The 86,657-nt window shown below is 71.6% G+C and carries 70 protein-coding genes and 1 other RNA gene (1 of these 71 only partly in view); 36 read left to right on the forward strand and 35 right to left on the reverse strand.

Annotated elements, in window-relative coordinates:
* The 4 genes from VF289_RS05715 to VF289_RS05730 form a co-directional block, all read left to right on the forward strand.
* On the forward strand, positions 1 to 699 hold the 3' end of the coding sequence (locus VF289_RS05715) for an AbgT family transporter (RefSeq protein ID WP_330881988.1). The gene continues 903 nt to the left of window position 1, outside the view; only the last 699 of its 1,602 coding nucleotides appear in the window; the start codon falls outside the window, past its left edge; it ends in the stop codon at positions 697 to 699.
* A 94-nt stretch (positions 700 to 793) separates the two neighbouring features.
* Positions 794 to 2,050 carry a hypothetical protein gene (locus tag VF289_RS05720; RefSeq protein WP_330881990.1) on the forward strand — a complete coding sequence of 419 codons (1,257 nt, stop codon included), beginning with the start codon at positions 794 to 796 and terminating at the stop codon, positions 2,048 to 2,050.
* Entirely contained in the window at positions 2,047 to 3,450 is a 1,404-nt protein-coding gene (locus tag VF289_RS05725; RefSeq protein WP_330881992.1) for a sensor histidine kinase, read from the forward strand. Before VF289_RS05720 ends, VF289_RS05725 begins: the two co-directional genes overlap by 4 nt.
* Positions 3,447 to 4,250: a response regulator transcription factor gene (locus VF289_RS05730; protein ID WP_330881994.1), complete on the forward strand. Its 804-nt coding sequence runs from the start codon at positions 3,447 to 3,449 to the stop codon at positions 4,248 to 4,250. The genes VF289_RS05725 and VF289_RS05730 overlap by 4 nt, the downstream gene beginning before the upstream one ends.
* 27 nt (positions 4,251 to 4,277) lie before the next feature.
* Here the strand turns inward: VF289_RS05730 and VF289_RS05735 are convergent, their stop codons facing one another.
* Both VF289_RS05735 and VF289_RS05740 read right to left on the reverse strand, forming a co-directional pair.
* Positions 4,278 to 4,928 carry a twin-arginine translocation signal domain-containing protein gene (locus VF289_RS05735; protein ID WP_330881996.1) on the reverse strand — a complete coding sequence of 217 codons (651 nt, stop codon included), beginning with the start codon at positions 4,926 to 4,928 and terminating at the stop codon, positions 4,278 to 4,280.
* Positions 4,929 to 5,180: 252 nt separating this feature from the next.
* Positions 5,181 to 5,726 carry a GNAT family N-acetyltransferase gene (locus VF289_RS05740; RefSeq protein ID WP_330881998.1) on the reverse strand — a complete coding sequence of 182 codons (546 nt, stop codon included), beginning with the start codon at positions 5,724 to 5,726 and terminating at the stop codon, positions 5,181 to 5,183.
* 75 nt (positions 5,727 to 5,801) lie between these two features.
* Here VF289_RS05740 and VF289_RS05745 point away from each other — a divergent pair, with 75 nt between their 5' ends.
* The 4 genes from VF289_RS05745 to VF289_RS05760 all read left to right on the forward strand — a co-directional run bounded on the left by VF289_RS05745 (position 5,802) and on the right by VF289_RS05760 (position 8,506).
* The gene (locus tag VF289_RS05745; protein ID WP_330882000.1) at positions 5,802 to 6,377 is read left to right on the forward strand and encodes a CidA/LrgA family protein; all 576 of its coding nucleotides are present in this window, start codon (positions 5,802 to 5,804) and stop codon (positions 6,375 to 6,377) included.
* Positions 6,374 to 7,072, forward strand: coding sequence for an LrgB family protein (locus tag VF289_RS05750; RefSeq protein ID WP_330882002.1), 699 nt, complete (start codon positions 6,374 to 6,376; stop codon positions 7,070 to 7,072). The genes VF289_RS05745 and VF289_RS05750 overlap by 4 nt, the downstream gene beginning before the upstream one ends.
* A 348-nt stretch (positions 7,073 to 7,420) precedes the next feature.
* On the forward strand, positions 7,421 to 7,777 hold the full coding sequence (locus VF289_RS05755) for a DUF1801 domain-containing protein (protein ID WP_330882004.1): 357 nt from the start codon (positions 7,421 to 7,423) through the stop codon (positions 7,775 to 7,777).
* A 204-nt stretch (positions 7,778 to 7,981) separates the two neighbouring features.
* Positions 7,982 to 8,506, forward strand: coding sequence for an ATP-binding protein (locus tag VF289_RS05760; protein WP_330882006.1), 525 nt, complete (start codon positions 7,982 to 7,984; stop codon positions 8,504 to 8,506).
* A 54-nt stretch (positions 8,507 to 8,560) separates the two neighbouring features.
* Here VF289_RS05760 and VF289_RS05765 read toward each other — a convergent pair whose 3' ends face one another.
* Both VF289_RS05765 and VF289_RS05770 read right to left on the reverse strand, forming a co-directional pair.
* Positions 8,561 to 9,364 (reverse strand): SDR family NAD(P)-dependent oxidoreductase, encoded by an 804-nt coding sequence (locus VF289_RS05765; RefSeq protein ID WP_330882008.1) that lies wholly within the window; start codon positions 9,362 to 9,364, stop codon positions 8,561 to 8,563.
* Positions 9,361 to 10,248: a helix-turn-helix transcriptional regulator gene (locus VF289_RS05770; RefSeq protein ID WP_330882010.1), complete on the reverse strand. Its 888-nt coding sequence runs from the start codon at positions 10,246 to 10,248 to the stop codon at positions 9,361 to 9,363. The genes VF289_RS05765 and VF289_RS05770 overlap by 4 nt, the downstream gene beginning before the upstream one ends.
* A 181-nt stretch (positions 10,249 to 10,429) precedes the next feature.
* Here VF289_RS05770 and VF289_RS05775 point away from each other — a divergent pair, with 181 nt between their 5' ends.
* Genes VF289_RS05775 through VF289_RS05785 form a run of 3 tightly spaced genes read left to right on the forward strand, consistent with a single transcriptional unit; the run spans position 10,430 to position 13,313 of the window.
* The gene (locus VF289_RS05775) at positions 10,430 to 11,203 is read left to right on the forward strand and encodes an MFS transporter (protein WP_330882012.1); all 774 of its coding nucleotides are present in this window, start codon (positions 10,430 to 10,432) and stop codon (positions 11,201 to 11,203) included.
* 54 nt (positions 11,204 to 11,257) lie between these two features.
* Positions 11,258 to 12,619 (forward strand): TrkH family potassium uptake protein, encoded by a 1,362-nt coding sequence (locus tag VF289_RS05780; RefSeq protein ID WP_330882014.1) that lies wholly within the window; start codon positions 11,258 to 11,260, stop codon positions 12,617 to 12,619.
* Positions 12,612 to 13,313, forward strand: coding sequence for a TrkA family potassium uptake protein (locus VF289_RS05785; protein WP_330882016.1), 702 nt, complete (start codon positions 12,612 to 12,614; stop codon positions 13,311 to 13,313). Before VF289_RS05780 ends, VF289_RS05785 begins: the two co-directional genes overlap by 8 nt.
* Positions 13,314 to 13,379: 66 nt before the next feature.
* Here the strand turns inward: VF289_RS05785 and VF289_RS05790 are convergent, their stop codons facing one another.
* Complete coding sequence (locus VF289_RS05790) at positions 13,380 to 14,363, reverse strand: peptidoglycan-binding protein (protein WP_330882018.1); 984 nt, start codon at positions 14,361 to 14,363, stop codon at positions 13,380 to 13,382.
* Positions 14,364 to 14,773: 410 nt separating this feature from the next.
* Between VF289_RS05790 and VF289_RS05795 the strand changes: the two genes are divergently transcribed.
* The 3 genes from VF289_RS05795 to VF289_RS05805 all read left to right on the forward strand — a co-directional run bounded on the left by VF289_RS05795 (position 14,774) and on the right by VF289_RS05805 (position 20,076).
* Complete coding sequence (locus VF289_RS05795) at positions 14,774 to 16,537, forward strand: ABC transporter ATP-binding protein (RefSeq protein ID WP_330882020.1); 1,764 nt, start codon at positions 14,774 to 14,776, stop codon at positions 16,535 to 16,537.
* Entirely contained in the window at positions 16,534 to 18,714 is a 2,181-nt protein-coding gene (locus VF289_RS05800) for an ABC transporter transmembrane domain-containing protein (RefSeq protein ID WP_330882022.1), read from the forward strand. Before VF289_RS05795 ends, VF289_RS05800 begins: the two co-directional genes overlap by 4 nt.
* A 165-nt stretch (positions 18,715 to 18,879) precedes the next feature.
* The gene (locus tag VF289_RS05805) at positions 18,880 to 20,076 is read left to right on the forward strand and encodes an FAD-dependent monooxygenase (protein WP_330882024.1); all 1,197 of its coding nucleotides are present in this window, start codon (positions 18,880 to 18,882) and stop codon (positions 20,074 to 20,076) included.
* Between the two features lie 84 nt (positions 20,077 to 20,160).
* Here VF289_RS05805 and VF289_RS05810 read toward each other — a convergent pair whose 3' ends face one another.
* The 7 genes from VF289_RS05810 to VF289_RS05840 form a co-directional block, all read right to left on the reverse strand.
* A complete protein-coding gene (locus tag VF289_RS05810) occupies positions 20,161 to 21,537 on the reverse strand; it encodes an NAD-dependent succinate-semialdehyde dehydrogenase (protein WP_330882026.1) in 1,377 nt (458 codons plus the stop codon).
* Between the two features lie 275 nt (positions 21,538 to 21,812).
* Entirely contained in the window at positions 21,813 to 22,709 is an 897-nt protein-coding gene (gene sigJ, locus VF289_RS05815) for an RNA polymerase sigma factor SigJ (RefSeq protein WP_330882028.1), read from the reverse strand.
* Between the two features lie 137 nt (positions 22,710 to 22,846).
* Positions 22,847 to 23,449, reverse strand: a complete 603-nt coding sequence (locus VF289_RS05820; RefSeq protein WP_330882030.1) for a carboxymuconolactone decarboxylase family protein — start codon at positions 23,447 to 23,449, stop codon at positions 22,847 to 22,849.
* An 89-nt stretch (positions 23,450 to 23,538) separates the two neighbouring features.
* Positions 23,539 to 24,441, reverse strand: coding sequence for an AraC family transcriptional regulator (locus tag VF289_RS05825; protein WP_330882032.1), 903 nt, complete (start codon positions 24,439 to 24,441; stop codon positions 23,539 to 23,541).
* A gap of 7 nt (positions 24,442 to 24,448) precedes the next feature.
* Positions 24,449 to 25,225: a phytanoyl-CoA dioxygenase family protein gene (locus VF289_RS05830; RefSeq protein WP_330882034.1), complete on the reverse strand. Its 777-nt coding sequence runs from the start codon at positions 25,223 to 25,225 to the stop codon at positions 24,449 to 24,451.
* Positions 25,226 to 25,424: 199 nt separating this feature from the next.
* Complete coding sequence (locus VF289_RS05835) at positions 25,425 to 25,994, reverse strand: dihydrofolate reductase family protein (protein ID WP_330882036.1); 570 nt, start codon at positions 25,992 to 25,994, stop codon at positions 25,425 to 25,427.
* Between the two features lie 190 nt (positions 25,995 to 26,184).
* The gene (locus tag VF289_RS05840) at positions 26,185 to 26,694 is read right to left on the reverse strand and encodes a DUF779 domain-containing protein (protein ID WP_414644446.1); all 510 of its coding nucleotides are present in this window, start codon (positions 26,692 to 26,694) and stop codon (positions 26,185 to 26,187) included.
* Positions 26,695 to 26,778: 84 nt separating this feature from the next.
* Here VF289_RS05840 and VF289_RS05845 point away from each other — a divergent pair, with 84 nt between their 5' ends.
* Complete coding sequence (locus VF289_RS05845; RefSeq protein ID WP_330882038.1) at positions 26,779 to 27,783, forward strand: aldo/keto reductase family protein; 1,005 nt, start codon at positions 26,779 to 26,781, stop codon at positions 27,781 to 27,783.
* 249 nt (positions 27,784 to 28,032) lie between these two features.
* Here VF289_RS05845 and VF289_RS05850 read toward each other — a convergent pair whose 3' ends face one another.
* Positions 28,033 to 29,604 carry an alanine/glycine:cation symporter family protein gene (locus VF289_RS05850; RefSeq protein ID WP_330882040.1) on the reverse strand — a complete coding sequence of 524 codons (1,572 nt, stop codon included), beginning with the start codon at positions 29,602 to 29,604 and terminating at the stop codon, positions 28,033 to 28,035.
* 291 nt (positions 29,605 to 29,895) lie between these two features.
* Here VF289_RS05850 and ffs point away from each other — a divergent pair.
* From ffs to VF289_RS05870, 4 genes are all read left to right on the forward strand, one after another.
* Positions 29,896 to 29,992: signal recognition particle sRNA small type (gene ffs, locus VF289_RS05855), an RNA gene on the forward strand.
* A gap of 177 nt (positions 29,993 to 30,169) precedes the next feature.
* Positions 30,170 to 31,123 (forward strand): CPBP family intramembrane glutamic endopeptidase, encoded by a 954-nt coding sequence (locus VF289_RS05860; RefSeq protein WP_330882042.1) that lies wholly within the window; start codon positions 30,170 to 30,172, stop codon positions 31,121 to 31,123.
* Positions 31,124 to 31,212: 89 nt separating this feature from the next.
* Positions 31,213 to 32,625: a TIGR01777 family oxidoreductase gene (locus tag VF289_RS05865; protein ID WP_330882044.1), complete on the forward strand. Its 1,413-nt coding sequence runs from the start codon at positions 31,213 to 31,215 to the stop codon at positions 32,623 to 32,625.
* 166 nt (positions 32,626 to 32,791) lie between these two features.
* Positions 32,792 to 33,418, forward strand: a complete 627-nt coding sequence (locus VF289_RS05870; protein WP_330882046.1) for a hypothetical protein — start codon at positions 32,792 to 32,794, stop codon at positions 33,416 to 33,418.
* Positions 33,419 to 33,475: 57 nt separating this feature from the next.
* Here VF289_RS05870 and VF289_RS05875 read toward each other — a convergent pair whose 3' ends face one another.
* From VF289_RS05875 to VF289_RS05890, 4 genes are all read right to left on the reverse strand, one after another.
* Complete coding sequence (locus VF289_RS05875) at positions 33,476 to 34,270, reverse strand: hypothetical protein (protein ID WP_330882049.1); 795 nt, start codon at positions 34,268 to 34,270, stop codon at positions 33,476 to 33,478.
* Positions 34,271 to 34,419: 149 nt separating this feature from the next.
* Positions 34,420 to 35,736 carry an MFS transporter gene (locus tag VF289_RS05880; protein WP_330882051.1) on the reverse strand — a complete coding sequence of 439 codons (1,317 nt, stop codon included), beginning with the start codon at positions 35,734 to 35,736 and terminating at the stop codon, positions 34,420 to 34,422.
* Between the two features lie 207 nt (positions 35,737 to 35,943).
* Positions 35,944 to 37,395, reverse strand: a complete 1,452-nt coding sequence (locus tag VF289_RS05885; protein ID WP_330882053.1) for a dicarboxylate/amino acid:cation symporter — start codon at positions 37,393 to 37,395, stop codon at positions 35,944 to 35,946.
* Positions 37,396 to 37,448: 53 nt separating this feature from the next.
* A complete protein-coding gene (locus VF289_RS05890) occupies positions 37,449 to 37,961 on the reverse strand; it encodes a VOC family protein (protein ID WP_330882056.1) in 513 nt (170 codons plus the stop codon).
* Between the two features lie 243 nt (positions 37,962 to 38,204).
* On the opposite strand from VF289_RS05890, the gene VF289_RS05895 reads away from it, so the two are divergent.
* Positions 38,205 to 39,545 (forward strand): hypothetical protein, encoded by a 1,341-nt coding sequence (locus tag VF289_RS05895; RefSeq protein WP_330882057.1) that lies wholly within the window; start codon positions 38,205 to 38,207, stop codon positions 39,543 to 39,545.
* Between the two features lie 149 nt (positions 39,546 to 39,694).
* A complete protein-coding gene (locus VF289_RS05900) occupies positions 39,695 to 43,009 on the forward strand; it encodes a DNA polymerase III subunit gamma and tau (RefSeq protein ID WP_330882061.1) in 3,315 nt (1,104 codons plus the stop codon).
* 69 nt (positions 43,010 to 43,078) lie between these two features.
* Here VF289_RS05900 and VF289_RS05905 read toward each other — a convergent pair whose 3' ends face one another.
* Both VF289_RS05905 and VF289_RS05910 read right to left on the reverse strand, forming a co-directional pair.
* Positions 43,079 to 43,609 carry a transcriptional regulator gene (locus VF289_RS05905; RefSeq protein WP_330882064.1) on the reverse strand — a complete coding sequence of 177 codons (531 nt, stop codon included), beginning with the start codon at positions 43,607 to 43,609 and terminating at the stop codon, positions 43,079 to 43,081.
* Between the two features lie 90 nt (positions 43,610 to 43,699).
* Positions 43,700 to 45,259 carry a glycoside hydrolase family 125 protein gene (locus VF289_RS05910; protein WP_330882066.1) on the reverse strand — a complete coding sequence of 520 codons (1,560 nt, stop codon included), beginning with the start codon at positions 45,257 to 45,259 and terminating at the stop codon, positions 43,700 to 43,702.
* Positions 45,260 to 45,575: 316 nt separating this feature from the next.
* Here VF289_RS05910 and recR point away from each other — a divergent pair, with 316 nt between their 5' ends.
* Positions 45,576 to 46,169 carry a recombination mediator RecR gene (gene recR / locus VF289_RS05915; RefSeq protein WP_330882068.1) on the forward strand — a complete coding sequence of 198 codons (594 nt, stop codon included), beginning with the start codon at positions 45,576 to 45,578 and terminating at the stop codon, positions 46,167 to 46,169.
* 19 nt (positions 46,170 to 46,188) lie between these two features.
* Positions 46,189 to 47,904 carry a hypothetical protein gene (locus tag VF289_RS05920; RefSeq protein WP_330882071.1) on the forward strand — a complete coding sequence of 572 codons (1,716 nt, stop codon included), beginning with the start codon at positions 46,189 to 46,191 and terminating at the stop codon, positions 47,902 to 47,904.
* 85 nt (positions 47,905 to 47,989) lie between these two features.
* Here VF289_RS05920 and VF289_RS05925 read toward each other — a convergent pair whose 3' ends face one another.
* From VF289_RS05925 to VF289_RS05950, 6 genes are all read right to left on the reverse strand, one after another.
* Positions 47,990 to 49,153: an ABC transporter permease gene (locus tag VF289_RS05925; RefSeq protein ID WP_330882073.1), complete on the reverse strand. Its 1,164-nt coding sequence runs from the start codon at positions 49,151 to 49,153 to the stop codon at positions 47,990 to 47,992.
* Positions 49,153 to 50,391, reverse strand: a complete 1,239-nt coding sequence (locus VF289_RS05930) for an ABC transporter ATP-binding protein (protein WP_330882075.1) — start codon at positions 50,389 to 50,391, stop codon at positions 49,153 to 49,155. The genes VF289_RS05925 and VF289_RS05930 overlap by 1 nt, the downstream gene beginning before the upstream one ends.
* A gap of 111 nt (positions 50,392 to 50,502) precedes the next feature.
* Positions 50,503 to 51,861 (reverse strand): sugar ABC transporter substrate-binding protein, encoded by a 1,359-nt coding sequence (locus VF289_RS05935; protein ID WP_330882077.1) that lies wholly within the window; start codon positions 51,859 to 51,861, stop codon positions 50,503 to 50,505.
* A 275-nt stretch (positions 51,862 to 52,136) separates the two neighbouring features.
* Positions 52,137 to 53,063, reverse strand: a complete 927-nt coding sequence (locus VF289_RS05940; RefSeq protein ID WP_330882079.1) for a carbohydrate ABC transporter permease — start codon at positions 53,061 to 53,063, stop codon at positions 52,137 to 52,139.
* A gap of 15 nt (positions 53,064 to 53,078) precedes the next feature.
* Complete coding sequence (locus VF289_RS05945; protein WP_330882093.1) at positions 53,079 to 53,942, reverse strand: sugar ABC transporter permease; 864 nt, start codon at positions 53,940 to 53,942, stop codon at positions 53,079 to 53,081.
* 81 nt (positions 53,943 to 54,023) lie between these two features.
* Positions 54,024 to 54,866: a helix-turn-helix transcriptional regulator gene (locus tag VF289_RS05950; protein ID WP_330882095.1), complete on the reverse strand. Its 843-nt coding sequence runs from the start codon at positions 54,864 to 54,866 to the stop codon at positions 54,024 to 54,026.
* 336 nt (positions 54,867 to 55,202) lie between these two features.
* On the opposite strand from VF289_RS05950, the gene VF289_RS05955 reads away from it, so the two are divergent.
* Entirely contained in the window at positions 55,203 to 56,144 is a 942-nt protein-coding gene (locus VF289_RS05955) for an SDR family oxidoreductase (RefSeq protein ID WP_330882097.1), read from the forward strand.
* Between the two features lie 48 nt (positions 56,145 to 56,192).
* Positions 56,193 to 58,673 (forward strand): NAD(+) synthase, encoded by a 2,481-nt coding sequence (locus VF289_RS05960; RefSeq protein ID WP_330882099.1) that lies wholly within the window; start codon positions 56,193 to 56,195, stop codon positions 58,671 to 58,673.
* Between the two features lie 368 nt (positions 58,674 to 59,041).
* On the opposite strand, the gene VF289_RS05965 is transcribed toward VF289_RS05960, so the two are convergent.
* From VF289_RS05965 to VF289_RS05975, 3 genes are read right to left on the reverse strand one after another with little or no spacing between them, the layout of a single operon-like run.
* Complete coding sequence (locus VF289_RS05965; protein WP_330882101.1) at positions 59,042 to 59,920, reverse strand: carbohydrate ABC transporter permease; 879 nt, start codon at positions 59,918 to 59,920, stop codon at positions 59,042 to 59,044.
* Entirely contained in the window at positions 59,917 to 60,897 is a 981-nt protein-coding gene (locus VF289_RS05970; protein WP_330882103.1) for a sugar ABC transporter permease, read from the reverse strand. The genes VF289_RS05965 and VF289_RS05970 overlap by 4 nt, the downstream gene beginning before the upstream one ends.
* Before the next feature lie 3 nt (positions 60,898 to 60,900).
* A complete protein-coding gene (locus VF289_RS05975; protein WP_330882105.1) occupies positions 60,901 to 62,418 on the reverse strand; it encodes a sugar ABC transporter substrate-binding protein in 1,518 nt (505 codons plus the stop codon).
* 225 nt (positions 62,419 to 62,643) lie between these two features.
* Between VF289_RS05975 and VF289_RS05980 the strand changes: the two genes are divergently transcribed.
* Both VF289_RS05980 and VF289_RS05985 read left to right on the forward strand, forming a co-directional pair.
* Positions 62,644 to 63,630, forward strand: coding sequence for a sugar-binding transcriptional regulator (locus VF289_RS05980; RefSeq protein ID WP_330882107.1), 987 nt, complete (start codon positions 62,644 to 62,646; stop codon positions 63,628 to 63,630).
* A gap of 187 nt (positions 63,631 to 63,817) precedes the next feature.
* Positions 63,818 to 65,398, forward strand: a complete 1,581-nt coding sequence (locus VF289_RS05985; protein WP_330882109.1) for a mannitol dehydrogenase family protein — start codon at positions 63,818 to 63,820, stop codon at positions 65,396 to 65,398.
* A 79-nt stretch (positions 65,399 to 65,477) separates the two neighbouring features.
* On the opposite strand, the gene VF289_RS05990 is transcribed toward VF289_RS05985, so the two are convergent.
* A complete protein-coding gene (locus VF289_RS05990) occupies positions 65,478 to 66,509 on the reverse strand; it encodes a hypothetical protein (RefSeq protein ID WP_330882111.1) in 1,032 nt (343 codons plus the stop codon).
* Between the two features lie 977 nt (positions 66,510 to 67,486).
* On the opposite strand from VF289_RS05990, the gene VF289_RS05995 reads away from it, so the two are divergent.
* The 5 genes from VF289_RS05995 to VF289_RS06015 all read left to right on the forward strand — a co-directional run bounded on the left by VF289_RS05995 (position 67,487) and on the right by VF289_RS06015 (position 73,052).
* Entirely contained in the window at positions 67,487 to 68,854 is a 1,368-nt protein-coding gene (locus VF289_RS05995) for an aspartate kinase (protein WP_330882112.1), read from the forward strand.
* 80 nt (positions 68,855 to 68,934) lie between these two features.
* A complete protein-coding gene (locus tag VF289_RS06000; protein WP_330882144.1) occupies positions 68,935 to 70,005 on the forward strand; it encodes an aspartate-semialdehyde dehydrogenase in 1,071 nt (356 codons plus the stop codon).
* Between the two features lie 20 nt (positions 70,006 to 70,025).
* On the forward strand, positions 70,026 to 70,889 hold the full coding sequence (locus tag VF289_RS06005; RefSeq protein ID WP_330882114.1) for a helix-turn-helix domain-containing protein: 864 nt from the start codon (positions 70,026 to 70,028) through the stop codon (positions 70,887 to 70,889).
* Positions 70,890 to 71,220: 331 nt separating this feature from the next.
* Complete coding sequence (locus VF289_RS06010; RefSeq protein ID WP_330882116.1) at positions 71,221 to 71,757, forward strand: PRC-barrel domain-containing protein; 537 nt, start codon at positions 71,221 to 71,223, stop codon at positions 71,755 to 71,757.
* Positions 71,754 to 73,052, forward strand: coding sequence for a glycosyltransferase family 4 protein (locus tag VF289_RS06015; protein ID WP_330882118.1), 1,299 nt, complete (start codon positions 71,754 to 71,756; stop codon positions 73,050 to 73,052). Before VF289_RS06010 ends, VF289_RS06015 begins: the two co-directional genes overlap by 4 nt.
* Positions 73,053 to 73,203: 151 nt before the next feature.
* Here the strand turns inward: VF289_RS06015 and VF289_RS06020 are convergent, their stop codons facing one another.
* The 3 genes from VF289_RS06020 to VF289_RS06030 form a co-directional block, all read right to left on the reverse strand.
* Positions 73,204 to 75,267: a potassium transporter Kup gene (locus tag VF289_RS06020; protein ID WP_330882119.1), complete on the reverse strand. Its 2,064-nt coding sequence runs from the start codon at positions 75,265 to 75,267 to the stop codon at positions 73,204 to 73,206.
* Between the two features lie 501 nt (positions 75,268 to 75,768).
* A complete protein-coding gene (locus VF289_RS06025; protein ID WP_330882121.1) occupies positions 75,769 to 77,034 on the reverse strand; it encodes an adenosine deaminase family protein in 1,266 nt (421 codons plus the stop codon).
* Between the two features lie 97 nt (positions 77,035 to 77,131).
* The gene (locus VF289_RS06030) at positions 77,132 to 77,425 is read right to left on the reverse strand and encodes a hypothetical protein (RefSeq protein WP_330882123.1); all 294 of its coding nucleotides are present in this window, start codon (positions 77,423 to 77,425) and stop codon (positions 77,132 to 77,134) included.
* A gap of 246 nt (positions 77,426 to 77,671) precedes the next feature.
* Between VF289_RS06030 and VF289_RS06035 the strand changes: the two genes are divergently transcribed.
* Entirely contained in the window at positions 77,672 to 79,867 is a 2,196-nt protein-coding gene (locus VF289_RS06035) for a sigma-70 family RNA polymerase sigma factor (protein WP_330882125.1), read from the forward strand.
* 16 nt (positions 79,868 to 79,883) lie between these two features.
* Here VF289_RS06035 and VF289_RS06040 read toward each other — a convergent pair whose 3' ends face one another.
* The 3 genes from VF289_RS06040 to VF289_RS06050 are packed head-to-tail and all read right to left on the reverse strand — an operon-like array spanning position 79,884 to position 81,827.
* Positions 79,884 to 80,420 (reverse strand): gamma carbonic anhydrase family protein, encoded by a 537-nt coding sequence (locus VF289_RS06040; RefSeq protein WP_330882127.1) that lies wholly within the window; start codon positions 80,418 to 80,420, stop codon positions 79,884 to 79,886.
* The gene (locus VF289_RS06045) at positions 80,417 to 81,079 is read right to left on the reverse strand and encodes a CoA transferase subunit B (RefSeq protein ID WP_330882129.1); all 663 of its coding nucleotides are present in this window, start codon (positions 81,077 to 81,079) and stop codon (positions 80,417 to 80,419) included. Before VF289_RS06045 ends, VF289_RS06040 begins: the two co-directional genes overlap by 4 nt.
* A gap of 1 nt (position 81,080) precedes the next feature.
* Positions 81,081 to 81,827 carry a CoA transferase subunit A gene (locus tag VF289_RS06050; RefSeq protein WP_330882131.1) on the reverse strand — a complete coding sequence of 249 codons (747 nt, stop codon included), beginning with the start codon at positions 81,825 to 81,827 and terminating at the stop codon, positions 81,081 to 81,083.
* A gap of 260 nt (positions 81,828 to 82,087) precedes the next feature.
* Between VF289_RS06050 and VF289_RS06055 the strand changes: the two genes are divergently transcribed.
* The 3 genes from VF289_RS06055 (at position 82,088) to VF289_RS06065 (ending at position 86,569) form a co-directional block, all read left to right on the forward strand.
* Positions 82,088 to 84,520, forward strand: a complete 2,433-nt coding sequence (locus tag VF289_RS06055; RefSeq protein WP_330882133.1) for a LuxR C-terminal-related transcriptional regulator — start codon at positions 82,088 to 82,090, stop codon at positions 84,518 to 84,520.
* A gap of 198 nt (positions 84,521 to 84,718) precedes the next feature.
* Positions 84,719 to 85,015 carry a hypothetical protein gene (locus VF289_RS06060; RefSeq protein WP_330882135.1) on the forward strand — a complete coding sequence of 99 codons (297 nt, stop codon included), beginning with the start codon at positions 84,719 to 84,721 and terminating at the stop codon, positions 85,013 to 85,015.
* A gap of 174 nt (positions 85,016 to 85,189) precedes the next feature.
* Positions 85,190 to 86,569: a M20/M25/M40 family metallo-hydrolase gene (locus VF289_RS06065; RefSeq protein WP_330882137.1), complete on the forward strand. Its 1,380-nt coding sequence runs from the start codon at positions 85,190 to 85,192 to the stop codon at positions 86,567 to 86,569.
* Positions 86,570 to 86,657: the final 88 nt, after the last annotated feature.

Raw genomic sequence — 86,657 nt, forward strand, 5'->3', positions numbered from 1 at the left:
CTGGTCTCGTTCCTGCTCCCGGACTCCCCATGGCGGAACGAGGAGGGCGGCTTCCTGCCCACGTCACCGCTGCTGAGCTCGATCGTGTTCATCGTGGTCGCGTACTTCACCGTCGTCGGCATCGCCTACGGCGTGGTGGTGGGCAGCCTGCGCAGCAGCCGCGACGCGGTGCGGATGATGTCCGACGCGATCAAGGAGATGCTGCCCTTCGTGGTGCTCGCCTTCATCCTGGGCAACTTCATCGCCCTGTTCAACTGGTCCGGGATCGGCACCTGGATCGCGGTGACGGGCGCCGCGGGCCTCGAGGCCTCCGGGCTCGACGGCTTCGCCGCCATCCTCGGCTTCATCCTGCTGGCCAGCGTGCTGAACCTGTTCATCATCTCCGGCTCCGGCATGTGGGCGATCATGGGCGCCGTGTTCGTGCCGATGTTCGCGCTGATCGGCTACGAGCCCGCCTTCACCCAGGCCGCGTTCCGCGTGGGAGACTCCGCCACCCAGGTGATCACCCCGATGAACCCGTACATGATCGTGCTGCTGGGCATGGTGCGGAAGTACGAGCCGAGCGCCGGGTTCGGCACCCTGATGGCGCGGATGCTGCCCTTCGTCATCCCGTTCTGGGTGATCTGGACCCTCATCCTCGCGGTCTTCTTCGTGCTCGACCTGCCGCTGGGCCCGGGCAACGGGATCTTCATGGGCTGAGCCGCCGGCACGGGCGGGGAGGCGTCGTCACCGGGGGAGGCTGTTCACCCGTGCGGGGGAGGTGCGGCGCGGCCGACGGGCGGAGGCTCGAGGCATGGACACACGACCCGCCCCTCGCTCCGACGCCCCGTATCGCTCGCCCTCGCCCTCGCCCTCGCTCCCGCCCTCGCCGGCACAGCCCCGCTCGTCCGCACCGCCCCGGGCATCTTCCCCCTCCCGCACCCTCCGCCGCCTCCTGCTGCTGGGAACGCTGAGCAGCCTGATCTCCGCCGCGCTCGGTCTGCGCTGGCTGATCGTCCCGGAGAGCGCGGTCCTCGGCGCCGAGGCGGTGCCGCCGCCGCTGCTCGTCCTGGTCGGCGCGGGACCGCTCCATACCGCCCAGCTCGTCCTGGCCCTGCTCGGCGCGGTCGTCGGGCTGGTGGGGCTGTCCCGCCCCGCGGGCCGCCTGCTGAGTCGCTCCCGTCCCGCCGTTCCCCTTCTGGTCGTGGTGGGAGCGCTCCAGGTGGCACTGTTCGGTCTGGGCTTCGCGAGCTTCCTGACGCTCGCGGCGACCGGCTACCTGATCGCGCTGGCGATGCCGCTGCTGCTGCTCACCATCGGGGTGCTGCTGGTGATCCACGGGGGACGGGGACGATGGATGGTGGGCGTGCCGCTGCTGGTGCTGCTCGCGCTCGCGGCGGTCGCCGGCGCGGAGCTCATCCTGCACCTGGCCACGATGATGCTGCCGGCGATGCTGAGCCAGGGCGGCGCCATCCTCACCACAGCGCACTTCATCGCCGCCGGTGCCGTCTGGGCCGCGATCGGCGGGTCCGCGCTGCGCGGCACCGGCCACCTCGCGCGGCTCGGGGCATGGACCGTGCGTCGGCGCAGGCTGCTCACCCTGCTCGCGGCCTGCGGGCCGCTGCCGTACGCGCTCGCGCGCCTCACCTGGCTCACCCCGTGGCCGCTGCTCGGCGGGGACCTGGCGGCGGCGGATCCCAGCACCCGTGCCTGGGGGCTCGCCCTGTCGCTGGGCGCCTGGCTGGGCGTGCTGCTCACGATCGGCCTGATCCGTCCCTGGGGTGAGGTGTTCCCGCGCTGGTTCCCGCTGGTGGGCGGGCGGCCCGTCCCGGTGGCCGCGGCAGCGGTTCCGGGCTTCACGATCGCGGCGCTGCTGTGCTTCGCGGCGGCACCGATGGTGCTGGGGGCCTCGACCCTCGGCCTGGCCTCGATGCTCGAGTTCGCCCTGATCTTCCCGTGCTGGTTCTGGGGCCCGATGCTCGCGCTCGCCGTGAGCGGGTACGTCGGCCACCGGCGCTCGACCATCGACACTCGCGCCGAGGGCCCGATCTCCGCGAGGATGGCCGGGTGACCCTCCGAGGACAGGGCAGCCGCTTCGCGTGGCTGATGACGGGCGCGGCGATCGGGACGACCGTCGTGCTCGTCCTCGCGCTCGTGATCCCGTTCGCCCGGGAGGCGCTGGTGAGCATCCCGCAGCTGCTGCTCGGGGTGCTGTGCGCCGTGCTGCTGGGCGGGCTGCTGGGGCTCGTGCCCGGCGTACGGGAGCTCGAGGTCACCGCCGCCCGGTCGATGATCGGCGTGCGGTCCGAGCTGGTCGTGCCGCAGCGGCCGGGCCTCGTGCACCGGGTGCAGGACGTGCTGTGGGTGCAGCTGCACCTGCTGCTGGGAATGGTCGCGGCGGGGTGCCTGACCATGCTGCTGCCTGCCGCGGCGGTCACAGTGGCCGGCGCAGCGGGACTGCACAGCGGGCTGGAGGTGGTCCCGGTCCCGGCCGGGGCGGCAGGTCGCGGCATGCTCGGGGCACTGGCCCTGGGGGCGATCCTCGTGGCGGTCCTGGCCGCCTGGCCGCTCGGGGCACTCGCCGCCTCGCTCGCCCCGCGGCTCCTGGGGCCGACGGCCCGCGATCGTCTCGCCGTGGCGCTGGACCGGGCCGAGCGCGAGGCCGAGCACCTGCGGATCGCGAGGGATCTGCACGACGGCATCGGCCACTCGCTGACCATCGTGAGCATCCAGGCCGCGGCCGGTGGACGCGTGCTGGACCGCGACCCGGAGGCGGCCCGTGACGCCCTGGCCCGGATCGAGGCCACGGCGCGGGACGCCCTGATCGAGCTCGACGGCGTGCTCGCGACGCTGCGCGACGAACCGCTCCGGGAGGCGGGGGCCGCGGAGGCCGGCAGCGAGCAGGAGGGGAGCGGCCGCGATCGGGCCGACGGGCCCGCGGTGCCGGCCGTGCTCCCACCGCTCGAGACGGTGCTCGAGGACCACCGACGAGCCGGGATGGCCCTGCACGCCGACTGCGAGGCGCTGCCCGAGCTGCCCGCCGTCCAGGGCGAGCACCTGGCACGGGTCGTCACCGAGCTGCTGACCAATGCCCACCGCCACGGCGGGGAGGGCCCGGTGACGCTGCGGATCCGGACCGGACAGGACGAGGCGGGGGAGCGCGCAGTGGTGGTGGAGGCGGAGAACCCGCTGGCGGCACCGGCCGACGCAGCCCGCCCGGCGCACTCCGCCGGCCCTGCGAGCGTGGCCGGTGCGGGGCGCTCCGCAGGTGCTGGGCCCTCTGACGGTGCTGGGCCCTCTGACGGTGCGGTGCCCCCGCAGTCGTCGTCGCGCCGGACCGGTGGCCGCGGGCTGTCGGGCCTGCGCGAGCGCCTCGCCCTGTCGGGTGGGACGATGGAGGCCGGCCCGCACGAGAACACCTGGCGCGCCCGCGCCATCGTCCCGATCCTCCTGGAGAGGCCCCGACCATGACCGCCCACGAGACTCCCGCCGAACGCCGGACCGAGACCCCGGCGGAGACTCCTGCCGAGACCCCGGGCGGGACCTCCGCCGGGAGCTCAGCGGGAACCCCCGAAGGGAGCTCAGCGCAGATTCCGCGCTCGGCCGGCCCGCTCCCCGGCGCCGCTGCACTCCGGCCGCCCGTGCGGGTCCTGCTCGTCGACGATGAACCGCTCGTGCGCCAGGGGATGCGCATGATCCTCGAGGCGGAGGACGACCTGAAGGTGGTCGGAGAAGCGGGCGACGGGGCCTCCGCGCTCAGCCTGGTCCGACAGCACTCCCCGGACGTGGTGTGCATGGACGTGCGCATGCCGGAGGTCGACGGCCTCCGCGCCACCGAGCTCGTGCTGCGCCTGTCCGACCCACCGAAGGTGCTGGTCGTGACGACTTTCGAGCACGACGGGTATGTGCTGGACGCATTGCTCGTCGGCGCTTCGGGCTTCCTGCTGAAGCGCGCAGGGGCGCACGAGATGGTGCAGGCGGTGCGCACCCTCGCGCATGGTGACAGCCTGCTGTTCCCGGCGGCCGTGCGCGACCTGCTGCGGCCCCGCGCCCGGACCGCGGAGCACACCGGCCCGGCCCTCACCTCGCGGGAGCAGGAGGTGCTCGAGGCGGTGGCCGGCGGGGCGAGCAACGCCGAGATCGCCGCGCAGCTCGTGCTCGGCACCGAGACCGTGCGCACCCATGTGGCGTCCGTGCTGCGCAAGCTCGGCGCCCGGGACCGCACCCAGGCCACCGTCATCGCCTACCGCACGGGGCTCGTCGAACCGTGAGCGTGACAGCCGGGGTGGTCGGCCGGGTCAGCTGACGATCGTGGCGTCGCCCTGCTGGCCGCGCAGCAGCTGCTCGCGGGTGTAGGCGGTGATGCCGATGCTCTGGGCCCGTCCCGGATCGGAGACCAGGATGTTCCCCTCGGAGTCCTCGCCCTGGGCGACCACGAAGTGGCCGTAGTCCGCATTCTCCTCGCCGAGCAGCCGGCCGTGATGGACGTGCAGGATCACGACCGCGCCGTGGGCGGCCGCCTCCATCCCCTCCTTGAACAGGGCGCGCGTGGCCCGCGCGCCCGTGTCGCGGATCCCCTTCTCGAGGTCCGAGAGGTAGGCGCCCACATAGTCGACGGTCTTGACCGAGGGGTCGTTCCACGGCGAGAGGCCGCAGCGGGCGCGCATCTCCTGCACGGCGCGGGCGTTGCCGCCCACCGCGGCGCCCTCGGTCCCGGAGACGTAGTGCTCGACCGTCCGGCCCGCGGCGACCATCGCGATGACGGTCGAGGTCGGGCCGCAGTTCTCCTCATCCCAGCGCCCGGTGCCGATCTGGTCGACGACCACCAGATCGCTCGCGGCGTGCGCCTGCGAGGAGGCGAACAGGCCGGCCACGGCCGTGAGGCCGACGATGCCGAGGCCGCGCAGCGCGCTGCGACGGCTGAGGGGGGCGGTGAGGGGACTGGTCATCCCGGTGACCTCCGAGGGGCGCATGAGAGGGGTGCAGGGGCGCCTCGAACGGGGACAGCGGACGACGGTCCCGACGGCGGCGGGGATGCGTCCCGCAGCCGTCGAGGGGGTATCCACGCTGGTAGATGGAGCCCGGTCGCGGCAAGTCGGGCGTGATCCTCCGCTCTTGTCGGGCAGACCACAAGCCCTCGGGTGGCGTGCCCCGGGCGGCATCGCCCCAGGTCCTGGCTGTGCTCGGCGTGCGCGGCAGGGTCAGCGAGGCCCCGGAGCGACCCACTCGAAGCAGTGATGTGCACGACCGAAGGCTGTCCTGCGGCCCTTCCTGCGGAAGCCGATCTTCTCCAGCACCCGAGCGGAGGAGGGGTTCTCGACATCCGCCAGGGCGACCAGGCGCGGCCGGGCGAGCGGCCCGGCGGCGGCCGCGAGGCACAGTCGCGCGGCCTCGGTCGCCAGTCCTCGGCCCCACCACGGCCGGGCCAGGGTGTACCCGAGCTCCACGCCGTGCTCCGTGACCTCCAGTCCCGCGTCCCCGATCAGGATCCCGCTCTCCCGCTCCACCACCGCCCAGAAGGCGAAGCCGTGCTCCTCCTGGTGCCGGCCGTACTCGGCGATCATCCGCGCGGCCTCCTCCGGGCCGACCGCTCCGCCCTCACCCACGTACCGCATGACCTCCTCGTCCCCGTACACCCCGTGAGCGGCGGGGGCGTCGGACTGCTCGAAGGGGCGCAGCAGCACGTGCTCGCCGAGCAGCGGGAAGGCCAGGGGCACGGCCGGCCGGGGCGCGGGGTAGAGCGGCATGGGGGCAGTGTGCGGGGCGCCGTCGGCCGTGGTCAACGCGGTTCTTCGGGGCTGGAGCGGGCTACGCTGGCCGGGATGTCACGCGCCGCCCTCCTGCCTCCTGTGCTGCTCGGCCTCGTGGTGCTGCTGCTCGCTCAGCTGGTGGGCCTGGCCGCCTCGGCGCTGCTCGGCCTGCCCGTGCCCGGTGTGGTGCTCGGGATCATGCTCCTCGTGGTGCTCGGCGTGCTGCGGCCCACCCGCGCCGTGGCCCGCGCCGCCGAACCCGCCGCCACCCCGCTGCTCGCGCACCTCCAGCTGCTGTTCGTGCCGCCCAGCGTCGGGATCGTGCTGGAGCTGGAGTCCCTCGCCCAGAACGCCCTGCCGCTCGCGCTCGCCGTCGGCGGCTCCTTCCTGGTGCCGCTGATCGTCTCCGGGATGGTGCTGCAGGCGCTGTTGAGACGCCAGGATCGCCGACGGGGAGGCACGGCCGACGGACCGGCCGACGGACCGGCCGACGGATCGGCCGACGGATCGGCCGACGGACCGGCCGACGGACTGGGCGACGGATCCCCCGACGGTTCCTCTGGCGGACCGGCCGACGGGCCCGGCGACGGATCGGGCGACGAGTCCGGTCCGGGTCCCGTCCCCCAGCTCGGGGGCTCGCCGGCATGAGCACACTCATCCACCTGCCGGTCTTCGGCCTCGCCCTCACACTCAGTGCCTACCTCGTCGCCCACTGGCTCTACCACCGCACGGGCCGGCCCGGGGTGCTCTCGCCCGTGCTGGTCACCACCGCCATCGTGGCGACGGTCCTGCTGCTCACCGGGCTGCCCTACGGGGTCTACCTCGAGCAGGTGAGCCTGCTGACCATGCTGCTCGGACCCGCGACCGTCGCCCTCGCCCTTCCCTTGCTGCGCAACGGACGGGCCCTCGTCGGCGCGGCACCCGCCGTGACCGCGGCGCTCATCGTCGGGGGAGTGTTCAGCATCGCGATCACCGTCGGCGTCCTGACGCTCCTCGGTGTCGGGGACGACCTGCTCCGCGCCGCCCTGCCGCGCTCGGTGACCTCGCCCGTGGGGCTGTCGATCGCCGAGGCGCTGCAGGCCTCCGTGCCGCTCGCCGTGGTGCTCACGATGATCTCCGGCGTGCTGGGCGCCGCCTTCGGCCCTGCCCTGCTGTCCCTTGCCCGGGTGCGGGACGAGCGGGCGCGCGGCTTCGCCGTCGGCCTCACCTCCCACGGCATCGGCACCTCCCGCGTGCTCGCCGAATCCACCGTGGCCGGCGGCTGGTCCAGCGCCGCCATGGTCTTGAACGCCCTGGTCATGACCCTTGTGCTGCCGCTCGTGGCGGCGCTCGTGACGGGCTGAGCCACGAGGGACGCGGCCCGCAGGCTCCTCCTCGAGGCCCACCCGCGATCCGCCCGCCATTCCCGGTGCCCCGCCCACGATTCCCGGTGCCCCGCGCCGCAAGAGTGACAAAGCGGGGGAATAGGTCACCCCTATCGCCCCGCTTTGTGACGCGCGGTGCGAGGTGCGACTCGCAGCGCGAGGTGTGACGCGCGGTGCCGGATGCGAGAGGTGCCGGATGCGAGATGTGGCGCAGCCGGCCGGAGGCCATCTGGGAACGGCCGGCGTTGTGGACGCAGACTGAGCGCCCGGCATACGCTGACATCGCTCCTCCGGACACCGGTGGGAGCGAGCGGAAGCGAGGCACCCATGACGGCGACGATCGACCACGACGCCTACATCGCGCAGGCCCCCGAGGCGTTCCGGCCCCTCCTGCAGCAGCTGCGCTCCACGCTCGCCGGTGCACTGCCGGACGCGGACGAGGTCGTCGCCTACGACATGCCCGGATTCCGGATCGAGGGCACGATCGTCGCAGGGTACGCAGCGTTCACGAAGCAGTGCGGTCTGTACCTCCAGCCCGCAGCCATCGCGGAGCACGCGGAGGAGATCGCGGCCGCCGGGCTGAAGGCAACGAAGACCGGTGTCACGTTCACCGCGAAGAAGCCGATCCCCGAGGAGCTCGTCGAGAAGCTGGCGCTGTCCTCGACGAGAGCTGCCGGAGCCTGACGTCCGAGGCACCGCCCGTCACGGCGTGAGCAAGTGACGCGAGAGCCGGCTGGGATCCGCACGGGCCGGCACCCGGACGGCGGTCGATCTCCATCCCTGATGCGGACCCCATCTGATCTCGCGACGGCTCAGTGATCCTCCGCCCGCGGACCTTCGAGGACGTGCCCCGCGCCGGAGCGCTTCGAGCCCCCGTAGGGTTCCGGCATGACCTTGACGCTGATGTGCGGGCTCTCCTTCTCCGGCAAGAGCACGCTGGCGGGTCGGCTGGCCCAGGCGCTGCCCGCGACCGTGATCAGCCTCGACGCGATCAACGAGGAACGTGGCCTGGACGGCGGCCAGGGGATTCCGGTCGAGGAATGGGCCACCACTAACCGCATCGCCCACGAACGTGCAGGGGCTCTCCTCGAGGAGGGGCGCCACGTCGTCGTCGATGACACCGGGTCGCCGCGCTTCCTCCGCGACGAGTGGCGCGCCACCGCGGATCGCGTCGGCGCCCCGTTCGCGCTGGTCTGGGTGCAGATCGGCCACGATCTGCAGCAGGAGCGTGTCCGCGCCAACCGGGAGAGCCGGAGCCGGCCCGACGTCACGGACGCCGTCCTCGAGGCGCATCGCGCGGGATTCGAGGCTCCGACCGACGAGAACGCGATCACCGTCGACGCCCGGACCACGGCCGATCCGCGCCAGGTCGAGGAGATCGTGCGGCGACTCAGTGCATCGGGCGCTCGTTAGCGGTTCACCAGCCGAGCAGCGCCCGGATCTGCATGGCCACGGGCTCGGAGCGGCTCAAGTGTCGATCATCGCATCGTAGCCCGAGCGGAAGCTCGGGAACTCGAGTGGGCCCAGGAGGTCACGCAGCGCCGCCCCGTCGAGCACCGTGCCTGCCCCCGGATCCGGGACCGTGCGCGGCGGCACCGGCTCGCCGAGACGCTCGGCGAGGTGCGCGACGACCTCGCCGAGACGGGCCGGCGTGGTGTCCACGGCGTGCAGCAGCGCGGGCGGCTGTCGGGCCTCGAGCAGCGCGAGGATCGCCCGGGCCAGGTCGACCTCGTGGATCCGGTTGGTGCGTCGCTCGTGCTCGACGGGGCGCCCCTCGAGGACCGTTCTGATCAGGCGGTCGCGGCCGGGGCCGTAGATCCCCGCCGGGCGCAGGATGACCGCGCCGAACAGCTCCCGCGCCAGCTGCTCGCCCTCCACCAGGATGCGGGCACGCTCGGACCGGGGGAGGGCGGGATCGGCCTCGGTGAGCGGGCGCGAGGCGTCGTAGCCCTCGAGGACGCGCGTCGAGGAGGTGAACACGGTGCGTTGCGGGATCCCGGGGAGCGCGGCGGCGAGATTCTGCAGCGGCTCGCGATAGCTCGGAGCGACCGACGGGGCCAGCGTGATGACCATGGCGTCCACCGCGGGCAGCGGGAAGGGCAGGGGAGCGCTGAGGTCCGCCGCGATCTGCGCGAACGCGGGCGGCAGCGCGCTCGGGTCGCGGCGGAGGGCGTGCACCTCCCCGCCACCGGCGTGCAGCAGCTCCCCGACGCGCACGCCGACGCGCCCGCAGCCCACCAGCAGGGTCCTCATCGGCTTGCCCGTCGTCACCGCTCGCGTGCCTCGGCCGTCTCGTGGCGCGCATCGTCGTCGTGCGAGGCGGCGAGGGAGGCGAGCAGCCGCAGCCGCTCCTCGCTCGGGGAGCCGGGCTCCGCCGTGTAGACGAACAGCATCCACCCGGGCGTTCCGGGCAGGTCGAGGCCCTCGAAGGTGAGCTCGAGCTCGCCGACCTCGGGGTGGAGGATCTGCTTCACGCCCGAGCGGTGGTATCGGACGTCGTGCGCGGCCCAGCGCTGGCGGAAGTCCTCGCTGCGGGTGGCGAGCTCACCGATGAGGTCCGAGAGGTGCGTGTCGCGCGGATTCTGGCCCGCAGTGATCCGCAGCGAGGCGACGATGCTGTCCGCCGAGCGCTCCCAGGCCGGGTAGAAGGTGCGCGAGGCGTCGCTGAGGAACACGAATCGGGCACTGTTCCCGCGCGCCTCTGGATCCTCGAGCATCGGGGCGTGCAGCGCCCTGCCCAGTGCGTTGAGGGCCACCTTGTCCTTCCGCGGGGTCGCGATCCATGCGGGGGCGTCCGTGATCGCATCCAGCAGTCGCTGCAACGAGGGGCGCATCGCGGGGTCGGCCCGTCGGGTGCGTCGGCGCACGGGGCCCGGCCCTGCGGCGCGCGCGAGGGCATGGAGGTGGTCGGTCTCGGCATCGGTGAGGTGCAGGGCGGTGGCGAGGGCGTCGAGGATCTCGGGGGAGACCCCCGCGAGGTCCCCGCGCTCCATGCGGATGTAGTAGTCCACGCTCACCCCGGCGAGGAAGGCGACCTCCTCGCGGCGCAGTCCCGGGACGCGTCGGCGCCCGCCGGAGACGATCCCGGCCTGTTCGGGGGTGAGGCGCGCACGACGGCTGGTGAGGAAGTCGCGGACATCGCTGCGGTGGTCCATCCGGTCAGGGTACGACGAGGGCTGCGCGGGCAGGGGGTACTGGCGGTACCTGGATCAGCGGTCCCTTCCTCGCGCTCGCGCCGAGCGGTGGACTGGGATCACCGGCCAGAACCGCGCCGGGGTGGGCACCTCGATGATGTTCGCGCACCTTCGGCACTCGGGGGCACGGCCCGGGCAGGTCATGAACATGCGCGCGGTGGTCTCGGCCGCCTGGGTCGCAGGCCCGCCGATCGCGACGCCGATCATCGGCTGGTACGGCCCCCGGGCGATCCTGGTCGCGATCGGGGTGGTCGCGCTGCTGAACATCGCCACCACGATGGCGATGATGGCCCACCGTCGCCGCGAGCTCCTTGCGGCCGACGGACCTGCCGCCCCCGTCGTCCACGAGGACGCCCTCTCCCTCGGAGCCGGTGGGATCGCGCTCGTCACCACCGCGTTCGTCCTGCTCCAGGCCACCAACGCGACGAGCATGTCCTTCCTCGCGGTGTACGTCCCGAGGACTCTCGAGATCGACGTGCTGTGGGCGGGCGTCGCGCTCGGCCTCGCGGCAGGTCTCGAGATCCCCGCGCTGATGCTGATCGGTCGGCTCACCGAGCGCTTCTCGATCCTCGGCCTGATCGTCACCGGCTGCCTCGCCGGCATCGTCTACTACGCGGGTGTCGCGGTCGCGACCGGTCCGGTGCTCCTGCTGGTGCTGCAACCGCTGAACGCCTGGTGCTTCGCCGCGATCGGGGGTGTGGGCCTGACCCTGTTCCAGCAGATGATCTCCCGTCCCGGACTGTCCACGGGGCTGTACATGAACACCAGACGGATCGGCGCGATCCTCTCCGGCCCGCTGATCGCCCTGGGCGGGTCGACCGTGCTCGGACTGCGTGCCACCTTCTGGGCCTGCGCGGTCCTCACCCTGATCGGGATGCTGATCATCCTCGCCGCCGCCCGGCGCAGCTCCCCGTGATCTGCGGATCACAGGAGGCTTCCGTCGGCCCGGCGCAGGCGTAGCATTCCGCGCGTGCCGACACACGGGCTGCTGCGCCCTTCCCGCATCGATCGACGACCGCGTCCCACGCGGACCGTCTTCCTGGCCTTCGCCCTCAGCGCCGCCCTGGGGACGCTGCTGCTGATGCATCCGGCCGCCTCCACAGGACCTGGCGGTGCCGAGGTGATGGAGGCGCTGTTCACGGCGGTCTCCTCACTGTCCGTGACCGGGCTGATCGTGGTCGACACCCCCGTCTTCTGGACCGCCTTCGGGCAGGTCGTGATCCTCGCGCTGATCCAGCTCGGCGGCCTCGGCGTGATGACCTTCGCCTCCGTGGTGGGGATCGCCGTGGTCCGCAAGCTGTCCCTGCGCTCGAAGCTCACCGCCGCCGCGGAGGTCAAGAGCTTCGGCATCCAGGACGTGCGCACCCTCGTGGTGAGCGTCGTGCGGATCTCGCTCATCATCGAGGCGATCGCAGCGGTGATCCTCACCCTGCGCTTCGCCCTCACCTATGACGAGACCTGGGGGCGGGCGCTGTGGCTCGGCGTCTTCCACGCCGTCTCCTCCTTCAACAACGCCGGCTTCGCACTCTTCAGCGACAGCCTCATGTCCTTCTCCGATGACCCGGTGGTGCTCCTGACCGCGAGCGGCGCGACGGTGCTCGGCGGGCTCGGGTTCCCCGTGCTCATGCAGCTGTGGAAGCACTCCGGCACCGTGCGGCTGTGGACGATGAACACCCGGATCGTGCTCGCGGCGACGCCGCTGCTGCTCGTGCTCGGCACCGTCTACATCACGGCGCTCGAATGGACGAACCCGGCGACCCTCGGCGGGATGCCCCCTCACCTGCGGATCCTCAACGGCTTCGCGATGTCCGCCCAGACCCGCACCGCGGGTTTCAACACCATCGACACCTCGGCGATGGATCCCGCGACGTGGCTGGGCATGGACCTGCTGATGTTCATCGGCGGCGGCCCCGCCGGCACCGCGGGCGGCATCAAGGTCACCACCTTCGCCGTGCTGTTCTTCCTCATGCTCGGCGAGCTGCGCGGCGCCGGAGCCGTCACCGTCTTCGGCAAGCGCCTCTCCCGGGCGGTGCACCGCCAGGCGATCACCGTCATCGTGATGGCGGTCGGCCTCGTGGTCGCCTCCACCGTCGCGATCATGCTCCTGACCGACTTCTCCCTCGACCAGGTCCTGTTCGAGGTGGTCTCCGCCTTCGCGACCGTGGGCCTGTCCACCGGGATCACGGCGGACCTCCCGACCTCCGCCCAGCTGATCCTCGTGATGCTGATGTTCATCGGCCGCCTGGGCCCGATCACCGTCGCCACCGGTCTCGCGCTGCGCCGCCGGACGCTCCTCTACGACCTCCCCAAGGAAAGGCCGATCATTGGCTAAGCACAGACTCTTCCGCTCCGGTCCCTCCTCCGGCCCGACCTCCGACAGATCGGTCGCGGTGATCGGCCTGGGCCGCTTCGGGCAGTCCCTCGCCCTCGAGCTCATGGACGAGGGCGCCGAGGTGCTCGGCATCGATGCGCGCGAGGACATCGTCCAGTCGCTCAACGGCAGGCTCACGCACGTCGTCCACGCCGACGCCACCCAGGAGGAGGTGCTGCGCCAGCTCTCCCTCCCCGAGTTCGACCGGGTCGTCATCGCGATCGGCAGCGACATCCAGGCCAGCATCCTCGTCACCTCTCTGCTGCTGCGCTTCAGCATCCGCAAGATCTGGGCGAAGGCCGTGAGCGATCCGCACGGTCTGATCCTCGAGCAGCTCGGCCTCTCGCACGTGATCTATCCGGAGAAGGACATGGGCCGCCGGGTCGCCCACATCGTGCTGGGCACGATGCAGGACTTCATCGAGATCGACACCGACTTCGCGATGGTCAGGACCGCGCTGAGCCCCGAGCTCGCCGGGACCCGGCTCGGCGACAGCGGCATCCGCCGCCGGTACGGAGTCACCGTCACCTCGGTGAAGCCCGTGGGCGGCACCTGGGAGCCCGCCACCCAGGACACCGTCCTGCAGGAGGGGGACACCATCGTGGTCACCGGCCCCACGAAGCAGGCGGAGAAGTTCAGCCGGGCGATGTCCTGACCTCTCCCGCAGGAGTGCCCCCGGGCCCGGGACACGAGCCCTCGGCCCGGGCGCACCGGCCCGGGATCAGCTGACGATCAGCCCGCGGTTCCTCTGCAGGGCGTTCAGCAGGGTGGCGCGGCTGTAGCCCTTGATGCCGATGCTCTTCGCGCGGCCCGGATCGGAGACGAGGATCCGCCCGGAGGAGTCCTTGCCCCGCGCCACGACGTAGTGCCCGTAGTTCGCGCCGGAGACGCCGAGCAGCCTCCCATGGTTGACGTGCAGGATGGTCGTCCTTCCTGCCGCGGCGGCATCGGTCGCGGCGGCGAAGGTGACCTGCGAGGCCGCGCCCCGGGTGGCCCCGATGCCCCGTGCCAGGTCGGTGAGGTCCGAGCCGCAGTAGGAGACGCTCTTCTTCGTGGGCTGCCCGGCGGGCGAGAGGCCGCACGCGACCCTCATGCTCTGCACGACCGCAGCATTGCCGGTGATGGTGGTCCGGTACCCGCTGGGGGTCCTGCCGACGGCGATCAGCGCGATCACCGCGGCTGTCGGGCCGCAGTTCTCGGCGCTGAAGGAGCCCGTGTCCATCTGGTCGATCACGACGAGCTTCCCCGAGGAGGAGGAGCCGACGACGCGGCGAACGCCGAGCGCCGACATGGTCAGCGCTCCGGACCGTCCGTCGGCCACCAGGCCCTTCGAGGACTGAAACTTCTTCACGGCGGCGAGGGTGACGCTGCCGTAGTCGCCGTCGACCACGAGGCCCAGCGCCTGCTGCACCGCCTTGACGACCTTCACCAGCTCGGCCTGGGTGATCGAGCCCGCGTGTCCGTCCACCACGAGGGCCCGGTCGGACTGGAACTTCTTGATGGCGGCGACGGACATGGCGCCGAGCTGGCCATCGATCACGCCGTCGTAGTAGTAGAGCCCCCACAGGGACTTCTGGACCCCGGAACTGGACAGGGCGTGGGCGGATGCGGGGACCAGCAGCCCGCCTGCGGTGAGCAGGCCGGCGGTGCCGAGGCCCCGGACCAGGGTGCGGCGGGAGACAACAGAGAACAGTGGCGTCGTCATGGGGGATCTCCGTCGGTGTCATGATCGGAGCGTCTGCCGGTTCCGGTGAACCGTGATCGGCCTCCGATGGGTGGACACCTGCAGTCTCGGGCGGCAGTCTGCGTCGCCGCAGTGCTTCGGGCACCTGTTCATCGAAGCGATACCGGCGCGTCACCGGAGGTGGGCGGCGTCCTCGTCAGGGTCCGATGAGCGTGCGCAGCGCCCTCCCCGCGCCCGGGATCTCCGACCAAAAGAGGATGCGCGGACGAGGCCGCGCAGGCGAGGATGGACCGGAGGCGAGACCGTCACCGGGTCCGGCACCGAGGTGCGAGGACAGGATCTGTCCTCTCGTCGCCCTAGTCTTCGTTCGAGACCCCCGGTCGCTCATCCCGTCGGCCGGGCCGTTCCACCCTGCTCCGGGAGACCACCACATGCTCTGGACCCTGATCCGGCGTCACCTGCGGCCGTACCTGCCGCATGTGGCCGCCGTGGCCGTCCTCCAGCTCGCGACCGTGCTCGCGACCCTCTACCTGCCCAGCCTCAACGCCGACATCATCGACAACGGCGTGGCCACGGGGGACACCGACTACATCTGGCGCGTCGGCGGTGTGATGCTGATCGTCGCGATGATCCAGGTGATCACCGCGATCGCCTCGGTCTGGTTCGGGGCGCGGGTCTCGATGGGCATGGGCCGGGACATCCGCCGCTCGATCTACACCCGCGTGGACCGCTTCTCCACCGAGGAGATGGGCCGCTACGGCGCTCCCACCCTGATCACCCGCGCCACCAATGATGTCCAGCAGGTGCAGATGCTGGTGCTGATGACGCTGAACTTCATGGTGATGGTGCCGATCATGTCCATCGGCGGGATCGTGATGGCGATCCAGGAGGATCCGGGGCTGTCCTGGCTGGTGTGGGTGTCCGTGCCGGTGCTGATGGTGATCGTGGGCCTGCTGGTGACGCGCCTGATGCCGCTGTTCCAGCGGATGCAGGACAACATCGACTCGATCAACTCCGTGATGCGTGAGCAGATCATGGGCATCCGCGTGGTCCGCGCCTTCGTGCGGGAGGAGCACGAGACCGCCCGCTTCGAAGGCGCCAACGCCACTCTCACCGACACCTCGGTGAGGATCGGCCGGCTGTTCGTGATCATGGGCCCGGCCATCACCATCGTGCTGCACCTGGCCACCGCCGCCGTGCTCTGGTTCGGCGGCCACCGCGTGGACGCAGGCCTGGTGGAGGTGGGCGCGCTGACCGCCTTCATGCAGTACCTGCTGCAGATCCTCATGGCCGTCATGATGGGCACCTTCATGTTCATGATGTTCCCGCGCGCGATCATCAGCGGCCGACGCATCGGCGAGGTCCTGGACACCGTCCCCACCCTCGCCGAGCCCGCACAGCCCGTCGCCCTCGAGGCCGACGGCGGCGGTGCCTCCGTCGAGTTCCGCGACGTCACCTTCTCCTACCCCGGTGCCGAGTCGCCGGTGCTGGACGGCGTCTCCTTCACCGCCGAGGCGGGGAGGACCACCGCGATCATCGGCTCCACCGGCTCCGGCAAGTCCACCCTGGTCAGCCTCATCCCGCGCCTGCATGACGCGACCAGCGGCCAGGTGCGGATCGACGGGGTCCCGGTCACCGACCTCGCCCGCGCCACCCTCTCGAACGCGGTGGGCCTCGTGCCCCAGAAGCCGTACCTGTTCTCCGGCACCATCGCCCACAACCTCCGCTTCGGGGATCCGACGGCCGACGACGACCAGCTGTGGCACGCGCTCGACGTCGCCCAGGGCACCGATTTCGTGAAGGACCGCAGCACCGGCGAGGGCGAGAGCGCCGCGACGGGCCTGGAGTCCACCGTCTCCCAGGGCGGGACCAACGTGTCCGGCGGGCAGCGCCAGCGGCTGTGCATCGCGCGCACCCTGGTCGCCGCGCCACGGGTGTACGTCTTCGACGACTCCTTCTCCGCGCTGGACGTCACCACCGATGCGAAGGTCCGTGAGGGCCTCGCACGCAATACCCGGGGCGCGACGACGATCATCGTCGCCCAGCGCATCTCCACCATCACGGGCGCCGACCAGATCCTGGTGCTCGAGGAGGGCAAGGTGGTGGGCCGGGGCACCCACGAGCAGCTGCTCGAGAGCTCGCAGACCTACCGGGAGATCGTCGACTCCCAGATCACCGCGGAGGCGACGGCATGAGCGCGAAGAGGAACACCTCCGCGAGGAGCGCGGCGAAGCAGGACGCGAAGAAGGGCACTGCGACGAAGGGCGCCACCGGGTCCGTGGAGCTCTCCGAGGCGGAGATCCTCGAGATGCAGGACTCGATGAGCAGTGAGTGGGGCGAGTCCGCGCCCCGCAAGGCGAAGGCCTTCTGGCCCTCGGCGCTGCGCCTGGCAGGCACCTTCTCCGATCACAAGCTGGGCCTCACGATCGTGCTCGCCTTCGGCATCATCTCGACCGTGCTCACGGTCTGGGCGCCCACCATCCTCGGCGACGCGATGGACGTCATCTTCGACGGCTTCCTCTCCGGGGAGGGCGTCGCCTTCGACGCGCTCGGCCGTCTGCTGCTGATCGTGCTGGGCATGTACGTGGTGGCCGCGCTGTTCGACTGGCTGCAGGGCCGGTTGCTGAACGACGTGGTGATGAAGATCGTCTACCGCCTGCGCGAGAAGATCGAGGCGAAGGTCAACCGCCTGCCGCTGTCGTACTTCGACACCCGCCAGCGCGGGGACCTGCTCTCCCGCACCACCAATGACGTCGACAATGTCCAGACCGCCCTCCAGCAGGCCTTCGCCTCGCTCGTCTATGCGGTGCTGACCATCGTCGGCATCACCATCATGATGTTCTGGCTGTCCTGGCAGCTGGCGCTGATCGCCCTGATCGCACTGCCGATCTCCGCCGTGGTCATCGGGATCATCGGCGCGAAGTCGCAGAAGCTGTTCACCGCCCAGTGGCGCAACACGGGTCGGCTGAACGGCCACGTCGAGGAGTCCTTCACCGGCCACGACCTGGTGACCGTCTTCGACCGTCAGGACTCGATGCGCGAGCAGTTCGATGAGCGCAACGAGGAGCTGTGGGAAGCCAGTTTCAAGGCGCAGTTCTACTCCGGCATGATCATGCCGATCATGCAGTGGGTGACCTACCTCGGCTACGTCGGCATCGCCGTCGTCGGCGGTCTGCGGATCGCGGCCGGTCAGATGTCGCTGGGGCAGGTCACCGCCTTCATCCAGTACTCGCGCGAGTTCAACGCGCCGCTCGGAGAGGTGGCGGGGATGGCGAACATGCTGATCTCCGGCGTCGCCTCCGCGGAGCGGATCTTCGAGCTGCTGGACGCCGAGGAGCAGGAGGCCGACGGGGAGATCACTACCGGGGGGACGCATGCGGAGGGGTCGCGTGGCGACGGGACGACGCCCGGCGAGAGCACCGATGGGACGACGCCCGGTGTGAGCGCCGATGGGGCGACCTCCGGCGAGAGCGCCGGCGGGACGACCTCCGGCGTGAGCGCCGGCGGGACCGCGCGCGGCGAGCGCATCGAGCGCGCCGAGCTCACCGGCCCCACCCGCGGCCGGATCGAGTTCGACCACGTCGCCTTCTCCTACACACCGGAGAAGCCGCTGATCACCGACCTGTCCCTGACCGCAGAGCCCGGACAGACCATCGCGATCGTCGGCCCCACAGGCGCCGGCAAGACCACCCTGGTGAACCTCATCATGCGGTTCTACGAGATCGACGCCGGCCAGATCCGCCTGGACGGCGTGGACATCCGCGCCCTGGACCGCGGCGCCGTGCGCTCCCGCGTGGGCATGGTGCTGCAGGACGCGGTGCTGTTCGGCGGCACCATCCGCGAGAACATCCGCTACGGCCGCCTGGATGCGACCGACGAGGAGGTGGTCGCCGCCGCGACGGCGACCTTCGTGGACCGCTTCGTGCACACCCTGCCCGACGGCTATGACACCGTCATCGAGGACGAGGGCGCGAACGTCTCCGCTGGTGAGCGGCAGCTGATCACCATCGCCCGCGCCTTCCTCGCCGACCCGGCGCTGCTGATCCTCGACGAGGCCACCTCCTCCGTCGACACCCGCACCGAGGTGCTGGTGCAGGAGGCGATGGCGGCGCTGCGCAGCGACCGCACCAGCTTCGTCATCGCCCACCGCCTCTCCACCATCCGCGACGCGGACGTGATCCTGGTGATGGAGCACGGCGACATCGTCGAACAGGGCTCCCACGAGGCGCTGCTCGAGGCCGAGGGCGCCTACCACCGCCTCTACTGGTCGCAGTTCGCGAGCGGCGTGGACCCCGACGAGGACGAGGCGGTGCTCGAGGGCTCCCTCACCGTCACCGGCGAGGTCGCGGTCACCGCGGCCGAGCCCGAGTAGCCGCCGGCCCACCCCGGCGAATGCTTCGTTCTCAGCCGCTTCCGCGCCCGGAACGGCTGAGAACGAAGCATTCGTGGGCGGTGCCAGGTCGAGTGCCCGGCGCTGGCGCCGGCGCCGGCCGGGCAGGGCCTGGGCACGGCCGCGCCCGGCCGGTAGCGTCGAGGGATGGACATCACGATCATCGGCGGCGGCATCGCCGGCCTCGCCCTTGCCCATGAGCTCGCCCCCGACCACCGCGTCACGGTGCTCGAGACCTCCCCGGGCCCGCGCGGCGGCGGCTACATGATCGACTTCTTCGGCCCCGGCTTCGTCGCCGCGGAGCGGATGGGCATCATCGAGGAGCTGCGCGCCCGCGGCCACGCCTTCGAGGGGGTGCGCTACGCGATGCCCGACGGGAAGGAGTCCGGGCGCATCGACGTCGGCCCCCTGGTCGAGGCCGCCAGCGGGCGCTACTTCTCGATCCTCCGCCCCGAGGTGGAACTGGGGCTGCTCGCGGTGCTGCCGGGCTCGGTGGAGCTGCGGTACTCCACGCGCGTGGTGGCGATTCACGATCCCACGCTCCGCGGGGAGACGGGCCCAGGTCGCGCCTCGGGCCACAGCGAGGCCCACCCTGGCCCCGCCGCGGTCGAGCTCGCCGACGGCACCACGCGGGAGGCCGACCTGATCATCGCCTGCGACGGGGTGCGCTCGGTGGCGCGCGAGCTGGTCGCGCCCGGGCACGGGGAGATCGTGCCGATGGGCTATCGCGTCGCGAGCTACCTGTACGACGATACGGAGCTCGCCGCCGAGCTGGGGGAGCGGATGCTGATGACCGACACCGTGGGTCGGGTGGGCTGGGCGTACGCCGCCGACAGGACCCGGGTCGGGGTGATGCTCGCCGAACGCGTCGACCCGACCCTGACGCAGCGCCCCTCACCGGACCGGGAGCGGCTGCAGCGCGAGTTCGCCGGGCTCCACCCGCAGGTGGACCGCGCCCTCGCCCACGCTCCGGAGAGCTTCTACGACGACCTGGTGGCCCAGGCGATCGCGCCGCGGTGGAGCCGGGGGCGCATCGTTCTGGCCGGTGACGCCGCCCATGCACCCTCGCTGCTGGCCGGGCAGGGCACCTCCCTCGCGATCGCCGGGGCGGAAGCCCTGGCCAGGAGCCTGCGCGCGACCGGCCCGCACCTCGAAGCAGGCCTCGCGGAGTACGAACGCCGCTGGCGCCCGACGGCGGAGAAGGTGCAGCGCTCCGGTCGTCGCAGCGCGTCCTTCTTCACCCCGTCCAGCGCCGCCCAGCTGCGCTTCCAGCAGATCGGGCGGCGCGCGGTCGGCCTGCCGGGCGTGAGCCGTCTGGTGACGCGGAGCTTCATCGCCCCCTGAGCTCTGGACGCCCGCCCGCCGGCCTCAGGCGCCGACGGCGCGGAGCAGGAGGCCCGGGCCGGGCACGGCGTCCTTCGGCATGGTTCAGGCGGTCGAGGTGCGGCGCAGGCGGACGTTGACGAACTCGCCCATGCCCCAGCGACCGAGCTCGCGGCCGAAGCCGGACCGCTTCACGCCGCCGAAGGGCAGCCCGGCCAGCGTCGTCCCGTGCTCGTTGATGTAGGCCATCCCGACGTCGAGACGATCCGCCACCTCCTGGGCGCGCTCGAGATCAGTGCCCCAGACGGACCCGCTCAGACCGAAGTCGACGTCATTGGCCAGCTCCACCGCCTCGTCGACCGAGTCGACGCCGTGGAGCACGGCGACCGGGCCGAAGATCTCCTCGCCGTAGGCGTCCATGTCCGGGGTGATGCCGGTGAGCACGGCGGGCTGCATGAAGGCTCCGTCGCGATCGAGCGCCTGGCCACCGGTGTGGAGCGACGCGCCCTGCTGGACGGCACGTTCCACCTGCTCGACGACGCCGTCACGGGCACCGATCGAGGAGAGGGGTCCGACGTCGACATCCTCGTCCAGCGGATCTCCGATCGTCGCCTCCTCGAAGGTCTCGACCACCCTCGCGACGAACGCCTCGAGATGTGCCGCGGGCACGATGATCCGCTTGGGCGAGTTGCAGGCCTGGCCGGCATTCGACAGCCGCGCGGTGGCGACCGTGCGAGCGACCTCGTCGAGCTCGGCATCATCCAGCACGATGAGCGGATCGGAGCCGCCGAGCTCGAGCACGGACTTCTTCAGGTGCTTGCTGGCGTTCTCCGCGACCGCCGCACCGGCCTTCTCGCTGCCGGTGAGGGACACACCGCGCACCCGCGGGTCGGCGATCATGTCGGCGATCTGATCGTGGGAGGCGAAGACGTTGGCGTACGCATCGCGCGGCACCCCGGCCTCGTGGAGGATCTGCGCCATGATCTCCGAGGAGCCGGCGCAGATCTCCGCGTGCTTCAGGATGATCGTGTTGCCCACCATCAGGTTCGGGGCGACGAAGCGCGCCACCTGGTAGTAGGGGTAGTTCCAGGGCATCACTCCGACGAGAGGGCCGATCGGCGCGGTCTGCACCAGCGATTCCTGTGCGCCCTGCGGGTCCAGCTGCTCGGGCTGCAGCAGCTCGGGGCCATGGGTGGCGTACCAGCGATAGATCGAGGCGGCGAGCTCGGCCTCGCCGATGGCCTGCTGCAGCGGCTTGCCCATCTCGACGGCGATCAGTTCTCCCAGCTCGCGGGAGCGATCCTCGTACGCATCGGCGACCCGTTCCAGGATCGCGGCCCGCTCCTGCGCGGCCGTGGTGCTCCACTCGGTGAAGGCGGTGCGGGAGCGCGAGAGCACGCGCTCGACCTCGGCACTGTCCAGTGTGGTGAATTCCTTGTCGGTCCGTCCCGTGGTCGGGTTGGTCGTCGTGTATCCAGCCATGCCGCCACCCTCGACCCTCTGTCCGGATCTGTAAAGGAGAACCGTCCGATCGGTCGCCGCAGCGTGGGGCGCCCCGTCGCGGACATGTCGCCCCCGGCGCCGCCACCTGGCTCCGCCCCCTGGCGTCCCCCCCCGGCGTCACCCTCCAGGCGCCGCCCTCAGCGTCACAGAACGGGTCGATAGCGGCTCGCATTCCCCCCGCTCTGTAACACTCGCGGGTGCGGGTGCGGGTGCGGGTGCGGGGTGCCGGGTGCCGGGTGACGGGGTTGCCTGGCTCAGAGCCGGACGGCCCCGAGCTTCCCGGGATTGCGGATCATGTCGATGCGGGTGACGACGGCGTCGGCGCCCTCGCCGTCGGCCTCGATCCAGACCACACAGTCGATCCGCGGCCCCTCGTGTCCCACCAGAGCCGGGCGGCCGTTGACCTCCGCCAACAGCCACGAGAGCGCCATGACCTCGGGCTTCGTCATGATTCCGGCGATGAAGGCGAGCACGTTCGCGGTGCCTCGGATCGGGCGCCGGGCGGCGCGCTTCACGCCGCCGCCGTCCGTGGTCAGCACCACCTCGGGGGAGAGCACCGCGACCATCTCCTCGAGCGCTGTGGTGCCCTGCGCGGCGTCGAGGAAGGCCGCGGTCAGCGCCCGGTGGGTGCTCTCGTCGACCGGATGCCGCGGGGCCTGCTCCTGCACGTGCGCCCGGGCGCGACTGACCAGCTGTCGCACCGAGGACTCGGAGCGCTCGAGCGCCGCGGCCACCTCGGGGTAGGGCAGGGCGAACACCTCCCGCAGCACGAACGCGGCCCGCTCGAGCGGTGACAGGGACTCGAGCACCACCAGCAGGGCGAGGGAGACGTCCTCCGCGATCTCCGCGGCGCGACCGGGGTCTGCGGCGACGTCCGTGGAGACCGGCTCGGGCAACCAGGGACCGATGTACTCCTCGCGGCGCCGATCCCGGGAGCGCGCGATGTTCAGCGCCACCCGGGTCGTCGCCCGCAGCAGATACGCGCGCGGGTCGCGGACCGTCATCGGATCGACGTCCTGCCAGCGCAGCCACGTCTCCTGGACCGCGTCCTCGCTGTCCCCGACGGTGCCGAGCACCCGGTAGGCGGCGCCGAGCAGGGCGCGGCGGTGCGCCTCGAAGAGCTCGAGGTGGGGTGACGCGGCGGTGCTCATGCGGACTCCCTCGTCGGCGGATTCCCCGGCCGGGCCGGCCCTCCGGAGCAGGGCGCGGTGGCGGCGGGAGATCGGCGGCCGACGGGATGGCGCCCCGCAGAGGACATCACCGCTCGGCCTCAGCGCTGCTGCGAACCTCAGCGCTGCTGCGACAAGGGTACGTCGCAGTCATCCTTGAACCCCTGGCTGGAGAGCCCGAGCCCGGCGTTGGTGCGGGAGCGGTGGTTCTCGAGCGAGACCAGCGCGGCGAGCTCGACCACCTGGGCGTCGCTGAGATCCTCGCGCAGGCGCGCCACCATCTCGTCGGTCACGGCCGACGGGGTCTGCGTGGCGGCCACGGAGTACTCCAGCACCGCTTTCTCCAGCGGTGAGTACACCTCGCTGCTGCGCCACTGGCCGATCGCCTCCAGCTTGCGCGGATCCACCCCGCGGTGGTGGTGCTCCCAATAGCCGAAGTCGATGCACCAGGAGCACCCGATCTCCTGCGCCACCACCATCGTGGCCAGGGCGGACTGGGTGGGGGAGAGCTTCTTCCAGCGGGAGGCGGCGGCTTCGAGCACGAGCGTGCCGACCAGCACGGGGCCGTGATGGAGCGCGGCCCGCACCGGGTCCAGAGCCTTCCCGTAGATCCGCCGCGACGCCCACAGCGCGGCGCGAGCAAGGGGACCGTCGTGGTCGAGCGGGATCCGGGCGGCGGGGCGCGCCGGCGGGGCGGAGTGCAGGGGCGTGATCGCGGACATGTCGGTTCCTTTCCACAGGGGCCCGGGAGGGCCCGTCATGAGGAGGACACCGGCCGACGGGGGTCTGTGACATCGCTGCCGCGCGACGCTCACAGATGCAGCGTGCCGCCGTGGGTGCGGAAGGCGCCGGGCGGCTGCCCGTACCGGCGACGGAAGGCGGTGATGAAGGCACGCACCTCCGGGTAGCCGCAGGCGCGAGCGATCCGGGAGACGGTCTCCTCGGACTCCAGCAGCAGGTGCGCGGCCTGCTCGAGGCGTCTGCGCCGCAGCGCCGCCATCAGTGATTCACCGGTCGAGGCGGCGAACAGGCGTGCCGCGTGCCGGGTGGAGAGGTGCACGACGGCGGCGACGTCCTGCACCGTGACCGGGCGGGAGAGGTTGTCCGCGAGGTACCGCTCCATGGCCGCGACGCTCGAGCTGGAGCGGGCGTCGGGATCGATCTCGACGGCGAGGTCCTGGGGCGCGGCGAAGGCGCGGCCGGTCTCGACCACCAGTGCCCCGCCGAGCGCCCGCACCTGCTCGGCGACCCCGGCGCGGGGTGAGGCGGCCTCTGCGGCCAGGGCCGCGATCAGCGCGGGCAGGGAGCCCAGCGCGGTCGAGATCCGCGGCCGATCCTCCCGCAGCAGCCCGTTCCACCAGCCCGGGGTGCTGATCGCAACGGGATCCGCGGGCTGCAGCGCGATGCCCCAGAAGGCGATGCCGAGCCCGTCGGCCGGGTGGGAGACGATCTCGTGCACCTCTCCCGGACGGGCCAGGAACACGCTGCCGGCGGTGACGGGGTGCTCCGTCCCATCCACCGTGAAGGTGCCCGAGCCGGCGTAGGCCAGGCACACCTCGTGGAAGGAGTGGGTGTGGAGGTGGTTGCGCCACACCTCGGAGGAGTAGAAGCCCCAGCTGAGGAAATCGACCGCGACGCCGTCGACCTCACCGGCCTGGAGCAGGCCGGTGAGGTCGACGAAGGCCGTCGCCTCGGCGACGAGGTCGAGTCTCACAGAGGCATCATGCCTGCCCGGCGCGACCGGTGGGGTCGGTGCCCGCGAGGATCAGGCCCTGGCCGAGGGAGTGGGTGTGCTGATCGGTCAGCGGCGGGTCCGCCGGGTCGCGGAACTGGACCAGCCAGGTGGTGCGGGCCTCGTCGCTGACGTTCACACCGGAGCTGTGCACGGTGAAGTAGGTGAAGAACAGGACGTCACCGGCCTCCGCCTCCAGCGGCACCAGGTCGTCGACGGGGAAGTCGGGCAGGTGGTAGCTGCCCTCGGGGTCGTGCTCGCGCGGCCCGGCCAGGTGGCTGCCCGGGGCGACCCGTACGCAGCCCTTCGCGTCGGGGGCGTCGTCGAAGTGGAAGATCGCGGCGGCCACCCGATGGTGGGTGTGGGGGAAGAACGGGTGGTCCTGGTGCGGGGGGAAGGGGGAGCCGTTCTCCGGGGGCTTGATGAACATCTTGGTGTGGTGCAGCTGCACGTTCGGGGTGCGCAGCACGGCCGCGGCCACGTCGGTGAAGCGAGGATCGGTGAGCAGTCGCGTGAAGGCCGCATCGTAGAACTGGGCGTCGTGCAGATGCTGCAGACTGGTGGCCCGGCCCATCGCGACCTGTGCGGCGGCGTCCCAGGTGGGATCGTCGCCGCGGTCCAGGGAGGCGATCAGCTCATGGCTGCGGGCGCGGTACTCGGCGGCCTCCTCCTTGCTGAGGAGGCCCTTGACCAGCACATATCCCTGCTCATCATAGGAATCTGCGAGGGCGTCGAGATCGGTGCGTGGGGTGGAGAGGGTGGTCATCATCGACCTTTCGAGGGGTGTCGGGCGGGTGTCGGATGGTGCCTCTCGAGGCTAGGCGGGCAGCGTCCGCGCTCACCAGGCACAGCGCGGACACCGATGTTCGCCAGACGGACACCACCCGACCCGTGGGCCCGCCCCGGTGGCCCGCCCGGCGGTGCCCCGCGCCCCGCCCGGGCAGACGGAGCCGACGGCCGTCGGCTCAGCGCCGCCGGGCGTACTCGGTGAGGCTCACGCCGCTCTCGAAGGTCCGGGTGCGCACGTGCTCGAGCTGCACGGGGGCGTACTCGCCCGGCGCGAACAGCGGCACCCCGCTGCCGAACAGCAGCGGCTGGCGCTTGAGCACGAGGCGGTCGATCTCCTCGCGCAGCTGCCCGGCGAGCTGCGCGCCGCCGCAGAGCCAGATGTCCTTCCCGGGCTGCTGCTTCAGTGCGCGCACCACCTGCACCGGGTCCTCGGTGGTGGTGCGGAGGTTCTCCGCTGGCGGGAGGTCGCGGTGGGTGAACACGATCTGCTCGAGGTGGCGGTAGGGGCTGGGCATGTCCGGCATGCCCATCGCGTGGGTGGTCGCTCCCATGAGCACGGTCCCGAAGCGCTCGCCGCTCTGGGGGATGCCGAGGTGGGCGGCGATGTCGGTGGGGATCGCGTCGGCGAACTCCCCGGTGATGCCCTCCATGTGGTCACCCTCGACGAGGAAGGTATCGAACTGGTCCTCGGGCCCGGCGATGAAGCCGTCCAGGCTCACCGCCACGTAGTACACGAGCTCACGCATGGGGTTCCTTGGGGTGTGGGGTGTGGGGGATCGGGAGGCGGAGTGAGTGGAACAGAGGTGGGCGAATACGTCTCGCATAGCCCCGTGTCTGCAGCACCGGCGGCTGCGGGGCCGCGCTGGCGGCACGGGTGCGGCGCCGGGGGCTCGGGTCTCGCGGCGGGGGCGCCGGCGCGCGGCCCGGCCTCGTCGCTCAGCCCGGGAGCATCCGTGACCTGGTCAGGAACCTCTTCCCGTCGGGCGTCTCGAGGCTGAAGCCGCCGCCGCGCCCGTCGACCAGGTCGATGGTGAGGTGGGTGTGGCGCCAGTAGGCGAACTGCTCGCGGCTCATCCAGAAGTCCAGCGGGCTGGTGGAACCGTCCGGGAGCGGCACCTCGACGTGGCCCATCCGCACGTCGGCGTCGCCGGTGAGGAAGTCGCCTTCGGGGAAGCACATGGGGGAGGAGCCGTCGCAGCAGCCGCCGGACTGGTGGAACATCAGCGGCCCGTTGCGATCGATGAGGCGCTGGATCTGGGTGAGCGCGGCGGAGGTGAAGGCGACGCGGGAGAAGTCCTCGCCCTCGACCGTCGGCTCCATCTCGAGGACGTCGTCCGAGGTGGTCGGCTCGGGCAGCGGCGGGGCGGGTGGCTGCCCGGACTGCGGGCCGGGCGGGCCGTCGGTGCGGGTGAACTGCGGGGGAGCGGAGGCGGAGAGGTCGGTCATGGCGAGTCCTTCCCTCGACGAGCCGATGGAAATGTGTCGTGGCTCACCACGATAGACCCCTATGGTCGGACATACGCTTTCCGTATGGAACATCGTCACCTCGGCCGCTCCGGCCTCAAGATCAGCGAGATCATCTACGGCAACTGGCTCACCCACGCCTCCCAGGTCGAGGACGACCGGGCGAAGGCCTGCGTGCGTGCGGCGCTCGACGCCGGCATCTCGACCTTCGACACCGCCGACACCTACGCCAACACCGCCGCCGAGGTGGTCCTCGGCGAGGCGCTGAAGGGCGAGCGGCGCGAGTCGCTCGAGATCTTCACCAAGGTCTACTTCCCCACCGGTCCCAAGGGGCACAACGACACCGGCCTGTCCCGCAAGCACATCCGCGAGTCGATCGACGCCTCGCTCACCCGCCTGCAGACCGACTACGTGGACCTCTACCAGGCCCACCGCTATGACGACGCGACCCCGCTCGAGGAGACGATGCAGGCCTTCGCCGACGTCGTCCACTCCGGCAAGGCGCTGTACATCGGCGTCTCCGAGTGGAACGCGGACCAGCTGCGCGCCGGCCACCAGCTGGCCCGCGAGCTCGGCATCCAGCTGATCTCCAACCAGCCCCAGTACTCGATGCTGTGGCGCGTCATCGAGGAGCGCGTGGTCCCCACCTCCCGCGAGCTGGGCATCTCCCAGATCGTGTGGTCGCCGGTCGCGCAGGGCATCCTCACCGGCAAGTACCAGCCCGGGGCCGAGGCGCCCGAGGGCTCGCGCGCCCGCGACGAGAAGGGCGGCGCGGACATGATCAAGCGCTTCCTGAACGACGAGGTGCTCACCGCCGTGCAGGGCCTGCTCCCGATCGCGGAGGAGCTGGGCCTGACCCCGGCGCAGCTGGCCGTGGCCTGGGTGCTCAGCAACGACAACGTCGCGGGCGCCATCATCGGCGCCTCCCGCCCCGAGCAGGTCACCGAGAACGTCCAGGCTGCAGGCGTGACGCTCGAGGCCGAGGTAAAGGCCCGGATCGACGAGGTGCTCGGCGAGATCCCCGAGACGGACCCGACCAAGACCCAGTCCCCGGCGCACCGCCTGGCCTGATTGGTCCTGGGCTGGCCTATGGCGCGGTGAGCTGGCGATATCGCCACCTCACCTCAAAATAGGCCCGTGCGTGACGCCGGCCCTGGTCCACATCAGCTCGGCCAGCACCAGCCCGGCCAGAACCAGCCCGGCCAGCATCTGCCCGGCCAGCATCAGCCCGGACACAGGCCGAGGGGCCGAATCGTCGCGAAGACGGTTCGGCCCCTCGGTCGTGTGATGGTCGCTCGCGCGGGGAGCGGCTCCCAGCTGTCACTTCGTGGTGTTGATCCCCAGCTGCTCGGGCGGCAGCTCACCGCCGGCCTTGCCCTGGAGGCTGTGACCATCGGCTCGCAGCTCCCAGAAGGTCGCGCCCTCGATGCCGAGCTTGCGCGGATCGAACTGCGGATCCAGTCCGGCCTTCTTCTGCTCGCGATAGTCCTTGAGCGCCTTGAGCGCCGGGACCTGCAGGAACAGGATGCCCACGATGTTCAGCCAGGCCATGGAGCCCACGCCGATGTCGCCCATTCCCCAGGCCGCGCCGGCGGTGTTCACCGCTCCGTAGGCGACGGAGACGAGCACCAGGGCCTGCAGGATCCGGGACAGCGCTCGTGCGGCCAACCGGTTCTTCATCTTGCGGGTGAGGTAGGTGAGGTTGACCTCAGCCATGTAGTAGTAGGCCACGATCGTGGTGAACGCGAAGAAGGCCAGCGCGATCGCGATGAACGTCGGGCCCAGGCCCGGGAACACCGAGTCCAGACCGGTCTGCACGTAGCCCGGACCGGGCTCGACGGCGGTGCTCATCTCTCCCGCACCACTCCCGATCACCGGGGAGTCGCCCTCGAGCCACTCCTCGTTCTGGAAGGTGTTGAACATGCCGGTGGAGATGATGATGAAGGCGGTCGCCGAGCAGACGAACAGGGTGTCGATGTAGACGGAGAACGACTGCGCGAAGCCCTGCTTGGCGGGGTGGGAGACCTCTGCCGCGGCCGCGGCGTGCGGGCCGGTGCCCTGACCGGCCTCGTTGGAGTAGATGCCGCGCTGGACGCCCCACTTGATGGCGAGGCCGATGATCGCGCCGAAGACCGGCTGGACGCCGAAGGCGCTGCCGAAGATCAGGCCGAACACCCGGGGGATCTCCGAGAAGTTCAGGAAGAACACGATGAGGGCGATGATGATGTAGAGGATCGCCATCGCCGGCACCACGATCACGGCGAAGTGCGCGATGCGCTTCACGCCGCCGATGACGATGAAGCCCAGCAGGATCACCAGGCCGATGGCGGTCACCCAGGGGGGGATCGCCCAGGCGGTGTTGATCGCGGAGGCCATGCCGTTGGCCTGCACGCCCGGGAGGAAGAAGCTCATCGCCAGGATGGTCACGACGGAGAACAGGATCCCGTAGAACAGCGACAGGCCGGGGGCCTTGTGCTTGTAGGCCTTCTCGAAGTAGTAGGCCGGGCCGCCGCGGTACTCGCCGGTGTCCGGGTCCTTCTCCTTGTAGATCTGGCCGAGCGTGCACTCGATGAAGGAGGTGGCGGCGCCGAGGAAGGCGGAGACCCACATCCAGAACACGGCGCCGGGACCGCCGAAGGCGATCGCGGTCGCGACGCCGCCGATGTTGCCCATGCCGACGCGGCCGGCGAGGGACATCATCAGCGACTGGAAGGAGGAGGTGCCGTCCGGGGAGGTCTCACCCTTCTTGAGCTGGGCGACCATGTCGGGGAGGTTGCGCACCTGGAGGAAGCCGGTGCGCAGCGAGAAGTAGAGGCCGACGACGAGGCAGAGGACGATCAGCGGGATCGACCAGATCAACCCGTTCGCGCCGGAGATGAGTTCGGCGATCATGTGTGCTCCTGGGGACTAGGGGAAGCGGCGACGCCCTCGGCACCGCGCGCAGGGGTGACCGCAGTCACCGACCTGCGCTGGAGGGAACTTATCGGACCCGCGCGGCGCGGAGCATTTTTTCAGCCTCCCGTTGCCGTCTCGTTATGCAACTCGCGTCGGCGGTGGTTGCATCCGTCCTGGTGACGGCGCACGTGCTCGGCGCGCGACCGCCGACGCTGGAGCCGTCGGCGTGTCGTGAGCAGGATCGCGCGGAAAGGCTCGAAGCGGTGGCGGGAGAGCCGTTACACTGGTCGTGACCCCTCGTGCGGTGTCATCTTGCTGAACTCCCCCAGGGCTTGACGGCAGCAAGGGCAGGTGAGCTCTGGCAGGTGCGCGAGGGGTCCTCTCATGCCCTGACAACGGGGTGGGGTCGCGCACCGAGGGTGGGACGCAGTGAGGAGCGGGGTGGGGATTTCCCCCGCAGGCGCCGACGGATGGCCCCGTACCGCGAACTCCGGGCGATTCCTAGCGTGGACATCGACACCGCGGACGCACCCGGCGAGCCGCGACCGGCCCAGGAGCCCCGATGTCCTCCTCACCCGCCCTCCCCGTTCCTCCCGATTCCTCTGCGCCGTCCACCCCCGGGGCGCCGTCCACCCTCTCCGCGCCGTCCGGGCGAGCCGGGATCCCGGCCGTCCGCGTCGGCCTGTTCTTCCTGCTTGCGACCGGCGTGAGCGCCGCCCTCTCGCTCCCTCTCGCCACCGGCCTGCTGCCCGAGGCCTCGCTGGCGCTGGTGGTGCCGCTGGCCCAGCTCTCCCCGCTGCTGGCCGCATTGCTGGTGCGTCGTCGGGAGCAGCCGTGGTGGCGTTCCCTCGCTCTCGGCATTCCCTCCGGCAAGGCCCTGGTGATCGCTGCGCTCGCGGCGATCGCCGCCTTCACCCTGGTCCCTGCGGCCCGGATCCTCATCGGGCTCGGGGCCGGCGCCGCCCCGCTCGCGGACTCCCCGCCGCTGCTGGGCCTGCTGCTCGCCGTGCCGGTGATCCTGGTGATGCAGTCCGTCTTCGCGATCGGGGAGGAGGCCGGGTGGCGGGGCTGGCTGCACAGCACCCTCGAACCTCTCGGCTTCTGGCGGATGTCGCTGCTGATCGGCGCGCTGTGGGCGCTGTGGCATCTCCCGATCGTGCTCGCCCTCGGCCTCTCCGGCCGCGAGATGGTCAGCTACCTCGGCACCATCGTCGCCGTCGCCCCGCTGCTGTCCGCGCTGCGCCGCATCTCCGGCACCGCCTGGGCCGCGATCCTCGGGCACGGCCTGCTGAACAGCCTGCGCGTCGCCCTCGAGCAGAACGTGCTGGGCCCGGTCGACCCGGCAACGCTGTGGCTGCTGGACCTGAGCTCCTGGGTGCTGTGGATCGCGGTGGCCTGGGTGGTCCTGCGGGTCGCCGACGGCCTGGTGCCGGTCGCGGCCGACGGGACTGCGGCCGACAAGACCGCGCTGGAGGGCACTGCTGATGACGAGCCCGCGACCGCAACGGACGGCTGACGGCCACGACCCCTGGTCAGGGACGCTCGCGGTGCGTAGCGTGGCGGGACTGCGTCCTCCCGGCGCAGCCTCTAGGCAGGGAGTCACCCGTGAAGATCCGCTCCACGACCCATCTCTCCTCATCGCCGCAGACGGTCCGTGACTGGCACGAGCGTCCCGGCGCGCTGGTACGGCTCACCCCGCCGGGACTCGCCTCCCTCGATTCCCCCGGTGACGGCGGGCTGAGGGAGGGAAGGATCGTCGGAGCCCGCCTCGGCCCCGCCGTGCTGCCGGACCTGCTGCGCCCTCACTGGGTGCTGCGCCACCGCGAGCACGATCCGGACCGAGGTTTCTTCGTCGACCAGCAGGTGCACGGGCCCTGGCGCACCTGGCGGCATGAGCACACCGTGGCCCCGGCCGGCAACGGCACTGGCACTGGCACTGGTGTCAGCACCGGCGGCGGGGGCACCGATATCCACGACGAGATCGAGATCGAGCTGCCTGCCCACCTGGAGCGCTGGGGGCCTCTGGTCGAGTCGCGGGTGCGACGGGTGCTGGCTTTCCGCGACCGTCAGCTGCGGGATGACCTCGCCTTCCACGCCCGGTACGCGGACGTCCCCCGGCGCACCATCGCGATCACCGGCTCCTCCGGTCTGATCGGCACCCAGCTCGCCGCTCTGCTCGAGACCGGCGGGCACACGGTGCGCAGGATGGTGCGGGAGAACGCCGTCGGCCCGGGGGAGATCTCCTGGGACCCGCGGGCCGGAGAGCTCGACCCCGCAGACCTCGAGGGAGTCGACGTGGTCGTGAACCTCGCCGGCCGCTCGATCGCGACTCGCTGGACCGCCTCCGCGCGGCGCGAGATCCGTGACTCCCGGCTCCACGGGACGATGCTGATCTCCCGCACCCTCGCCGGGATGCGGGAGGGACCCTCGGCCCTGGTCCAGGCCTCTGCGATCGGGGTGTACGGGCCCCGCCGCCCGGGCGAGCTGCTCACCGAGGCCGATCCCGGCGGGGAGGGCTTCCTCGCCGATCTGGTGCGGGACTGGGAGCGTTCGAGCCACGCCGCGGCAGAGGCCGGGGTGCGGGTGGCGCAGGTGCGCACCGGCATGTCGCTCAGCGACGCGGGCGGCTCCCTGCTGCCTCAGCTGCCCCTGTTCCTGGCCGGGGTGGGCGGACGGCTCACCGACAGCGGGGCGATGACCTCGTGGATCTCACTGGACGACATCGTGCGGACCTTCGCCCACGCCGCGCTCGGCGCCGACGTCGAGGGTCCGCTGAACGGCGTCGGCCCGGAGCCGGTGACCGCCCGCGAGTTCGCCCGCACTCTGGGCAGGGTGCTGCACCGCCCCGCCCTGGTGCCGGTCCCGTCGATCGGCCCGAAGCTCGTGCTCGGTGGCACCGCCGCGGACGAGCTGATCGGCGTCGATCAGAACGTCTCCTCCGCCCGGCTCGAGGCGAGCGGCTTCGTCCCGGCCCACGACCGGCTCGAGGACGCACTGCGCCACGTGCTGTGGCGGTGAGGGGCTGAGGAGCGCAGCGGGGGAGAGGCGGCCCGATCGCCCTTGACCCTGACGCGGTGTCATGGTGCGCACTGGGTGCCACGAGAGGGATCGGTGACGCCTCCCGGGCCCCGGTCGGTGATCTCGCTCCTTCTCGATGCACCCTGCCTCGCAGAAGGAGAGCCCCATGACCATCCTGCCGGAATTCCGACGTGTGCTCCGGGAGCACTGGAGGACCTATCTCGCTCTGAACGCCGCCGTGTACGGCACCCTCGTCGCGATGGCGGTCCTGACGCTGCTCGTCCCCGGGCTGCGCGAGCAGGGTGCTCAGGACTCCGAAGCATTCGTCTCCCTGCCGGGTCTGTCCCTCGTGACCGATGCCTACGTCGAAGGCCGCGTCGCTCGCGCGGCGCTCGGGACCTTCCTGGCGAACCTGCTCTTCGCCGCCCTGCTCACGACCACGCTGCCATCGCTGATCATCCCGTTCTTCGGCGTGGTCGCAACGATCTGGCGCGTCGGGGCGATCGGCGTCTGGCTCACTCCCGCGACCCCGGAGGCGGCGCTCGCCCTCATCCCCCACCTGCCCGTCCTGCTCATCGAGCTGCAGGCCTACGTCCTGGCGGTGCTGGGCACCGTGATCCTCTGGCGCTCGACCTTCGGGCACCGCCGTCGCGGGCACGCCTCCGCCTCCGCGGGGTATCGGGTGGGCGTCAGGGACACCCTTCATCTCTATCCGGTGATCGTCGTGGTGCTGCTTCTCATCGCGATCGTCGAGGCGGTCGAGGTCATCTGGATCATGCCTCTCCTGCACTGACCTGCATCGCTCCTGGAGCGACGGCCGGGCCGCGCTCCGACGACGGCGGGGCTGCTGTCACGGAGCGAGCAGGCGGACGGCGTGATCGGTGAGGGCGATCTCGTCCCGCCCGGTGCAGTTCCTGCGCTGGAAACGCACCCCGTCGATCACGAGACCCTCACCGGGATGGGCAGCCCACCACAAGTCGGCATCGGCGTCCCATCCCTCCGGCCGGTACTGCCAGTAGACCAGGGTGCGCCCGGTCTCCAGATCGACGACGGCCTCGCCGAACTCCGAAGGTTCCGCTCCCGGTCCGAGGTCGAGGAGGCGGAGGGCTCGTCTGGTCGATCCGCCGATCGAGAGGTCGACGAGGTCCGCTCGGGCTCCTTCGTCGCGCTCGCTGTGGAAGTCGCGGGGCCCTGTGCGCACCAGTCTGTTCCCGTCGCGCAGGAGCCGACCGCGAGCGTCGCCCCAGTTCTCGGCGAACCCCGGCTGGCTCGAGTCGGAGCGCGCGCCGTCGACCTCGACGCTGAGGAACGTGGCGCTCTCGGAGGTCAGCTGTGCCGTGAATCGGATCAAGCGCTCGACGGGCTCACCGCCTTCGGTCGGGAAAGTGGTCTCGCGGATCCCGAACCGCACGCTGTCAGGCGACTCCTCCAGAGGTGCAGCGGCGCGCTCCGACTCACGGACCGAGGTGACCTGGCCGGTTGCACGGTCGTACCACCGCGCAGTCGTCGTCTCCCCTGGGCAGGGAACAACGAACCACCACTGGAGCTCGTCGCAGAGCACCGAGTGGTCCGTCCCCTCCTCGAGGACCTCGATCCGGACCTCGGGCATGCTCTCCGGGAAACGGTCGAGCAGTGAGGCATCCATGGGGCGACCATAGGGCGCGGCGTCGGCCGTCGCACGGCAATTAGGTGCGGACTCCCTGCAGGTACCCGTCGCCTCCGGTCGCTGGTCGCGACCGTGGTCCTCGCCTCCAGTGGCGGTCAGGTCTCTGCGCCGTCCCTGCTCATGGGCCCTCAGAGGTGCTCGGCGGGATGCTCCGCGAGGGCTGTCGCCTGCGCGGTGACCGACTCCTCCACCGGCGTCACGGCTCCGGTGCTGCGCTCGCCGAGCACGGCGTTGAGGACCGCGGCGAGCACCACCAGGCCGGCGGCCGCGGTGGGCAGCCACATCGCCGCCTCGGTCCCGACGGAGTCCGCGACCGCGCCGGTCAGCGCCGAGGCGGCGGACTGGCCGACGATCGTGGCCGAGCCGAGCATCGACATCACGGTCGCCGAGCGGCCCTGCGGGGAGCGCTCGGCGGCGAGGCTGTAGAGCGTCACCACCGTCGGACCGATCCCGATGCCGGCGACGGCCATCGCACCGATCAGGCCCCACAGCCCGCCGGCGAGACCGAAGGCGATCATCGAGGCCAGCATGAGCGAGGAGAACACGAGCCAGCGCGCGGCGAGCCGGAACCGTTCGGGGAACAGGGCGACCGAGAGCGCGAGGATCGTCGAGCCGACGCCCATCACGCCGTAGACCAGGCCCGCGGAGTCCGAGTCGCCGGTGCCGGCGAGGAAGGCGGTCAGCGAGGTGAGCACGGTGCCGAAGAACAGCCCGACACCCAGCGCCCCGGCCACGATCACGAGCACCCGCGCGGTGCGCAGCTCGGCGGCGGGGGCCTGCACGGCGGGTTCCTCGGTGCTCGGTGCGCTGAGGGCGGCGGTGGGATGCAGGGCGAAGGCGGTGACGAACACGAGCGTCAGCACCGCCGCGCCGATCATCGGCGCGGCCGGGCTCATCGTGGTCGCCAGCAGGCCCACCACCACGGGCCCGAACACGAAGGCCGTCTCGTCGGCGGCGGACTCGTAGCCCATGGTGGCGTTGAGGCTCTTGGCCCGTCGCGCGGCCGGCAGCCGGGTGAGGATCAGCTGCACCAGGCGGGAGCGGGAGAACGGTCCGATCTGCGGGGAGGTCGCGCCGATCACGAAGCCGACGGCGAGCACGGCGATGTCCGGCAGCGGGCTGAAGGCGACGTAGGCGAGCGCGAGCAGGGCCAGCGAGTTCGCGATCCCGGCCAGCAGGATCACGCGGCGCTGACCGATCCTGTCCGCCGCGGCGCCCAGCAGCGGACCCACCAGCGCCGAGCCGAGCCCCAGCAGCGCCGAGTTCAGGCCGCCGAGGGCGATCGAGTCGCGTGCGGCGACGACCAGGGTCAGGGTGCCGACGACCATCATCGCGAAGGGGAAGCGCGCGATGAAGGCGATCGGGAAGTAGGTGGCCCCGGCCGCGGCGCGCAGGGTGGTCTGCGTCTGCTGCGGGTTGGGGGCTGTCTGAGGGGGAGTGGACATCGATGCTCCGGACGGTGGGTGCCGCCTTGGACGATCCACACCGTGGACCCGAGGTAGATGCACTGCGGGGGCCCGTGGAGCCGGGCCGGTCTGACGGCGTCCAGTCTACGAGGGCGGGCGCCGGTCAGGGTCATCTCCCGCCCGATGTCACAGACATGGGGGAATGCGTCGCGGATTCCCCCGTGTCTGTGACATCGACGAGGTGTGTCAGGTGGTGGCGGGGGCCTTGGAGCGCTCGTCGGTGGCCTCGGCGTCGGCCGAGCCCTCCTTCTCCGCGGCCTCCTCGGCCTGGATGACCTGGAAGGAGGTGCGGCGCACCGCGTCGTAGGCGCCCTGGTCCAGGATCTTCTCGCGCTTGGCGACGATCACTCCCACCAGCGACTGGCCGGTGACGTTCAGGGCGGTGCGGCCCATGTCCAGGATCGGATCGATCGCCAGCAGCAGACCCACGCCCTCGAGCGGGAGGCCCAGGGTGGACAGCGTCAGGGTGAGCATGACGGTCGCGCCGGTCATGCCGGCGGTCGCGGCCGAGCCCAGCACCGAGACCAGCACGATCAGCAGGTAGTCGGTGATGCCCAGCGGCACCCCGTAGAAGTTCGCGACGAAGATCGCGGCCAGCGAGGGGTAGATCGCCGCGCAGCCGTCCATCTTGGTGGTCGCGCCCAGCGGGATCGCGAAGGAGGCGTAGTGGCGCGGGACGCCCATCCGCTCGGTGACCGTCTGGGTCATCGGCATGGTGCCCAGCGAGCTGCGGGAGACGAAGCCCAGCGAGGTCGCGGGCCACACGCCGCGGAAGAAGGAGCCGACCGAGAGGCCGTTGAGCTTCAGCAGCACCGGGTAGACGACCAGCAGCACGATCAGCATGCCCACGTAGACGTCGAGCGTGAACACGCCGAGCTGGCCGATGGCCTCCCAGCCGTAGGAGGCGACCGCGTTGCCGAGCAGGCCCACGGTGCCGATCGGGGCGAGGCGGATGACCCACCACAGCAGCTTCTGCACGATCTCCAGCGCGGAGCCGGTGAACTTCAGGAACGGCTCGGCCTTCGCGCCGACGGAGAGCACGGCGATGCCCACGGCGATCGAGATGACCAGGATCTGCAGAGCGTTGAAGCTCAGGGAGACCGAGCCGTCATCACCGGCGCTGCCGGAGATGCCCAGGAAGTTCGAGGGCACCAGACCGGTGAGGAAGTCCATCCAGCCGCCCTGGGTGTCCGAGGCCTGTGCGGTGGAGGCGTCGACGCCGGAGTTCTTGCCGGGCTCGGTGAGGATTCCGAGCGTGATGCCGATCGCCACCGCGATGAGTGCGGTGATCGCGAACCAGAGCAGGGTCTTCCACGCCAGGCGGGCGGCGTTGGTGACATTGCGCAGGTTGGCGATCGAGGTGACGATCGCGAGGAAGATCAGCGGCGGGACCAGGGCCTTCAGCAGCGTCACGAAGATGGTGCCGATGGTGTCCAGACCGGTGGTCAGCCAGTTGGTGCCGTCCGGGTTGGCCTCGGTCTCGGCGACGGGGCCCATCTGGGCGGCGACCAGGCCGAGGACCACTCCGAGGACCAGTCCGATCAGGACCTGCCAGCCGAAGGGGATGGAGACGAGGGCGCGCAGCGGGTTGCGCGAGCGCGGCGTCGTCGTGGGGGAGGAGGGGGTCGAGGTGCTCACGGCAGGTGACGTTACGCCGCTCTGATCGCAGTTTCAATAAGAATGCTATGCGGTCACATTAGGGGGCCTTGGGGGTTGGTGGTGGGTGCCTCGGTGGCCTTGGGACCGACGGGCGAGGGGCCTCCGCCGAGGACGTCTTCGCCCAGAGTGCCTCCGTCGGAGGCGACTCTGTCAGCGTCCGCGACCTCGGCCTCGGAACGCAGCACGCAGAACTGGTTCCCCTCGGGATCGGCCATGGTCAGCCACCCGGTGCCAGGGCCGTGCTTGCCGCGGTGATCGGCGAGCGGGACGGCGCCGTGCTGCGTCAGCCAGTGGATCTCCTCGTCCTGGGTGCGCTCGCGGGGCCGGACGTCGAAATGGATGCGCTTGGCGGGCAGCTCCTGATCCGGGACCTGCAGGAAGAGCAGGGTGTGGCCGGTGTCCCGGTCGAAGATCGCGCACTCCTCGTGGCCGGGGAGATTCGGGTCCTCGGGATCGCTCGTGTAGCCCAGCGCCGCGCGCCACCACTCGCTGAGGCCGTACGCGTCATGGCAATCGACGGTGGTGTGGGAGACGAAGAGGCTCATCGCCCCAGTCTTCCCGGACGCGGTGGTGCGGGCAACGTCTTTCGGGAACGCGGGTCGTGGGCGCGTTCTCGTTCCTGCTCCCGTCCCCGTGCTGACGTGCTGACGTGCTGACGTGCTGACGTGCTGTTGCGCTGTCGCGCCGCATGCCGGCGCGGGGCATCGGTCGATCGGCCGATCCTCTGATCTCGCATCCCCGCCGACTGGACGATGCACGAGGTCCGCGCGAGATGGCACGGTGGGGTCATGATCGAGAACCGAGCGGGGCAGGACGCCGCCGAGCCGCCGACCTCGCGGAGTGAGGTGGCTGCGGACGCGGTGACCTCGAGCGCCCCGGATCCTGCGATCTCCGAGGAGGAGGCGCGGGAGCCCGCTGCGCCGGGGCAGGACCCGGACTCCGAGGAGGCCTCTGCGGAGGAGGATCCGGCTGCCTTCGGGGACCAGGCCCCGACCCGCTTCGCCGCCGACGTCGCCTACCGCGGCCGCGCCGGAGAGCACGACTACCTGGTCCAGGTGCGCCACCGCCTGCTGGACACGAGCTTCACGGTCGTGATCGACGGGGTCTCGCACGATCCGAAGGCCGAGATCAAGGCTGGAAAGAAGGCCGAGAAGAAGGCTGAGGAGAAGGCTGAGGAGGACACCTCGCCGGGGAGCGACGGCCTCTGCTTCGCCCTCGAGGACGGCTTCACGACCCAGCGCTGCACCGTGCGCCGCCCCCGGGGCGAGAAGAGTGCCGAAGAGAAGCGCGCCGAAGAGAAGAGCGCCGAGGAGGGGGACAGCGAGGAGAAGGGCGACGGGGGAGAGGAGGGCTTCAAGAACGCCGAAGTCCTCACGATCACCACGGCCGGGCTGGGCGGAGCGGGTGAGGTCGAGGTCCGTCACGGCTTCCAGCGCACCGTGCTCCTGCCGGAGGACGGGTCCCCGTCGGCCGTCCGCGATGCGAAGCGCACCGCGCACCCCACCCGCTTCGCGCTGATCGCCGCGCTGGCGAAGTCCGCACGCTTCCTGATCCCGCTGCTCGGTCTCGGAGCGCTGTTCAGCGGGCTGCTCGAGCCGGTGGAGCAGTGGGTCACGGCGCGGGTGCGGCCGATGATCGACGCGATCGCGCGGTGGACCGCGCCGATTCGCGAATGGATCGACCAGCTGCTGCAGCCGGTCCGGGAGTTCCTCGACGCCGTCTTCTCCCCGGTCAGGGAGTTCCTCGCCGCGCTGACGAGGCCGGTCCGGGATCTGCTCGACTGGCTGCTCAGCCTGGTGCCCGACATCGGTCTGCCGAATGTTCCCGACTGGGTGCTGGACCTCCTACTGCCCGTGATCGTGCTGGTCGCGGTGTTCCTGGCGACCCGTCGTGCGCTCCGGGAGCGCCGGGAGAAGCTGGCGCAGAGCCGGGAAGCCTCGGCAGTCGAGCCTGACGAGGAACCCGCGACGAGCGGCGATGGTGAGAACGAGGGCCGCGCTGTGCCGACGCGGGGAGAACGCGACGCCGAGGACCACGAGGCAGGGCCGGACGAGGCGCAGGAGGAGGAGTCGCGGGAAGGCCGGGCGCGGGACGAAGCGGGGTCGGGGACGAGCGCCGCGATCCGCTGAGCACCATGGTCACGCCGGCGTCACGGGACGTGTGCGGCCCTCCTCACCGTGCTGAGGCGCCCTGGAGGCCGACAGAGGAACCTCTCCTCCCCAGGATCTCCTCGTCCACAGCGGTGAGGAACGTGGGCGGCCTCGACTAGCCTGTCGGGGTGGCCACCGCTCTGTACCGTCGTTACCGCCCGGAGTCCTTCGCCGAGGTGATCGGCCAGGACCACGTCACCACGCCCTTGCGGCGTGCGCTGCGCGCGGGCCGGATCGGTCATGCCTACCTGTTCTCGGGCCCGCGCGGCTGTGGCAAGACCACCTCGGCGCGCATCCTCGCGCGCTGCCTGAACTGTGCTGAGGGGCCGACGGACGTGCCCTGCGGCCAGTGCGATTCCTGCCGCGACCTCGCCAACGGCGGCTCCGGCAGCCTCGACGTGGTCGAGATCGACGCCGCCAGCCACGGTGGTGTGGACGATGCCCGTGAGCTGCGTGAGCGGGCCTCCTTCGCCCCGGTGCGGGACCGCTTCAAGGTCTTCATCATCGATGAGGCCCACATGGTCACCTCGGCCGGGTTCAACGCCCTGCTGAAGCTGGTCGAGGAGCCTCCCGAGCACGTGAAGTTCGTCTTCGCGACCACCGAGCCGGACAAGGTCATCGGCACGATCCGCTCCCGCACCCACCATTACCCCTTCCGGCTGATCCCGCCGCAGGTGCTGGGCCCGTACCTCGAGGAGGTCTGCGCTGCGGAGCAGGTCTCCGTGGGCGAGGGCGTGATGCCGCTGGTGGTGCGCGCAGGAGGCGGCTCCGCCCGTGACTCGATGTCCGTGCTGGATCAGCTGATGGCCGGCGCTGCGGAGGACGGCCTCGACTTCCCGACCGCGATCGCGCTGCTGGGCTTCACCGACACCGCCCTGCTGGACACCGCGATCACCGCGATCGCCCAGCGGGACGCCGCTGCGCTCTACGGCGCGGTCGAGCACGTGCTCGCCACCGGACACGAGCCGCGCCGCTTCGTGGAGGACCTGCTCGAACGGATGCGCGACCTGATCGTGCTCGCCGCCGTCCCAGATCGCGGCACTGACCTGCTGCCCCAGGTCCCGGCCGACGAGCTCGAGAGCATGCGCAGTCAAGCCACCCTCTTCGCCCCGGCGGACCTCTCGCAGTGCGGCGACCTCGTCCACGAGACCCTCTCGACCATGAGCGGCGCGACCTCGCCGCGGCTGCACCTCGAACTGCTCGCGGCCCGCCTGGTGCTGCGCGACGAACGCGCGGCGCTCGCAGCGGCCGACGGCCCGGCACCCGGCGCCGACCAGCGCGGCGGAGCACAGGCGGGCCGTGCGGGCCCGCCTGCCGCGGCCCCCGCCCAGCCCGCGCCGTCGGGAGCATCGGGAGCACGGGAGGAAGCGCGGCGCATCGCCCAGGAGAAGGTCGAGGCCGCGCGACAGGCCCGGGGAGGTCGTGAGGGGGCGCCGGCACCTGCCGCGGCGTCGGCCCAGCAGCCAGCGGCGGAACAGCCGCCGGCGCAGGCTCCGCACTCCGCTGCACCGGTCGAGCGGCCTGCGGCCGAGCAATCGGCGGCGTGGTCACCGCAGCCCTCCGCACCGTCGCAGCCCGCCGGTTCCGCGCAGCTTGCGAGTGGGGGCCAGCCCGCTGGTTCTGCGCAGCCCGAAGCACCCTCGCAGCCCGCTGCTCCCTCCCAGCCCGCTGGTGGGGCCCAGCCCACGGCGGGCGAGGGTGGTCTCGACGCCGATCAGATTCGCGGGCACTGGTCCGCGATCCTCGACGAGCTGCAGCAGATCCGTCGGCCCAGCTGGGCGCTGATCTCGCAGAACGGTCATGTCCACGGCGCGCACGGCAGCACGCTGGTGATCGGCTTCCGCACCGAGGGGCTGGTCAGCGCCTTCCACCGCGGCACGGGCGCGCAGAACCTGGCCGACGCCGTGCGCCGCATCGTGCACGCCGACGTCGCCGTCGAGGCTGTCGTCGGGGAGGATCCCGGCCCGGGCTCCGGCGGCACCGCAGGCGGTGGCCCTGCAGGCAATGGCCCTGCCAGCGGTGGCCCCGCGAGTGGTGGCCCCGCCGGCGGAGGCCGCGCGAGTGGTGGCCCCGCCGCAGGAACCGGTCCTGTGGGAAGCGGCGGTCCTGTCGGCGGCGCTCCGGCTGGCGGTGCCCCGACCGGTGGGAGCGGCCCAGCATGGGGTGGTCCGGGCAGCGGCGGCGGGCCCGTGAACGGTGCGCCGTCGACCGGTGGCCCGTCGACCGGCGGTCCCTCGAGCGGTGGCCCGTCGAACGGAGCGGGTCGTCCTGCACAGGCGCCGGCACGCTGGGGTGAAGCTGTCTCCACCGCTCCCTCGAGAGAGGCGGCACCGTCCCCGGCGGGCCAGGAGCCGGAGGCGCCTTCCGCCGGGCAGCGTGCCTCCGAGCGCGCCATGCAGGCCGCGGCGCGGGCGGCACAGTCCCAGCGGCCGGGACCGGCCTCGGACCCCGTCGAGGACTTCCCCCCGGAGCCCGACGACCCCTTCCCGCCGGACCCGCAGGACGACTACCAGCCGCGCCCCCGGAACCCGCAGCCCGTCGGCGCCTCGGCCGGTCCTGCGCCAGAACCTGCGGGGCGCGCGCGCTGGTCCGATGCCCTGCACGACGCAACGGCACGACCGGAGCGTGCGACGGCGCAGCCCGGCGACGCCCCCGCCACCGCACAGACCCCCGGGCCAGAGCCCGCCGCCGACAGACAGTCGGCAAGCACGGAGACTCCCGAGGTGGAGGACGAGGGGCGCGACAGCCTCCCGCCCGAGGAGCCCCGCACCTTCGGCCAGAACGCCCTGCGCCGCGCCCTCGCCGAGGGGCGAGTGGTCCGCTCGCTCGCCGCGCAGGCTCCCGCGCCGGGCGCCGACGCCCGGCCCGGCGCCGACACCGAGCCCGACGACGTCACGCCCGCCCCACCTGAGCCGGCCCTTGCTGAGCCCACCGAGGCAGCGTCGGCCGAGGCAGCGCCGACCGACGCAGAGCTCGACGATTCCCTGCCTGCGGAGACCGAGCAGTCCGCCACCGCCCGCGCCGCTGCCTCCTGGGGCACCGCCTCGACGGTCCCGGCTCCGGACTCGGCCCCCGCATCGCACTCCGGACCCGCGGCACAGACGGCACCTGCATCACTGTCCGCTCCCGCCTCGCAGTCCGCGCCGGTCTCCGCGCCCCCGGCCGGTGCCGGTGCGGGGTCCGCGGGCTCCGCTCCGTCGGCCCCGCGCAGCGGTGCAGCGCTGGTGCGTGAAGCGGCCCAGGCCTCCCGGACGGCCGGGCTGCGCACAGGCGCCCGCTCCGGCGGCGCCCCCGCAGCACCGGTCGCGGACACCGATCCGACCGGCGGCGCGACCCGCGACGACGAGGACGCTGTGGCCACCACCCGCAACGGACGTGAGGTCGTCGAGAAGCTGCTCGGCGGCAAGGTGCTCGAGATCATCGACGAGAACAAGAACTACTAGTTCCCGTCGCGGGGCATCGCCTCGGCACCCCGCTGCGATGTCCAGCGCTCGAGCGCCCCGCTGCGGTCCTCAGCCCTCGCGCGGCTCGAGCAGGCTGAACAGGTCGGTGCGCAGCGTCGCCGGGTTCACGTCCGGCGCGGGCGGGGTCACGTAGAACTCCCAGAACGGGTAGGTCATCTGCTCCTCGGACTCACCGATGCCCTCGGTGAAAGCCCCCCACTTCTCCGCCAGCCCGCCATATCCGCCGAGGTGGGAGACCCAGCCGACGCGCCCGGCCGGGAGCACCGAGCCGGTCACCTCGTACCCGCTGGGCAGGCTGAGCGTCTCGGTCAGCGGGGCATCGATCGGGAAACCGACCTCCAGATCGGCGGTGGAGACCGGCGCGCGATGGTGCAGCGCGAACGCCGGACCGATGGGGTGGATCCCCACCTCTGCCAGCGCTTCGACCAGGTACGAGAAGGTGCCGTCCATCAGCGTCGACATCTCGTACATCGGGAACTCGCGCTGGGAGACCACAGCGGTGGGCACCTCCGGGGCCACGGCCACCTGGCACCGGGCGGCCGGTTCCGGGGAGTCGTAGGGGTGCGGCATCGACGACATCGGTCCTCGTCCTGTTCAGAGTCGACAACGGGCCGTGGCAGGAAGCGACGGCCCGTGCTGACCGTACCGCCCCGCCCTGGGCGCCGCCACTCAGCTCTGCGCGGGCCGGGGGTGCGGGTTCCGGTCGATGCCGGCGAGGTCGAGCGCCAGCTCGCAGAACATCGAGTTCGACCAGGAGAACCACTCGCGGGTGAAGCGCGTCGGATCATCGACGTGGACGCCCTCGTGCATCATCCCGGTGCCGCCGTCGGTGCGGATCAGCTGCTGCAGGATCCGCAGCTTCTCCTGGCGGTCGTTCGTGGTGAGCCCCTCGATGCACTTCGCGATCGGCCACACGTGGTCCGCCGGGGTGTGCGGGGAGCCGACCCCCTCCAGGTGCCGGCCCGCGAAGTAGAACGGGTTCTCGGGCGACAGCACGGCCGCGCGCGTGGCCTGCTGCACCGGGTCCTCGGCGTCGGCGCAGCCCAGGTAGGGAAGTGACAGCAGGCTGGGCACGTTCGCGTCGTCGAGGAAGCGGTGCCCGCCCCGGCCGTCGATCTCGTACGCCCAGATCTGCTGCCCCTCCGGTCCGTCGATCAGGGCGTGCTCCGCCAGCGCCGCACGGATCTCGCCGGCGCGTGCACGGGCCTCGGCCGCCTCCTCGGGGGCGTCGGAGACCTGCTCCAGCAGCTCCGCGAGCCGCTCCAGCGCGAGGGCCAGGAAGTGATTGCCGGGGATGTTGTAGCCCAGCTCGCAGGCATCGTCGGACGGGCGGAAGCCCGCCCACACCAGACCGTTCGGTGAGGTCAGCGAGCCGCGACCGTCCCGCGCCAGGGTGTCCTGCGCCGGCACGCCCGCGCGCCGGAAGAAGTACGACGAGCTCTCCTCGTGATGCTGCTCGGTCGCGACGGTGGTGAGGATCGCGCGGGCCGCAGGCAGGAAGCGCTCATCCGCCCAGGAGGTGTCCCCGGTCGCGGTCCACAGCCGCCACGCCAGATCCGGACCGTAGGAGAGCGAATCCAGCTCGAACTTGCGCTCCCACGCCCAGGGATTGTCGAGCTCGGTCTGGTCCGCATCCCAGTGCGAGGCATCCGGCTGACGGTTGAACGCATTGGCGTAGGGGTCGATCTCGAGGTACTGCCACTGGCGGCGCAGCAGACCGCTGAGCAGCGAGACCAGCACGGCACGCTCCTCGTCGGAGCCGACGCCCGCCGCCACCAGACGCAGCAGCGGCATCAGCTGTGCGGCCGAGTCCCGCAACCACATCGCCGGGATGTCCCCGGTGATCACGAAGGTGGTGCCGTCCTCTTCCACGCTCACCGTGGTCTCGGCCGTGTTGCGCAGGTAGGCCACGACCCGGTCGGCGATCTCCTGCGCGAGCTCCCGGTCGAGGCTGGAGGAGCCGTCGAGTCTGGAGGAGTCGCCGGCGCTGGAGAAGCCGTCGGCGTCGGAGGAACGGCCGGCGCCAGAGGGGCCGCTGGCTGTCGGGGCGGCACCGGCCGGGGCGCCGGATGCGGCGGAGGTGCTGGCCGCGCCGCCGGTGGTGGAGGCGCCGACCGAGCTGCCGGTCGCTGAGGCGCCGACCAGCTCAGCAGGGCTGGCGAGGTCGGCGAGTCCGGCGAGGACGCGTTCGTGCACGGTGTCGAGCAGGGGTGCGGGCAGTGTGGCCACGTCTCTCCTCATCGAGGTCGGGCCGCCTGCCGTGCTGACACGGGGCCGCCGAGGTCGGCCACACTGTAACCGGGTCCCGGCTCCGAGCGGGGCAGTGTCCGCCGTCACGTCGCGGAGCGGCCGGGCCGGAGCCTGGAACCGAGCCCGAGCTCCCGCCCCGACGCGGACCTGACCCCGGACCCGGGCCCGGGCCCGGGCCGACCCGGACCTGACCCCGGACCTGACCCCGACCCCCAGCCCGGACCCGGGCCGGGATCCGCTCACAGTGGACTGCCCACGAGCGTCGCAGGTCGGCCCGGACAACTACAGTGGTCACGTGTACGAAGGCATCGTCCAGGACCTCATCGACGAGCTCGGCAGACTGCCGGGCATCGGGCCCAAGTCGGCGCAGCGGATCGCATTCCATCTGCTGGACGCCGACGACGCCTCTGTGCGCCGGCTCGCGGAGGTGCTGATCCAGGTCAAGGACACGGTGCGCTTCTGCGACATCTGCGGGAACGTCTCGGCCGACGAACGCTGCCGCATCTGCACCGACCCTCGCCGCAGCGACGAGGTGATCTGCGTGGTCGAGGAGTCCAAGGACATCGTCGCGATCGAGAGGATCCGAGAGTTCAAGGGCCGCTACCACGTGCTCGGCGGCGCGATCGACCCGATCGGTGGCGTCGGCCCGAACGACCTGCGCATCACCCAGCTGATGAGCCGTCTGGGCTCGGGGGAGACCACCGAGGTGATTCTGGCGCTGGACCCGAACATCGAGGGCGAGGCGACCTCCGCCTACCTCTCGCGCCTGCTGGGACCGCTCGAGCTCACCGTCACCCGCCTCGCCTCCGGCCTGCCCGTCGGCGGCGACCTCGACTATGCCGACGAGATGACGCTCGGCCGCGCCTTCCTGGGCCGACGGACCGTGTGAGACCCGTCAGGAGCCGCCCGTGACCTCGCCCTACGCCCGTGCGGTGCCCCCGCTGACGGATCTGCCGGCGCCCCGGCGGCTGCCGGACGAACCCACCAACCTGGTGCCGCCGGGGGAGATCATCGCCGAGTCCAAGGCGGTGATCCGTCGGCGGCTGCTGCGCAGGATCTGGGCGCCGGGCCTGGTGCTGCTGGGGCTGTGGTACCTGCTGCTGTTCCTGTACGTCTCCGGTTCCTCGCCCACGTTCTGGCTGCTCTCGCTGCTGGTGGGGCTCGCCGAACCCGCCTACCTGCGGGCCGCCCTGGTGGATCTCGGATTCACCCCCAGCGGCCTCGGCGCCGCCTTCGTGGTGGTCCCCGCGGCGGGGACCCTGCTGAGCCTGGCGCTCGCGCCGCTGATCCCCGCTCTGATCGCGGGACTGCAGCCACGCCGGTACCTCAGCGAGAAGGCCTTCCAGAGCGAGGTCTCCCTCCGCGTGACGCAGGTGCTGATGGCGCCGCCGTTGCTGATCATGCTCGCCCTCCCGCTGTCGGTCGTCCTGGGGCTGTCCCAGCCGTGGTCCGGGCTCGGCCCCGGGCCGCTGTCCGCTCTGTGCCTGGGGGTCCTCGCACTGCAGATCGCGTGGGTGCTGCTGCGTCGCACGGTCACCGCGCCACGGCTGCTGGGGATCCCCGACGCCGAGGCGCTGCACACCACCGCCCGCATCGGCACGGACCCGCAGGAGCGCCGCGACGCCGCGAAGCAGGTCCTCGCCCAGGACCGACGGCACCTGCCGCCCACCCCGGGCAGCGAGGCCGAGGGCGCGGCGCACACCCCGCGCGGCGCTCTCACCGCGCTGAGGCTGCTGTGGCGGGCGAGCCTGATCTGGGTGGTGCCGGCCGCCGCCGGGCTCGGCTGGCTGGTCTTCGCCATCACGGACCTCGTCACCGCGCTGCTGGGAATGAGCACGATGGACCTCACCGCGGTCAGCTCACCCAGCCGCACCGCGCAGCTGCTGCTGACCCTGCCGGTCGCGCTGGTGATGGTGTGCGGGCTCGCGCTGATCCCGGCGCTCGCGATCCTGCTCTCCGCCGGGCAGCGCGACCAGGTCCGTGATCAGCGCACCTATCAGGAGTGGAGCCATCGCGCCCGGGTGAACCCCTGGGAGGCGCGGGTGGTGGCCCTGACCGGCTGGCTCAGCGCGGGCTGGGCGCTGGGAGGATGGGTGGTGCTCGCGATCCTGCTCCAGGTGGTGCAGGTCGCGACCGCTCTGAGCTGGGCGTTGATCATCACCGGCGCCCTGGTGCTGACTCCGCTGCTGGGGGCCGCGGCCGCCTCGGCCCAGCGCACCGGGCTGCGGGACCTGCTCTACGGCCCGGCGGGGGACTACACCCGCCGGGAGAGCCCGTACGCGCTGGTCGCCCCCGATATCGGCACCCGTGCCGAGCGGGCGAAGGATCCGGCCGTGCGGGCCGGGCTGCGCAAGCGCCTGCAGGCCGAGGGCGGGGACCACACCCTGGAGATCTTCGATCTCGACGCCGCCGGGGAGCGGCTCTGGGTGGACGACACCGAACCCGGCGCGACCGACACCGCGGTGCGGCAGGCGGACCTCGCCCGCGGCGCCCTGCCGGACTTCGGCGGCGAGGGCTCGGCCTTCACCGGAGGCGGCCCGTCGGCCGGGAGCCTCGAGGGCGCCGACGCCCCGCACGACATCCCCGAGTCCGTGACCGGGCTGCAGGACGCGGACGGGCGCTGAAGCCGTCCCGTCGGGCACGGAGCCTCGGCGGCGCGACCTGCTGCCGCCCACCGGGCCGTCCCCCTCGCGGGGGACGGACCGGTGCTCAGGCGATGCGCGTGCCCTTGCCCAGGCGCCGGATCGGCACCCGCAGCCGCAGCACGGCCAGGGTCAGCGCCCCGAGCGCGGCCGCACCCCAGGTGGCCACGCCCATCGGCCACATCGGGACCTGCGTGGGGGTGCCGAGATCGGGATAGTCCACATCCTGCGGGGAGCAGCTGTTGTGGTCCGAGGGGTGCGGCGGGCTGGAGACCTCCCGCATCCCGTACTTCAGCATCGACAGAGCATCGATCTGCGGATCGTCCATCGGACCGTAGAGGTACTCGGGAGACGGCAGCGGCGCCGTCTCGGCGAGCATGACCACGGGGTTCGGCCACATCACCGGCTGGGCGAGATCCATCCGCCACACGGGACGCTCCTCCGTGCTGGCCACGCAGCGCTGCGGCCCGGAGGAGTCCGTGTACTCCGTGTAATACGCCGTGACCTCCTGGTCCGTGGTGAGGAAGGTGGCCGAGACACCCCACAGGATCGGTCCCAGCACCGTCACCCCGAACACGATGACGTAGGCCAGCACCACTGATCCCAGCTGCCGCTGCGTGATCGCGGACAGGCCCAGCCCGATCGCCGTCACGCAGAAGGTGAGGAAGCAGATCATCAGCATGACCCGGAGCAGGTACAGGATCCCCACCTCGCCCAGCACCGCGAGCGGCAGGGCGGACGGCATCGCCAGCACCAGGAACGCGAGACCGGTGAGGATGCCTGCCAGCAGCTTGCCGAGCACGATCTCCAGCGGGCTCAGCAGGCTCGCCTGCAGCGTGGCCAGGGTGCCCGCGCTGCGGTCGCCGTTGATCGATCCGGCCGAGAGCGCCGGCGTGACCAGCAGCATCGCGAACAGCACGAGGATCATCTGCAGGCTGAACATCACCCGCGACACCTCGCGCACCGTGCCCCACTCGGCGGTGTAGAGGGCGGGGGCGAGCGCGAGCACCCCGATGCCGAACAGCAGCAGGGTCCAGATCCCCAGCGCCACGTACCAGCGCGCCGAGCGCAGGCGCTGGCGCAGCTCGAGGGAGGTGACCAGCCACAGGCCGCGGGGCCGCAGCGAGAGCGCACCGTTCAGCGGCCGGGCGCGAGCGGGAGTGCCGGCGGGAGTGCTGGCGGGAGTGCTGGCGGGTGTGCTCGGGGCGGGGGAGGACGTCGGCGTGCTCATCACAGCGCTCCTTCACGGTGGGCGGCGTCCGAGGCGAGATAGGCGGCTTCGAGCCGTCCCGTCGCCGGGCCGAAGGCGATCACCTGGGCATCCGCGGCGGTGAGGTCGGAGAGCAGGCGCGCGGCCGTGGGCTCGTCGGGCAGGTGCACGATCACCTCGGTGTGGCCGGAGGAGGTGCGGTCCGGGCTCACGACCTCGCCATGGCGCACCCCGAGCCGGGCGAGCGCCTCCGTGAGCGCCTGGGCGTGCAGAGAGCTGATCCGCCAGGGTCGTGGACGCGCGGCCAGGTCCCGCACGCTCGAGGCATCGACCGCACGGCCCGCGTCCATGAACACCACATGGTCGGCCATCTCCTCGAGCTCGGTGAGGATATGGCTGGAGACGAGCACGGTCGCACCGTCGGCCGCATAGGACCGCACCACCCGCAGCAGGCGGCGCCGCGAGGCGGGGTCGAGGCCGGAGGCCGGCTCGTCCAGGATCAGCACCGACGGCTCATGGATGAGTGCGCGGGCCAGCCCCAGGCGCTGTTTCTGCCCACGGGAGAGCACATGCGCGGGCTGCTGGGAGAGGGAGGCGAGGTCCATCAGCTCCAGCAGCTCGTCGATCCGTGACCGCAGCGGCTGGCTGGGCCGGAAGTAGGCCCGGCCCATCACCTCGAGCACCTCGGCCACGCGCAGCGAATCCCACGCCCCGAACTGGTCCGGCATCCAGCCCACGCTCGCACGGACCGACGTCGAATCGGCCGACGGGTCCACTCCGTTGAGCAGCACCCGGCCGGAGTCGGGGGCCAGCAGCGAGGCGAGCATCAGCATCAGCGTCGATTTGCCGCAGCCGTTGGGGCCCACCAGTGCGGTGACCGCCCCGCGCGGAGCGGTGAAGCTCAGATCGCGCACCGCCTGCACGCTCCCGAAGGCCCGGCTCACGTGCTCGACGACGATGCCCGGGCCGTTCGCATGGGTGTTCCCGGGGGTGTTCCCGGGGGCGGTTCCCGGGGCGTGGCCCGCGGCGAGGTCCGTGAGCGATGAGGGAGCGGGTGAGGGGGCGCCGTGGTGCGGCGCCGGAGTCGAGGCGGGGACCTGGGCCTGGCGCGTTGCCGGGACCGGACCCGGGGGAAGGGTGGGCGCGGACGCCGCCTGATCAGCAGGCGGAGTGGGCCACTGGTCGTAACCGTCGGCCGGCCCCGATTCCCCCTGCGGGACCTGCCCCATGCCCCCGGCATCGGGTGTGTTCTGTGTCATGCGCACAGACTGCCACGCCATGACCTGGAGCGGGAGCGGTCACGCGAGCACGTTCCGGGGACGAATCGTGCGGGAATCGTGGACGCGCCGCCTGCTCCACCGGGGCGCTGCTCATTCCGCCATGGCGGCGTTGCCCTCCTCCTGCGCCTGCGGGATGCCCTCCTCGGCGGTGAGGCGACCGATGAAGACCTCCTGGAAGATCGGGATCGCGGCGGTGAGGCCGGCGTTCGCGCGGGCGCCGGTGTCGGCCTCGGCGGAGTTCTTCGCGGCATCCACGAAGACGCTCACGTCCACGCCCTTCTCGTTCCAGAAGTCGATGAAGGCCTCCTGCGCGTCCACATGGCCGGGGAAGGAGACGCCCTGCTCGGCCAGCGGCAGCTGGCCCTCCTTGCTGCCCAGCCAGGTCAGCAGCTCCTTGATCCCGGCCTGCTGCTCCTCGTCGGCCTGCGCATTGCCCACCGCGACCACGCCGTGGACCAGCGACTTCGGCCCTTCCGGGCCCGAGACCGGCGCCGCCAGCGCCCACTCGAAGGAGTCCGCGACCCCGTCGGAGATCGCGAGCAGGTTGTACGGCCCGGACTGGAACAGGCCCAGCTTGCCCTGGGTGAACAGGTCGCGGGTGAAGTCGCCGTTCTCATTGGTGTCCGCAGCGCTCGGGGCGATGTGCTCGACGTTGATGAGGTCGGCCATGTACTGGAACGCCTCGATGCCCTCGGGGGAGGCGAAGGTGTACTCGTCGTCCTCCTGCCACTGCGCACCGTTGGCGGCCAGCATCGGGCCGATGATCGCCTGGCGGTCGGCCTGCGAGTTGAACCCGAACTGCTCGCGGGAGTCGGCGTCGAAGCCGTCCTCGCCCGGGTGCTTCCCGGCGCCGTCCACGGTCAGCGTCGCGCCGGCCTCGCGCAGGGAGTCCGAATCGGCGGTGGGGTCGAAGGCGAGGGCCGACGGGTCCACCCCGGCCTCCTCCACCAGTGTCTTGTTGTAGAACAGGGCGATCGAGTCCCAGATCTGGGGGACGCCCCACAGCCCGCCGTCGCGGGTGTAGAGGTCCACCACGGACTTCTCCCACTGCGCGGCACCGTCGGGGACCACCTCGTGGATGTCCAGCAGGGCGTCGGAGTCCTTCAGCTGGATGTAGTTCGCGGAGTTCATCCAGTACACGTCCGCCGCGTCACCGCTGGCCACATCCAGCGGCAGGCGCGTCCAGTAGTCAGCCCACGGCACCACGTCGATGCTCACGCCCCAGCCGCTGGCCTCGGTGAACGCGGCGAAGGATTCCTCGTAGGCGGCCACGGCGTTCTCGTCCCACAGGCGGAAGGTGAGCGAACCCTTCTCGCCCGTCGTGCCGCCGCCGTCGCTCGCGCCACCGCCGTTGCCGTCACCGCCGCTGCCGGACGGGGAGCAGGCCGCAGCGGTGCCGAGCAGGCCGGCGGCGGCGAAAGAGGAGAGGAGGGTACGGCGGTTGACCATGAGGAGATCCTTCCGAGCAGTGGAGTCCTGTCCATTATCGTCCGCGGCCGAGCGTTCCGGGGCGACGTATGACCGACGGTGACGCCGCGGACCCCCGGCGCCGTCGCTGGCCTCGGGCGCCGTCGCTGGCCCCGGGCACCGTCGCGAATGTCGCAGACATGGGGGAATGGCTCGCGTATTCGACCCGGTTCGTCACGCTGGCGTGCGGGGCCAGGCTCGGCTGGGGCGCGCGCCCGACGTCCGGCCCTGCGCGGCGTCTGGCACAGCCCGTCCGGTCAGCGCAGGGTGGCATCTCCCACGGAGCGGGTGATCTGCTTCTGGAAGACGACCATCAGGAGCACCAGCGGCAGCATCGCGAGCGTGGTCCCCGCCATCACCAGGGTCCAGTTGTCGTTGTACTGCGACTGCAGGGCAGAGGTCGCCACGGTGATGACGCGCCACTCGGGGCCGGAGGTGATCACCATCGGCCACATGAAGTTGTTCCAGTGCGTGACCACCGTGATCAGCACCAGCGTGACGATGATGGGGCGGTTCAGCGGCGCCACCAGGTGCCACAGCAGGCGCAGCGTGCCCGCGCCGTCGATCCGCATCGCGTCCATCAGCTCGCCGGGCACGCCGCGGAAGTTCTCCCGCAGCAGGAAGATCGCGTACGGGGAGCCGAGCACGAAGGGGAGGATCAGCGCCCAGAAGGTGTTGCGCAGCCCCACCTCGCTCATCATCAGGTACAGCGGCACCACCACGACCACCTGCGGCACCATCAGCGTCGCGATGTACACCCAGAACAGCAGGTCACGGCCGGGGAAGCGGAGCTGGGCGAAGGCATAGGCGGCCAGCACCGAGAACACCATCTGGCCCGCCAGGATCACCGCGACCATCTGCACGGTGACGACCACCGGGGTGACGAACCCGTCCGGTGACGTGAACAGACCGATGACGTTCTCCAGCACCGGCGGTGCGGGGATCGACAACGGCCCTTCCTGGGCGAACTGCCGGGTAGAGGTGAACGCCGTCATCACGGAGAACAGGAACGGGCCCAGGGTGAGGGCGGCGGCGAGGGCGAGGACCAGGTAGGTGACGCCGTGGCCGAGCAGGCGCCGGGCGAGCAGCGAGCCGGTGAGGCGGCGTCGGTTCGTCGGGCGCGCGGGGGCGGCCCCGGGAGCATCGGTGGGGGTGTGCGGTCCGGTGGAGTGCGGTGCGGTCATCTCGTCGGCCTCCTCTCAGCTCATGTCGTAGGTGATGCGGCGGGAGAACCAGCGCTGCTGGGCCACCGTGATCACCACCAGCAGGAGGAACAGGATCACCGCGACGGCGCTCGCGCGGCCCAGGCGGCTGGAGACGAAGGCCTCGTGGTAGATGAGCGAGGCGATGACCTCGGTGCGGTGCTGCGGCCCGCCGCCGGTGAGGGCGAAGACCATGTCGAACATCTGGAAGCTCGCCACCACCTGGGTGACCGCGAGGAAGAACGTCGTCGGTCGCAGCAGCGGGATGGTCATGAACCACAGCTGCTGAGCGGGGCCGGCACCGTCGATGCGGGCGGCCTCGTAGATCGAGCCGGGGATGCGGGTCAGCCCGGCCTGGAAGAACAGCGAGATGTAGCCGACGTTCTGCCAGATCGCCACGAACGCCACCGCGGGCAGGGCGAGCGACGGGTCGGTCAGCCATTCGATGCGCACGCCCAGGAGCTGGTTCAATGCTCCGACCGACGGCTGGAAGATCCACTTCCACACCACGCCCAGGGCCAGCGGTGCGCACACCCAGGGGATCACCACGATCACCCGCACGATCGCCGAGCCGGGCAGGGCGCGCACCAGCTGGGTGGCGAGCACCAGTCCGATCCCGAGGGAGACCGGCACCGAGATCAGGGTGAAGATCGCGGTGACCAGCAGAGAGTTGGCCAGCGCCCCGTCGCCGAGCAGAGAGGAGTAGTTCTCCAGACCGATGAAACGCCGCGTGCCGAGCAGGTCCCAGCGGAACAGGGACACGACGAAGGCCAGCACGACAGGCAGGATCAGGAAGGCGCTCACGCCGATCAGGCTGGGGGCGATCAGCAGCCAGCCCAGCAGGGGCCTGCGGGAGTTCATGCCGCTCCCTCCAGGGGCCGGGCCTCGCGAGATTCCATCGCCTCAACCTATAGCAGGTCGGGGTCGGTCCCGACCTGCACCTCAGACCGCGGCCGACGCCCCCAGCATCGACAGCAGCTGCAGCTTCTCGTGGCTCTCGGTGCCGGGCTGCGCGGTGTAGACCAGAAGTGCCTGCGAGGTGCTCGGATCGTGCAGCGACTGGCAGTTCAGCGCGAGCGGGCCCACCTCGGGATGCAGGAAGTGCTTCACCTCCCGCGGCCGCAGGCCCACCTCCTGCCGCTCCCACAGCTCCCGGAACTCCTCGCTGCGGCGGGTGAGGTCCTCCGTCAGGCGGGCGGCGCGGGAGGTGGGGCCGCGCCGGGTCGCAACCTCCCGCAGCCCCGAGACCCACAGCCGGGAGAGAACGTCGTGATCGGCGGGGTCGTAGAGATCGCGCGCGCCGGGACGGGTGAACCACCGGTATCCGATGGCGCGGGAGGCACCGGTGAAGGCGGTGAGATCGCCGGTCAGCGCGATGCCGGGCGGGGTCTGGCGGAGGGTCTCGCCGAGTTCGGTGATGATCTCCGCCGGGGTGTCCTGGAGGCGGTCCAGGATTCGCATCAGGCCGGGGCCGATGTGCTCGCCGACTCCCTCGCGCTCGGGCGGGCGGTGCCCGGCCAGCAGGAACAGATGGTCGCGCTCGTCGTGGGTGAGGTGGAGTCCCTGCGCGATCGAGACCAGCATCTGCTCGGAGGGCTGCGGGCCGCGCCGTTGTTCGATCCGGGAGAGGTAGTCGGCCGACATATGGCACAGCGCCGCGAGCTCCTCGCGCCGCAGTCCGCTGGTGCGTCGGCGGCTGCCGCGCGGGAGGCCGACGTCCTCGGGCTGCAGCGCTTCGCGCCGTCCGCGCAGGAAGACGGCCAGCCCCTCACGGTCGATGCTCATCGGTGCCCCTTCGTGTCGGCGACTGCGGCCGGTGGGTCTGGTGCGGCCGCAGAGTCCCGTGCGGCTCCGTGCGGCCGCTGGGTCTGCGGTGTCCAGTGCGGCCCCGACGGCTGGGCCCGCCGGGCGGGCCGATCCCGTCGGGGTCTCTTTCTAGTCCGACGGGGGCGCGCAGGCAACGGTCCGCCTCGCCGCAGCGTAGGAGCGTCGATCCCTGGATGCGCGGCGCGGGGAGCGCCACGCTGGATCTCGTCCACCCTGACCAGCCCGGTCACCTCGACCACCCCGTCCACCTCGACCACCCCGTCCACCCCGTCGACACGCACCCGAGGAACCCTCATGGCCCGCACCGCCCCCGACCTCGCCCTTCCCGATCTCACCGGCCGCCGAGCCGTCGTCACCGGTGCCTCCGACGGCATCGGCGTGGTGATAGCCCGCCGCCTCGCCGCCGCCGGCGCGGAAGTGATCCTGCCCGTGCGGAACCCGGCCAAGGGTGAGCGCGCGGCGGAGTCGATCCGTGCCGAGGTGCCCGGCGCCCAGGTGTCGCTGCGTGCGCTGGACCTCGCCTCCCTCACCTCCGTCGGCGCGCTGGCGGCCACGCTCCTGGACGCGGGGGCGCCGATCCACCACCTCATCGCGAACGCCGGGGTGATGACACCGCCCGAGCGCCGCACCACCGAGGACGGCTTCGAGCTGCAGCTGGGCGCGAACCACCTCGGCCACGCCGCACTGGTCGCGGCGCTGATGCCGCTGCTGCGCGAGTCCGGCGCGAGCATCACCTGGCAGACCAGCATCGCCGCCGCGCGGGGAGGCATCGACTGGGAGGATCCCCAGCACGAGCGCTCCTACGATCCGATGCGCGCCTACCGGCAGTCGAAGATCGCGCTCGGCCTGCTCGGCCTCGAGCTGGACCGGCGCAGCCTGGCCGGCGGCTGGGGCGTGCGCAGCGGACTCTCCCATCCGGGAGTCGCCCCCACGAACCTGCTCGCCGCGCAGCCGACGCTCGGTCGCTCGGGGGACACCGTCGGCCGCCGCTTCATCGGCGCGCTCTCGCGGCGCGGGATCCTCGTGGGCACTCCCGAGACCGCGGCGCTGCCCGCGCTGCTCGCCTCGACCTCGCCCGAGGCGGGCGGCGGCAGGCTCCATGGGCCGACGGGCCCCGCCCGCGTCGGCGGCGGCCCCGGCGAGCAGGCGCTGTACCCCTCGCTGCGCAGCGCCGACGAGGCGCGGCGGGTGTGGGAGTGGACCCAGGAGCTGACGGGCGTGCCCTTCCCCCGGTGAGCAGCGCGCACCTGCCCTGCGAGGCGGTGCCTGGATTACGCTCGCTCCATGAGCACCGCGTCGCAGCCCGCCTCCCCGCAGCCCTCCGACAAGGGCGCCTCGCAGCCCTCTGATCAGGCAGCATCGCAGCCTCCGGGGCAGAACACGCCGCCGCGCCCCGCCCCGGCCCATCACGAGCGGGACGCGGCGTCGGCCCCGGTGCCCTCCGCCTCGCACCTGACCGAGGCCGACCGCGCCCATGCCCTCGAGCGCGCCCTGCCTACGGTCTCCCACGACGACCCGTCGGACCCCCACGCCTCGATCTACGATCACGGCTTCCTGCGCGCCGCCGCGGTGACGCTGCCGGTCGCGCTCGGTGACCCGGCCACCAACGCCGAGCGTCACCTGGAGGTGCTCGGCGACTTGGATGCGCAGCAGGTGGGCCTGGCCGTGTTCCCCGAGCTGTCCCTGACCGGCTACTCGCTGGATGACCTGGTCATGCAGGAGCCGCTGCTGGACGCCGCCGAGGAGGCGGTGCTGACGGTCCTGAAGGCGAGCGAGGACCTGATGCCGATCATCGTGCTCGGCGCGCCGATGCGCGCGAAGGACCGCTCGCGGATCTTCAACTGCGCCGTCGTGATCCATCGCGGGCGGATCCTCGGCATCGCCCCCAAGCAGAACCTCCCCACCTACCGCGAGTTCTACGAGCGCCGCTGGTTCGCGCCCGGGGACGACGCCTGCGACGAGTCCGTGGTGCTCGGCGGCCAGTTCGCCGAGCTCACGCCCCACGGCATCATCACGGTCGAGGACGTCCCCGGACTGAAGCTCCATGTCGAGATCTGCGAGGACATGTGGGTCCCGATCCCGCCCTCGGCCGAGGCCGCGCTCGCCGGGGCGACCGTGACCGTGAACCTCTCGGGCTCCCCGATCACGATCGGCCGGGCCGATGACCGCAAGCTTCTCGCGCGCTCCGCGTCCGCACGCACCCAGAGCGCCTACGTCTACGCCGCCGCCGGGGAGGGGGAGTCCACGACCGACCTCGCCTGGGACGGCCAGACCTTCGTGTACGAGTGCGGTGACCTGCTGGGGGAGACGGAGCGCTTCCCGCAGGGCCCGCGCTTCACGATCGCCGACATCGACCTGGATCGGATCGTCGCCGAGCGCCGCCGCCAGAACACCTTCGACGACAACCGACGCACGCACGCGACCTCGCTCGAGAAGTTCCAGACCTGGGAGAGCACCTCGCTCTTCGGCCCCTGGGAAACGGCAGACGTCGGGGACGAGGCCGACATGGACGCCGACGCCGACGCCGACGTCGACGCCGAGGAGATGCTCGCGCCGATCCTGCTCGGCCGGCGCCGCGGCGCGGCCCAGGCCCGTCATGACGCGAGCAGCGCCGAGACCGGGATCGAGCCGCGCGCCCTGCGCACGCCGCCGCCCACCGGCCCGCTGCGCCGCAAGCTCGACCGCTTCCCCTTCGTGCCCGACGACCCGGCCCGCCTGGCCCAGGACTGCTACGAAGCGTTCTCCATCCAGGTGGCGGGGCTCGTGCGTCGGCTGAGCGCGATCGGCGGCGACAAGCCCGGCGGTGCCCGCCCCGTGCTCGGCGTCTCCGGCGGCCTGGACTCCACCCACGCCCTGCTGGTGTGCGCGCGGGCGATGGATCTGCTGGGCCGCGACCGCTCCGAGATCCTCACCTACACGATGCCGGGCTTCGCGACCACGGAGCACACCCGCTCCAACGCCGAGCTGCTCTCCACCGCGATCGGGGCGAGCTTCGAGACCCTCGACATCCGCCCTGCCGCCACCCAGATGCTGAAGGACATGCACCACCCCTTCGGTGACGGCGAGGAGGTCTACGACGTCACCTTCGAGAACGTCCAGGCCGGGCTGCGCTACGACTACCTCTTCCGCCTCGCGAACCATCTCGGCGGGATCGTGGTGGGCACCGGGGACCTCTCCGAGCTGGCGCTGGGCTGGTGCACCTACGGCGTGGGCGACCACATGTCCCACTACGGCGTGAACGCCGGCGTGCCCAAGACCCTCATCCAGCACCTGATCCGCTGGGTGATCGCCGAGGACATCTTCGGCGACGACGCGACCGGCGTGCTGCAGGCGGTGCTCGACACCGAGATCACCCCGGAGCTGATCCCCACCCGCGAGGGGGAGAAGGCGCAGTCCACGGAGGACTCCATCGGCCCCTACGCGCTGCACGACTTCTTCCTCTACCACCTGCTGCGCCGCGGCGACGGCCCCGCGAAGACCGCTTACCTCGCCCATCAGGCCTGGGGTGATGTCGAGGCGGGGGAGTGGCCGGCAGGTTACCTCGAGGCCGACGAGCGCTCCTTCACCCGCGCCGAGATCAAGCACTGGCTGACCGTGTTCACGAAGCGCTTCTTCTCCAACCAGTTCAAGCGCTCCGCCCTGCCCAACGCGCCGAAGGTGCTCGCCGGCGGATCGCTCTCCCCGCGCGGCGACTGGCGGATGCCGTCCGACGCGACCGCGAAGGCCTGGCTCGCCGAGATCGAGGCCGAGGTGCCGGGGGACTGACCCGGGCACGCCCCCTCCGGCTCCCCCGTGCGGCGCCGTCCCGTGAGCGGCCCCCCGCGGCACGCCCTTCCCCGCCAGCGGCCCGCGCGGCACGCCCTTTCCCGTCAGTGGTACGAACATGGGGGAATGCGTCGGCCATTCCCCCATGTTTGTGTCGCTCAGCGTGATGGGTCCCAAGGTCCCGGAGCTCGGTGCGGTGGGCGGGCCATATCTGCCCCGCTCGCTGCGCTGGGTGGGCCACACCCCGGCCCCACGCCCCGCCACCACGTCCCGGCCCCACGCCCCGCCACCATGTCCCGGCCCCACGCCCCGCCACCACGTCCCGGCGCCACGTCCCGGCACCACCCCCCGGCGCCGCGTCCCTCGGCTTACTTCACCGCGCCCATCGACAGGCCGCGCACCAGCTGCTTCTGTGCGATCCAGCCGGCCAGCACCACGGGCAGCGAGGCGAGCACCGAGGCGGCGGAGAGCCGGGCCAGGAACAGCCCCTCCGAGGTCATGGTCGACATCAGGAAGATCGGCACGGTCGCGGCGTTCGCGGCGGTGAGGTTCAGGGCGAAGAAGAACTCGTTCCACGCGAAGATCACGCAGATCAGCGCTGTGGCGGCGACACCCGGCGCGACCATCGGCAGCAGCACCGTGCGCATCGTCCGCATCAGCGAGGCGCCGTCGATGGAGGCCGCCTCGAGCACCTCGGCGGGCACCTCGAGGAAGAACGAGCGCATCATCCACACCGCGATCGGCAGGTTCATCGCCGTGTACAGGACGATGAGGGTGAGGATGTTGTCGAGCATCCTGATCTGTCCGGCGATCACGTAGATCGGCATGATCACGGCGACCACCGGCAGCATCTTGGTGGAGATGAAGAAGAACAGGAAGTCCTGGGTGCGCTTGACGGGCCGGATGCTCACCGCATAGGCGGCGGGCACGGCGAGGATCAGCACCAGCAGCGTCGAGGCCACGGTGGCGATCACCGAGTTCAGCAGGTACGAGCCGGCCCCGGGGGAGCCGATGATCGCCGCGTACTGGTCCAGCGTGGGGGTGAAGAAGAAGGTGGGCGGGTTCGAGGCCGCCTGGCTCTCCTGTTTGAAGCTGGTCAGCACCATCCACGCCACGGGGGCGAAGAAGAGCAGCCCCGCGGCCCAGGCGAGCACCGTCAGCAGCAGCCCGCCGGTGCTGCCCCGGGGCCGGCGCGGCGTGATCGCGGTGGTGGTGCTCGGCCGGGCGTCGAGGGTCGTGGCGCTCATGACTGCTCCTTGGAGTTGATGCTCGTGAAGATCAGGCGCAGGGCGAAGGTGGCGATCACGATCGTGGCGATCACCGTGACCACGCCCATCGCGGCGCTCTGGCCGATGTCGAAGCCGAGGAAGGCGCGCTGGTAGATGTAGAACGGCAGGTTCGCGCTCGCGGTGCCGGGCCCGCCCGCCGTCATCAGATAGATCTGGTCGAAGGTGTTGACGACGTAGATCGCGCCCAGCAGCACCGACAGCTCGAGGTAGAACCGCAGGTGGGGGAGGGTGATGTGGACGAAGGTCTGCCAGGGGGTGGCGCCGTCCATCGAGGCGGCCTCGAGCACGTCACCGGTCTGGGACTGCAGGCCCGCCAGGAGCAGCAGCATCATGAACGGGGTCCACTGCCACACCAGCGCGATGATGACCGAGAGCATCGGGAACTGGCTGGTCCAGTCCACGGGGGAGATCCCCACCGTGCTGATCAGCCAGTTGACCAGCCCGTACGTCGGGTCGAACATCGAGATCGACCACAGCATCGCCCCGGCCACCGGCATGATCAGGAACGGCGTGATGAGCAGAGTGCGGATGAATCCGCGACCGAAGAACTTCCGGTCCAGCAGCAGTGCGAGCCCCAGCCCCAGCACCAGCGAGACCAGCACGCAGCCCAGGGTGATGAGGATCGAGTTCAGCGCCGCGGTGCGGAAGGTGGAGTCGATGAAGATGTCGAGGTAGTTGCGCAGGCCCACGAACTCCTCGCCCTCGGGGCGCAGCAGGTTCCGTGAGCGCAGGGAGTACCAGATCGTCAGCAGGAACGGGATCTGGGTGCAGATCACCACGAAGAGGAAGGCGGGCATCAGCGGGAGGCGCCGACGCCATGCCTCGGCCGAGGAGTGCTCCGAGCCTCGCGATGCGCGGCGACGGGGGTCGTCGGCCGCCCGGCTGCCCGGTGCGTCGGCCCCGCGGCCGACGGGTGTGTCGGTGGCTGTCGACATCGCTCAGCCCTCCCATCCGTAGGTGCGGGCCACCGATTCGGCGAAGCCCTGGGACTGCTCGAGCGCCTCGTCGACGCTCTTCTGACCGGCGATCGCGGCGGAGAACTGCTGGCCGACGCGGGTGCCGAGGTCCTGGAACTCGGGGATCCCGACGAACTGCAGCCCCGGGTAGGGGACCTCCTCGGTCATGGACTGCTCCTGGGTGGCGGCCGCCATCGAGTCCAGGGTGGGCTGGGCGTAGGTCTTCGAGAGCTCCGCGTACTCGGGGATCTCATACGTGGACAGCCGCGAACCGGGCGGCAGCGCCTCCCAGCCGATCTCCTCGCCCACCAGCTGGAAGTAGTCCGGATGGGTCATCCAGGCGATGAACTCCCAGGCCGCATCCTTCTTCTCGCTGGTCTCCGGGATGGCCAGCGCCCAGGTGTACAGCCAGCTCGTGGACTCGGCGAGATCGGTGGGTCCCAGGGCGTATCCCGTCTTCCCCACGACGGTCGAGGAGCGGGGGTCCTCGATGCCGGAGACCATCGAGGTGGCGTCGAACCACATGGCGGCGTTGCCCTGGCTGACCAGGGTCAGGCAGTCCCCGAAGCCGGAGGTCGCGGCGCCCGTCTGTCCGAAGGTGCGCACGGTGTCGACGTAGGTGCTCACCGCGTCGTGCACCTCGCTGGAGCCGAGGGACGGGGTCCAGTCCATGTCGAACCAGCGCCCGCCGAAGGTGTTGATGACGGTGTTCATCGGTGCGAGGTTCTCGCCCCAGCCGGCCAGCCCGCGCAGCGCGATGCCGTTCATGCCGGCCTCGGGATCGTGCAGGGCGCCGGCGAACTCCCGCAGCTCGTCCCAGCTGGGACGCTCGGGCATCTCGAGACCGGCCTGCTCGAAGAGGTCCTGGCGGTAGACGAGGAACGCGCTCTCGCCGTAGAACGGCACCGAGTGCATCGAGCCGTCCACGGTGAGGGCGTCCTTGATGGTGGGGACGAAGTCGTCGGGCTGGTAGCCCTCGGTCTTCGCGATGTAGGGCTCGAGGTCGGTGAGCCATCCGTTGGCGGCCCACAGCGGCGTCTCGTAGTTGGAGATCATCACGACGTCGAACTCGCCGCCGCCGGAGGCGACGGAGGCGGTGATCTTCGCTCGCGCCTCGTTCTCCGGCAGCGACACGAAGCGCACGTCGATGTCGGGATGGGCCTCGGTGAAGTGGCTGATGAGGCTGATCGCGTCCTGCATCTGCGGGTTCGAGACGATCGCGACGACCAGGGACTCGCTGCTCCCGGAGCCACCTCCGCAGGCGGCGAGGCCCGCCGCGCCGAGCCCGGCCAGGCCGGCCCCGAGCACGGAGCGCCGGGACCAGCGGGCCGAGGGGAGAGTGAGGGCGGCGCTGGTGCCGGCGCCGGAGTCGGGGCCCGAGCTGACACCGGGGCCCGAGCTGGAGCCCGGGGTGGTGCCGCGGGGCGGCGCGGAGCCGACGGGGCGCGGCGGGACCTGAGGTCCCGAGGGGCGGCGTGGGGGAGGCGGGAGGTGTCCCATGAGCTGGTCTCCTGTGACGGCTCGGGCCGAGAGGGGGATCGGCGGGTGCTGCAGGCTCGGACGTCCGTGAGGACGACCGCACGGATGGATCAACGGCGACTCCGCCGGTTCTCTCATGTGAGTGACTGATGTGCTCACCTGAGAGTGAGCGTAGTCATATACCCTCTGATGAGCAAGACCCAGGGCACAGATGATCGATGTGTGCCGGTCGCGGAAGGTGTCGACATGGAATCCAGCGGATCAGCCGGGGGCGGATCGCGCCTCGAGGCCGCGATAGGTGATGCCATCGCGCACGACGCCACGCTCAAGGTGTCCCTCGCCTCGCAGCACTACCTCGACGGGACCTCGAAGGTCGAGCTCGCCCGCCGCCACGGCCTCTCCCGGTTCCAAGTCGCACGCCTGCTCGAGGAGGCGCGCGACGAGGGCATCGTGCGCATCGAGATCGTCGACCCGGTCGCCGCGGGTCGCGATCTCGCGCCCCTCGCCCGGAGGCTCGGCGTCTCCTCGGTGACCGTCGCCGCCGAACGCCCCGGGGAGTCGGCGCGCGCCGCGATCGCCCGCCAGGTCGCACGTCTGCTCACGGCGCAGCTCCCGGAGGGCGGCCGCCTCGGTGTCGCCTGGTCGCGCACCCTCATGCACCTTCCCGGGGCGCTCGGACAGCTCTCCCGCGCCGACGTCGTCCAGCTGGTCGGGTCCCTCAGCACCTCCGGCTATTCCACCGCGCAGTCATCCGCCCTGGCGCACTCCCTCGGGGCGCACACCCGCGGCCAGGTCTGGGCGCTGCCAACTCCGCTGATCGTCGACTCCGCGCAGGTCGCGGCCTCGCTGCGGGCGATGGAGGAGGTGCGCTCCACCCTCGATGCGGCCGACTCCCTCGACGTGGCCACGGTGTCGATCGGTGCCTGGTCCGAGGGGGATTCGACGCTCTGGGCCCGACTGCGGCCGGAGGAGCAGCGCCAGGCGCGGGAGGCGGGAGTGGTCGCGGAGATCTGCGGGATCCTGCTGGGCGCCGACGGGGCCGTGTGGCATTCCGCGATGGAGGATCGTGTGATCGGGGTGCGCCCGGACCAGCTGCGCCGGGCCCGGGTGATCGCGGCAGCTCCGGCCGTCGGCCGCCCCGACGCGGTCCTCGCCGCCGCCCGCTCCGGACTGGTGGACGACATCGTCCTCGGGCCCGAGCTCGCCGAACAGGTCGCCGCGCTCTTCGAGTGAGGTGGTGGGTCGGAGCGCCTGCGGTGCCCTGCGAAGCTTCGACGGTGCCCTGCGAAGCTTCGACAGTGCCCCGCGAAGCTTCGACAGGGAGTGCCCGTCTCGAGAACAGATGAGCGGAAGGCACTGCTCATCTGCTGCGAACCTGTGTATCGTCGGCCCCACCTCACTCGCTGATGAAGGATGAGCCATGACCGCTCTGAACGCTTCCGCCCTGCCCGAGATCGCCGCACGCGGCGAGGTCGCGGTGCCCGACTACCCGCTCGACGAGCGCACAGTGGGCATCGTCCACTTCGGCGTCGGCGGCTTCCATCGCGCGCACCAGGCGATGTTCCTGGACCAGCTGATGAACTCCGGCCGTGACCGCGACTGGGCGATCTGCGGAGTGGGCCTGCTGCCGGGCGATGCCCGCATGCGTGATGCGCTCACCACCCAGGACGGTCTCTACACCCTGGTCACGAAAGCGCCCGACGGGACGCGCGACCCCCGTGTGATCGGCTCCATCGCGAAGTACCTCTTCGCGCCCGACGACCCCGAGGCCGTGCTCGCCCAGATGGCCGACCCGTCGGTGCGGATCGTCTCGCTCACCGTCACCGAGGGCGGCTACAACTACAACCCCTCCACCGGCGAGTTCCAGTTCGAGACCGAGGCCGTGGCCGCCGATCTCTCCACCCGCTTCGACTCCGCCGGGGCCGATGCCGCCGGGCGCGCCGGAGAGGACGGCGACGGGGTGAACACCGCGCACCTGGTCGGCGCCCCCCGAACGATGTTCGGCTACGTCGTCGAGGCGCTGCGCCGCCGCCGCGAGGCCGGCACCGCCCCGTTCACGGTGATGTCCTGCGACAACGTGCGCGGCAACGGTGATCTCGCCCAGCGGATGATCCTCGCCTATGCCCGCCGCCGTGATGAGAACGGCCTGCACGGCGACGCCCCGATCGCCGACTGGATCGAGAGCGACGTCGCGTTCCCCAACTGCATGGTCGACCGCATCACCCCGGTCACCGCCCCCGAGGACATCGAGATGATCGCGTCCGACTACGCGATCGACGACGCCTGGCCCGTGGTGAGCGAGGACTTCGTGCAGTGGGTGCTGGAGGACGAGTTCCCCACCGGCCGCCCCGCCTATGAGGAGGTGGGGGTGCAGATGGTCGAGGACGTCGAGCCGTACGAGCTGATGAAGCTGCGCCTGCTGAACTGCTCCCACCAGGCCATCGCCTACTTCGGCCTCCTGCTCGGGCAGACCTACGCCGACGAGGCCGCAGTCGACGAGCACCTCGCGCCCTTCACCCGCACCCTCTACATGGATCGTGAGGGCACGCCCGCCGTCCCCGAGGTCCCCGGCATCGACCTGACCGCCTACAAGGACGAGCTGATGGCCCGCTTCGCGAACCGCGAGGTCAAGGACACCCTCGCCCGCCTGGCCGCTGAGTCCTCGGACCGCATCCCCACCTGGCTCGTGCCGGTGATCCAGGAGAACCTGGCCGCCGGCCGAGACGTCTCCGCCTCCGCGGCGATCGTCGCCTCCTGGGCGCGGTACGCCGAGGGGACGGGCGAGAACGGCGAGGAATGGCCCGTGGTGGATCGGCTCCGCGATCGCGTCATGGCCGCCGCTGCGACGCATGACGAGGACCCCCTCGCCTTCCTCCGCGATGAGGAGCTGTTCGGTGACCTCGCCCAGCAGGAGGCGTTCACCGCGCCCTACCTCCACGCCCTCGAGGTGCTCCGCACCCGCGGCGCCCGCGCCCTCCTCGCCGAGCTCGTCACCGGCTGACCTCGCCCGGGGCTCGGGGTCGGGGCCCGGGGCCCAAGGCCAGGCCCGGGGCTCGGGGCCCGGCTGCCGAGGGTGAGAGTCACATACCTGGTCCTATCGCGTCCGCTATCGCCCTGGTTCGTGACTCTGGCTGGGGGTGCCCTGCCTGCGCGGCGGTGCGTGTCTCGGGGCGCCAGCCTCGCCGCCTCAGCGCCTCCGTGATGCGCTGCACCCCTCGCCGGCCCTGGTGGTGGAGGTCGACGGAGACGGTCTGGAGCTCGACCCAGCCCTGCGCCTCACGACGCTCGCGGCGCCGGATGTCCCTCTCCTGCTGCTCCCTCGTGAGGTGGTTCGGCCCCTCGTGCTCGACGCACAGCTTCCACTCGGGCCACGCGAGGTCGGGCTCGCCGAGGTGGACAACGTTCTCGCTGACGCGCTCGTTGAGCACAGGGGGTGGGAGTCCGGCACGCAGCGCGGCCAGGCGCAGCGAGGTCTCCGCCGGGGAGTCGCTGCCCACGCGCACCAGATCGAGCGCCTCGCGGAGTCGCGGTCTGCCCGGGCTGCGGTACGCACGGATGGCGGCGGAGAGCTGACCCGGAGTCGCATATGGCCTGCTCCTTCCCTGCTCCGCCCAGGGGCGCGGGATGCGCACCAGGTGGTCGCCGATCTGCACGAGCTCGTCGAGAGGGAGGGTCTGTGCGAGGTCCAGCCAGGTGCGAACTCGCCCCGTGACCCGGAGGTCGCCGATCGTGTCGATATCCGTGTCGAGTACGCACTGGCGGTTCCAGAGGAGGATCGAGGTGTCGCGATGCGCGACCCCGTTCGCCGTCAAGTGGACCGGAGTGACCCGTGGGTCGGCGTGCCACTCCTGTGAGCGAAGGGGCAGAGGGAACTTCCAGTACCGCGCCGCGCTGAGGCCCCGCGCCACTGCCCCGGGAACGGTGCGGGTCAGTGCCGTCAGCAGATCCACCTCCGTGAGGTGGACGTCGTTGCGGGCATAGATGCCGTAGCCCAGCCGACGGAGATCCCTCGACCGCAGTCGGTCGATGCTCACCCGGGCCGCTATCGCCTCCGCGATGGTGAACACCGCGTGCGGCAGCGAAGGGGGAAGCGGAGCAGGGCGGCGAGGCATGGCGCTATCGTGGGGGACGCCGCGACGTGACTCTCCGGTCATCCACAACGTCCAGGTCCTGGCTGTCCGACCTCTCCTCCACAGCTGCGCGGACACCGATTCCTGACCCGAGACGCCAAGTCCTGACCGGGGACGCCGAGTCCTGACCCGAGATGCCGAGTCCTGACCGGGGACGCCGAAGCGGTGACCGCCCCCGCCGACGACGAAGGCCCAGCCGGAGTGACGAGCGGGGTCCCAGCCGGAGTGACGAGCGTGGGCCCAGCCGTTGTCACGAACGTGGGGGAATAGCTCCCCGATTCGTCCATGTTCGTAGCGCTGGCCCGGGGATGAGCCTGCGGCGGGCGGCCCCGGGGTGGGCGTGCGGCGAGCTCGGCCCGGGGGAGTGACAGACGTGGGGGAATGTGCGCCCGAATCGACCATGTTCGTAGCGCTGGCCGCCGGGGAGGTTCGTGGCGCTGGACCCCGGGGAGGTCGTGACCCCCAGCGAGGCACCGCTGAGCGGGCGAGGGCGCAGCGGGGCCGACGGAGGATACGCCCCGTCCTCGTCCGCCCCGATCGCGCCACGCCCGGGGGGATGTTGTGCTGGTCACGGCGCAGAATCGCGCTGACCAGGGGAGTATCTCGGATGCCGGGGCCGCTGTGGCCAGGACCAGGCATTTTCGTAGACTGGACGGTGGCTGGTGCCCTATCTCGGGGCGTCCGCGGTCGCGCCAGGTGAGCAGAAGCAGCGTTCCCGGCAGCGGCTCAGGGACGCTTCCCGGCGGCGCAGGTCCCGGCCCTCGGGCCTGCTCCTCGGGCAGGCTCGACCCGCACGGCCTCGCACGACCCAGCACCACCGCACGACCCAGCACCACCGCACGACCCCGCACCACCGCATGACCCAGCACCACCGCATGACCCAGCACCATCGCACGACCCAGCACTACCGCACGACCCCGCACCACCCGCCTGTCCTCAACCGCGAAGGAATACGCCCCATGAGCCTGGTCGTCCAGAAATTCGGAGGATCCTCCGTCGCTGACGCCGACTCCATCAAGCGCGTCGCGAAGCGCATCTCCCTGTACGCGAAGGCCGGCCACAAGGTGGTCGTCGTGGTCTCCGCGATGGGGGACACCACCGACGATCTGATCGACCTCGCCGAGCAGGTGACCCCGAACCCGCCGCCTCGTGAGATGGACATGCTGATCACCGCCGGGGAGCGGATCTCGATGGCGGTGCTGTCGATGGCGCTGAACGAGGTCGGCGTCATCGCCCGCGCCTACACCGGCTCGCAGGCCGGTCTGATCACCGACGGTGACCACGGCAGGGCGCAGATCCGCGACGTCACCCCGGGCCGCATCCAGGAGGCGGTGGATGACGGCGCCGTCGCGATCGTCGCCGGCTTCCAGGGCGTCTCCCATGACTCCAAGGAGATCACCACGCTGGGTCGTGGTGGCTCCGACATCACCGCCGTCGCGCTCGCCGCCGCCCTGAAGGCGGATGTCTGCGAGATCTACTCCGATGTCGACGGCGTGTTCACGGCCGACCCCCGCATCGCGCCGTCTGCTCGCCGGGTGCCGCTGATCTCCAGCGAGGAGATGCTGGAGATGGCGGCCAACGGCTCCAAGATCCTGATGGCGCGAAGCGTCGAGTACGCGCGCCGCTACGGGGTGCCGCTGCACGTGCGGTCCTCGTACTCCGGTCGGGTGGGGACGATCGTCGCCGACAATCTCGAGCGCGAGATCACCCTCGACCCCGACGTCACCCTCCGCACCGCGGACGTCGTGCGACGCGACGCCGCAGACCCCAGCAAGGAGCTTCCCATGGACGACATCACAGCACCGGGCCTCGAGGCGCCGATCATCTCGGGCGTCGCCCACGACCGCAGCGAAGGCAAGATCACCGTCGTCGAGGTCCCGGACCTCCCCGGCCGCGCGGCGCTTCTGTTCGACGTGGTCGCGGGCACCGGCGCGAACATCGACATGATCGTGCAGAACTCCTCGACGGTGGATGACACCGTGGCGATCTCACTCACCCTCCCGGAGTCGGATGCCCCCGCGGCGCTGAAGGCCATCGAGGACGCGCACGAGCAGATCGGGTACACCGAGGTGCGCTACAACGACCAGATCGGCAAGGTCAGCATCGTCGGCGCCGGGATGCGCTCGCACCCGGGCGTCTCGGCGCTGCTGTTCCGCTCCCTCGGTGAGGCCGGCATCAACATCGACATGATCTCCACCTCGGAGATCCGCATCTCCGTGGTCACCGAGCAGGCCAAGCTCGATGACGCGGTGCGCGTGATCCACACGGCGTTCGGCCTCGACGCCGAGCAGACCGAGGCCGTGGTCTACGGAGGGACCGGACGATGAACCAGCACCAGAGCACCACCCAGAGCGCGGACCAGAGCGCCACCCAGAGCCCCGCCGTCTTCCCTGCGGTCCAGGTCGACATGGGGCGCACCCCGGGGTACGCGGCCGACGGGCCCGTCATCGGCGTGGTCGGCGCCACAGGCCAGGTGGGACGTGTGATGCTCGCCCTGCTCGCGGACCGCGCGGTCAGGCACTCCTCGATCCGCGTGTTCGCCTCGGCACGCAGCGCCGGATCGACCGTGCAGTATGCCGGGCTCCCGCTGACCGTCGAGGATGCGGAGGCCGCGGACCTCACCTCCGAGGGCAAGCGCGTGGACATCGCGATCTTCTCCGCCGGCGGCAGCACCTCCAAGGCGCTGGCTCCCCGTTTCGCCGAGGCGGGGGCGACCGTCGTGGACAACTCCTCGGCCTGGCGCCGTGACGAGGAGGTGCCGCTGGTGGTCTCCGAGGTCAACCCCGAGAAGCTGGCGAACCCGCCGCGCGGGATCATCGCGAACCCGAACTGCACCACGATGGCTGCGATGCCGGCCCTGAAGGTCCTCCACGACGAGGCGGGGCTGGCACGGCTGAAGGTCGCCACCTACCAGGCCGTCTCCGGTTCCGGCGTCGCTGGTGTCGCTGAACTGGCTGGTCAGGTGCGCAAGGGAGTCGACGATGTCGAGAAGCTCGCGATCGACGGCTCGTCTGTCGATCTCGGTGAGCCGGAGGTCTACGTCAAGCCGATCGCGTACAACGTGGTGGCGCTGGCCGGGAATCTGGTCGAGGACGGCTCCGGGGAGACCGACGAGGAGCAGAAGCTCCGCCATGAGAGCAGGAAGATCCTGGGCCTGCCGGATCTCCCCGTCGCGGGAACCTGCGTGCGGGTGCCGGTGATGAGCGGCCACGCGCTCGTCGTCCACGCCGAGTTCGACTCGGAGATCACCCCGGAGCGTGCCCGGGAGCTGCTCGAGGCGGCACCGGGTGTGCAGGTCGTGGACGTGCCGAACCCGCTCGAGGCCGCTGGTCGCGATGGGACATTCGTGGGCCGGATCCGCAAAGACCAGTCCGTCCCGGGCGACAAGGGGCTGGTGTTCTTCGTCGTGGCGGATAATCTGCGCAAGGGCGCCGCGCTGAACGCGATCCAGATCGCCGAGCTGATCGCCCAGAACTGACCTGTGAAGGAGAACCGCCGATGACGCTCGCTGGTACCAGTGGACCGCCCGGAGCCGGGACCGGCCCCTCGCCGCTCTCGGCGCTCTTCGCCGATCGGGTGGGCGAGGAGTCCCCGAACGGCGGTGCTGTGATGCCGGGCTCCGATCTGCTGACCCGCGCCCTGCGCACCCTGGACTCGATCTCCGCAGCGGAGATCGAGATGGGCGAGGAACTGCGCACCGCGGTCGGGACTGCCCCCGCGGTCGGGACTGCGGACACCACGGACGCGGTTCCCGAGCCGAAGGAGCAGGCGGCCGACAGGCCGACGTCCTCCACTCGGCGCGAGGAGATCCTCGATGCCGCCTCGGCGCTGTTCGCCGAGCGCGGGTACCACGGTGCGAGCCTGCGCGACATCTCCCGGCGCGTGGGCATCTCCCACCCGGGGATGCTCCATCACTTCGCTTCCAAGGAGACTCTGCTGGGTGCGGTGGTCGACCGGCTCGAGGCGCATGCGCAGGGGCTGCTGGACTCCGTCCAGGCGCTGCGGTCCTCGCCGCAGGCCTTCCTGGCGGCGCTCGCGGGGCCCTGGGATCCGCGCGTGCATTCGATGGCGCTGCTGGCCACGCTCTGCGCCGAGGTCGTCAATCCGGATCATCCGGGGCGGTTCCGCATCGCGAGGCTGCGCCTGGTGCACGAGCACGTGCTGGAGCAGGTGCTGACGGGTCTGGCGGCGAACGGCCGCCTGATCCCGGGAGCGGATCCGACGTTCCTGGCACGGACTCTGTTCTCGCTGCTGCTGAGCCTGACGGTGCGCGAGCACACCGTGCGCGAGCTGCAGAAGACGACCGAGGCCGATCCGATCGCCGATGTGCAGGAGTTCGTGCGCCTCGTCCTGGCGGACTGAGCGTCCTGGCGGACTGAGCGTCCTGGCAGGCTGAGTGCTGCGCCGGACTGAGCGTCCAGGTGCGCTGAAGCCTGGGCCTGCGCGAGCGTGGAGGTCGCTCCTCGACGACCGCCCTGGCCGCGGGAGCGGACTGATCGGTAGACTCTCGGGTTGTGATCGCCTGCGGACGCCCTCGATGAGCCCCGGCGCGACGCCTGAACGCTCGGGCGACGCCGGGGAGACGTCGATGCCCGACGGAATCGCAGCGTCCGATGGAACTGCAGCGTCCGACGGGGCGGCTGCGTCCGATGGAGCAGGAGCGCCTGGCGGAGCGACCTCCTCAGGAGGTGACATGACCCGCGCTTCCCGTCCCCGCGACCGGCGGATGCCGCCGCTCGAGGCGCCCGCCCGAGCGGCCCGGCGCCGGCGCCTGCAGGCTCTGGCGGGACTGACGGTGCACGGAAGCGACGGGAAGACCGTGGGGAGGGTGCGGGACATCTACCAGCAGGACGCGACCGGGGAACTCGCCGCGATCACCGTCATGCCGCGTCAGCTCAGCGCCCGCAGCGTGCTCATCCCCGCCTCCGCGATCGTTGCACTGCCCGCGGCGCCCCAGGACCACGCCGCCGAGGACGCCCGCGCTCCGAGGAACGCCGCAGCCGAGAGCCGAGCGGTCGAGGACCCCGCCGCCGACGGCGCCCCCACTGCCGACGCCGGCAACGACGCCGACACCGCCACCGATCCGGCCGACAACATCCTGCGCCTCCTGGTGCCGGCCGCGAGGGCGAAGGCTGGTGTTCCCCCGCCGCTGACCCTGCACGCCACGCCCGAGGAACTGCGGGACGCGGCGGCGGTACTCGGCCTCGAGGCAGGGTCCGCGCCCGCATGAGACTGCTGCTGCTCACGCACTACTACGCCCCGGAGTACGGGGCCCCTCAGCGACGCTGGTCCGCACTGGTCGAGCGGTTCCTCGCCGTCGGGCACCGAGTCACCGTCGCCGCGCCGGTGCCGCACTACCCGGCCGGTCGGCCCACTCCCACCCAGCGTCGCAGCCATCGGCGGGGCGCTGAGGAGCGGGGCAGGCACGGGGAGACCATCGTGCGCACCGCCTACCTCGCTCACCGTGCGGACATCGCCTCGCGCACCGCGGATCACGTGATCGCGGCGGGTGATGCCCTGCGCCGTCTGCGTCGGCGCTTCCGGCGGCCCGAGGATCGCCCGGACGTCATCATCGCGACCGCCCCGGCGATCCCCACCCTGCTGGTGGGGCGCCTGCTCTCGGCCCTGTGGGGTGTGCCGCTGGTGGTCGAGATGCGTGATGCCTGGCCGGATCTGGTGACCCACGTCGGCCCGGCCGGTGCGCTCAGCGCCGACGCCGCCGAGCAGGTGCACGCCGGTGCGCTGCGCCGTGCCCTCGCCTGGGCCGTGGCGCTCGCCAAGGGCGAGGTGCATCAGCAGGTCACCAGCTGGCAGAGCGGAGCACGCGCCGTGGTCACCACCACGGGCCGCTTCGCCCAGGTGCTGCGCGAGCGGGGCGTCGATCCGGTGCAGGTGGTGCGCAACGGCACCGACCTCTCCCTGGTCCCGCCGCAGCGCGACCACCTGCCCGGCGACCATCCCGAGCTGCGCTGCCTGTACCTGGGCAACATGGGCCGCTCCCAGGGGCTGGACACCGTGGTGCGAGCGGCGGCCGTGCTGCACCGGGAGGGCGTGGACGTGCAGGTGCGGATGGTCGGTCACGGGGTCGAGGCCCCGGCGCTGGCGGCGCTCGCCTTCGAGCTCGGCGCCCCGGTCGAGGTGATCCCGCGAATCCCTCACCGTGAGGTGGGCAGGCAGTACGCCTGGGCGGACACTGTCATCGTCTCGCTGCGGGACTGGGCGCCGTTCGCCTGGACGGTGCCCTCGAAGCTCTACGAGATGCTCGCGACCGGTCGGCACATCACCGCACTGCTGGACGGCGAGGCGGCGGACGTGGTCCGCGAGGCGGAGGCGGGGGACGTGCTGCCCCCGGAGGACGTTCCCGCGCTCACCGCGCTGTGGCGCGAGCTCGCGGCGGACCGCTCCCGGGCGGGCGTGCGCGCGAGCGGGCGGGCGTGGGTCGCCGATCATGCCGACGACGACGTGCTCGCCCGCCGCTACTTGGAGATCCTCACCGGCGTCCTGCCCGAGCACCCCTCGACCTGACCCATGACCCGGCCCGCCAGCCACACAGGACCCGGACCGCAGACCACCCACGAACCGGCCCGCCGGCCACCCACGAACCAGCCCGCAGGTCAACCGGCGTCGCAGCCCACGGCGCACCCCACGGCCCGCCCCACCCCCTGACCCGGGGCCCTCACAGCTCGGTCTCGGCGCCCATCAGCAGGGTGCGGGCAGGGGGCAGGTGCAGCACCTGGGTGCGCTGTGCGGAGGTGCGGTGCAGCCCGCGGAACAGCGCCCGCTGCCAGCGCGGCATCGTGCGGTCCTCGCCGGGCACGACCCGCAGCATGGACAGCACATAGACGGCCTCGTCGAGGTGCTCTGCCAGGTCCAGCTCCGGGATGTGCTGCGGGCAGTCATCCGAGCAGGACCCGTCCCGCCCGCCGTGCCGTTCCACGGCGGTGCGCAGCGCGGCGGGGACGTCCTGGGAGTCGTGGAATCCGACGTGGTAGCTGACGTGCACCAGACCGGGCACCCCGCCGACGGTCACCCCACCGACGGGCACCCCGCCGACGGTCACCCCACCGACGGGCACCCCGCTGACGGTCACCCCGTCACCAGGCACCCTGAGGCCGGGCACGCGGTCGCCGACCGCCCCGTCACCGAGCACGTCCACGTGCACCCGGTCGTCGCGGTGCACGTGAGGGACGCCGACGTGCTCGAGGGTCAGGATCACCACGTGCTCGTGCAGGACATGGTGCATCTCCACCCCTGTGCGCAGCGCCAGCGGCACCGTGGCGGGGTCCGGGTGCGGGTACACGGCCAGGCCCGGCACGCGGGGCACGGAGCGGGCGGGGCCGGCGACGAAATCGGCGATCGGTCCCTCCAGCTCCTGGCGCCGCGCGGCCAGCTGCAGAGCCCCGCGCCGCCAGGTGAGCATGATCGTGGTCAGCACGGCGGCGATCACCAGCGGCAGCCAGCCGCCGTCGGGGATCTTCACGAGGTTCGCCGCCAGCAGCAGCAGCTCGAGCCCGCCCACGACCACCGCGAGCATCACCACCTGCCACAGCGGGCGGCGCCGGACCCGGTGCGCGTACAGCAGGAACAGGGCCAGGACCAGGATGATCGTGGCGGTGACGGCGAGGCCGTAGGCGGCGGCGAGACGGCTGGAGTGCTGGAAGACCAGCACCAGCGTGAGCACCCCGAGGAACAGCAGCAGGTTCACCGAGCCCACATAGATCTGCCCGCCGTGCTCGGAGGAGGTCTGGGTGATCTTCAGCTTCGGCAGCAGGGTCAGGCGGGTGGCCTGGCGGGAGACGGAGAACGCCCCGGAGATCACGGCCTGGGAGGCGATTACGGTCGCCATCGCGGCCAGTCCCACCAGCGGCAGTCTCAGCGCCTCGGGCACCATCGAGAAGAACGGGTTCACGATCGTGCTCGGGTCGGCGAGGATCAGGGCGCCCTGGCCGAAGTAGTTCAGCAGCAGAGCCGGCAGCACCAGGCACCCCCAGGCGAGCGCGATGGGGCGGTGGCCGAAGTGGCCCATATCCGCGTAGAGCGCCTCGGCGCCGGTGATGGTCAGGACCACCGCACCCATCGCGATGAAGGCGACCAGCGGCCGGTCCACCATGAACGCGATCGCGTAATGCGGGGACAGCGCCCGCAGGATCGCGGGGTGGGCGAGCACATGGGGCAGGCCCATCGCGGCGAGCGTCAGGAACCACACCGCCATCACCACGCCGAAGGAGCCGCCGATGCGGCTGGTGCCCCAGCGCTGCACGGCGAACAGGGCGGTGAGCACGATCAGCGCACCGGGCAGGATCACCGCGTTCGGCACCGCGCCGGTGACCTCGATGCCCTCGAAGGCGGAGAGCACCGAGATCGCGGGCGTGATGAGCGAGTCGCCGAAGAACAGCGCGGCGCCGATGACGCCGAGCACCAGGGCGATCGCCGCCTCGCGCGGGCCCACGCCGGGGCCGAGCTTGCGCAGCACCAGCGCGGTGAGGGCGAGGATCCCGCCCTCGCCCTGGTTGTCGGCCTTCATGATCAGTCCGATGTACGTGACGGTGACGATGGTGATCAGGCACCAGGTGACCATCGAGATCACGCCGAGCACGTCCGGCTCCGTGGGTGCGACCGCGTGGTCGTGGAGGCTGAACACGGTCTGCAGCGCGTACAGGGGGCTGGTGCCGATGTCCCCGAACACCACTCCGAGCGCACCCAGCATCAGCAGCGGCAGCGGCTCCCGCGTGCGGGGCACCCCGCGATGGTCGAGGTGGCGGTGCGGGTGGTCATGAGTGTGCGGTGGGCGCACCGAGCGGGCCGACCGGGTGCGGGTCGCTCCGGCCGACCGCGTGCGGGTCGCAGCGACCGACGGGGTGCGGGTCGCAGCGCCCGGTGGGGTGCGTGGTGCGTCGGGCGTGGGAGTGCGGGGTGCATCGGCGGACGGGGCGCGGGGCGCTGCGGCCGGCGGGGTGCGTGGGGGACCGGCCGACGGGACGCGAGTCACCTCGGACGACGGGGGAGGGGCCGGTGGCGTGGAGCCGTCGGTCGGGTGGGGCTGCTCGTACTGCGGGGGATGAGGCTCGTCGGAGCGGGGCGAGCGCGAGATGTCCTCGGGCACGGAGGAGATCCTGCCACCGATCACGCCGATTGCACCCCTCCTCGGGGCACCAGAAGTGTTCCGTGCGCGACATGGAGCCGGCGGCCGGGCCCCGGCGTGCTGAGGAGTGCCTGGGTGGGCGGGCCGGAGGGGCCCCGCTCAGGAGTCCAGGGGGTTCTCCGAACGCGCCGGCGGCTGGTACTGGTCCTGATGCTGATCCGCCGCACGCGCCGCGGCGAAGGTGGGCAGCACGACCTCCTCCCGCAGCGCCTGGCGCTGTGCGGCCGGGGCGAAGCCGGCGTCGAGCCCGGTGAGCACGATCCGCTCGAGGTCCTCCAGGGTCCAGTCGAAGGCCTGCGCCGCCAGCAGCATCTCGCGGGAGGTGCGGGTGCGGCTCATCAGGCGGTTGTCGCTGCTGAGCGCGATCGCGAAACCGTGCTGGTACAGGGGGCCGACCTGGTGGGAGGGCATGTCCGGGGCACCGCCGGTCTGCAGGTTGGAGCTGGGGCACACCTCCAGGCAGATCTGCCCGGCGTGCACGCGCGCGGCGACCCGGCCGAATCGTGGGGAGGGCGCGGCGTCGTCACCCGCGGCGTCGTCACCCGCCGCGTCCGCGCCTGCTGCGTCGTCGATGTCCTCGAGCAGGCGCGCGCCGTGCCCGATCCGCTCGGCACCGCAGTCCAGGGCATCGGCGATCGAGGAGGGGCCGTCGGCCTCACCGGCGTGGATCGTCACCCGCAGCCCTGCGTCACGGGCCCGGTCGAACTGGGCCCGGAACCAGGAGGCGGGATAGCCGGCCTCCGGGCCGGCCAGATCGAGCCCCAGCACACCGGTCTCCTGGCGCGCGAGGGCGATCTCGACCAGGTCGTCGGTGGGGTCCAGGTGGCGCAGGTAGCACAGCAGCTGCCCCACCACGATCCGTCGCCCGGTCGCCTCCGCTGCGGCGACGCCCTCGTCGAGCCCGTCCTGGACGGCCTGCACGGCCGCATCGAGGGTGAGCCCGCCGGCGGTGTGCTGGTGGGGGGCCCAGCGGGTCTCGGCGTAGACCACGCCGTCGGCGACCATGTCCTCCACGAACTCGCGCGCGATGCGGCGCAGGTGGGGGGCTGTCTGCATGAGGGCGACGGTGTGGTCGAAGGTGGAGAGGTAGGCGGGCAGCGAACCGGAGTCGGCGGCGGTGTGGAACCAGTCGGCCACCGCGCGGACCTCCTCCTGTCCCCGAGGCGTCGCGTCCTCGGCCGTGGGCTGTGCAGCGGCGCCGGGCGAGGCCCAGGCGGCGGCATCGCCCGCGTCCTCGAGGCCGGGGACGGGAAGCCCCAGCTCTCGGCTGAGCTCGAGCACGGTGGCGGCGCGCACCCCGCCGTCGAGGTGGTCGTGGAGGGCGACCTTCGGCAGGGCGCCGACGAGTGAGGAGGTAAGGTCCATCACCCGAGGATACGCCGCGGCGGAGACTCCGGGGCTGAGCAGGGAACTCGCCGCGCTCACGGGGCGTGCGCGGCGTCGACCGCCGGGCGCTCGATGACTACGCCCTCCGATACCTGAGGGACACCAGGTGCTCGGCCACGGCGTCGGGGTCCTCGAGCGGGACCTGCCGGAGCGCCCGGGCCAGCTCACTGCTCCGGGGCGTGGCTGCGGTCCCCGCGACCTCGTCCTCCCCGTCCGGCTCCGACAGGACCGCTCTGCGGAGCACGTGGGTGGGGAAGGGCCCCACGGTCACCTCGTCCAGGCCGCTGGTGCACGTGATCCAGGCGCGGCTCCCGCGACTGATGATGGTGAGGGCGTCGCCGTCGATGTCCGACATCTCGATGCTGTTCATGGTTCTCCGAACTGAGCCTCGGACAGCAGCCCCTGTGGCGCCGTCCACACTCTCCACGAACCGGCCACGTTTCTATGACGCGGTGCGCATGATGGGGTGACGAGTGTCCGGAATGTCCGTGACCTGCCTCACTGGCGAGTCATCGTCGCGGGTCCGCGCACGTCTATCTGCTCGAGGGGTGCGGGAATCCGCGGCCCTCGCACGACTCGCGCGACCCGTCGCGCCACGAAGGGACAGGCCTGAGGCATGACCGATCGGAGTGATCGCGAGACCGAGGCGCGCCTCGATGCCCGGACGGACCTCGAGCTCCTCTCGGCGGTCCGCGCAGGGGACACGGGTGCCTACGCCGCGCTCTACCACCGGCACCTCGATGCCGCACTCTCCCGGGCGCGACGCCTCGGCGGCGGGCACGATCCCCAGGATGTGGCGCAGGAAGCCTTCCTCAAGATCCTCAAGGCCGTTCTCCGCGGCGGTGGGCCGCAGGACGGCTTCGCCGGATACCTGATGCGGGCTGTGCGCAATGAGGCCATCGACCGTTCGCGGCGGGCGCGGGAGATCGCCGTCGAGGACGTCGAGTCACTGGATCCGACGGGGTCGCAGACCTCCGACGGCGCGGACGAACGGATCGACAGGACGATGATGCAGAAGGCCCTCAGCAGCCTGCCGGCGACCTGGCAGCAGATCCTCTGGCTCACCGAGGTGGAGGGCCTGCCCCCACGAGAGGCCGCGCCACAGCTCCAGATGAGTCCGAACGCGGTGGCGCAGCTCTCGCGCCGGGCCCGCAGGGGCCTGCGGACGGCATGGCTGCAGGCGCACGTGGACGTCGCCTCCGCCCAGGAGGGCTGTCGACAGACGGCGGCGGTGCTCGGCGCGTACGAGCGCGGCCAGCTGGGCGCCGTGCGGGCGGCCCGGGTCGATGCGCATCTGGAGGGATGCCTGCGATGCTCCGCCGCTCTGGCCGAGCTGCGGCAGATCTCCACCGGGATGCGTTCCCTGCTGCTGCCGGTGGTCCTCGGTTCGCCCTTGCTGCTGGGCACGCTGTCGGACACGCTGGCGGCGGCCGGCGCGGGACTCGCGCTCGCGACTGCCCAGGGCGTCTCCGGGGCCGGTGTCTCTGGGGGAGCCGCAGCGGGCGGGAGCACTGCGGGCACGGCGCTCTGGACGAAGCTGGCCCTCTCGCTGCCGAGCTGGTCCGTGGTGGCAGGAGGGTCTGCCATGGCGGTGGCGGGCATCGTGCTCATGGCCCAGCTCCCGAGCACCCCGAGAAGCTCCGGAACGGGCTCTGAGACCGGCTCCGTCCATGCCCCGGTGGCCGCGCCGACCGCTCCGCGACCGCTCCCGGAGTCCGCGCCCCGGGCCGACCCGTCCACCGAGGGGGACCCGCCCCTCCCGCCGGGCGGCGCGGCGACCGAGCCACCGACCGGCGCGCCGGCCGAGGAGCCGGGAGGGACGGCGCCGGGGGCGAGCGCCGAGCCGCTCGAGGTCGAGATCGATGGCGATGGCGATGGCGATGGCGATGGCGAGGCCGGGGCCGATGCCGGGACCGAGGCTGGGTCCGTCGACTCGGCTCCCGTCCCCGCATCGCAGGATCCCGAGGCAGCTCAGGCCTCGCCGGACCCCGCCCCGCAGCCTGCTCCGGTGTCTCCCCCTGTGCTGCAGCCGCTCCCGCCGTCGATGTCGAATCCACCGCCGGTGCCGGCCCCCGTGCCGCCGCAGGAGCCGGTGGTGCCCGAACCGACGGAGGAACCGACGGTCGAGCCGGACCGGACGGAAGCGCCGGAGCCGACTGCGCAGCCGACGGTCGAGCCGGTCGACCCGGGGCCGACGGAGGAGCCGGCGGTCGAGCCGGAGCCGACGGAGGAGCCGACGGTCGAGCCGGAGCCCGCCCTCGCGGCGCCCACGATCGACTTCCCCGTGGGTGGGACCCGCACCGTCCCGCTCACCCTCTCTGGAGAGGGCACGCCCGGCGGGGTCGTGCGTGTCCACGATGCGCGGGACCGCGTGGTGGGGACGAGCACCGTCGGTGAGGACGGCACGTGGAGCGTCTCGCCGACGCCCGGCACCCCGGACGTCCCCACCCGATACCGCGCCGCGCAGGAGGCGGAGGGGACGTCGTCGCCGAGCAGCGCCTGGACCGACGAGTACACCTACCTCGCGCCCGAGCTCCTCGAGCCGGTGAACGGGTCCACCATCCCGGTGAACTATCGATACGACGGTGGGAGCGGCGCCTGGATGGTGATGACCTTCGGAACCGTGGAGGACCAGGAGCACGCCGTGATCATCGACGGCCGTCGGTGGGATCTGCCGGCGCGGAGCGCAGGGGAGACCGCGCGCTATCTCGCCCTGCTCGAGCGCGGCACGCACACGATCGAGCTCGCCTACGTCGACCCCGACACCGGTCGGCTCGGGGCGATCCGGGCGGCGACCCTGACGGTCGCATGAGGCGGCTCCGGGCCGCTCAGAGCGGTGCGGTGGTGGGGCCCGCGGTCGCCTCCCGGTGCTTCGCGGCCAGCTCGAGGTAGACGCGGGCGTTCTTGCGCAGCGCCTCCAGGCCTTCGTCGTCCAGTTCCCTGCGGACCTTCGCCGGCACCCCGGCGACCAGCGATCCGGGTGGGATCTGCATGCCTTCGGTGACCACGGCGCCCGCTGCGACCAGGCTGCCGGCTCCGACCACCGCGCCGTTGAGCACCACGGCGCCCATGCCGATCAGGGAGTCGTCCTCGACGGTGCAGCCGTGCAGCACTGCCCGGTGGCCCACGGAGACTCCGGCGCCCACCACGGTGGGGAAGCCGGTGTCGGTGTGGATCACGCAACCGTCCTGGATGTTGGAGCGCTCGCCGAGGGAGATGGAGTCCATGTCGCCGCGCAGCACGGCGCCGTAGAACACGCTGGTCTCCCCGGCCAGTGTCACGGCGCCGATCAGAGTGGCGTTCGGGGCGACCCAGGCGGTGTCCGGGACCTGGGGCGAGGTGCCGTCGAAGTCGATGGTGGTCACTGCGGGTGCTCCTTGGTCGGGTGGGTGAGCTGAACGGTGAACTCGGGCTCGGTGAGGGAGCGGACCTCGTCCTCGGTGACGCCGGGGGCGAGCTGGGTGAGCACCAGGCCGCTCTCGCGGACGTCGAAGACGGCGAGCTCGGTGATGATCCGGTCGACCACGCCCACGCCGGTCAGCGGCAGGGAGCACTCGCGGACGATCTTCGCGGAGCCGTCCTTGGCGGCGTGCTGCATCATCACCACCACGCGGCGAGCGCCCGCGACCAGGTCCATCGCCCCGCCCATGCCCTTGACGAGCTTGCCGGGGATCTGCCAGTTGGCGATGTCTCCGCTGCCGGTGACCTGCATGGCGCCGAGGATCGCGGTGGACATCTTTCCGCCGCGGATCATGCCGAAGCTGGTCGCGGAGTCGAAGATCGTCGCCCCGGGCAGCAGCGTGATGGTCTGCTTGCCGGCGTTGATGAGGTCCGGGTCCTCCTCGCCCTCGTAGGGCCAGGGCCCCATGCCCATCACCCCGTTCTCGGACTGCAGGGTGATGTCCACGCCCTCGGGCAGGGTGTTCGCGACCAGGGTCGGCATGCCGATCCCGAGGTTCACGTAGTCACCGTCGCGCAGCTCTGCGGCGGCGATCGCCGCCATCTCGACACGCGTCCAGGCCATCTCAGGCCACCTCCTGGGTCGGGGACTGCTGCGGATCGGGCTCGGGCTGCTGGGGGCGCGGCCGCACGGTGCGCTGCTCGATGTCCTTCGCGGCGGTGGCCTGCATCAGGTGGTGCACGTGCACGCCGGGGGTGTGGACGTCGTCGGGGTCGATCCCGCCGGGCTCCACGAGATGCTCCGCCTCGGCGAAGGTGACCTCGCCGCACATCGCGGCCATCGGGTTGAAGTTGCGGGCGGCGAGCCGGTAACGGAGGTTCCCGTAGTGGTCCGCGGTGTGGGCGTGGACCAGCGCGACATCGGCGGTGATCGCCCGCTCGAGCACGTAGGTGCGCCCGTCGAACTCGGCCGTCGGCTTGCCCTCCGCGATCGGGGTGCCATAGCCGGTGGGCGTGTAGAACGCGGGGATCCCCGACCCGCCGGCGCGCATCCGCTCGGCAAGGGTGCCCTGGGGGACGAACTCCACCTCGAGCTGCCCGTCGATGTACTGCTGCATGAACAGCTTGTTCTCTCCGACGTAGCTCGAGAGCACCTTGGCGATCTGGCCGTTCTCCAGCAGCAGGCCCAGGCCCTTGCCGTCCACCCCGAGGTTGTTGGAGGCGACGGTGAGGCCCTTGACTCCGCTGTCCCGCACGATGGTGATCAGATCGGTGGGGATCCCGCACAGTCCGAAGCCCCCCACCGCGACGGTCATGCCGTCGCGCAGCACCGTGGCCAGCTGGGCGGCGGCATCCTCCATGACCTTGGACATCGCTGTCCCTCCTGTCGACTGGGTCGGCCCTCGCGGCCGCGGGCGACGATGCCGGGCGGCGGAAGGGCGGGTCGTCCTCGAGCCTAGCCCGGAGCGGTGAGATGCGGACCCTGCAGTGCAGCGAAATGGACAGCTGTCCCTTTCTGTGCCCCGAATGTGGTGAAGTGGGATGTCAGTGCCAGAGCATGTCGTCGCAGCGCCGGAACAGGTCTCAGGATCCCTCCGCGCGCACACGCGCGGGTGCGGATGAAAGGACCCGGATGCTGCACCGTCGAATGGTGGATGCCCTGAACTCTTCGGCACCGCTGCTGTTCTTCGAGGCTGTTCTCGGGAGCGGGAAGTGGACCGTGCTGCGCCAGTGGACGGACGGCGCCGACAGCGACCACAACGAGATCCGCCTCTTGTTCCGCGCGGCGGGTCTCCCGACGACCTCTGCGGCCCTGACGCGGATGCTCTGGGCCTCGCTGCAGCATCAGCTCGGCCATGACCTGGAGGACCTGCCCGAGGACGATGCGCTGCTCGAGGACGCCGTGCCCCGCGGCCTGCGCCGGATTCGGCGGCCCGTGGTGGTGGCGATCCACGGCGTCGAGCACCTCGACCACGGGGCGTTCGACGCGCTCGTGGACCTGCTCGCGGCGGGGGTCCGACTGATCCTCGCCGGGATCGACGTCTCGGCCCTGCGATTCCGCGCCCGGAGACGCGGGGTGTACTACTCGACGCTGGGGGATCGGGAGACGCTGCTGACGCTCGCCGAGACCCGCTCGCTGATCGAGGAGCAGGGGACGGTGCTCTCCGAGGAGGCGCTGGGCGTGCTGTATGCCGCCACTCTCGGTCATCCCGGCGTGATCCTCTCCTGCCTCTCGTCCCTGCCGGTGGAGACCGCCGCCGGCCTGCTCGCCCGGGATCGTGCACTGGCCCTGCACCTCCTGGGCCAGTCGCTGGATCAGCAGTCCTCCGACTTCATCGACTTCCTGCTGGTGGCCGCGCGCGTGCCGCGCTTCACCCCGGCCGAGGCGGCCGAACTGACCGGGCGCGACCTCGCTCCCCGGTACCTGAGCAGGCTGCTGGAGCTGTCCCTGGGGCGGATGGTCTGGCATCCCGTGCTCCAGGAGCGGGTCTTCGTCTGGGAGGAGAGCCTGCGCCTGGTCGTCCGGCAGTCCGCGCCGCCCCCGCGGGGAGGCGAGGACGAACTCGTCGAGCACCTCCTCTCCGCGGCTCGCGTCGCGGGTGACGACGAGCTCCAGATCGCCGCCCTGGTGCGGACCGGTCAGCTGGATGAGGCCGAGTCGCTTCTGAAGGAGCAGGTCTGGGACCTGCTGCCCAACGCGATGGAACCGCTGTGGGCGTCGCTCGAGCAGCTCAGCCCCCTCCTCCTGGTCGATCGTCCCGCCCTGCTCAGCGCGCGCCTGCGGCTCAGCCCGACGCGTTCGCCCTCACCGGCCTCGCGGCGAGCGGTGGGCGGCGCCGGACGGGTCCTCAAGGACTGCGTGGACGCCGGTGCGCCGTGGAGACGGATGGGCAGCCTCGTCTACTCGATGGAGTTCGCGCTCCACCTCAGGGAGCGGGAGCGGGTGATCGCGCTGTTCGAGCGGGCTCGGGGCCTGTTGGGAGACCTCGTGGCCTCCGACGCCGCGGAGTCGGCGGGCAACCGGGAGATTTCCGAGCTCCTGCTGCTGGTCGAGATCGTCTTCCGCAGCGGGAACACGATCCCGGCCGCGGAGATCGCGCAGCTCGCAGCCCAGCTCATCGAGGCCGACCCCGTCGGCCGGGACCCCCGCGGGGAGCGCCTCGCCTTCGCGCGACGGGTCATCCTCCATGACCACAGGGCGCGAGGGCTGGAGGACGGGTTCTCGCCGGAGTCGCTGCTGCGCGGACCCGAGCTCCTGTGGCGCGACGCCGACCTCGTGGTGACGGCCATGACGCTGATGTGGGACGACCTCGACGGCGGGGACTTCGCGGCGGCGGATGCGCAGCTGCATGCCGCCGCGGTGCGGATCGACGACCCCGAGGAGTGGCCCATCCTGATGCTCATGAGGGCGCACATCGCGGTGTACCGGAATTCTCCTGGCGAGCTCGAGGCGTTCATCGGCGCCTTCGAGCGCGGCACCCTCTCGGAGCCCGGCCCGTTCGCCCAGCAGTCTCTGAGCCGGATGCAGCGCGTCACCGACTACCTCGGCCGGAAGGTCGGCAGAGCCATCCCGAGCCCCGGCTACCTGCCTGCGACCGCGGACGGGAGTCGCCCCTTCTATCCGCGCACCGAGTTCACCGTGCACCTCATGGAGGCGCTGTACGCCCTGCGCGCCGGCCGACCGGACGCGGCCGAGGCCGCGCTCTCCCAGGCCGTCGGGCTCACCCCGCGTCGGGAGCTGGGCCTGTACACCCTCGCCAGTGCGAGCGGCGAGGAGGTGCGCGCCCTGTGCGCGCTGGCCGAGGAGGTCCCGGGAGGGGCTCGGCTGGGCATCGAGAAGGCCCTGCGATTCGCCGGCGAGACGCGCGCCCCGGGCGTGGACCTCTCCGAACGGGAGCGCGAGGTGCTCGGGCACCTCCGGGACGGGGCCACGAACCCGCAGATGGCGCGGGCCCTGTTCGTCTCCGTCAACACCGTGAAGTTCCATCGCGCGAACCTGATGCGCAAGCTCGGCGTCACCAGCCGGGATCAGCTGCTGCAGAAGGCGGATCGATTGGGTCTGTGACCTGCGGCACCTACCCCTTCGGGTAGGGGCCTGGGGCCTGAGGCCTGCCCGAGGGTGCAGTCTTCTCGCCGGCAGTGTCAATGACGGACAGCTGTCCGGCACAGTGGGGGAGAGGGCATCGCTGACCGGATGGTCAGTCGATGCGTCGGCCGCGCTCGTCCTCGTCTCGCGGTGCACGACCACCGGAAGAGAAGAGCGATGAGCATACGACCCGAGGGGAGCGGGGGTTGCACCGAGGTGCTGCCCGAACCTCCTGACACCAGCACCCAGAGCTCGGCGCGGTTCGCCCTGATGGCGATGCCGGGGCACGAGATGCCGGTCCATGCCGTGGAGGCGACCGACCCCGACGGTGACGCGCTCACCGTGACGATGGATGCTCAGGGGGTGTGGGTCACGTGCACCTCGGGGGACGACGAGGTGACGCTCGGACCCTTCCCGGCGACAGCGATGGAAGAGGCGCTGAGGGCGCTCGTGGCGGTCTCGCGCGGGGAGTGAGGCGGGGCTCGGCCGTGCGCGACGCGGCGTGGACGCCCCAGGGGTGAGCGAGCTCGGGCCGTCACACTGAGGGCTCCATCCCTCCCGTCTCCTAGGGTGAGGGGTGCCCTCAGCGCCGGGACGGTCCAGCACGGTGCCCGCTGGGGCCCGGAACCCTCTGGAAGGACCCGCCCGGTGACCCTCGCCGACCCCACCCCCGAGCAGCTCGCCCTCGTCCAGGACGAGGCCGTGCGCATCACGCGCGACCTGATCCGCATCGACTCCTCCAACTACGGCGGCCACGACCCCGCCACCTGGGGGCCAGGGGAGCGGGAGGCCGCGGAGTACGTCGTCGCGCAACTGGAGGAGGTGGGCCTGGAGCCCGAGATCCTGGAGTCCGCCCCGGGCCGTTCGAGCGTGGTGGTGCGCCTGCCGGGGGAGGACCGCGAGCGCGGCGGTCTGGTGATCCACGGGCACCTCGACGTGGTGCCCGCGAACGCCGAGGACTGGACGGTGGATCCCTTCGCCGCCGAGATCGTCGACGGCATGCTCTACGGCCGCGGCGCGGTGGACATGAAGGACATGGACGGCATGATCCTCGCGATCGTGCGCCACCTGGCCCGCACCGGCCAGAAGCCGCCCCGGGACCTCGTGATCATCATGTTCGCGGATGAGGAGGCGGGCGGCACCTACGGCTCCCGCTGGATGATCGAGCATCGGCCCGACGTGTTCGAGGGCTGCACCGAGGCGATCAGCGAGGTGGGCGGCTACTCCATCACCCTCCCCCGCAAGGACGGCGGGGACGCAGGGGTGGAGGGCGGGGGGAGCACTCGCGCCTACCTGCTCCAGGCCGCCGAGAAGGGCTATGCCTGGCTGCGTCTGAAGGCCACCGGGCGGGCCGGCCACGGCTCGGTGCCGAACCACGAGAACGCGATCGTGCGGCTCTCGCAGGCGATCGCCGCGATCGACGCCCACGAGTTCCCCCGCGAGTTCGTCGCGAGCGTGCGCACCCTGCTGGACTCGGTCTCCGAGATCACCGGCACCCCCTGGCAGGAGGACGATGTGGAATCGTTCCTGCCCCTGCTGGGCGGGGCGAAGCAGTTCGTGGCCGGCACCCTCGCCGACTCCGCGAACGTGACCACCTTCCATGCCGGGTACAAGGGCAACGTCATCCCGCAGACCGCCGAGGCGGAGCTGGACTGCCGCTTCCTGCCCGGCCACCAGGAGGATCTGCTCGCCCTGATCGACGAGCTCTCCGGTCCTCACGTGGAGGTGGTCGTGGACAAGATCGGGATCTCCCTGGACGCCCCGCACGACACCGACTTCGTGCGCTCCATGCACCGCGCGATCCTCGCCGAGGACCCTGGCGCCGAGCTGATCCCGTACTGCCTCAGCGCCGGCACCGACAACAAGCAGCTCGCCCAGATCGGGATCGACGGCTACGGCTTCGCGCCGCTGCAGCTGCCGGCCGATCTCGACTTCGCCCCGCTGTTCCACGGCATCGACGAGCGCGTCCCGGTCGACGCGATCCGCTTCGGCGCCCGCGTGCTGCTGCGGCTCGTCCAGGACTGTTGAGGGGCGGTGTCCCTCAGCCTCGGAGCGGCGCGGTGCTCTGTCGCGGCACCAGCGTCATGGGGAGTCGCGCTGGGGATTCGATCCCTGC

Source organism: Brachybacterium sp. (assembly GCF_036379615.1).
Lineage (GTDB): Bacteria > Actinomycetota > Actinomycetes > Actinomycetales > Dermabacteraceae > Brachybacterium.

Excerpts from the sequence above, each read along its gene's own strand:
- VF289_RS05990 (WP_330882111.1), bottom strand. The coding sequence starts at position 66,509 with ATGCCTCGCCGCCCTGCTCCGCTTCCCCCTTCGCTGCCGCACGCGGTG.
- VF289_RS06045 (WP_330882129.1), bottom strand. The coding sequence starts at position 81,079 with ATGGCCTGGACGCGTGTCGAGATGGCGGCGATCGCCGCCGCAGAGCTG.
- VF289_RS05870 (WP_330882046.1), top strand. The coding sequence starts at position 32,792 with ATGACCATCCTGCCGGAATTCCGACGTGTGCTCCGGGAGCACTGGAGG.
- VF289_RS05935 (WP_330882077.1), bottom strand. The coding sequence starts at position 51,861 with ATGGTCAACCGCCGTACCCTCCTCTCCTCTTTCGCCGCCGCCGGCCTG.
- VF289_RS05850 (WP_330882040.1), bottom strand. The coding sequence starts at position 29,604 with ATGATCGCCGAACTCATCTCCGGCGCGAACGGGTTGATCTGGTCGATC.
- sigJ (WP_330882028.1), bottom strand. The coding sequence starts at position 22,709 with ATGAGCACCGCCGCGTCACCCCACCTCGAGCTCTTCGAGGCGCACCGC.
- VF289_RS05860 (WP_330882042.1), top strand. The coding sequence starts at position 30,170 with ATGTCCTCCTCACCCGCCCTCCCCGTTCCTCCCGATTCCTCTGCGCCG.
- VF289_RS05960 (WP_330882099.1), top strand. The coding sequence starts at position 56,193 with ATGAGCACCGCGTCGCAGCCCGCCTCCCCGCAGCCCTCCGACAAGGGC.
- VF289_RS05835 (WP_330882036.1), bottom strand. The coding sequence starts at position 25,994 with ATGCGTGAGCTCGTGTACTACGTGGCGGTGAGCCTGGACGGCTTCATC.
- VF289_RS05755 (WP_330882004.1), top strand. The coding sequence starts at position 7,421 with ATGACGGCGACGATCGACCACGACGCCTACATCGCGCAGGCCCCCGAG.
- VF289_RS06050 (WP_330882131.1), bottom strand. The coding sequence starts at position 81,827 with ATGTCCAAGGTCATGGAGGATGCCGCCGCCCAGCTGGCCACGGTGCTG.
- VF289_RS05875 (WP_330882049.1), bottom strand. The coding sequence starts at position 34,270 with ATGGATGCCTCACTGCTCGACCGTTTCCCGGAGAGCATGCCCGAGGTC.
- VF289_RS05820 (WP_330882030.1), bottom strand. The coding sequence starts at position 23,449 with ATGTCCGCGATCACGCCCCTGCACTCCGCCCCGCCGGCGCGCCCCGCC.
- VF289_RS05830 (WP_330882034.1), bottom strand. The coding sequence starts at position 25,225 with ATGACCACCCTCTCCACCCCACGCACCGATCTCGACGCCCTCGCAGAT.
- VF289_RS06000 (WP_330882144.1), top strand. The coding sequence starts at position 68,935 with ATGGGGCGCACCCCGGGGTACGCGGCCGACGGGCCCGTCATCGGCGTG.
- VF289_RS05965 (WP_330882101.1), bottom strand. The coding sequence starts at position 59,920 with ATGAGCGCCACGACCCTCGACGCCCGGCCGAGCACCACCACCGCGATC.
- VF289_RS05895 (WP_330882057.1), top strand. The coding sequence starts at position 38,205 with ATGATCGAGAACCGAGCGGGGCAGGACGCCGCCGAGCCGCCGACCTCG.
- VF289_RS05985 (WP_330882109.1), top strand. The coding sequence starts at position 63,818 with ATGACCGCTCTGAACGCTTCCGCCCTGCCCGAGATCGCCGCACGCGGC.
- VF289_RS06060 (WP_330882135.1), top strand. The coding sequence starts at position 84,719 with ATGAGCATACGACCCGAGGGGAGCGGGGGTTGCACCGAGGTGCTGCCC.
- VF289_RS05810 (WP_330882026.1), bottom strand. The coding sequence starts at position 21,537 with ATGGCTGGATACACGACGACCAACCCGACCACGGGACGGACCGACAAG.
- VF289_RS05975 (WP_330882105.1), bottom strand. The coding sequence starts at position 62,418 with ATGGGACACCTCCCGCCTCCCCCACGCCGCCCCTCGGGACCTCAGGTC.
- VF289_RS06025 (WP_330882121.1), bottom strand. The coding sequence starts at position 77,034 with ATGGACCTTACCTCCTCACTCGTCGGCGCCCTGCCGAAGGTCGCCCTC.
- VF289_RS06010 (WP_330882116.1), top strand. The coding sequence starts at position 71,221 with ATGACCCGCGCTTCCCGTCCCCGCGACCGGCGGATGCCGCCGCTCGAG.
- VF289_RS05880 (WP_330882051.1), bottom strand. The coding sequence starts at position 35,736 with ATGTCCACTCCCCCTCAGACAGCCCCCAACCCGCAGCAGACGCAGACC.
- VF289_RS05905 (WP_330882064.1), bottom strand. The coding sequence starts at position 43,609 with ATGTCGTCGATGCCGCACCCCTACGACTCCCCGGAACCGGCCGCCCGG.
- VF289_RS05970 (WP_330882103.1), bottom strand. The coding sequence starts at position 60,897 with ATGTCGACAGCCACCGACACACCCGTCGGCCGCGGGGCCGACGCACCG.
- VF289_RS05805 (WP_330882024.1), top strand. The coding sequence starts at position 18,880 with ATGGACATCACGATCATCGGCGGCGGCATCGCCGGCCTCGCCCTTGCC.
- VF289_RS05925 (WP_330882073.1), bottom strand. The coding sequence starts at position 49,153 with ATGAGCACGCCGACGTCCTCCCCCGCCCCGAGCACACCCGCCAGCACT.
- VF289_RS05760 (WP_330882006.1), top strand. The coding sequence starts at position 7,982 with ATGACCTTGACGCTGATGTGCGGGCTCTCCTTCTCCGGCAAGAGCACG.
- VF289_RS05950 (WP_330882095.1), bottom strand. The coding sequence starts at position 54,866 with ATGAGCATCGACCGTGAGGGGCTGGCCGTCTTCCTGCGCGGACGGCGC.
- VF289_RS05775 (WP_330882012.1), top strand. The coding sequence starts at position 10,430 with ATGAACATGCGCGCGGTGGTCTCGGCCGCCTGGGTCGCAGGCCCGCCG.
- VF289_RS05720 (WP_330881990.1), top strand. The coding sequence starts at position 794 with ATGGACACACGACCCGCCCCTCGCTCCGACGCCCCGTATCGCTCGCCC.
- VF289_RS05750 (WP_330882002.1), top strand. The coding sequence starts at position 6,374 with ATGAGCACACTCATCCACCTGCCGGTCTTCGGCCTCGCCCTCACACTC.
- VF289_RS06015 (WP_330882118.1), top strand. The coding sequence starts at position 71,754 with ATGAGACTGCTGCTGCTCACGCACTACTACGCCCCGGAGTACGGGGCC.
- VF289_RS06055 (WP_330882133.1), top strand. The coding sequence starts at position 82,088 with ATGCTGCACCGTCGAATGGTGGATGCCCTGAACTCTTCGGCACCGCTG.
- VF289_RS06035 (WP_330882125.1), top strand. The coding sequence starts at position 77,672 with ATGACCGATCGGAGTGATCGCGAGACCGAGGCGCGCCTCGATGCCCGG.
- VF289_RS05955 (WP_330882097.1), top strand. The coding sequence starts at position 55,203 with ATGGCCCGCACCGCCCCCGACCTCGCCCTTCCCGATCTCACCGGCCGC.
- VF289_RS05770 (WP_330882010.1), bottom strand. The coding sequence starts at position 10,248 with ATGGACCACCGCAGCGATGTCCGCGACTTCCTCACCAGCCGTCGTGCG.
- VF289_RS05940 (WP_330882079.1), bottom strand. The coding sequence starts at position 53,063 with ATGACCGCACCGCACTCCACCGGACCGCACACCCCCACCGATGCTCCC.
- VF289_RS05840 (WP_414644446.1), bottom strand. The coding sequence starts at position 26,694 with ATGACCGACCTCTCCGCCTCCGCTCCCCCGCAGTTCACCCGCACCGAC.
- VF289_RS05930 (WP_330882075.1), bottom strand. The coding sequence starts at position 50,391 with ATGACACAGAACACACCCGATGCCGGGGGCATGGGGCAGGTCCCGCAG.
- VF289_RS05995 (WP_330882112.1), top strand. The coding sequence starts at position 67,487 with ATGAGCCTGGTCGTCCAGAAATTCGGAGGATCCTCCGTCGCTGACGCC.
- VF289_RS05730 (WP_330881994.1), top strand. The coding sequence starts at position 3,447 with ATGACCGCCCACGAGACTCCCGCCGAACGCCGGACCGAGACCCCGGCG.
- VF289_RS05735 (WP_330881996.1), bottom strand. The coding sequence starts at position 4,928 with ATGACCAGTCCCCTCACCGCCCCCCTCAGCCGTCGCAGCGCGCTGCGC.
- VF289_RS05745 (WP_330882000.1), top strand. The coding sequence starts at position 5,802 with ATGTCACGCGCCGCCCTCCTGCCTCCTGTGCTGCTCGGCCTCGTGGTG.
- VF289_RS05795 (WP_330882020.1), top strand. The coding sequence starts at position 14,774 with ATGCTCTGGACCCTGATCCGGCGTCACCTGCGGCCGTACCTGCCGCAT.
- VF289_RS05800 (WP_330882022.1), top strand. The coding sequence starts at position 16,534 with ATGAGCGCGAAGAGGAACACCTCCGCGAGGAGCGCGGCGAAGCAGGAC.
- VF289_RS05845 (WP_330882038.1), top strand. The coding sequence starts at position 26,779 with ATGGAACATCGTCACCTCGGCCGCTCCGGCCTCAAGATCAGCGAGATC.
- VF289_RS06005 (WP_330882114.1), top strand. The coding sequence starts at position 70,026 with ATGACGCTCGCTGGTACCAGTGGACCGCCCGGAGCCGGGACCGGCCCC.
- VF289_RS05890 (WP_330882056.1), bottom strand. The coding sequence starts at position 37,961 with ATGAGCCTCTTCGTCTCCCACACCACCGTCGATTGCCATGACGCGTAC.
- VF289_RS05790 (WP_330882018.1), bottom strand. The coding sequence starts at position 14,363 with ATGACGACGCCACTGTTCTCTGTTGTCTCCCGCCGCACCCTGGTCCGG.
- VF289_RS05980 (WP_330882107.1), top strand. The coding sequence starts at position 62,644 with ATGGAATCCAGCGGATCAGCCGGGGGCGGATCGCGCCTCGAGGCCGCG.
- VF289_RS06030 (WP_330882123.1), bottom strand. The coding sequence starts at position 77,425 with ATGAACAGCATCGAGATGTCGGACATCGACGGCGACGCCCTCACCATC.
- VF289_RS05945 (WP_330882093.1), bottom strand. The coding sequence starts at position 53,942 with ATGAACTCCCGCAGGCCCCTGCTGGGCTGGCTGCTGATCGCCCCCAGC.
- VF289_RS05740 (WP_330881998.1), bottom strand. The coding sequence starts at position 5,726 with ATGCCGCTCTACCCCGCGCCCCGGCCGGCCGTGCCCCTGGCCTTCCCG.